The following is a 110,640-nucleotide window of genomic DNA, read 5'->3' as shown; positions in this document are numbered from 1 at the left end:
CAGTTTCTGGATGTGTCCTGACGCCTCGCCCTTGCGCCACAGCTTGCCGCGTGAGCGCGACCAGTAGATGGCGCGGTTTTCCTGCGTGGTCAGCGTCAGCGCTTCGCGGTTCATCCAGGCCATCATCAGGATGCGCCCGGTTTGGTAATCCTGCGCGATGGCCGGAACCAGGCCATCGGCGTTCCACTTGATCTCGTCCAGCCAGTTCATCGATTTCTCCGCTGATGGCGCCAAGTGTGCCAGCCCGAATCGGCCATGGCTATCGGCGCACGACGATGTACCCGCCGGCTCCCAGCATCAGCCACGCCGGCCAACTGCCGAAGGTGACGAATGACTCGGTGCCGGCAGCCAGAACAGCGCCACCGGCGAGCAGCACTGCGCCAATCAGTCGCAGCGACCAGCCATGGTGGCGCTCGCGCCAGGGCGGTGCGGGATTGTTGGCATGCGGCTGCGACATGTGTTCGAGTAGCTCGCGGGCCATGCCGGCCAGGTGCGGTATCTGCTCGATCTGGCCCTGCACGTTCTTCAGCAGCTGCCTGGGGCTCATGCGCTCGCGCATCCAGCGTTCCAGGTAGGGCTGGCCGGTGCTCCACAGGTCCAGGTCCGGATACAGCTCGCGGCCCAGGCCTTCGATGTTGAGTAGGGTCTTCTGCAACAGCACCAGCTGCGGTTGCACTTCCATGTTGAAGCGCCGCGCCACCTGGAACAGCCGGACCAGCAGCTGACCGAAGGAGATGTCCTTCAGCGGCTTCTCGAAGATCGGCTCGCATACGGTACGGATCGCCGCCTCGAACTCGTTGACCTTGGTTTCCGCCGGCACCCAGCCCGAATCGATGTGCAGCTGCGCCACCTTGCGGTAGTCGCGCTTGAAGAAGGCCATCAGATTGCGCGCCAGGTAATCCTGGTCTTCCGGTGTGAGGCTGCCGACGATGCCGAAGTCCACCGCGATGTACTGCGGGTTCCACGGCTGCTGGGTGCTGACGAAGATATTGCCGGGGTGCATGTCGGCATGGAAGAAGCTGTCGCGGAAGACCTGGGTGAAGAAGATCTCCACGCCGCGCTCGGCCAGCTGCTTCATGTCGGTGCGCTGCTCGGCCAGCCTGGCCATGTCAGTGACCGGCACACCGTAGATGCGCTCCATCACCAGTACCTGGGGGCGGCAGTAGTCCCAGTGGATCTGCGGTACATAGAGCAGCGGCGAGTCCTGGAAATTGCGTCTGAGCTGGCTGGCGTTGGCGGCTTCGCGCAGCAGGTCGAGCTCGTCGTGGATGGTCTTGGCGTAATCCTCGACCACTTCCACCAGATGCAGGCGGCGAGCGTCGATGGAGGCGCGCTCGGCAGTTCTGGCGAGCATGAACAGCCAGGCCAGATCCTGATTGATGATCGGCTTGAGATTGGGCCGCACCACCTTGACCACCACTTCCTCGCCGCTGCGCAGTTGCGCCGCATGCACCTGGGCCACCGAGGCGGAGGCCAGCGGCGTGCTGTCGAAACGGGCGAACACTTCGCCTACCGGCGCGCCCAGCTGGCGCTCGATCAGGGCAGTGGCGATGGCCGAATCGAAGGGCGGTACACGGTCCTGCAGCATCGCCAGCTCTTCGGCGATGTCCAATGGCAGCAGGTCGCGGCGGGTGGAAAGAATCTGCCCGAACTTGATGAAGATCGGTCCCAGTCCCTCCAGCGCCAGGCGCAGCCGCGCCCCGCGGGACAGTTCGCTGGAGCGCCGTGGCAGCCAGCGCCAGGGCAGCAGATAGCTGCTCGCGCGCAGCCACCAGGGCATCGGCAGATCGAGGATGAGGTCGTCCAGGCGGTAGCGGATCACCACCAGCAGGATGCGGAACAGGCGGTGGATGGCGGCGAACGGCTTCATTCGGCTTGATCTGGTTGCAGGGAGTGGGTGAGGCGTTCGACCCGCGCTTCGAGGCGGTCGAGTGCCAGCTTGAGTCGGTCGAGTTCGGCGAAGCGGGCTTGCGCTTCGTTGTCGCCGACCAGGGTACGGGATTCCTCGTTGAGATAATCGGCCAGGTTCAGGCGCAGGCTGTCGCCGCTTTGCCTGGCCCAGGCGAGCGGCCCGCGCAGGCTGCTGCTGAGAAACTGGCTGGCGACTGGCCCGAGCCAGCGCGACACCTCGTATTCCCAGTCCAGCTCCAGATCCTGCAGCACCTCGGCAAGCTGCATCAGCAGGGCGCTGTCACCGTCGATTTCCACCTCGGGTCCATGCAGCACGGCGGTCTTGTTGCGGCTGAAAGCCAGGTGCGTCAGGCTCGATGCCGGTGCGCGCAGACGGCAATCGGCGTCGCTGCCCCAGTCGCTCGCCAGGCGCAGGCCTTCGTCGTCGGCCAGCACGAACAGGCGCCAGGCCGGCGCCGTGCAGTCGATCTCGATGACGCGCCCGCTCAGCCGCGCCAGTCGCGGCAGGGCGCTCGGGTCCAGGCGCAGCACGCGGTTGATGCCGCGTTCGGCTGCGGCCAGCACGGCGAGCTGCAGCATCAGGGCTTGATGCCGCGATGCAGGGCGACGATGCCGCCGGTCATGTTGTGATAGGTCACACGCTCGAAGCCGGCGTCGGCCATCATGCCCTTGAGGGTTTCCTGGTCCGGGTGCATGCGGATCGACTCGGCCAGGTAGCGGTAGCTGTCGGCATCGTTGGTGATCAGCTTACCCATCATCGGCAGCAGGCTGAACGAGTAGGCATCGTAGGCCTTGGAGAACAGCGGATTGGTGGGCTTGGAGAATTCCAGCACCAGCAGCCGTCCGCCCGGCTTGAGCACCCGCAGCATCGAGGCGATGGCATCTTCCTTGTGGGTGACGTTGCGCAGACCGAAGGCGATGGTGACCACGTCGAAGTGATTGTCCGGGAAGGGCAGCTTCTCGGCGTCGGCCTGGACGAAGCTGATGTTGCCCGCCACGCCCTTGTCCAGCAGCTTGTCGCGACCGACCCTGAGCATCGAGGCATTGATGTCGGCCAGCACCACTTCGCCGGTGGGGCCGACGATGCGCGAGAACTGCCGCGCCAGATCGCCGGTGCCGCCAGCGATGTCCAGCACGCGGTTGCCGTGCCGCACGCCCGACAACTCGATGGTGAAACGCTTCCAGAGGCGATGCACGCCGCCGGACATCAGGTCGTTCATCAGGTCGTACTTGGCGGCCACGGAATGGAAAACCTCGGCCACCTTGTGCGCTTTTTCGCTCTCCGCCACGTTCTTGTAGCCGAAGTGGGTGGTGGGTTCTGCGTCATGCTCTTTGCGAGGATCGGTCATGTCACTGTCACCGGAAGAATGTGCGGGGCATTCTAAACCTAAAAGGCAGCGGTGAGCTTCAAGCGGCAAGCCTCGAGAAAATTTGTCCGGGGCGTTCGGCCTCCATCGTGCGGATTGCCGCTTGCCAGACCGTGGTCGAGTGCGCTCCGCGTTCAGCGCTGACTCCGCTCCAGGAAATCCCGCGACAGGCGCGCCACTTCATCGAGGTGGGTTTCCAGCAGCCAATGGCCGCCATCCTCGAACAGGTGCAGCTCGGCGTTCGGCAGGTCGCGCAGGTAGGCCCGTGCCGACCCTTCGGGCATGTAGCCGTCGCGAGGGCCCCAGACGATCAGGGTGGGAGGCTGATGGTCACGCAGGTACGCCTGGTAGCGGGGAAACCAGGTCAGGTTCTCCTTGAGCCCCGCGATCACCTGCACCGCGATTTCCTTGCGCCGCGGCGACATGAGCGCCCAATGCAGGTGCCAGAGATCCGGCGGGATGCGCTTGGCCAGTTCCGGCTCCACTTCGTTGAGAAACTCTTCCTCGAAGCCTTCGAGGCTGACCGCGTCGGCCAGCCCGGCGCGCGCCTGCGGGGTCGGGTTGGCGAAGAAGCGTTGCAGCGCGGCGTACTTGGGCCCCAGTTGGTCCTCGTAGATGTCGCCGTTCTGCACGATCAGCGCGGTAATGCGCTGCGGCTGGGCGATGGCCAGGCGCAGGCCGATCTGCGAACCGAAGTCGTGCAGGTAGAGCGCGAAGCGCTCGATGCCCAGCTGGCGGGTGAAGCGCTCGAGAAAATCGGCATAGCCGTCGAAATCGTAGGCGAAGTCGTCCGGCGTCGCGCTGTAGCCGCAGCCTGGGAAATCCGGCGCGAGCAGCCGCCAGCGGTCGGCGAGCAACGGCATGAGGCCCCTGAATTCATAGGAGGAGCACGGGTATCCGTGAGGCAGTAGCACGACAGGCGCGTCCTGCGGCCCGGCGGCGCGGTAGAAGACGTCGATGCCGTCGAGATCGAGATGATGGTGGGTAACATGGCAGACGGACATGGCTAGGGCTCCGGTAGTCGCAGGTGATGGGCGATTGACTACGTTCGAACCTGAGCTTTGACCGTGTGCGTGTCGGCCTGCTCATCGTTTCCGCTGCCGTTGGGCGGGGAAGGTCAGGGGTGGCTGCCATGCAGCGCAGCCGAGCCACCTTTCAAAGCATCAGCTTGACCGCCGAGATATCCGGGTCGCGGGATTTGCCGGCGTCGGCCAGGGCCTGGAGATAGTCGTCCCAGAGTGACTGCTGGTTGCGCGACAGATGGTCGAGGTATTCCCAGCTGTAGAGGCCGCTGTCATGGCCGTCGCTGAAGGTCAGTTTCAGCGCGTACTGCCCGGCGGGCTCCACGCCTTCCAGCGCGACGTTGATCTTGCCGGTCTGCAGCACCGGGTTGCCGTGGCCCTGGACCTCGGCGGAGGGCGAATGCACCCGGAGGAACTCGGCCGGCAGGCTGTAGCGCTCGTTGGGGCCGTATTCCAGTTCCAGGGTTTTCGAGGCCTTGCGGAGTTTTATCTGAGTGGGGATGCGCATGAGAAAAACCGAAAAGAGACTGGGGGCTGGGAGGCTGAACGACGGACGCTTTTTCGTCCAGCCGTAGCCTGGATTAGCCGTAGGCGTAATCCGGGGGCGAAGCGTCATCCGACGTGCAAGCCAGTAACATCTTACCCGCTGGAACCTTCGTTCGGCGGATCGGTGAAGCATTGATCCGCCCTACGCCTGGCCCGTGCTTAAAGGATGTAACGCGAAAGATCCTCGTCTGCCGCCAGCTCGCCCAGGTGCTCGTTGACGTAGGCGGTGTCGATGCGGATCGGCTCGCCGTTCTGCTGGCCGGCCAGGTCGCCGGCGCTGAAGGAGACTTCCTCCAGCAGGCGTTCGAGCAGGGTGTGCAGGCGGCGTGCACCGATGTTCTCGGTCTTCTCGTTGACCTGCCAGGCGATCTCGGCCAGGCGCTTGATGCCGTCGGCGGCGAATTCGATATGCAGCCCTTCGGTCTTCAGCAGCTCGCGGTACTGTTCGGTGAGCGAGGCGTGCGGTTCGCTGAGGATGCGCTCGAAGTCTTCCGGCGACAACGCCTTGAGCTCCACGCGAATCGGCAGGCGGCCCTGCAATTCAGGCACCAGATCGCTCGGCTTGGACAGGTGGAAGGCGCCGCTGGCGATGAACAGGATATGGTCGGTCTTGACCATGCCCAGCTTGGTGTTGACCGTGCTGCCCTCGATCAGCGGCAAAAGGTCGCGCTGCACACCCTCGCGGGACACGTCGGCGCCGCCGGTGTTGCCGCGCTTGGCGACCTTGTCGATCTCGTCGATGAAGACGATGCCGTTCTGTTCCACCGCTTCCAGCGCGCGGGCCTTGAGTTCTTCCTCGTTGACCAGGCGTGCGGCTTCCTCGTCGCGCACCAGCTTGAAGGCTTCCTTGATCTTCAACTTGCGGCTCTTCTTCTTGCCCTTGCCCATGTTGGCGAAGAGGTTCTGCAACTGGCTGGTCATCTCTTCCATGCCGGGTGGGGCCATGATCTCGACGCCAGCGGGGCTTTCGGCGACCTCGATGTCGATTTCCTTGTCGTCCAGCTGGCCTTCGCGCAGGCGCTTGCGGAACAGCTGGCGGGTGTTGGAATCGCTGCTCGGCGCAGGGTCTTCGTTGAAACCAGGGCGTGCCGGCGGCAGCAGGGCGTCGAGGATGCGCTCTTCGGCGGCATCTTCGGCGCGGTGCTGCATCTTCTGCACTTCCTGCTCGCGCAGCATCTTCAGCGCGGCGTCGGCCAGGTCGCGGATGATGGACTCGACATCGCGACCGACATAGCCGACTTCGGTGAACTTGGTCGCTTCCACCTTGATAAAGGGCGCGTTGGCCAGTTTGGCCAGACGCCGGGCGATCTCGGTCTTGCCCACGCCAGTGGGGCCGATCATCAGGATGTTCTTCGGGGTGACTTCAGGGCGCAGCTCGGCGGACAGCTGCATGCGCCGCCAGCGGTTGCGCAGGGCGATGGCCACGGCGCGCTTGGCGTCGTCCTGGCCGATGATGTGGCGGTTGAGTTCGTGGACGATCTCGCGGGGCGTCATGGACATGTTCGGTACTCCGGAAGCGGACGCGCTCAGATGGCGCTATCCAGTTCCTCTATGGTCAGATTCTGATTGGTGAAGACGCAGATGCTGCCGGCGATGTTCAGCGCGGTCTCGGCGATTTCCTGGGCGGACATCTCTTCGCCGCCCTTGCGCATCAGCGCCATGGCCGCCGCCTGGGCGAAACCGCCGCCCGAGCCCATGGCGATCAGGTCGTCCTCGGGCTGCACCACGTCGCCATTGCCGGTGATGATCAAGGATGCGTCCTTGTTGGCCACGGCGAGCATGGCTTCCAGGCGGCTGAGGGAACGGTCGGTGCGCCAGTCCTTGGCCAGCTCGACGGCGGCCCGCACCAGATGGCCCTGGTGTTTTTCCAGCTGGCCCTCGAAGCGCTCGAACAGGGTGAAGGCGTCGGCGGTGGCGCCGGCAAAACCGGCCAGCACCTGGCCATGATAGAGGCGCCGGACCTTCTTGGCGTTGCCCTTCATGACGGTGTTGCCCAGGGAAACCTGGCCGTCGCCGCCCATGACGACTTTGCCGTTGCGGCGTACTGAAACGATGGTGGTCAAGGGAAAATCTCCACGCGGCGGGGCGATGAATGCCCGAATTCGCTTGATATGGGGGAGGCAGCGAGGCTTTTCAACCGGTCGGCTCACGCCCGCTCTGGTAGGGCCGAACTTGTTCGGCCTTTGCCCCTCCCGTGGCCGAATGAATGCGGCCCTACAGGGCGGGGTGCGGCGGAGGTCGCGTTCGGTTTCAGGCCGCGGCGATGACCTTGCGCAGACGCACCGGAATCGATTTCGCCGCCGGCACCTTGCTGCGCTTGGCGTGATGCCAGACCGGCAGCAGCACGTTGCACTCGGGGTAGTAGCTGGCGCAGCAGCCTTCGGGAATGTCGTAGGGCGTCACGCGCAGGGGGCCGACCGAGCGATGCAGGCCATCGTCGACCTCGGTCATCGCTTCGATCTGGTCGCCTTCGGCCAGGCCCAGGCGGACGATGTCGTTGCGGTTCATCAGGATCACCATGCGCGTGCCATGGATGCCGCGGAAGCGGTCGTTGTAGCCATACACGGTGGTATTGAACTGGTCGTTGCTGCGCAGCGTCATCAGTTGCAGCACATCGTGGCGCTCGTGGCCGCCGGCTTCGGTATCGGGATTCTGCTCCAGCTGCGGCGGGTTGATGAAGTTGGCCTTGCCGGTTTCCGTATCCCACTGGCGCTGGCTGGCGCCGAGCGGTCGATGGAAGCCGCCGGGCTCCATCATGCGCCGGTTGAAGTCGTGGAAGATCTCGGGATAGCTCTCGGCGATGGCGTCGCGGATCAGGCTGTAGTCGCCGACCCAGGCGTCCCAGTCCAGGTTCGGGTTGGGCGCCAGCGCGGCCTTGGCCAGGCGCGCGACGATGGCCGGCTCCGACAGCAGCAGCTCGCCGGCAGGTTCCGCCACGCCGCGCCAGGCGTGAATGCAGGCGGTGCTGTCTTCGGTGGTGTTGCGTTGCTCGCCCGTGGCCTGGCGGTCGATCTCGGTGCGGCCCAGGCACGGCAGGATATAGGACACCTCGCCGGTAATCAGATGGCTGCGGTTGAGCTTGGTGGACACCTGCACCGACAGGCGCAGGTGGCGCCAGGCAGGTTCGATCTGCGAGGTATCGGGCACCGCGCGGACGAAATTGCCACCCATGGCGATAAAGCCCCGGATGCGCCCGTTGATGATGCCCTCGCAGGCTTCGACGGTATTGACGCCATCCTCGCTCGGCGGCTCGAAACCGAACTGCCGGCGCAGGTTGTCGACCGGCGCCTTCGCCGCCTTTTCGGTGATGCCGACGGTGCGCTGGCCCTGCACGTTGGAATGGCCGCGCACCGGGAGAATGCCGGCGCCTTCCTTGCCCATGTTGCCGCGCAGCAGGAGCAGGTTGACCAGCATCTGCACCGCCTCGACGCCATGCCGATGCTGGGTGATGCCCATGCCGTAGGCGACGATCACCCGCTGGCAGCCGGCGTAGGCGGTGGCGGCAGCTTCCATCGCCGTGCGGCTGAGGCCCGCGCGGCGCTCCAGCACCGGCCAGGCATAGCTGCGCACGCGCTGCTCGAAGGCGTCGAAGCCGTGAGTGTGCTGGGCAATGAACTCGACATCCAGCACCCGTGGCCTGCCGCTTGCCTGCGCCTCGTCGTCCATGGCGAACAGCGCCTTGCAGATGCCGGTGACGGCGGCGATATCCCCGCCAATGGCCAGTTGATGATACTGGGTGCTGATCACCGTGCTGTCCGGGGTGAGCATTTGCGTGGGCGATTGCGGATCGACGAAACGCTCCAGCCCGCGCTCGCGGATGGGGTTGAAGGTGATGATCTGCGCGTCGCGTTTCCGCGCCTCCTGCAGTTCATGCAGCATGCGCGGGCTGGAGGTGCCGGTGTTCTGGCCGAAGAAGAACAGCCCGTCGGTCTTTTCCATGTCGTTCAGGGTGACGGTCGCCACCGGCACGCCGATGCTCTCCGGCAACGCCACCGAGGTGCTTTCATGGCACATGTTGGAGCTGTCGGGCAGGTTGTTGGTGCCGTACATCCGCGCCAGCACGCCATACATGTAGGCGGTTTCCAGCGAAGCGCGACCGGACATGTAGAAGACCACCTGGTTGGGGTCGCTCATGGCTTTCATTTGCTGTCCGATCTCGGCGAAGGCACTGTCCCAGCTGACGGGCTTGTACTTGTCGCTGGTGGCGTCGTAGCGCATGGGGTGGGTCAGGCGGCCCTGGTGCTCCAGATCGAAGTCGGTCCAGTTGAGCAGCTCGCTGACGGTGTGCGTGGCGAAGAATTCCGGGCCGCAGCGGCGACTGGTATTTTCCCAGGCGGTGGCCTTGGCGCCGTTCTCGCAGAACGACAGGGGGCGCGCCGGGTGCGGCTTGGCCCAGGCGCAACTGACGCAGGCGAAGCCGTCGATGGGCTTGTTCTGCCTGAGCAGCAGCGAGGCGCCGGACAGCGGGATCTTCTCGCGGATCAGGATATTGGCGACCGAATAGGCCGAGCCCCAGCCGCCGGAAGGTGCGTGATAGGGCTTGAAGGTGGGTTGGCTCACGGCGTGCTCCTTGGTCTTTGCCGGGGAGGCACAAGTTACGACGCGGTGTGGTGCGAAATGTTCAGCCTTGAAGTATGTATGCTTCTTTCGGCTCAACGGCCTGTTAATCCATGGCGAAGCCAAGCTGGCGCCAGGCTTCATAGACGGCGACCGCCACGGTGTTGGAGAGATTCAGGCTACGGCAGTCGGGGCGCATTGGCAGGCGCAGGCGTCGTTCGATGGGCAGGGCATCGCGGATATCAGCCGGGAGGCCACGGCTTTCGGGGCCGAACAGAAAGGCATCGCCGCGCTGGAAGGCGACGTCATGAAAGGCCTGCGAGCCTTTGGTGGTAAAGCCGAACAGGCGCGGATGGCCAAGGCTGGCCAGGCAGCTGTCCAGATCGGCGTGACGCTTGAGCGGCGCGTATTCGTGATAATCCAGCCCGGCGCGGCGCAGACGCTTGTCGTCCAGCTCGAAGCCCAGCGGTTCGATCAGGTGCAGGCTGCAGCCGGCATTGGCGCAGAGCCTGATAATGTTGCCGGTATTGGGCGGGATTTCCGGTTGGAAAAGGATCACGTGGAACATGGCTGGCACCGAATCTGAAAACGGCGAACATTCTACTGCGGCAGGCGATCCTGCGGCGGACGACCCGCGACCGCGCCTGCGCCGGCGCTTTTTCGCGTCCCTGGTGCTGATCGGTCTGCTGGTGGGCATGATGATTGGTCGGCTGACGACGCCGGAGCCGGCACGGCTGATCGACGTGGAAACCTTCGAGGACAGCCTGCGACTGCGCTTCAATGTGCAGACGGTCTATCGGCAGGCATCCGTCGATGGCGCCTATGCCCTGCTGCTGCAGGCCCAGGGCCGCGAGCGCGCCGGGCAACTGATGCTCAATGGCCAGAGCATTCGCTGGCGTGTGCAGCCCGCCGAGCACGGCCTGACCCTGCATCTGGTCGCCTTGAGGCCGCTGCGGGTGCAGGCGACCGAAGGGGAAGCGGGCGGTGATTGGGTGTTGGACTTGAAGCTGCAAACGGCAAGCCTGTAGGTCGGTTACGCTTCACCGACCCGACAAGCGGGCTTTCATTCCTCATCCTCATCTTCCCCGCCATCGCCCATGCCCAGTTCCTTGATCTTGCGGGTCAGGGTGTTGCGGCCCCAGCCGAGCAGCAGGGCGGCGTCGCGGCGGCGACCGGCGGTGTGCTTGAGCGCCGTTTCGATCATGATCCGCTCGAAGGCCGGCACGGCTTCATCGAGCAGGCCGGACTGGCCGCGCGTCAGCGCGTGGTCAGCCCAGTGGCGCAGCGCCTGTTCCCAGCTGTGCGCCGGCATGGCATGGGTGGGCTGGTTGAGCAGCTCCGGGGGCAGGTCGGCGACATGCACTTCGCGTCCCGAGGCCATCACCGTGAGCCAGCGGCAGGTATTCTCCAGCTGCCGCACGTTGCCTGGCCACGGCAGATTTTGCAGGTACTGCGCCGTGTCGGGCTTGAGCAGCTTGGTCTCCACCGCCAGTTCCTGTGCGGCGCTGGCGAGAAAGTGCTCGGCCAGCGCCGGAATATCCTCGCGGCGATCCGCCAGCCGGGGAATATGGATGCGGATGACATTCAGGCGGTGGAACAGGTCTTCGCGAAACTTGCCGGCCTGCACCAGGTTTTCGAGGTCCTGATGGGTGGCGGCGATGATGCGCACATCGACCCGCACCGGAGTATGCCCGCCGACCCGGTAGAACTCGCCATCGGCCAGCACCCGCAGCAGGCGGGTCTGGGTATCGGCCGGCATGTCGCCGATCTCGTCAAGGAACAATGTGCCGCCATCGGCCTGCTCGAAGCGGCCACGGCGCTGGTTGGCGGCGCCGGTGAAGGCGCCCTTCTCGTGGCCGAACAGCTCGGACTCCATCAGGTCCTTGGGGATCGCCGCCATGTTCAGCGCGATAAACGGTGAGGCGGCACGCGGGCTGTGGCGGTGCAGGGCGTGGGCGACCAGCTCCTTGCCGGTGCCGGACTCGCCGTTGATCAGTACGGTGATATTGGAGTGGCTGAGGCGACCGATGGCGCGGAACACCTCCTGCATCGCCGGGGCTTCGCCGATTATTTCAGGGGTGTGGTGGTGATCCGGCGGCTCCTGCAGATTCTGCTGCTCTTGCGTGTGCTGATGGGCGCGCTTGACCAGCGATACCGCATCATCGACATCGAAGGGCTTGGGCAGGTACTCGAAGGCCCCGCCCTGGTAGGACGCCACCGCGCTGTCGAGGTCCGAGTGCGCGGTCATGATGATCACCGGCAGGCGCGGGTACTGCTTGCGGATCTGCGCCAGCATCTCCAGGCCGCTGGCGCCGGGCATGCGGATATCGGAGATGATCACGTCCGGCTGCTGGCGGCTCAGGCGGGCGAGCACGCCATCGGCGCTGTCGAAGCTCTGCGTGGTCATGCCTTCCTGTTGCAGGGCCTTTTCCAGTACCCAGCGGATGGAGCGGTCGTCGTCGACGATCCAGACGGTTTCGCTTTGGCTCATGCTCAGGAGGCTCCTTGTTCCAGCGGCAGGAAGAGAGAGAACGCGGTATGACCGGGATGGCTCTCGCATTCGATCAGGCCCTGGTGCTGGCTGACGATGTTCTGGGTGATGGCCAGGCCCAGCCCGGTACCATCCGGGCGACCACTGACCATGGGGTAGAACAGGGTGTTCTGCAGTTCGGCGGGGATGCCCGGACCGTTGTCGATGATCTCGATGCGCGCCACCAGCCGATGGCGCACATGGCCGATGGTGAACTGGCGCAGGGTGCGAGTGCGCAGGGTCAGGCGGCCCAGACCCAGTCCGCTCTGGCCGGCCAGCGCCTGCATGGCGTTGCGCATGATATTGAGCACGGCCTGGATCATCTGTTCGCGATCCATCAGCACTTCCGGGATGCTCGGGTCGTAGTCGCGCACCAGGGTGAGGCTGCCCTGGCATTCGGCTTCGATCAGGCTGGCGACATGCTCCAGCACTTCATGGATGTTGGTCATCGACAACGACGGCAGCTTGTTCGAGCCGAGCATACGGTCGACCAGATTGCGCAAGCGGTCGGCCTCCTCGATGATCACGGCGGTGTAGTCGGTCAGGTGCTCGTCGGGCAGCTCGCGGGCCAGCAGTTGCGCCGCGCCGCGAATGCCGCCGAGCGGGTTCTTGATCTCGTGGGCCAGGCCGCGCACCAGCATGCGGGTGGTTTCGTGGGTGGACAGCTGCGCCTCCTCCTTGCTGATGCGCAGCAGCCGGTCGCGCGGCAGCACTTCCAGCAGCAGCCTGGTCTGCTGGCGGCTGAGGATGGGCGTGACCGCATAATCGACCGTCAGCGACTGGCCGCTGGCAGAGGTCAGCGTCGCTTCGCGCTTGGTAAAGGGGTGCGCCTCTTCCACCGCCTGGCGCAAGGAGGCCAGCGCTTCTGCCGATTCGGTGAACAGCTCGCTGATGAACTGCCCATGGCTGCGCTGACCGCTGACGGCGAGCAGCATTTCAGCGGCCGGATTCATGTACTCCACGTGCAGACGTGAATCCAGCAGCAGGGTCGCGGTGGTCAGGTTCTCGATCAGCAGGCGTTGCAGGGCTTCATTGATCATGGCTGTCTGCATCCGGTATGAGGTGCGGAAAATGCAAGAAGCAAACCAAGTGTTCATTTCTTCGGCGAGAAGCGCCATGCACCAGAGCGGCGCGTTCGGGAGGGAAATGAAACGGGGCGAGCGGGTACGTCTATGCACCATTTAGGTGCATAGAATGCTCACAGAAAGGGCACGAAAGGAATATTTTTCTTTTTGGGCGGTTTGTCCTTCAGCGGGCATTCCGGGCGAACGCCGTAATCGTCCTTCTGGCAGGGTTTGACCATGCGTCGCTGCGCAAGCGAGGTGCGCATCATATGGAAGGTGCGTGGTGGGCTGTGCAGGAGCGCCTGCTCCTGGCTGTCGATGATTTCCGCAACCAGCTGATGGCTGCCGCGGTCGATGCTTTCCAGCGCAAGGGTCGCGCCATCGCTGGTGGCGATCGGATTACCATCCAGCAGCAGCCGGTATTGATGGCCGGGTTGCAGGGCCGGCTCGCTGATCACGCTGACGACCAGCGAGCCGGCGTTATTACGCAGGGTGGCGTCCGGCTCCGGCTGCAGGATTTCCAGTCGCTGGTAGACCGCCACGGATTCGCTGCGGACTTTTTCCCTGGCCGGCGAGGGGGCTGCGACCGGCGGCGCCGGCATGCTGTTGGTGGGGCTGGATTTGACCGCTTCGACCACCCGTCCGCCGGGGCGGTCGGTGAAGGCGCGATTGCCCTGCTCGTCGATATAGGAATAGATCTGGCCTGTTGCTGGCAGCGCGAGCGTCAGCAGCAGGCCAAGCGTCCCGAACCGGGCATATCGCTTCATCGATGTGCTGGGCTGGAGGTATGGACGCGCTGCACCGTAAAGGTCTCTGCGGTGCGTTGCAGCACCTGCTCGCCTGCGAGCACTTCGATTTCCAGCTGGTGAGTGCCGCGATCGATGTTGTTCAGCTGCAGCGAGGTGGACCGGCTGGCCGGCGCCTGCGGTATGCCATCGAGCAGAAAACGCAGCTGGTGGCCCTGTTGCAGCGCCGGATCGAGGTGTGCGGTGACGGTGAAGGTGCCGTTGTTGGCGCGTAGTGCTTCATCATCCGGGATGCCGCCAATCGCCAGGATTCGGTAGGGCTGCCGCTGTTCGTCCTGGCGGTCGTCGGCCAGTGGCGGCGGCGGTTCGGGCGTCTTGATATGCACGGTATTGGCCGGCGGCAACTTCACCTCGTCCGCCACAACGCCATCCGGTGGCTGGTTGGTAAAGACGGTGTTGCCCTTGTCGTCGGTGTATTTGTAGATCTGCGCCAGGGCCGGGACGCTCAGAATCAGAAGCAGGCTGAACAATGCAGTGCGCATGGGAAGCTCCGCGAGGTTTGAAGGCTGAAGCCTTGCACCGCTTGGGCCGACAGGCAAGTTCGAACGGTGTGAATTGTGGCGCTGTCGATGTGCGGCGCTGCGTGGAGGCGGGCCGGCTTCAGCTGCGAATGAGCCGTGGGGAGCAGAGGCGTCAATGTTCACGAACCCGTAGGAGCGGGCCATGCCCGCGAACAATCCTGCGCCATCAACGACAAGGCCTCCCGAAGGAGGCCTTGTGATGTATAGCTGCTGTTTAGACGCTGTAGTACAGGTCGTATTCCAGCGGATGCACGAAGGTGCGCACCTTGATCTCTTCTTCGCCCTTGAGCTCCAGGTAGGCGTCGATGAAGTCATCGCTGAACACGCCGCCCTTGGTCAGGAAGGCGCGACCCTTGTCGAGTTCCTCCAGCGCTTCCTTCAGGCTGCCGCACACCTGCGGGATCAGCTTGCCTTCTTCCGGCGGCAGGTCGTAGAGGTTCTTGTCGGCGGCATCGCCGGGGTGGATCTTGTTCTGGATGCCGTCCAGGCCAGCCATCAGCAGTGCGGCGAAGCACAGGTAAGGGTTGGCAGCCGGGTCCGGGAAACGTGCTTCGATACGGCGAGCCTTGGGGCTGGACACGTACGGAATGCGGATCGAGGCGGAGCGGTTGCGCGCCGAGTAGGCCAGCATCACCGGGGCTTCGAAGCCCGGAACCAGGCGCTTGTACGAGTTGGTCGACGGGTTGGTGAAGCCGTTCAGCGCCTTGCCGTGCTTGATGATGCCGCCGATGAAGTACAGCGCGGTCTCGGACAGGCCGGCATAGCCTTCGCCGGAGAAGGTGTTCTTGCCATCCTTGGAGATGGACATGTGCACGTGCATGCCCGAGCCGTTGTCGCCGTAGAGTGGCTTGGGCATGAAGGTGGCGGTCTTGCCGTAGGCGTCGGCGACGTTGTGCACGCAGTACTTGAGGGTCTGGACTTCGTCGGCCTTTTTCACCAGGGTGTTGAACTTGACGCCGATTTCGTTCTGGCCGGCAGTCGCCACTTCGTGGTGATGCACTTCGACGACCAGGCCCATCTCTTCCATGGCGTTGCACATGGCGGTACGGATTTCATGGTCGTGATCGCACGGCGGAACCGGGAAGTAGCCGCCCTTGACGGCGGGGCGATGGCCCTTGTTGCCGCCTTCGACGTCCTGGTCGGTCATCCAGGAGCCCTGCTCGGAATAGATCTTGAACATCGAGCCGGAAATGTCCGACTTGAATTTCACCTGATCGAAGATGAAGAACTCCGGCTCCGGGCCGACGAACACAGTGTCGCCGATGCCGGTGGTCTTGAGGAATTCCTCGGCGCGCTTGGCGATGGAGCGCGGGTCGCGGTCGTAGCCCTGCATGGTGCTCGGCTCGACGATGTCGCAGACCAGAATCAGTGTCGGCTCTTCGGTGAACGGATCGAGCACGGCGGTTTCGTCGACGGGCATCAGGATCATGTCGGAGGCTTCGATGCCTTTCCAGCCATGCACGGACGAGCCATCGAACATCTTGCCGTGCTCGAAGAAATCCTCGTCCTCGGCGTCGCGAGCCGGAATGGTCAAGTGGTGTTGCTTGCCCTTGGTGTCGGTGAAGCGCAGATCAATCCACTTCACATCGTAATCTTTGATCAGTTGAAGCGACTTCGACATGGTGTTCTCCAGATAGTGGAAGCGCTGACAGGGATGCTTCCGAAGCAGGGTGAAGCCGGGCGGCGATGTTCCGCCAAAGGCGACCTGCCTCACAAGAGAGCAAATTGCGTGCCATTGCTCTTTTATGGACAAGAAGTGCCTGAGTCGGGGCGCTTTTCCGGGGCGTGAATTCCAGCCCGACCGTCATCGCCTGTTTGGCGCACCATAATAGTGCGCGGCTTGGGTTTTTCGAGCGATTTGGGAGCAAAAAACGCCGGCAGGCAGTTTTTCAACTGCTTGGCAGAAAACTGCCTGAAAGTTGATCAGATTCCGATATACTCCGCCCCCCTCTTTTTATGCCATGCAGGCGCGTGCGCTCTTTTTCATGAAGCTGATCGTCAAGGTTTTCCCCGAAATCACCATCAAGAGCCCGCCGGTACGCAAGGGTTTCATTCGCCAGCTGGCGAAGAACATCCGCACCGTGCTGCGCGAACTCGATCCCGACCTGCGGGTGGAAGGGGTGTGGGACAACATCGAGGTGGAAACCGCGCTCAGCGATGCGAAAGTGCTGCGCGAGATGATCGAGCGCCTGCGCTGCACGCCGGGCATCGGCCATTGCCTGGAAGTTCATGAATACCCGCTGGGCGATCTGGATGACGTCTTCGAGAAGTGCCACGCGCACTTCGCCGACCGTCTGCCGGGCAAGATCTTCGCGGTGCGCTGCAAGCGTGCCGGCAAGCATGCGTTCAGCTCGATGGATGTCGAGCGCCACGTCGGCAGCCGTCTGCGCGAAGAGTGCGGCGCGGCGGGGATTTCCCTGAAGGCGCCCGAGATCGAAGTGCGCATGGAAATTCGCGATCAGCGCCTGTTCGTCGTGCATGCCCAGCACGACGGCATCGGCGGCTATCCGCTGGGCGCGCTGGAGCAGACCCTGGTCTTGATGTCCGGCGGTTTCGACTCCACCGTGGCCGCCTACCAGATGATGCGCCGCGGGCTGATGACGCATTTCTGCTTCTTCAACCTCGGTGGTCGTGCCCACGAGCTGGGCGTGATGGAAGTCGCCCACTATCTATGGAAGAAATACGGCAGTTCGCACCGCGTACTATTCATCAGCGTGCCGTTCGAGGAAGTGGTCGGCGAGATTCTCGAAAAGGTCGACAACAGCCAGATGGGCGTGGTGCTCAAGCGCATGATGCTGCGCGCCTCGACGCAGATCGCCGAGCGCCTGCGCATCGATGCCCTGGTCACCGGCGAGGCGATTTCGCAGGTATCCAGCCAGACGCTGCCCAACCTCGCAGTGATCGATTCGGCTACCGACATGCTGGTGCTGCGCCCGCTGATCGCCGCCCACAAGCAGGACATCATCAACACCGCGTTCGAGATCGGCACCGCCGAGTTCGCCAAGAACATGCCCGAGTATTGCGGCGTGATCTCCAAGAACCCGACCACCAGGGCCAAGCGCTACCGTATCGAACACGAAGAAAAACAGTTCGACATGAGGGTGCTCGAGCGCGCCCTGGAAAATGCCCGCCAGGTGGCCATCGACCAGGTGATCGACGAGCTGGGCGAGGATATCCAGGTCGAGCACGTGTCGGAGCCGACAGCCAATCAGGTCATTCTCGACATTCGTCATCCTGACGAGGCCGAGGACGAACCTCTGCAACTGGCCGGCATCGAAGTGCAGACACTGCCGTTCTACGCCGTCAACAATCGCTTCAAGGAACTGGACGGGAACCGCCAGTACCTGCTGTATTGCGACAAAGGTGTCATGAGCCGCCTGCATGCTCATCATCTGCTCTGCGAGGGGCATCAGAATGTGCGGGTCTATCGGCCCGCGCGCGGGACGCTGGAAGCTGGAAGCCGGACGTAATGAGCGACTGGTCCAACAACCGCGTGGTCATCCGACGCAAGCAGCCTCCCGACCGGGATGTGCGTCCTTTCCTATTCGCTTTCGGCTTTCAAGGCTTCCAGTCTCTTACTCAGGTAAACAAACAGTGATCGAGAATCTCCGCAATATCGCCATCATCGCCCACGTCGACCACGGCAAGACCACCCTCGTCGACAAACTCCTGCGCCTGTCCGGCACCCTGGACCGCAAGGAGCTGGAAAACGAGCGTGTGATGGACAGCAACGACCAGGAGAAGGAGCGTGGCATCACCATCCTGGCCAAGAACACCGCGCTGAAGTGGAAAGACTACGACATCAACATCGTCGATACCCCCGGCCACGCCGACTTCGGCGGTGAAGTCGAGCGCGTCATGAGCATGGTCGATTGCGTACTGCTGGTAGTCGATTCCATCGACGGCCCGATGCCGCAGACCCGCTTCGTGACCCAGAAGGCCTTCCAGGCCGGTCTGAACCCCATCGTCGTGGTCAACAAGATCGACCGTCCCGGCGCGCGCCCGGACTGGGTCGTCGACCAGATCTTCGACCTGTTCGACAACCTCGGCGCCACCGAACAGCAGCTGGACTTCCCGATCGTCTACGCCAGCGCCCTGAACGGCCTTTCCGGTCTCGATCATGAGAACCTGGCCGACAACATGGACGCCCTGTTCCAGGCCATCGTCGATCACGTCCCGGCTCCGAACGTCGATCCCGAAGGTCCGTTCCAGATGCAGATCTCCCAGCTGGACTACAACAGCTTCCTCGGCGTGATCGGCGTGGGCCGTATCGCTCGCGGCAAGGTTAAGACCAACACCCCGGTGATCGCCATCGGCGCCGACGGCAAGAAGCGCCAGGGCCGCATCCTGAAGATCATGGGCCACTCCGGCCTGCAGCGTGTCGAAGTCGCCGAAGCCCAGGCCGGCGATATCGTCTGCGTCAGCGGCATGGACGAGCTGTTCATCTCCGACACCCTCTGCGACATGAACAACGTCGAGGCGCTGCCGCCGCTGACCGTCGACGAGCCGACCGTATCCATGACCTTCCAGGTCAACGATTCGCCGTTCTGCGGCAAGGAAGGCAAGTTCGTCACCAGCCGCAACATCAAGGAGCGTCTGGAGAAGGAGCTGCTGCACAACGTCGCCCTGCGCGTCGAGGAAGGCGACTCGGCGGACAAGTTCAAGGTCTCCGGCCGTGGCGAGCTGCACCTGTCGGTACTGATCGAAACCATGCGCCGTGAAGGCTTCGAGCTGGCCGTGGGCCGTCCGGAAGTGGTGATCAAGGAAGTCGACGGCGAGAAGCAGGAGCCCTACGAAAACGTCATCATCGACATCGAAGAGCAGCATCAGGGCGCGCTGATGGAACAGATGGGCCTGCGCAAGGGCGATCTGACCAACATGGCGCCGGACGGCAAGGGCCGCATCCGTCTGGAATACACCATTCCGGCGCGTGGCCTGATCGGCTTCCGCAACAACTTCCTGACCATGACCTCGGGCACCGGCATCCTCACCTCTACCTTCAGCCACTACGGGCCGATCAAGGGCGGTGAAGTCACCAACCGGCAGAACGGCGTACTGGTCTCCATGGCCACCGGCAAGGCGCTGACCTACTCGCTGGAAACCCTGCAGAGCCGTGGCAAGCTGTTCCTCGAACCCGGCCAGGAAATCTACGAAGGCCAGCTGGCCGGCATCCACAGCCGCGATAACGACCTGGTGATCAACCCCACCAAGGGCAAGAAACTCGACAACATGCGCGCCTCCGGCAAGGATGAAGTCATCGCCCTGGTGCCGCCGATTAAGTTCACCCTTGAACAGGCTCTGGAGTTCATCGACGACGACGAACTGGTCGAAGTGACGCCCAAGTCGATCCGCCTACGCAAGAAGATTCTCGACGAGAACCAGCGCAAGCGCGCCGCCAAGAACTGAGTTCAGCGGTAGCTGAAAGCCCCCGTCAGCGTGAGCTGGCGGGGGCTTTTTCGTTCAGGTGATGCGGGTGTCCCGCATTCGTCAGTCTTGCATCCCGCTATCTGCTGCCTTGTCTTACCGGGGCTTGGGTTGGGACAGGCAAGGGGCCGTCAATCGATAAGGCTAAAGTGTGCCCCGTCGTTGCCGCTAACCTCAGCAGATAACCTGCCTGGGTCCCTTAGCCATGAATCCTCTGGCCTCGCTCAACTCTTCCACTTCCCGTGCCGCGCAAGCCGGCCAGCCCGCCACAGCGCGTAACGATGTCGCCGATGCCCAGGCCACTCTGGCCAATCGGCTCACTGAAAAGCTGGGGCTGCAGCCGGGGGCGCTCAACGGCAAGCGCGATGATTTCACGCCCGAGAAGGTCGCTGAGCGAGTGCTGGGTTTCATCGAGCAACGCCTGCAGCAAGAAGCGGCTGCCGGTGCCGATCCGGCCAGGCTGAACAAGCTGCTTGGCCAGGCCCGCGATGGCGTGGAGAAGGGCTTCGCCGAGGCCCGCAAGATTCTCGATGGCATGGGGGTGCTGGGTGGCCAGGTCGCCAGCGATATCGATGACACCTACGCGCGCATTCAGGATGGCCTGAGTGGCCTCGACAAGCGTTTCGGCAGCGCGCCGGCAATGGCGGACAAGGTTGCGTTGAGCGGCTATAGCGAGCGCTTCAGCGCCCTGGCGGAAACCTTCGAGCTGTCCGTCACCACCCGCGACGGTGACCGTCTGCGCATCTCCGTGGCGCAGGCTTCGGCCAGTTGGACGCAGAAGGGTTTCGCTGTGGCTGGCAATGGCGGCTCTACGGCTGTGGTGGCGAGCAGTCAGTCCGGCAGCCTGCAGATCGGCGGTTGGCAGGTCAGTGTCGAAGGCGAGCTGGACGATGGCGAGATCAAGGCGCTGGAGAAACTCTTCAGCCAGGTACAGGAGCTGTCCGAGAAATTCTATGTGGGCGACCTGGCCGGCGCTTTCGATCGCGCCATGGCGCTGGACATGGACAGTGAGCAACTGGCGTCGATGTCACTGCACCTGACCCAGACCAGCGTGCGCCAGGCCACCGATGCCTACGGCGCCGTGGCCGGGCAGGGCGCCAGTGCGGTCAACACCGACCTGCAGGCGTATGCGCAGGGCCTGCTCGATGCATTGCGCAGTGCCAGCGGCCTGACGCAAGACGCCGGTGGCCTGCTCAAGGACCTGCTCAAGGGTGGCTTCTCGCTCAACGAGCGATTCGACCTTCCCCGCCTGGAAAAGGCCGAAAGCCTCAACCGCAGCCTGCTCGATGGCCTGCAGGCGCTGCTTGATGGTCAGGCCGGAAAGGGCGCTGCCGCGAGCTGATCATGCTCGATGGCAAGCCGCGCCGCTGGATGCCCTGAGCGACTCCCTGCGGTGCTGATAAACGGCGAGCAGGTCGTGTGCTTCGATGAGAGTCTGATGGCCGTGCCGACAGGAATGTTTTGGGGGCGCTGACATTCATGCCGGCCATACAGAGATGCCGGCAGGATACGGCACGGTTTTTCAGTCATTGAGCAGCGCATCGATCGCGCAGCCGACGCGGGCGTTACCCCAGTGGCGGCCGTTGATGTAGATGGGCATGGCAAGGTCGCAGAGCAGCTCGCCGGTGTCGCGGATATAGGTGCGTACCAGCAGGGCCGTGGTGTTCTTCGCGGCGCGCAGTTCGCCGGGGTTTTCGAATTTGCGGTTGCAGCGGTTGCCGACCAAGTCGGTGGCCTGGTCGCCGGTCAGGGGTTTGGAGAATTTCAGGTTGTGCGCCGACAGGTAGCCATCGACGTTGACCCCGACCGCATAGTTGCAGCCGGGTGTGGCGGCCAGGCCGGCTTCCAGGTGTTTCTGGCAGCGCTGGGTGAAGGCTTCGCTCCAGGCCAGCTTGTACTTGGGCGGTACGCTGTTGCCGAGCGGCTGGTAGTTGCGGTCGAAGACGTCGATGCCTTCGCGGCTCATCTCGATCAGCTCCGCCTGCAGGGCATCGCGCAGTTCGCGGGTCCTGGCCACGACCAGATCGAATACGCCGATGCCGATCTTGAAGCGCGAGACCAGTTCCTGAACGGCTTCGGTGTCCTGAGCCAGCTCCCCGGTGCGTGTCTCGGAGTCGCTCATGTGGCTGGCCACGTCCGCTGAAAGCTGGTGGATGTGGGTGACGTTCTCGTGCACCTGAACGTTGGAGGCGGAAAGCTCTTCCATGGAGCTGGCGATATGCAGCAGCTGTACGCCGGTCTGTTCGAAGTCTGCGACCATCTCTTCGAACTGCTGCGCCGAGCGGCTGACCACGTCACGGGTCTGTTGCACATCGGCGTTGATTTCGTCGTTCGCTTCGCGGGTGTGGCTGACCAGTTTCAGCATGGTGTCGATGTTGCCGGAGATTTCCACCGAGGCCTTGTTGACACGTTCGGCCAGGGTGCGGACTTCATCGGCGACCACGGCGAAGCCGCGCCCGGCCTCTCCGGCGCGGGCGGCTTCGATGGCGGCGTTGAGCGCCAGCAGGTTGGTCCGGTCGGCCACGTCGCGGATCAGCGCGGCGATCTGGTTGATGCTGGCCGAGCGCTGGGACAGGTCCTCGACGGTCTGGTTGAAGGTCTGCACCTTGTCGCCAACCTGGTTGATCTTGCGGGAAATGTCCTGCATCTCGCCCAGCGAAACCCGCGCGTTTTCGAGGTTGGCGTTGGTCGAGTCGGAGATGATCTGGGTGCTGCGCGACACTTCGCTGATCGCTGCGGTGGCCTCGGTACTGGCGGTGAATACGGTTTCGGTCATGCTCACCTGCTCGCGGGCGCTTTGGCCGGTGTCGGCGATGCGGGTCTTGACCAGCAGGGCCTCGCGGGCGATGGGGATGGTCATCTTGCGGATTTCGCTGATGACCTGGCGCATCTGCGCGGCGAAGCGGTTGTAGCTTTCGGCCAGTTCACGGAATTCATCGTGGGAGCGAGGTTGAAGGTTCTGGGAGAAGTCGCCACCGTCGTCGCCGATTTCGTTGAAGGCCGCGATCATCGAGCGGACCGGCGTGAGGATCAGGTGGCGCAGGTAGAGCGTCTGCCCGACGAGCCATACCAGCCCCAGCACGCTCAGGATGATGACCGCCGTGAGGCCGCCATCCAGCGAGGCGTTGATGCGCGCCGCCAGTTCAGCGGAGACATCATCGCTGGCCAGCGCAGCGGCGATGTAGTGCTTCTGCTCAAGGTAGATGTACAGGTAGCCAAGGTTGATCGCGTAGAGCAGGAAAAAGCTCGCGAGCTTCTTGCTCAGAGAATTCCAGAAGGTCTTCTCGCTCCACTCGTACAACTCCTTCAGGATGCCCATCGATATTTCCTCGTCATGTTCTTGTTATGCGTTTGCAGAAGCGCTGAGTGCACGGCGGATTCGGCATGCAGCATAGGGGCGTGCAGATGTTTTCCGATGTCTTCGATCAATATCGGCACCCCGGGCGCAAATATGAATATTTTGACGCCAATGATCTGCACCTTTACACGGGGGTGGCCGCTATATACTTGCCCAACTGGCTTCCGGTTGCCGCTGAGAGGCTGTCGAAAAACCACCTGTCAGCCACTGTGGCGGACGCAACGAATCGAATGGCTGAACCGTTGGCAGCGTTCCTGCCTGGTTCAATCGCCCGGAAGGAATATTCATGCTCAACAACGATGTCCTGCGCAGCCTGCGTTATACCCTGAACGCAAGCGACGCGAAAATGGCCGAGATCGCCCAGCTCACAGGCTGCGAAATTCCCGAAGCTGAAATGCTGGCCTACCTGAAGAAGGAGGACGAGGTCGGTTACAAGCCCTGCGGCGACCGTATCATGGCGTACTTCCTCGATGGGCTGGTGATCTACAAGCGCGGCAGGGACGAAAGCCGGCCTGCACCGCCGATAGAGCTGCCCATTACCAACAATCTGATCCTGAAGAAGCTGCGCGTGGCCTTCGAGTTGAAGGAAGAGGATATGCACGAGATTCTCAAGGCCGCCGATTTCCCGATATCCAAGCCGGAACTCAGCGCGCTGTTCCGCAAGGCCGGGCATAGCAACTACCGCGCATGCGGCGATCAGTTGCTGCGCAACTTCCTCAAGGGCCTGACGCTGCGCTGCAGATAATCGGCCAGTGCCGGTGCCGAAGCCTTTATGGCGTCGGCGCATCACCCTGGCATTCATCGCCAGCATGGCCCCTGTACCGAGCACTCCAGCCCTGGCCGCATGTTGCGCAAGCATCGTTTAGCGGCGCCTGGGTGAGCGGGATCGAGTGTGAATGCAATAGGCGCGCGGAACGATCCAGCCACGGCTGCAGCCAAACGGGTGAAAGCATTGGACAGGGTGCCGCATGACGTTCTCGATAGTTGCCAGATGTCCACGGACCGGCCAGTTCGGTATCGCCGCCGCCACCGCCATGCCCGCGGTGGGTAAATTGCTGGCCCATGCCGCGGCGGGTGTCGGTGCCGTGGCAACCCAGGCGCGGATCAATCCCTATCTGGGTATCGACGGGCTGGACTTTCTGCGGAAGGGCCTTTCAGCGGCTGAGGTGATCGAGCATCTCAAGAGTACCGACCCCTGTCTGTCACAACGGCAGGTAGCCGTGATCGACAGCCGGGGACGGACCGATTGCTGGACCGGGGCTCAATGCCTGCCCTGGTCTGGCGCCATCGGCGGCGATGGTTTTTCCGCACAGGGCAATCGGCTGGTCGGAAGGCAGGTGCTCGAGGTGGTGGCCGATACGCTCGACCGCACCGGTTCCCTGCCACTGGTGGAGCGTTTGCTGGAGGCGCTTTCCGCGGGTGATGACTGCGGTGGCGACCGCCATGGTGAGTCCTCGGCAACCATCTATGTGGTCGATCGCGAAGCGTATCCGCTCTGGGATATTCGCGTTGACCATCACCCGGACCCGGTGGCCGAGCTACGCCGGCTGCATGGGGTGTTCGAGCGCGAAGTATTGCCCGAAATGCTGCGCATGCCGACTCGCGACAACCCCGCCGGAGCCGCTGGAGAGGATTCGGTCTGATCCATGTTCCCCTGCATGCAGCACGGCTTCAACGGCTTATCCTTTTTGCTCCCGTCAGCGGAATGCGACAGTCGCTATATTCATAGTGCTGAGCTTCCGCAATGCGCTGAAACAAGCCGGAGGGGGGAAGCCAAGGAACGTCGTGGCTGCGCTCAGTCCAACACAACGACTCGCCACCAAGGAGTAACAGTGATGGGCCAGACCGGATTGCGTTGCCGCTGGGCCGATGGACTGGGCTGGGCGTTGCTTTACGGCGCGCTCTGGGCATTGTTCACCGGCAGCAGCGGCTGGCTGCTGGGGGTGCCGAGTATTTTGTCGGCGGTGGGGCTTTCGTTGTGGTTGGGAATCAGGCCCTGGAGGCTCTCGCTGACGGCTCTGCCAGGCTTTCTCCGGTTCTTTCTCTGCAGGATGGTCATGGGTGGCTGGGACGTGGCGTGGCGTGCCCTGCATCCTCGATGTCCGCTGCAACCGGCATGGCATCAATATTCGCTTGCCAGCCAGTCGCCGCGGATGCGTCTGTTGCTGTCGGCCATGGTCGGGCTGTTGCCGGGGACGCTGGTCTCGCGTATCGATGGTGAGCGGATGCAGGTCCACGTGCTGGACGAGCGCTTGCCCTGGCGGGCTACCATCGCTGAACTCGAACAGCGCCTCGAACGGCTGCTTGGCGCGAGTGGGAAGCGCTGATGGCCGTGTTTTCGGCGCTGCTGTTGCTGACCCTGATCATGGGCCTGTGGCGGGTGCTGCGTGGGCCGGGGTGGGTCGGTCGGCTGCTGGCGGTGCAGTTGTTCGGTACTACCGGCACCGCGCTGCTGCTGGTGCTGGCGCAGTGGCAGGACGCGCCGGCGCTGCGCGATGCGGCGCTGGTGCTGGCCCTGCTGGCGGCGATGATCAGCGTCGCACTGGTACAACTGCTGCGGCGCAGCCACCATGAATGAGCTGCTCGCCCTTTTCAGCTGGCTGCTGCTGGCCGGCGGGCTGCTGTTCTTTGCCGCCGGCAGTATCGGGCTGCTGCGCTTTCCCGACACCCTGAGCCGCCTGCACGCGCTGACCAAGGCCGATACCCTCGGCCTCGGTCTGGTAGTCGCCGGGCTTGCACTGCGCGCGGGCAGCCTGCTGGAAGTGGCGCAGATGCTGCTGATCTGGTTGCTGGTGCTGGCTTCGGGCACCACCGCTTGCCAGCTGCTGGCGCGCCAGTGCGAGGAGAGCGGCGATGACTGACTGGCTGCTCGATGCGGTGCTCGGGTTGTTGCTGCTGGGCCTGGCCGGCGGCGCGCTGCATGTGCGCCAGCTGTATGCCGGGGTGCTGCTGTTCATCGCCTTTGGGCTGGTGCTGGCGCTGGTCTGGGCACGTCTGGGTGCCGCCGACCTGGCGCTGGCCGAGGCGGCTATCGGCGCAGGATTGACTGGCGTACTGCTGTTCGCCGCCCTTTCGCGTCAGCCGCTGGAATGCCGCGAGCCACGTCTGCCAGGCCGCCGGCGATTGGCCGCCGTGCTGGTGCTGCTGCCGTTACTGTTCCTGCTGTTGCCGCCGTTGGCACCGCTTGGCGAGCTGGAGTCGCGGGTTCCGCGGCAGATCGATGCCGCGCTGGCGCACAGTGGCGTCGAGCATCCGGTGACGGCGGTACTGCTCAATTTCCGTGCCTGGGACACGCTGCTGGAGCTGGCGGTGCTGCTGCTGGCGTTGCTCGGTGCGCGCCAGCTGGGGCCGGTGCGGTTGCAACTGAGCGAACCCTGGCCGTTGCTGCGGGCCTGGAGCCGAACGCTTGCGCCATTGCTGGTGCTGGCCGGCGGCTATGTGCTCTGGCGCGGCGCGGCTTCGCCGGGCGGGGCGTTCCAGGCGGGCGCGCTGCTGGCGGCGGGTATCGTCCTGCTGCGTCTGGCCGGTGCGCTACCGGCGCTGCGCTGGCGCTTCTGGCCGCTGCGGCTGCTGGTGCTGGCGGGTCTGCTGCTGTTCATCGGCGTGGCTGCGTCGTGCGCCTGGTTCGGGGACGGCTGGCTGCGTTATCCGGCTGCCTGGGCCAAGCCGCTGATTCTCTTCATCGAGGCTGCGGCGACGCTGTCCATCGCGGCCAGCCTGAGCCTGCTGGTGATCGGCGATGATCCGGAGCGGCAGCCATGAGCGCCATGCTGTTCTGGATCGCTGTCGGTCTTGCGCTATGGCTGATCGGCCTGCACGGGCTGCTGACGCTGCGTCAGGCGCTGCGGCGGATCATCGCCATCAACCTGATGGGCAGCGGCGTGTTTCTGGTGATGATTGCCCTGGCCGCGCGCCACGACCCGAGCGATCCGTTGCTGGTGGCGCTGGTGGTCACCGGGTTGGTGGTGGCAGTCAGCGCCACCGCGCTGGCGCTGCGCTTGAGCAGTGCGCTGGCCTCGTCATCGGAGCGCAAGCGATGAGTGCCGCGCTGGTCAGCCTGCTGCTGCCATTGGTCGGCGCACTGCTGTTGATTCTGCTGCGCCCGGCGCATAGCGGGCGCTGGGTGATCGTGCTGAGCCTGGGCGCACTGGTGGCGGCGATCATGGCGCTGCATCTGGTGCTCGATCATGGCGAGCGCAGCCTGCTCATCGGTGGCTGGGAGGCCGGGCTGGCGATTCGCTTTCGGCTGACGCCGTTGGCGGCGCTGCTGCTGGTATTCAGCGCCGGATTGCACCTGCTGGTGGCGCTTTATGCGGCGCGCATCGCCCATGCCGCCGGCAGCGAGGATTACTGGCCGTTGTCCTGCCTGCTGCATGCGGCTTTGGCCGCGCTGTGGCTGTCGGCGGACCTGTTCAACCTCTATGTGACCCTGGAGTTGCTCAGCCTGGCGGCCGTGGCGCTGGTGGCGCTGGCCGGGCGAAAGGCCTGGAAGTCGGCGCTTAACTACCTGCTGCTGTCGCTGGCCGGTTCGCTGGCCTATCTGCTGGGTGTGGCGCTGATCTACGGGCGCTACGGCGTGCTCGATCTGGCCTTGCTGGCGCAGCTGACCGAGGCCGATGGTGTGACTCATTTGGCGCTGCTGCTGATGACGGTCGGGCTGATGCTCAAGGCCGCGCTATGGCCGCTGCACCTGTGGCTGCCGCCGGCTCACGCGGCGGCGCCGACCGCGGTCAGCGCATTGCTCTCGGCGCTGGTGGTCAAGGGGCCGCTGTATATCCTCTGGTTGCTCTGGAGCGAGATCGCGCCGGAAGCATTCGGGCGTGACGCCGGCCTGCTGTTCGGCACGGCGGGTGTGCTGGCGCTGGTTGTCGGGGGTTGGTCGGCACTGCGGACACCCCATCTGAAAACGCTGGTGGCCTATTCCACCGTCGCCCAGCTCGGCTATGCCCTGCTGGCCCTCGGCTTGCTGCTGCATCTCGACGAACCGCGTCTGCATGCGGCGCTGTGGTTGTTCGTGCTGGCCCACGGACTGGCCAAGGTGTCGATGTTTCTGGCTGCCGGCGAGTTGCAGAGCATTCTGGGCAGCAGGCGGGTGACAGGCATGAAGGGCGCCAGCCAGAACGTGCCGATTGCCCTGGCCGCTTTCGCGGTTGCAGGCGGCAGTCTGGTCGGGTTGCCGCCCAGTGGCGGCTTTCTGGCCAAGTGGCTGCTGCTGCAGCCGCTATTCGAGCGTCCGCAACACTGGCCCTGGGCCGTCGGGGTGCTGCTCGGCACGCTGATGTCCTCTGCCTACGTATTCCGTGTCGTCGCCCATGGGTTCGACCGGGCACGACCGAATCCACCGAGCATCCACCCGGATCGTCCGGCCCAGTGGCTGGCGCTGTTGCCGGCGTTGCTGGTCTGGGGGCTGGCGCTGATCAGCGAGCCGCTGCTGCTCTGGCTGGGAGGGCTCGGTCGATGAACTGGTACAGCGTGCTGCCGCTGGGGATCGTGCTCAGCTCGTTGCTGCCGGGGCTGGTGATCTTCGCCTTGAGCGAGGATCGCCAGCGTCTGCGTGTAACCCTTAACCTGCTCGGCGTGACCCTCAAGCTGCTGCTGGTCGGCAGCATGCTCTATGGCGTCAGCCAGGGCAGCGAGTACCGTTTCAGTGTGCCGCTGCTGCCCGGCGCGCCGCTGGTGCTGCAGGCCGATGCGCTGTCGCTGCTGTTCGTCGCGCTGTCGTCGCTGCTGTGGGCGGTCACCACGGTCTACGCCATCGGCTATCTGGAAGACGCGCCGCTGCGCTCGCGTTTCTTCGGCTACTTCAGCCTGTGCGTCAGCGCCACGGTAGGCCTGGCACTGGCGGGCAATCTGGTCAGCTTCCTGTTGTTCTACGAGCTGCTGACGCTGGCGACCTTCCCGCTGGTGGTGCATCGCGGCACGCCGGAATCGCTGGCAGCCGGGCGCGTCTATCTGGCTTACACAGTGGGTGGCGGCGCGCTGGTGCTGATGGGCGTGGCGTTGTTGCACAGCCTGGCCGGCACGCCGGACTTCCAGGCCGCCGGCTACCTGCTCGATCAGGTCGACGAGCATGACCTGGCATTGCGCGTGGCCTTTGCCTTGCTGATTTGCGGCCTCGGCGTGAAGGCCGCGCTGATTCCGCTGCACGGCTGGTTGCCACGGGCCATGGTCGCACCGGCGCCGGTCAGCGCCCTGCTGCACGCGGTGGCCGTGGTCAAGGCAGGCGCGTTCGGCATCGTGCGGGTGGTCTACGACGTATTCGGCGCCGAGGCGCTGACGCGCCTGGACCTCACCGGTCCGCTGCTCTGGCTGGCGGCGGCGACCATCCTCTACGGCTCGTTGCGCGCGCTGCAGCAGCAGGAGCTGAAGAAGCGCCTGGCCTACTCGACCATCAGCCAGGTGTCCTACGTGACCCTGGGCGTCGCACTGCTCGGTCCGATTGCCGCCGTGGGTGGGCTGGTGCATCTGGTGCACCAGGGGCTGATGAAGGTGACGCTGTTCTATTGTGCGGGCAACTTCGCCGAAACCCTGGGAATTCACCGCATCCGCGAGATGGACGGCGTCGGTCGGCGCATGCCCTGGAGCATGGCGGCGTTCACCGTCGGCGCGCTGGGCATGATCGGCATTCCACCGATCGCCGGCTTCATCAGCAAATGGACGCTGGGCCTCGGCGCGCTGCAGGTCGGCCAGGACTGGGTGCTGCTGGTGCTGTTCGGTTCGGCACTGCTGAATGGCGCCTACTTCCTGCCGCTGCTCTGGCGTGGCTGGTTCGCCGAACCGGCTGACTGGGAGCAGAACCGTTGGGCCGGCGAGCGTTTCGAAACCCACTGGATGTTGCTGCTGCCGCCCCTGATCACGGCGCTGCTGTCGTTGCTGGTCGGGCTGCTGGCGGCCACCGCATTGAGCCCGCTGGGCTGGAGCCAGCTGATCGTCGAGCGGGAGTTCGCCCTGTGAGCGCCTGGCTCTGGCTGCTCGTGCCCTTCGCGCCCTTGGTCGGCGGCGCGCTGCTGCTGATGCTGCGCCAGCACGTCCTGCCTTGGCTGTGGCTGGCCTGTGTGCCGGCTTTGCTGGCGGCACTGCAACCTCCGCCAGCGCTGGAGCTACCCTGGCTATGGGAGGGGGTGCGCTGGGGCGCGGGTGATGCGCTGACGCGCGCCTGGCTGGGTTTTTCCGCGCTGCTTTGGGGCTGCGCGGCGGTGTTCGCCAGCAGCAGTCTGGCTCGCGATCCACACAGGTTGCGCTTCTGGGCGTTCTGGCAACTGGCGCTGGCCGGCAACCTGCTGCTGATCATCGCCACCGACGCGCTGAGCTTCTACCTCGGCTTCAGCGCCATGAGCCTGTCGGCCTACGGACTGATCGTGCATCGTCGCGGGCCGGGACCACGACGTGCCGGACGCTTGTATCTGCAGCTGGCAATCTGTGGCGAGATGCTGCTGCTGGCGGGCCTGCTGTTGCGCAGCCACGCCGGCGATTACGCCTTCGACTTCGCCAGCTGGCAGACGCAGCCGATCGACGACCTGACCCTGGCGTTGCTGCTGCTTGGTCTCGGACTGAAGGCCGGGTTCTGGCCGCTGCATGTATGGCTGCCGCTGGCCCATCCCGAAGCTCCGGCGCCAGCCAGTGCGGTGCTTTCAGGGGCGATGCTCAAGGCCGGCATCCTCGGCCTCTGGCGTTGCATGCCAGAGGCCGACCCGACACTGGCAGCTTGGAGCACGCCGCTGCTGATGGTCGGTATCTTCGGCGCGTTGTACGCCGCCGCGCTCGGGCTCTGTGCGGGAAAATCCAAGGCGGTGCTGGCCTTTTCCTCGGTGAGCCAGATGGGCTGGATGCTGATGATCCTGGCGCTGGCCTGGAGCCTGGAAGCGCCCTCGGCAGCGCTTCTCGCGGTACTGCTGCTGTTCGGCATGCATCACGGCCTGGCCAAGGGCGCCTTGTTCCTGGCGGCGGGAATGGTCCATGAAGGGCGTCTGCCGCGTCTGGCCTGGGTGCTATTGCTACTGCCGGCGCTGGCGATCATGGGTGCGCCGCTAAGCAGCGGTGCGGCGGTGAAATACCTGCTCAAGGATGCCTGGCATGAAAGCACGTTCGCCGCCTGGGTGCCCTGGTTGAGTCTGGCCAGCTTCGCTACTGCCCTGTTGCTGATGCGCGCGCTCCGGCTGATGTGGCGCGACCAGCAGCATGCGGTGCAGCCGCCGCCGGCTGGCCAGTGGCTGCCCTGGGTGACGCTCAGCGTGGCGTCGCTGTTGCTGCCATGGGGCTGGCCGGTGATGCGCGAGTCGCTGCTGGCCAGCCTGTATCCAGCTGGGCTGTGGGCATCGCTCTGGCCGCTGTTGCTCGCGCTGGCTCTGACTGGACTGGCGTTGCATCTGCGTTGGCGTGTACCGTCGCGCCTGGCACGGCTGCCTAACCTGGCACTGTGGGCGTCGCTGTATATCACGCGAGTGCTGCGCCAACCGCCGTTGCCTACCCTTACAATTCACCTCGAACGCAACCGCTGGCGCGTGCGCGAACGGCGCTGGAATCGCTTCTGGGAAGGCGGCACGCTGACTGTCAGCGCCTGGTTGCTGGTTGGGCTGCTGTGGCTGGGCTGGCTGTGGTGATCGTATCCGGTGGGCGAATGCCGCTGGGAAGGCCTCTCATCTGCATAGGCGACGCGCGGTTACGGCTTTGCCAGATGGGCTGAAAGGCTCGCCACCATTTCCAGTACGAATGCGCGGTCCTTGTTCGATAGCGTGCCGATGAGATTCGTGATCGCGCGTCCCTGATCTTCCGCCCTGTTGCTGGATTCGATCAGCAGATCACCCACCGGGCAGTCGAAAATGCCGGCCAGTTCCACCAGGCGCGCCACAGTCGGCATCACAATGCCCCGCTCCATGCGCGATACCGCCTCGTTGCCAATGTTGAGCCGCTCGGCGACCTCCTCCTGAGTGAGCATGCAGGCCACTCTTCTCTTCGAGATAGCTTTGCCCACCACGCGCGCCAAGGCGTGTTCATTCATTTTCATGTTGACCTCCATTCAACTTAAATGGTGGTGTCTCAACTTGTTGACATGAAGGGCTTTTAAGGTTGACCATCAGCCTTTAAAGAGGTTTCCGACGTTCTGAAGCAAAAATGAAAACAATAAATAAAAAGATCGGTGCGAACTCGACTGGCCGACATTCGTAGAAATTCGAAGCAAGTCCCTGCGTTGTGAAATTTGCTGGTGCCGGTGCACCGGCACAGTCCAACCGCACCTGCCTCGTGCATTTCTCACTGACCAACTGGAGTCGAATCGATGTCCGCTTTACCGTCCTTCCGCGACTGGCCGATCGCCGCCAAGCTCAATGTGGTGCAGTTCTTGAGCATGGGGGTATTGCTCGCCATCGCCATCACCGCGCTGGTGCTGTGGCTGGGCCTGGTGCTTGAGGAAAAGAGCCTGGAGAGCGTGCGCCAAAGTAATCAGCAAGCCATCGACATGCTGGCGGTCTATAACAGCGCCACAGAGCAAAGCGCGGAAAGACTGGGCGAGGTACTGGCCGCCCGTTATCCGGACGGCTTCAGCCTGGATGAGGGGGCGGGCATCGCCATCGGCGGTATTGTCACGCCCCTGTTGCGCTCCGGCGATCATGTGCTCAACCTTGATTTCGCGATTGTCGATGACTTCACTGCCACCACCCAGGCGGTAGCCACCCTGTTCGCCCGCATGGGGGACGATTTCGTCCGGGTGGCCACTTCGCTGAAGAAGGAAGACGGCGAGCGCGCCGTGGGTACCCTTTTGGGTTCGGCGCACCCTGCCCATGCACGGTTGCTGCAGGGGGAGCCTTACACCGGCAAGGCCAACTTGTTCGGTCGCGACTACATGACCCGCTACCTGCCGCAGCGGGATGCATCCGGGCGCGTCGTCGCCGTGCTGCTCATCGGCCTGGACTTCACCCGGGAACTGGCATTCCTGAAAGAGCGCATCGGCAGCATCAGACTCGGTCGTACCGGCTATATCTTTGCCGTGGACGCAGGTGAGGACAGGGGAACCCTGGTGATCCATCCGGCCCAGGAGGGCGCCAATCTGCTGGAGGCCAGGGATGCCAACGGTGTCGCCTTCATTCGTGAGATGGTGGATGGCAAGGCAGGCACCCTCCGCTATCTGTTCACCAATCCTGGCGAGCGCCGGCCCAGGGACAAGGTGGTCCCGTTCGGTCATTTCGCCCCCTGGAATTGGGTGGTGGGCGCCTCCCTCTACCGCGACGATCTGATGGAAGAGGCGAGCGCGGTGCGTAACCGGCTGATCATCGGAGCCATCGTGCTCGGTCTGTCGCTGCTGTTGGTGAGCGTGCTGGTCGTGCGCCGCTGGGTCAGCCGGCCCCTCGCTGATGCGGTGGTCGCAATTCAGCACATTGCCAGCGGCAACCTGGCAGTGCATATCCCGCCCCAGGGCAAGGATGAAAGCGGACTGCTGCTCAACGCCACCCGGACGATGGCCGGCAACATGAGCGAGGCTATTGCCAGCATCCAGACCGCCGCCCGGCAAGTGGGAGAGTGCGCCGACCATCTGTCCGAGACCACTCGCGAGGTCGCCGCCAAATCGGGGTTGCAAAGCGAGGCGGCCACCTCCATGGCTGCGGCCATCGAAGAAATGAACGCCAGCATCGGCCATGTCGCCGAGAACTCGCAGAATGCCAGGGAAATTTCCGCTTCCTCCGGGCAGGTTTCCAGCGAGGGCACGGAGGTGATCCAGCAGACGGTGGGGAGCATGACGCGCATCGCCGGCGCGGTGCGCGACGCCTCTGCCACGGTTGCCCAGCTGGGAGAGGAATCCCAGGCGATTTCCGCCATCATCGATGTGATCAAGGGCATTGCCGGCCAGACCAACCTGCTGGCCCTGAATGCCGCGATCGAGGCGGCCAGGGCCGGCGAGGCGGGGCGCGGCTTTGCCGTGGTAGCCGATGAGGTACGCAAGCTGGCCGAGCGCACCTCGCTCTCCACCCAGGAAATCGAAGGCATGATCGGTCGTATCCAGGACGGCACCAGCGAAGCGGTGTGCAATATGGAAACCGGCGTCAGGCAGGTGGAGGAGGGCGTTACGTTCGCCACCCAGGCCGGTGGCAGCATCGCCGATATTCGCCTCAGTGCCGATCAGGTCTCCCGGGCCGTCAACGACATTTCCGAGGCACTGGCGCAGCAGACTACGGCCTCGCACGAGATTGCCGAGAATGTGGCGAGGATTGCCGCCATGGCCAATGAAAACAATTTCCTGGTACAGAACTCAGCCGGTTACGCCGAAGAGCTCAAGCAACTGGCCGCCAGCCTGAACCAGCGTGCCTCGCGTTTCGTCATCACGGGTTGAATATCGCCCGGCGCGCCGGCTGGTCGCCAGGCTCGCTCAAGGCAACGCCTTCTCGGCGAAGGGGCGAGTCACGAGCCCCAGCTGGGCGCGAAAGCTTTCCATGTCGAACATGGTGCAGATTTCCTCGATCTGCCGGCTGGGCGTGAGGGTCCAGAAGGCCATGGCGGAAATGCTCAGCACCTTGTCGCTGGACGGATAGCCGAACGCGGGGCGCTCGATGGTGCCGATCAGGGTGCTCCAGGTGACGACCTTGTTGCCCTCGGCGATGCACTCTTCGACGACCACTTCCAGCTCAGGCATGGCGTGGCGGATCTGACGGACCATGTCGAGAAATTCGGCGCTGTAAAGCGAGCGTCCGATGAACGAGCTTTTGTAGAGGAAATCCTTGCTGTGCAACTGCTCGGCCAGGGCCATGTGCCCGCGATTCCAGGTCAGTTCGATGTGTTGGCGGACCAGTTTCTTGTAGTCGTCCAATGACATATACGCGCTCCAGGGTGCCTGTCGGATGTGATCGAGCGCGCACTTTAGGGGCTGCTCCTGCTTCATCGCAAGCCGCTTTGCCGGTGTGAGCCGGCCATCTCGCGATGACTGCCGGGTCGGGCTCAGTCGTTGCCGAGCCTGATCCGGAACGCTGCGCCGCCGAGCCCGGACTCGCCCAGGCTGAGTTCGCCGCCATAGCTGTCGAGGATGTCCTTGGCCACCGCCAGGCCGATGCCCTGACCGGGGTGCTGGCTGTCGAAGCGTTCGCCGCGGCGGATGATCCGCGCCCGCTGATCGACCGGCACGCCCGGTCCGTCATCCTCGATGCCGAGCAGCAGGTCACCTTCGCTGTTGCTGGCGCTGATGTGCACCTGCCGCAGGCAGAGGCGATAGGCGTTCTCCAGCAGGTTGCCGAGCAGCTCCATCAGCGCGCCTCGCTCCATCGGTACCAGGCATGGTTCGGCGAGCTGCATGTCGACCTGCACGTGCTTGTCACGGTAGACCTTGTCCAGCGTGCCGCAGAGGCTGACCAGCAGCGGCCTGAGTTCGACCCGATGACGCACCAGGCCGCTCTTGCCGAGGCTGGCACGTTGCAGCTGATAGCCGATCTGCTGGCTCATGCGTTCGATCTGCGCCTGCATCACCTGCGCCTGCTGGCGGCTATGCGCTTGCGCCGAGAGTGTTTCGCCGACGCCCTGCAGCACGCTGAGCGGTGTTTTCAGGCTGTGCGCCAGATCGCCGAGGGAGTTGCGGTATTGCTCGCGCTGGCGGCGCTCGCTATCGAGCAGGCGGTTGAGCGAGCGCGTCAGGCGCAGCAGCTCGCGTGGGTGATCATCGCTCAGTCGTTCGCGCTGGCTGGCTTCGACCTCGTCGAGTTCAACGCTGACCCGCTTGAGGGTGCGAAAGCCCCAGGTCAGGCCGAGCCAGAGCAGTACCAGCAACACCAGCAACCCGCTACCCAGCCACAGGTAGAGCTGGCGGCGAAACTCTTCGAACAGGCTCACGTACTCGCTGGTCGGTTGCATGGTGACGAAGCTGAAGGCGTTGTCGCGGCTGCCGGTCAGATGCAGTTCGACGTCGTAAACGAAGTACTCGACGCCATCTGCGTCACGTATGCGCAGAAACTCGGTGATGCGGCCTTCGTAGCGCGGACGGTAGTCGATGCGCTCGTCGGCCGCCGAGCGCGAATGCCAGACCAGCTCGCCACGGCGGTCATAAATAAAGCCCAGCAGTTGTGCGTCCGGCAGGTTGAATTCTTCGTCCGGCAGCCGCTCCGGCATCGATAACCGCCCATTTTCCACCTGTGCGGCACTGATCAGCGTGTTGGCATCGGCGGCCAGACGCTGTTCGATGACCCGTTCGAAGGTCAGGCTGAAGGCGCCCTGCAGGACCGGCAGCAGCACCAGCATGAACAGCACGGCCAGGCCTGCGGCGCCAAGCATCAGTCGCAGGCGCAACGACATGGCGCTGGTCAGCAGGGTACGCGCGCGCGCCTGGAGCCGGCGCCAGCGTCGGCTCATCGGCAGCGCTCGGTGAACAGGTAGCCCAGGCCGCGCACGGTCTCGATGGGTTTCATCGCGCACTGGGCTTCGAGCTTGCGCCGCAGCCGCCCGACCAGTACTTCGATCACGTTCGGGTCGCGTTCCTCGTCGCCGCTGTAGAGTTGCTCCATCAGCCGCTCCTTGGCCACCACCTGCTGCTGGTGGCGCATCAGGTATTCGAGGATGCGGTATTCGTAGGCGGTCAGCGCCAGCGTCTCGCCGTTGGCCGTGGCTTGCTTGCGGTTGAGGTCGAGCACCAGCGGGCCGGCTTCGATGGTGGCCTGGGTGAAGCCGCTGGAACGGCGCAGCAGGGCGTTCAGGCGTGCTTCCAGTTCCTCGAACTGAAAGGGCTTGACTACGTAATCGTCAGCGCCGGCAGCCAGGCCTTCGACCTTGTCCTGCCAGTTGCCACGCGCCGTGAGGATGAGGATCGGAAAGGTCTTGCCGCGGCTGCGCAGCTGGCGGATCAGGTCCAGTCCGCTGATACCGGGCAGGCCGAGATCGATAACGGCAAGGTCGTGATTGAATTCGTAGGTCTGATACAGCGCCTCTTCGGCGTTGGGTACGGCATCGACAATGTGCCCGCTCTCGCCGAGCCGGGTCTGCAAGTGGTGGCGCAGCAGCGCCTCGTCTTCCACCACCAGCACTTTCATGTTTGTGCTCCCTAATACAGACGACCGGGCCTTGCCCGGTCGTCATTCAACGTTCTGTTGGCACAGTCGCCGTCAGAAGTGATAGTTCAGGCCCAGATAGGCCTGCTTGCTGCTGTGCACGTCGATCGAACCCAGCTTGCCGACGCCGCGCTCGGACACTTCGGTACCGGCATTGCTGCGCAGGTAGCGGTAGCCCGCTTCCACCGAGGTGTTGTCGCCGAGCTTCTGCAGGATACCGGCCTGCACGCCGACCAGGTAGCCGATGTCGCTGTCACGGCTGTAGCCCTTGGACTCGTTTTCCAGCTTGGTCAGACCGGCGCTGGCACCGCCGAACAGGCGGGTGGTGTCGCCCAGCGGGACGAACATGTCGTAGCTGCCGATCAGATTCTGCTGACGCAGCTTGAGACTGCTGCCATAGTCGTCCGAAACGTTCTCGTAGGTCATGTAGTAGCGGGCCTCGTCGGTCATCTGGCCGGCGCGCACACCCCAGGTGCCGCTGTTCTTGAGTACGTCATCGAAGCGGTTCTTGCCTGCCATGTTCTGCTTCAGCGAGCCGGAACGGTCGGTGTTGACGGTGCTTTTGCCCCAGGTGAAGCCGGCGAAGTTCTCGGCGGCGTGAGCGCCGAAGCTGAAGATGCCGAGGGTGGTGGCAAGGGCCAGAGTGCTAAGTTTTTTCATCGGTGACTCCTTTTCAGACAGCGGGATACTGACGGTCCCTAGCCTGAACGCTTGTCACTGAACCTTTCCTGAACCCAGCCTGAACCTGCGCTGAACGAGTACTGCATGTCACGCCGTTGGTCCGGCACCGGACTTTTATGCAAGCTGCTGCGACTCGCTCTGATCGCCCACTCTGGCGTCATCGTACGGTTGGTTGCGTAGAGGCGGTGACGCTACCGGGTGCGCAGATTCTCAGGCGGTGCAGGATTTGTCCCAATTGAGGTGCCCGCGCAGCAGACACGCAGCCTCGGCCCGGTTGGATGCGCCAATCTTGCGCAGCAGGTTGTGGATATGGCTTTTGATCGTATGTGGGCTGAGGTTCAGTCGTTCGGCGATTTCGGCGTTTGAAAGCCCTTTGCCGGCCAGGCTGAGAATCTCGCGCTCACGCAGGGTCAGCGAGGGTTTGCTGCCGGCGCGCTGGCGCATGCGCCGCCACTGGCTGAGCAGGCGCTCGGTCAGTAACCGTGGCAACCAGTCGCCGCCATCGAGCAGTATCTGAATGCCTTCCAGCAAGTGTTCGGGTGTGGTGTGGGTATAGAACACGCCGCGAATGGCCGGATATTGTTCCACCAGCTGTTCGGCCTGCTCCGGTGCGATGTTCAGCAATGCCACGGGCGCTTTTTCACCCAGTCGCTCCAGCAGGCTGGACAGTTGCTCGGTGTCGTTGTTGTCGGCATCTACCAGATAGAGGTCGGGTGTTTGCGCAGTGTTGTCTCCGGGCCGCGTCAGGGTGACGTCCAGCCAGGTCTGTTCGCCAAGAAAGTGTTTGAAGAAAAGTCCCAGCAACTCGTTGCCGGTGAGCAGGCTTACGCAAGAAAGGTTGCGCTCCTGGTCGGTCAGATCCGCCTCGTCCATGTTCGATCCATATAGGTAGCAAAGTTCCTAAACGACCGGTGTCTGGCTGCGAAGTTCATTCCGGGTGCTGTCCATGGTGTAGGGATGACGATGCGACGAACGGTGAGGTGAACGCAGTGCGCACTGCGGGCATTTGTGGCGAGGGGAAAGATTTTGTAATGCCCTTGATGAAACCCTCAGCGTGGCGGGTTGCCCGATTGAAGGTAACCCCTCTGAAATAAGGAGAACGAACATGCAAACGACAAAACTCGCAGCTCTGACACTGGCCGGCCTGATGTCCACGGCCGTATTCGCAGCGGGCACCAGTGATACCGATAGCACCACGCGCGGTGACAATCGTTACGAGACGATCGATGGCACTACCACAGACGATACCAGTCGTTCAGGTATGCCCACCAATCCCGGCATGAGCACCGGAACAGGTTCTGATGCCGATACTCGCACCGGCACCGGTTCTGATGGCACTGGCACTGGCACTGGCACTGGCACTGGTGGCGGCGGTATGGGCACTGGTACCGGTGGTGGCGCAGGCGGAATGGGCGGTGGCGCAGGTAACTGATGTGATGAGGCGGTTCAAAAAGCTCCGGCTCTGCTCGGGGCTTTTTGCATTGATGAGCCGGGTGCGCCTGCCGTATCGCTGAAACTCATGCCGCAGGTGGTTGCCCAATGAGGTGTCACTTCTGGAGTGAGCCATGGACCTGCGTACGCTGATCTTCACCGCAACCCTGGCAGTTGCCGCCCCGGTGCTGGCGACTGGAACCGGCCCGACGATCCCGGAGAAAAGCCGCGAGCATCCCCTGGATACCCGCGAGCCACGACAGGACGTCATCGACGCTCCGGATGAGCGTCAGCCCCGGCCACCCACGCTGGATGCGCCGCCAGAAGTACCGCCACTGGAGCCGGTCGAACCGCTGCCGGAACGGCCCAAGCCGCAGGGCATCGAAACCAGCGGCAGAGCCATGCCGGTCAACTGGGCGTTCGATTGAGCATGAAAAAGGGAGACCGAAGTCTCCCTTATCGTTCAACGCTCGGCTATCAGAACAGCACACGGCTGCGGATGGTGCCGTTGACGTGCTGCAGTTTCTCCAGCGCCAGCTCGGAGTATTCCTTGTCCACGTCGATCACTACGTAGCCGACCTTCTCGTTGGTCTGCAGGAACTGGCCGGCGATGTTGATGCCGTTGTCGGCGAAGACCTTGTTGATCTCGCTCATCACACCCGGAATGTTCTGGTGGATGTGCAGCAGACGGTGCTTGTCGGGGTGCGACGGCAGTGCCACTTCCGGGAAGTTGACCGAGGATACCGAGGTGCCGTTGTCGCTGTACTTGACCAGTTTCTCGGCCACTTCCAGGCCGATATTGGCCTGCGCCTCGGCGGTGGAGCCACCGATGTGCGGGGTGAGAATCACGCGGTCCAGGCCACGCAGCGGGCTTTCGAATTCCTCATCGTTGGAGCGCGGCTCCACCGGGAACACGTCGATGGCGGCGCCGATCAGGTGTTCGTCCTTGATCGCGGCGGCCAGGTGATCCAGCTCGACCACGGTGCCGCGTGCGGCGTTGATCAGGATGCCGCCCTTTTTCATGGCGCGGATTTCCTTCTCGCCGATCATCCACTGGGTCGATGGCAGCTCGGGAACGTGCAGGGAGACGATGTCGCACATGCCCAGCAGCTCGTACAGCGAGCCGATCTGCGTGGCGTTGCCCAGCGGCAGCTTGGTCACCACGTCGTAGAAATAGACCTGCATGCCCAGCGCTTCGGCCAGTACCGAAAGCTGGGTGCCGATGGAGCCGTAGCCGATGATGCCGAGCTTCTTGCCGCGGATCTCGAAGGAGTTGGCCGCCGACTTGATCCAGCCGCCACGGTGGCAGGAGGCGTTCTTCTCCGGGATGCCGCGCAGCAGCAGGATGGCCTGGGCCAGCACCAGTTCGGCCACCGAGCGGGTGTTGGAATAGGGTGCGTTGAATACCGCGATACCGCGCTCGCGAGCGGCATTCAGATCGACCTGATTGGTGCCGATGCAGAAGCAGCCGACGGCGATCAGCTTCTTCGCCGCCTCGAAGACGTCCTCGGTGAGCTGGGTACGCGAACGGATGCCGATGAAGTGGGCATCGGCGATCTTTGCCTTCAGTTCGTCGCCGGACAGCGCCGTCTTGAGGTATTCGATGTTCGAGTAACCGGCGGCCTTCAGGGTGTCGACGGCGTTCTGGTGGACGCCTTCCAGAAGAAGGAACTTGATCTTGCTCTTGTCGAGAGAGGTCTGGCTCATCTGCATTAAAACCTTTAAGGCCGGAGGTTGTGACAAGTGTCCAGCGAAGGCTGGCCGAGCCGGAAATGCCGGTTCGGGAGTCTGCCGAGGCACGTTTCAAAGGGGTGCGTATGCTAGCATACGAGCCCCCTGAAACACCCATCCCCGAGCTGAAGCGTGCTCAGGGTGACCATGAATTGTATGAGAGTTCCCGCGATGACCGATCCCGCCCTGATCGATGAGCTGCAAACCCTGGTCGAGCCTGGCAAGGTGCTGACCGACGCCGATTCGCTGAATGCCTACGGCAAGGACTGGACCAAGCATTTCGCGCCGGCGCCCTCGGCCATCGTCTTCCCGAAAAGCATCGAGCAGGTGCAGGCCATCGTGCGCTGGGCCAATCAGCGCCAGGTCGCGCTGGTGCCGTCCGGCGGGCGCACGGGGCTGTCTGCTGCGGCGGTGGCGGCCAATGGCGAAGTGGTGGTGTCGTTCGACTATATGAACCAGATCCTCGAATTCAACGAGATGGATCGCACCGCCGTCTGCCAGCCGGGCGTGGTCACCGCGCAACTGCAGCAGTTCGCCGAAGACAAGGGCCTGTATTACCCGGTGGATTTCGCCTCCGCCGGTTCCAGCCAGATTGGCGGCAACATCGGCACCAATGCCGGCGGCATCAAGGTGATCCGCTACGGCATGACCCGCAACTGGGTCGCCGGCATGAAGGTGGTGACCGGCAAGGGTGACGTGCTGGAACTGAACAAGGACCTGATCAAGAACGCCACCGGCTACGACCTGCGTCAGCTGTTCATCGGCGCCGAGGGCACGCTCGGATTCGTGGTGGAAGCGACCATGCGCCTGGAGCGCCAGCCGACCAACCTCACCGCGCTGGTGCTGGGCACCCCGGATTTCGATTCGATCATGCCGGTGCTGCATGCCTTCCAGGACAAGCTGGACCTGACCGCCTTCGAGTTCTTCTCCGACAAGGCGCTGGCCAAGGTGCTCGGTCGCGGCGATGTGCCCGCGCCGTTCGAGACCGACTGCCCGTTCTATGCGCTGCTGGAATTCGAGGCCACCACCGAAGAGCGCGCCGACCAGGCGCTGGCCACCTTCGAGCATTGCGTGGAGCAGGGCTGGGTGCTCGATGGCGTGATGAGCCAGAGCGAGCAGCAATTGCAGAACCTGTGGAAGCTGCGCGAGTACATCTCCGAAACCATCAGCCACTGGACGCCGTACAAGAACGACATCTCGGTCACCATCGCCAAGGTACCGGCCTTCCTCAAGGAAATCGACGCCATCGTCGGCGAGCATTACCCGGACTTCGAGATCGTCTGGTTCGGCCATATCGGCGACGGCAACCTGCATCTGAACATCCTCAAGCCCGATGCGATGGACAAGGACGAGTTCTTCGGCAAGTGCGCCACGGTGAACAAGTGGGTGTTCGAGACCGTGCAGAAGTACAACGGCTCGATCTCCGCAGAACATGGCGTGGGCATGACCAAGCGCGATTATCTCGAATACAGCCGCTCGGCTGCGGAAATCGAGTACATGAAGGCGGTCAAGGCGGTGTTCGACCCCAATGGCATCATGAACCCCGGCAAGATCTTCAACTGACAGCGGCAATCGCGCCGATGGCGCGATCATTCGATAAAAGCGCTGGAGGCTGGAGAGCTGGACGATAAGTCGCCATTTTCTCTCGGACTGCTGTTCGTCCAGCCTTCAGCTTTCCAGCGATTTTCTCGGCTTTTGCGCGTAAGGAGTCCCCATGAACTACCAGCACCAGTACACCGACGGCACCCTGATCCACTACCCGCTGGGCAAGGTGGTCTGTATCGGTCGCAATTATGCCGAGCACGCGAAAGAACTGAACAACCCGGTGCCCACCGAGCCGCTGCTGTTCATCAAGCCCGGCAGCTGCACGGTGGCGCTGGAGGGCGGTTTCGGCATTCCTGTCGATCGTGGTGCCGTGCATTACGAAGCGGAAATCGCCGTGCTGATCGGCAAGCCGCTGTCGCGCAAGCCCAACGAAGAAGAGATCCGCGATGCCATCTCCGGCTTCGCTCCGGCGCTGGACCTGACCCTGCGCGACGTGCAGGCGAAGCTGAAGGAAAAGGGCCATCCGTGGGAGATCGCCAAGAGCTTCGACGGTGCCTGCGTGCTCGCGCCCTTCGTGCCCGTCAGCGCGGTGGAAGAGCTGACCGATATCGGCATCCGCCTGACCGTCAACGGCGAAGTGCGCCAGGACGGCAACAGCAGCCAGATGCTCAACGCCATTGTGCCGCTGCTGCAGCACATCGCCGGGCATTTCAGCCTGCAAGCGGGTGACGTGGTGTTGACCGGTACGCCGGCGGGTGTCGGGCCGCTGAATCAGGGCGACCAGTTGGCTCTGGAGCTGGTAGGGCTGTCGCGCTTCGAAAGCCACGTTCTATAAAGGCTGTGCTGGTCGACCGCGCTTCCGCGCCGTCGACCGGCTTTGTCGTTTTATTCTCGCATCCGCCCATGTTGTAATCGCGCCCCTTTCCGCGACTTGACCTCCATGTCTGCCATCGCCCGACACGCTTCGCGCCTGCGCCTCGTTCTGTTTTCCCTATTGTTTCTGATCATCGCGCTGGTGTTGCTGGCGGGTGTGCTGTTGCATTGGGACGAACAGCTCAGGCTTTACTGGCGTGAACAGGGGACCGATGCCGGGCAGCGGGCTGCCAGCATCTGGCTGCCCGATTACGAGCTGGTGCTGGAGACGACGCTGGCGGGCCTGGAAGAAGACGAAACCTCCGGCCTGACCTGGAATCCGCTGTCCGGCACGCTGTTTACCGTCACCGGGCAGAATCCGCAATTGGTCGAATTCACGCCGGGCGGCCTGGTGCTGCGCCGTATACGGCTGAACGGTTTTTCCGATCTGGAGGCGGTCGAGGCATTGGATGACGGGCGCCTGGCCATCGTCGATGAGCGCCGCAGGCTGGTGGCTGTGTTCCGCCTCGAACCCGGGGTGGACACGCTCGATCTGGACGATCTGGCCAGTTACGACCTGGGCTTCGCCGATGCCGGCAACAAGGGCTTCGAAGGCCTGGCCTGGGACCCGCATGGCCAGCGCCTGCTGCTGGCCAAGGAGCGTGATCCGCTGGGATTGTTCGCACTGCCGTTTCCCGGCGAGGACGGTGCCGCCGGAGCGCTCGAGGCGCTGCCATGGCAGCAGCCGTTGCCGGTGCGCGATATCTCCTCGGTGACCATCGATCCGCGAACCGGGCATACCCTGATGCTTTCCGACGAGTCGCGCCTGTTGGTCGAGCTTGACCTGCAGGGCAGGCCGCGCAGCTTCATCAGCCTGTTCGGCGGACTCAATGGGTTGGTACAGGGCATCGACCAGGCCGAGGGCGTGGCGATGGATGCCAAGGGCAACATCTACGTCGTGGGTGAACCCAACCGCTTCTACGTGTTCAGTCGCCGACCGGCTTCGGCCCGCTGATCGCACGCCGTTCAGTTTCGCGTAAGCCGCTTGTGCTAGAACGCAGCTGGACTTTTCCAGGAGCGTTTCAATGAAGCCCGGATTCTTACGCTATTCCCTGGCGGCGCTGGCGGTATGCCTGCTGTTGCTGGGCGTGCTGGCCGGCCAGCAATTTCGCCTGTTCGAGCGGGCCTGGTTCAACACGGTCGCCTGGCTCCAGCAGGACCAGCGCCGCGAGCGCTCCCTCTGGTTGCCGGATTACCGCGCCGAGATCCAGGCCAAGGTGGTGGAGGGGGTGGCCGATGATCTCTCCGCGCTGACTTTCGACCGTGAGCGGCGGGTGCTGGTGAGCGTTACCAACCAGCCTCCGCAACTGGTGGAGCTGTCGCTGGACGGTGAATTGCTGCGCACTGTCGAACTGCGTGGCTTCAGCGATCCGGAAGCTGTCGAGTACATCGCTCCGGGGCTGTTCGTGATCGCCGACGAGCGTGAGCAGCGGCTGGTCGAGGTGCGCCTCGATAATGATGCTCAGGTGTTCGATGCCGCCGGCGCGCCGCAACTGTCGCTGGGCATCGGCCTGAACGGCAACAAGGGCCTGGAGGGCCTGGCCTACGACCCGGTGAGCGAGACCCTGCTGGTGGCCAAGGAGCGTGATCCGGTGCGTATCTTTGCAATCCGCGGCTTCCCGCATCGGCAGCCGGAGGCGGCGCTGGACGTGCAACTGCTGGAGAGCGTCGAGCGCGATGCGCGGCTGTTTCTCCGCGATCTTTCCAGCCTCGACTTCGATGCCGCCAGCGGTCATCTGCTGGTGCTCTCCGACGAGTCCCGGCTGCTGCTGGAGCTGGACCGCGATGGTCGGCCGATCAGCTCGCTGTCGCTGCTGGCCGGCCACCACGGCCTGACGCGCAGCGTGCCCCAGGCCGAGGGCGTGACGCTGGACGACCGCGGTGTGCTCTACCTGATCAGCGAACCGAATCTGTTCTATCGGTTCGTGCCGCGCTGAGACGCTGCTGTAGCGTTTTTATAGGACGAACCATGCTCGCGAGGCTTCTATGCGCGGCATTCGCGAGCATGGCTCTCCTACGGATTACACACCGTCTCCAGTGCAGGGGTGGAGGTATCGGGTCAGCGCTTGAGCGTCTGCACGCCGTCCTGGGTACCGAGCAGCAGGATATCCGCCGGGCGTGCGGCGAACAGGCCGTTGGTGACCACGCCGACGATGTTGTTGATCTGTGCTTCGACGTCGGGGGCGAAGCCGATCATCAGGTTGTGCACGTCGAGGATGACGTTGCCGTTGTCGGTCACCACGCCGTCGCGGTAGACCGGGTCGCCGCCCAGCTTGACCAGCTCGCGCGCCACATGGCTGCGGGCCATGGGGATGACTTCCACCGGCAGCGGGAATTCGCCGAGGCGCTCGACCCGCTTGCTGCCGTCGGCGATGCAGATGAAGGTGCGTGCCACCGCCGCGACGATCTTCTCGCGGGTCAATGCCGCGCCGCCGCCCTTGATCAGCTCCAGGTGGTCGTTGGCTTCGTCGGCGCCGTCGACGTAGAACTCCAGCTCGGCGACCGAGTTCAGGTCGTAGACCGGAATGCCATGCCCCTTCAGGCGTTCGGCGGTGGCCTCCGAACTGGCCACCGCGCCGTCGAAGAAGCCCTTGTGTTTCGCCAGCAGGTCGATGAAGAAGTTGGCGGTCGAGCCGGTGCCGACGCCGATGATGCTGCGATCGTTGAGCTGCGGGACGATGAGGTCGACGGCGGCCTGGGCAACGGCCTGCTTGAGTTGATCCTGGTTCATGGCGTTCTGGGGTCCGGGCGGAAGAATCGAGAGGCGGAATTATAGCCGGGCCTTACCGGTGGGTCTTGTTCGCGAAGCTGTACCGGTGTGTTGCGCGCCGATTGCCGGTGGTCGGCGGGTTTTCTGCGGAGTAGACTCGTGGGCTCCGCAAAAGCCCGCCAAGATAGCCAGAATGCTCGAACAGTACGTCAAGAAGATCCTCACCTCGCGCGTCTACGACGTGGCCGTGGAAACCCCGCTGCAGCCCGCCCGCCAGCTTTCCGAGCGGCTCGGCAACCAGATTCTGCTCAAGCGTGAGGATCTGCAGCCGGTGTTCTCCTTCAAGATTCGCGGCGCCTACAACAAACTGGCGCAGCTGACGAGCGAAGAGCTCGCCCGTGGCGTGGTCACCGCCTCGGCGGGCAACCATGCGCAGGGCCTGGCGCTGGCGGCGCGCGAACTGGGCATCAAGGCCACCATCGTCATGCCGCGCACCACGCCGGAGCTGAAGGTGCAGGGCGTGCGCGCCCGTGGCGGCAAGGTGGTGCTGCATGGCGATGCCTTCCCCGATGCGCTGGCGCATTCGCTGAAGCTGGTCGAGGAAAAGGGCTTCGTCTACATCCATCCCTACGACGATCCGGACGTGATCGCCGGGCAGGGCACCGTGGCGATGGAGATTCTCAGCCAGCACCAGGGGCCGCTGGATGCGATCTTCGTCCCGGTGGGCGGCGGCGGGTTGATCGCCGGCGTTGCGGCCTACATCAAGTACCTGCGCCCGGAAACCCGTGTGATCGGCGTCGAGCCGGACGACTCCAACTGCCTGCAGCAGGCCATGGCCGCTGGCGAGCGGGTGGTGCTGCCGCAGGTCGGGCTGTTCGCCGACGGCGTGGCGGTGGCGCAGATCGGCGCCCACTGCTTCGATATCTGCCGGCAGCATGTCGATGAAGTGATCACGGTCAGCACCGACGAGCTCTGCGCGGCGATCAAGGACATCTACGACGACACCCGTTCGATCACCGAGCCGGCGGGCGCGCTGGCCGTCGCCGGGATCAAGAAGTACGTCGAGCGCGATGGCGTCGCCAATCAGGTGCTGGTGGGCATCGACTCGGGCGCCAACATCAACTTCGACCGCCTGCGCCATGTCGCCGAGCGCTCCGAGCTGGGCGAGAAGCGCGAGGCAATCATTGCCGTGACCATTCCCGAGCAGCCGGGCAGCTTCAAGGCCTTCTGCGCGGCCATCGGCAAGCGCCAGATCACCGAATTCAACTACCGTTACCACCAGAACGGCGAGGCGCACATCTTCGTCGGCGTGCAGACGCACCCGGAAAACGATCCGCGCGAGGCGCTAGTCGAAGGGCTGCGCGACAAAGGGTTTCCCGTGCACGACCTCACCGAGAATGAACTGGCCAAGCTGCACATCCGTCATATGGTGGGTGGCCACGCAGCCGGTGTCAGCGACGAGATGGTGTTGCGCTTCGAATTCCCGGAACGTCCCGGCGCGCTGTTCAATTTCCTCAACAACTTGGGCGGGCGCTGGAATATCTCGATGTTCCACTACCGCAACCACGGCGCCGCCGATGGCCGGGTGGTGGCGGGTCTGCAGGTGCCGGAGACCGAGCGCGAACTGCTGGCGGCGGCGCTGGAAAAGATCGGCTATCGCTACTGGGACGAGACGGACAATCCGGCCTATCAGCTTTTTCTGGGCTGACGAGGGGACAGATGGAACATTACAAACTGCTGTACATCGGTCATGCCGCGCTGGCGATCCTGCTGCCGCTGGGGTTGATCGTGCACATGGTCATCCTCTGGAAGGCCTGGCGCCGCGCCGAGGCTGCCGTGCTGCAGCAGAAACTGAAACGGACCCGGCAGATTTCCCTGCCGCTGCTGGCAGTGCTGGCCCTGCTGCTGCCGGTCAGCGGCTGGTGGCTGGTGCACTTGGCCGGCTTCGCCCTGGGTCAGCTGTGGCTGCTGGCCAGCTCGCTGCTGTTCCTGGCGCTGGTGCCGCTGTTCCTGCTGCTCGGCGGTCGCCTGCGCGCCTGGCAGGGGCTGGGTGATGCGCCAGTGCCGGCCCGGTTGCCGCGCTTCGCGCTGGCCTACGCCGGGCTGATCCTGCTGATACTGGTCGCCATCATGGGCCTGATGGGCGCCAAGCCGGTCTGATCCGTAGGGTCGAATTCATTCGACCGCAGACAGGTACAAGGCTGAATAAACCCGGCCCTGCGACCCAATCGCCCGCTAGCGCAAAGACAGAATCTTCCAGCCACGCTGTTCGGCGATATCGCGCAGGATCGGGTCCGGATCCACCGCCACCGGATGGCTGACCCGCTCCAGCAACGGCAGGTCGTTGCGCGAGTCGCTGTAGAAATAGCTGTCGTCCAGGCTCTGCCCGGTTTCTTCGAGCCAGCGTTCGATCCGTGTGACCTTGCCTTCCTGGAAGCAGGGGATGTCGGTCAGGCGACCGGTGTAGCGGTCATCGAGCATCTCGCATTCGGTGGCCAGCAGGGTGTCAACGCCCAGTCGCGCGGCGATCGGCCCGGTGATGAAACGGTTGGTGGCGGTGATGATCACCACGCGGTCGCCCGCCTCGTGATGCTGGCGCACCAGTGCCTCGCCTTTGGCCAGCACGATGGGCTCGATGAATTCGGCCATGAACTGTCGGTGCCATCCTTCCAGCTGCGCCATTTCGCTGCGTCCCAGCAACTCCTGGCAGAAGTTCTGGTACGCCAGTACGTCCAGTTCGCCAGCCAGATAGTCCTGGTAGAAGGCATCGTTGCGTGCCTTGTAGTCCGTGGCATCGACGAGGCCGTGGCGGCAGAGAAACTCACCCCAGGCGTGATCGCTGTCTCCGGCCAGCAGGGTGTTGTCGAGATCGAATAGAGCCAGGCGCACGTGGCGAACCCTCACGATGGAAAACGCGCAGCATAGCGGGAATCGCCCGGCCACGGCAGCCCGAGGAACAGCGGCGACGGCCTGCAGAGCCCGTTGCAGAGCAGGTGATTATCCTGCTTTCGGCTTCGCGCCTTTTTGTGGAACAATGCGGCGCACATGCGTCTGCGAGGTTGTATGCCGTGATCGACTCCGATGGTTTTCGCCCCAATGTCGGCATCATTCTGACCAATGATGTCGGGCAGGTGCTGTGGGCACGGCGGATCAATCAGGATGCCTGGCAATTTCCCCAGGGCGGCATCAATTCAGACGAGACGCCGGAAGAAGCGCTCTACCGCGAACTCAACGAAGAAGTCGGGCTGGAGCCGCAGGACGTGAAGATTTTGGCCTGTACGCGGGGCTGGTTGCGCTATCGTCTGCCGCAGCGCCTGGTGCGTACCCATAGCCAGCCGCTGTGCATCGGCCAGAAACAGAAGTGGTTTCTGCTGCGTCTGACTGGCGCCGACGAGCGAGTGCGCATGGATGTCACCGGCAAGCCCGAATTCGATGGCTGGCGCTGGGTCAGCTACTGGTATCCGCTGGGACAGGTCGTCACCTTCAAGCGCGAGGTCTATCGTCGCGCCCTAAAAGAACTTGCCCCGCGCCTGATGGCGCGGGACTGACGGGAGAAAGCCTCTGAGCATGCTCGGCACGCTGCGCAAGATTGTCCAGGAAGTAAACTCTGCCAAGGACCTCAAGGCAGCGTTGGGCATCATTGTGCTGAGGGTACGGGAGGCCATGGGCAGCCAGGTCTGCTCGGTCTATCTGCTCGATCCGGAATCGGATCGCTTCGTTCTGATGGCCACCGAAGGCCTGAACAAGAAAGCCATCGGCAAAGTCAGCATGGCCCCCAACGAGGGCCTGGTGGGCCTGGTGGGCTCGCGCGAAGAGCCGCTCAATCTCGAACACGCTTCCGAACACCCGCGCTACCGTTACTTCGCCGAAACCGGTGAAGAGCGTTATGCCTCCTTCCTAGGTGCGCCGATCATCCACCATCGACGGGTGATGGGTGTACTGGTCATCCAGCAGAAAGAGCGCCGCCAGTTCGACGAGGGCGAAGAAGCCTTCCTGGTCACCATGAGCGCGCAACTGGCCGGGGTCATCGCGCATGCCGAGGCGACCGGCTCGATCCGTGGCCTCGGGCGCCAGGGCAAGGGCATCCAGGAAACCCGCTTCATCGGCATTCCCGGCGCGCCCGGCGCGGCTGTCGGTACGGCGGTGGTGGTTCTGCCACCCGCAGATCTGGATGTGGTGCCTGACAAGCACATCGACGACATCCCCGCTGAGCTGACGCTGTTCGAGGTGGCGCTTGAGGCCGTTCGGGCGGACATGCGCTCGCTGTCGGAGAAGCTTGCTTCACAGATGCGCAAGGAAGAACTGGCGCTGTTCGACGTCTACCTGATGATGCTCGACGACTCCGCTCTTGGGGGTGAAGTGGCCGCGGTGATTCGCACCGGACAATGGGCGCAGGGGGCCTTGCGCCAGGTGGTCGGCGACCATATCGCACGCTTCGAGATGATGGACGATGATTATCTGCGCGAGCGGGCTTCGGACATCAAGGACATTGGCCGGCGCCTGCTCGGCTATCTGCAGAAAGCGCACAAGCAGGCGCTGACCTATCCCGAGAAGACCATTCTGGTCAGTGAAGAGCTGTCCCCGGCGATGCTCGGTGAGGTGCCGGAAGGCCGTCTGGCGGGCATGGTCTCGGTATTGGGTTCGAGCAACTCCCACGTCGCCATCCTTGCACGGGCCATGGGCATCCCGACCGTGATGGGGGCGGTGGACCTGCCGTATTCGAAGGTCGATGGCATCGAACTGATCGTCGATGGCACCCGTGGCGAAATCATTACCAACCCGGCCAAGGTGCTGCGCGAGCAATACCTGCAACTGGCCGAGCAGGAGCGCCAGCTGTCGGCCGGGCTGGATGTGCTGCGCGAATTGCCCTGCGAGACCATCGACGGCCATCGTATTCCGCTGTGGGTCAATACCGGACTGCTTGCCGATGTGGCGCGCGCCCAGGAGCGTGGCGCCGAGGGCGTGGGCCTGTACCGCACCGAAGTGCCCTTCATGATCAAGGAGCGTTTCCCCAGCGAGAAGGAGCAGATGGCGATCTATCGCGAACAGCTCCAGGCTTTCCATCCCTTGCCGGTGACCATGCGTACCCTGGATATCGGTGGCGACAAATCCCTGCCGTACTTTCCGATCAAGGAGGAAAACCCCTTCCTCGGCTGGCGTGGCATCCGGGTGACGCTCGACCATCCGGAAATCTTCCTGCTGCAGGTTCGCGCGATGCTCAAGGCCAGCGTCGGGCTGAACAATCTGCGCATCCTGTTGCCGATGATCTCCGGCACGCGCGAGCTGGAGGAATCACTGCACCTGATTCATCGCGCCTGGGGCGAAGTGCGCGATGAAGGCATGGATGTGCAGATGCCGCCGATCGGGGTCATGATCGAAGTGCCCGCGGCGGTCTACTTGACACGCGAACTGGCACGGCAGGTGGACTTCATCTCGGTCGGCTCCAATGACCTGACCCAGTATCTGTTGGCGGTGGACCGCAACAATCCACGGGTCGCCGACCTCTATGACTACTTGCATCCAGCCGTGCTCGAAGCGCTGCAGCGAATCGTCAAGGAAGCCCATGAAGAGGGCAGGCCGGTGAGCATCTGCGGCGAGATGGCCGGCGATCCTGCCGCCGCCGTGCTGCTGTTGGCGATGGGCTTCGACAGCCTGTCGATGAACGCCACCAACCTGCCCAGGGTGAAATGGCTGTTGCGCCAGATCAGCATGCAAACCGCGAAGGATCTGCTGACCAGGGTGATGAGCATCGACAGCCCCGAGGTCACCCATGCCACCGTGCAGCTGACGCTGCGCAATCTGGGACTGAACAAGCTGACCAACCCTTCTGCGGCGGTTTGAGTCGGCGCCCTTATAGCGGTTTCACGGCTCAGCTGCTCAGCTGCTCAGCTGCTCAGCTGCTCTCGGGGTGAACGAAATGGACTTCGCCCAGTCTGCCCTCAGGTCCGAAGCTGCGCTCACGTATCTCCAATGAACCATCGCTGCGGCGGATCAGCGCCGTGCTGGCGCGGGTGCCGTAGTTCGGGCTGGCGATGAATACGCTCGACAACAATGCTTCCAGCTCAGGGGTTACGCCGGTATTCGGCAACTGATGTGTGGCGGGCTTCCAGGTGTCGGCCAACAGCTGCAGCAGGGCTTCGCTGTCAGGGTGCTCCAGGTGGCTGGCTAGCGCATGTTTTGCCCGCACCAGTTTTGGCCAGGGCGTATCCAGCGAAGCGTTGGACAGCCCGTAAATGCCCGGTTCGAGCCGGCGCGGTGTGCCTTCGTCGGAGTTCAGATGCCAGAGCGTCTGGGTGTCGCCTGCCAGCAGGTTGAAGCCGGCATAGTCCGAGCGCTGTGCTTGCAGTTCCGACAGATAGGCCTCGGGTGACAGTTGGTTGCGCAGGTAGCGCTCCGGCAACTCGCCACGCGAGCGAGGGCCGGAAGTCTGTCGGGAACGGCGGATGTTGGTCAGGGCGGCGAAGCGTCCGTCCAGCGTTACGCCCATCCAGGTGCCGCCTGCTTCCAGATCGCGTCCGGCGATCAGTTCGGGCATCTCTGTCCAGGGCGCCAGCGGCAGGCTGGGGCGCTCATGGAATTCGTCACGGTTGGCCGCGACCACCAGCGGTACGGCCTGCGCAGGCTGCCAGGCGAAAACGATCAGGCACATGAGGAGCTCAGCTGGAAACTCGAAGCGACAAGCTTGAAGCCAAGCGACCCGGTTCGGCAACCTCGGTAGGTCGGGTCACGCTTCACCGACCCGACGTGCGAAGGTGAAGCCGGAGGAAAGGCCTGACGGGAACCTGGCCCAGTCTCGTCCAGCTTCCAGCCCGCTTTTCAGCTACCATGCCGCTTTGTTTTTTCTGGGTGACTCCGATGGAGTTCGTGCTTTATCTGTTTCTTGGCGCGCTGGCCGGTTTGACGGCCGGCCTGTTTGGCGTCGGCGGCGGGATGGTGATCGTGCCGGTGCTGGTGTTCAGCTTTACCCTGCAAGGCTTCGCGCCGGAAATTCTGACGCATCTGGCCGTTGGCACTTCTCTGGCGACCATCGTCTTTACCTCGATCAATTCGGTCCTGGCGCATCAGCGCAGGGGCGCGGTGCGCTGGCCGCTGGTGTACTGGATGACCCTCGGTATCATCCTTGGCGCCGTACTGGGCAGCCTGACCGCCCATATGATCCAAGGCCCGGTTCTGCAGAAGATCATCGGTGTGTTCGCGATCCTCATGGCCATCCAGATGGGCTTCGAGCTTATGCCCAAGGCCAGTGGTGACGTGCCGGGCAAGCCGGCGTTGTCCCTGGCCGGCGTGGTGATCGGCTGGGCATCGGCGATCTTCGGCATCGGTGGCGGCTCGCTGACGGTGCCCTTTCTCAGCTGGCGCAGCGTACCGATACAGCAGGCGGTCGCCACCTCTGCCGCCTGCGGCCTGCCGATTGCCATCGCCGGAACGCTGAGCTTCATGGTGGTCGGCTGGCACAATGAGCAACTGCCGCAGTGGAGCTTCGGTTTCGTCTACCTGCCGGCGATAGTCGGTATTGCCGTCACCAGCATGTATTTCGCCCGGCATGGCGCCAATCTGGCGCATCGCCTGTCGCCGAAAGTGCTCAGGCGGCTGTTTGCGCTGCTGCTGCTGAGCGTTGGTATCAATTTCCTGATTTGAAGTGAGGAGCGCTGGATGCTGCCCTATCCGCAGATAGACCCCGTGGCCGTTTCCCTGGGGCCGTTGCAGATTCACTGGTACGGCCTGATGTACCTGATCGGCATCGGCGGCGCCTGGTGGCTGGCGTCGCGCCGGATGCAGCGCTTCGCCCCGGAATGGAACAAGGACAAGCTCTCCGATCTGGTGTTCTGGGTGGCCATGGGGGTGATCGTCGGGGGTCGCCTGGGCTATGTGCTGTTCTACGACCTGGCCGCCTATCTCAACGACCCGAGCCTGATCCTGCAGGTATGGAAGGGTGGCATGTCCTTTCATGGTGGTCTGATCGGTGTGCTGCTGTGCACCTGGATCTTCGCCCGGCGCAACGGCAAGAGCTTCTTCGAGCTGATGGACTTCATCGCGCCCTTCGTGCCCATCGGCCTGGGCGCCGGGCGTATCGGCAACTTCATCAATGCCGAGCTGTGGGGCAAGGTCACCGACGTACCCTGGGCGATGGTCTTCCCCACCGACCCGCAGCAGCTGGCGCGGCATCCCTCGCAGCTCTACCAGTTCGCGCTGGAAGGCGTCGCGCTGTTCCTGATCCTCTGGTTCTATTCGCGCAAGCCAAGGCCGACCATGGCGGTGTCCGGGTTGTTCGCCGTGTGCTACGGGATTTTCCGCTTTATCGTCGAGTTCGTCCGCGTGCCGGATGCCCAGCTCGGCTATCTGGCTTTCGGCTGGCTGACCATGGGGCAGGTGCTGTGCATACCCATGATTCTGCTCGGTGCTGCATTCATGGTGTGGGGCTATAACAAGGGGGAGGCAAAGGCATGAAACAGTATCTCGACCTGATGCGCCATGTGCGCGAGAACGGCACCTTCAAGAGCGACCGCACCGGCACCGGCACCTACAGCGTGTTCGGCCATCAGATGCGCTTCGACCTGGCCGATGGCTTTCCGCTGGTAACCACCAAGAAGTGCCACCTCAAATCCATCATCCACGAGCTGCTGTGGTTCCTGCAGGGCGATACCAATGTGCGCTACCTGCAGGAAAACGGCGTGCGTATCTGGGACGAGTGGGCCGACGAAAATGGCGAGCTGGGGCCGGTCTACGGCTACCAGTGGCGCAACTGGCCGGCGCCCAATGGCGAGTCGGTGGACCAGATCGCCAAGCTGGTGGACATGATCAAAAGCAATCCGGACTCGCGCCGCCTGATCGTCTCGGCCTGGAACCCTGCGCTGGTCGACCAGATGGCCCTGCCGCCGTGCCACGCGCTGTTCCAGTTCTACGTCGCCGACGGCAGGCTCAGTTGCCAGCTCTACCAGCGCTCGGCGGACATCTTCCTCGGCGTGCCCTTCAATATCGCCAGCTATGCCTTGCTGACGCTGATGGTGGCGCAGGTCTGCGACCTCGAGCCCGGCGAGTTCATCTGGAGCGGCGGTGACTGCCATCTGTACGCCAACCACCTGGAGCAGGCCGATCTGCAATTGACCCGCGAGCCGCTGCCGTTGCCGACGATGAAGCTCAATCCGCAGGTGAAGGATCTGTTCGCCTTCCGCTTCGAGGATTTCGAGCTGGTCGATTATCAGGCGCATCCGCACATCAAGGCGCCAGTAGCGGTGTAGCTCCTGAACTTTGGTCGCAAAAGCTCGCTGGTTTAATCACGTTGTCATATTTGCCCTATAGACTCGACCGAATCGTTTTCAGGGAGCTATGGCATGCGCAGGGTCGTGTTCAATCAGAAGGGGGGTGTCGGCAAGTCCAGCATTGCCTGCAATCTGGCTGCTGTCAGCGCCTCACAGGGTTATCGCACGCTGCTGATCGATCTCGATGCCCAGGCCAACTCCAGCCATTACCTCACCGGGATGACCGGGGTTGATATCCCTACCGGCATCGCGGATTTCTTCAAGCAGGTGCTGGCAGGTGGCGCGGCGGGCAAGAAGGCGCGTCCGCCGATCATCGAAACGCGCTTCGACAACCTGCACCTGATTACCGCCACCGCCGAACTGGCGGATCTTCAGCCCAAGCTCGAAGCCAAGCACAAGATCAACAAGCTGCGAAAGTTCTTGGACGGCCTTGATGAGGACTATGAGCGCATCTATATCGATACGCCGCCAGTGCTCAACTTTTATACGGTTTCTGCGCTTATCGCGGCTGATCGGTGCCTGATTCCTTTTGATTGCGACAGCTTCTCCCGACAGGCCCTGTACGGTCTGCTCGAGGAGATCGAGGAGCTGCAGGAAGACCACAACGAGGCTTTGCAAGTCGAAGGCATCGTGGTCAACCAGTTGCAACCACGGGCAGCGCTGCCGCAGCAGATGATCGACGAAATGCTGGCCGAGGGGCTGCCGGTCCTGCCGGTGCATCTGATGAGTTCGGTGCGGATGCGCGAATCGCACCAGGCCTGCATGCCGTTGATCCATTTCGACCCACGCCACAAGCTGACCCGGCAGTTCGTCGAGCTGCATGAATACCTTGAGGGCGCGCCTGATTCGTAGCGCGCTTCAGCGTGCGATCAGTATGTCGCAGGGTGGCTGGTCGAGGTATTGCCGGGTCAGGCTGCCGAGCAGCGCGCTGCTCATCTCGCCACGGCTATGGCCGCCGAGGGCGAGCAGTTGCGGTTGCAGTTCGGCAATGGCCGAGTCCAGGCAGTTGCTGCGCTCACCCTGACGCAGGGTCGATTTGAGCAATGCGCCATTGTCGTCCAGCTCGTCACGCAGGTCCTCGATCAGTTGCTCGAACAACTCCTGCTGCAGCGCCAGCTCGTCTGCGTCCGGGCTGTGCACTTCAGCCACTTCGTGGATATTCAGCGCGGTCAGCTCGGCGGCGACCGGCAATAACTGCCAGGCCGTCTGCAGGGCGCGGCTGGCGCAACGCGAGTAGTCCAGTGCGGCCAGGGCGCGGGAGTAGGGCTGTGCCGGCGCGACGGCCAGCAGCAGGGGAATCGGGCAGGCCAGCAGGATGCGCTCCAGGGTGGTGCCGGCGAAACCCTGGGGCGACTGACGATGGTGCTGGCCGAGCACCAGCAGGTCCGCTTCCAGCCCGGTCGCCTGGGTGAGGACTTCCTCCACGGGGCGTCCGCGGCGGATCCAGGGTTGCAGCTCGCCGAACCCCGTCTCCTCCAGCCTTGTATGCAGATAGCTGCGGGCCTGTCGCTCATCGCCGTGCTCATCCAGCACGTGCAGCAGGCTCAGGCGTGCATTGCCTTGGCGTGCCAGTTGTGCTGCGCGGCGCAGCGCCAGGTCGGCTTCCGGACTGAGGTCGTGGGCGACGAGTATGTGCTGAACCATGCTGGCCTCGCGGGCTGAACGAAGGTGAGCAGTATGCCGCGCAGTCCTGTAGTTGTCCTGTGTGGCGGCGTCGTAGCGCCGTTGCCAGAGGCGCAAATGCACGGCGGCGGGCCGCCGAGCTTTTTTCGACCGGCGGCTGCCGCTATGCTGGCGTTCATTCAAGCAGGAGCGAGTGATGAGCAAGGTCAGTGTGCTGGTGGTGGATGACGCGCCTTTCATCCGTGATCTGGTCAAGAAAGGGCTGCGCGGTCATTTTCCGGGTATCCGCATCGAGGAAGCGGTGAACGGGCGCAAGGCCCAGCAGATGCTCGATCGTGAGCGTTTCGACCTGATTCTTTGCGATTGGGAAATGCCCGAGATGTCCGGACTGGAGTTGCTGGACTGGTGTCGCGGACAGGAACGGCTGAAGAGTGTGCCATTCATCATGGTCACCAGCCGTGGTGACAAGGAAAACGTGGTGCAGGCGATCCAGTCCGGGGTGTCCGATTTCATCGGCAAGCCCTTCACCAACGAGCAACTGACCGGCAAGGTGCGCAAGGCGCTGGGGCGGGCCGGCAAGCTCGATGCGCTGGCTGCCAGTGCGCCCGTACGCACTCTCTCCACGGGCCTTGCCAACGATTCGCTGGCTGCGCTGACCGGAGGCAAGGCCGAGGTGCTCAAGCCGGCGGCGCCCAGCATTCCAGACGCGCTGGAAAACCCGACGCCGACTGCTGCCGCGCCGCTCATCGCGCCACGCATGGAAAAGCCTGCCGCCGCCAGCGGGCGCGGGCAAGGACAGTTGCGCCTGGCTTCAGGCACGCTCACCTGTGTGATCAAGGCACTGAGCCTCAAGGAAGGATTGCTGGTGATCCGGCGTGGGGAAAAGCTGCCGCAGGTGCTGGAGGGCGCCGTGCTCGATCTGGAACAGGGCGAAGCCGGTGAAGTGGCTAGACTCAACGGCTATCTGCATGCGGTGGCCGCGTTCGAGCCGAAACCCGATAGCGAATGGCTGCAGCTGACCTTCCGTTTCGTCGATCGCGACCCGCAGAAACTCGACTATCTGTCACGCCTGATCGCCCGTGGTACGGCGCAGCGGCATTTCATACCCGGCGCCTGAGGCGGAGAAGGCCCCACAAGACGTGCCGTGTATTGCGCTCCGGGGTCGCGACCTTCCGTCGGATCCTGTCGATTGCCGCGCATCCCGGTGATGATCCGCTTCACACCCCGGCGGTTGGCGGCTCGCGCGAAGGCAGTTGCGCTGCTAGTCTGCGGCTTCTGCACACACCATGAAGTTGCCGTTATGTCGGGACGCATTTTCGCGCTGCTCGGATTGTCCTTGCTGGCCCTGCCGGTCTCGGCGTTGACGATCTACAAATACACCGATGCCAATGGCGTGGTCACCTACAGCGATCAGGCCGTACCGGGCGCAGCCGTGTTCACCTTCAATGACCGTATGGTCGAAAAGCTCGACAACCAGGTGAAACTGGAAACGCGCAAGCATGCCGCCGGCGAAACCCTGCTGGTGCGCAACGACCTCTATGCGCCGGTGGACATCGAGCTGAAGTTCGATGGCGTGCAGAATGCACTCGGAGTGCCGGACAAACCGATTCGCTGGGTACTGCCGCCACGCAGCCAGATTCGTCTGGCGACGCTCGCGCCGCGTGATCCGTCCCGCCCGCTGAAATACACGCCCAGGCTGCGCCACGCGCTGGGTGATCCGCGTCTGCTACCCAAACCCTACAAGTATCCGCTGCCCTGGCGCGGCGGGCCCTTCCGCCTGACCCAGGGCGCCAACGGCCAGTACAGCCATTTCACGCCCAAGGGCCGCTATGCGGTGGATATCGCCATGCCCGAGGGCACGCCCATCGTGGCGGCGCGTGGCGGCATGGTGGTACGGGTGGAGAACGAGCAGAGCGGGCGCGGCAACAATCCCGCAGGCAACTTCGTGCGCATCCTGCATGACGACGGCACCATGGGCGTCTATCTGCACCTGATGAAGGGCTCGGTGGCGGTGCGCGAAGGCCAGCGCGTCAGCGCCGGCAGCAGCCTCGCCCGCTCGGGCAACACCGGCAACAGCACCGGCCCGCATCTGCACTTCGTGGTTCAGCGCAACGTCGGCCTGACGGTCGAGTCGATTCCCTTCGAGTTCTCCCGACCGGTGGGCAGCCTGCCGAATTTCGCCGTGGGTGGGGAGTAGCAGCCTCAAGCTTCAAGCCATAAGCTGCAAGAAAGCCCGACAGCTGTAGGTCGGGTCACGCTTTACCGACCCGACGAGCGGAGTCACGGTGGATGTAAAAAGCGACATCCACCCTACGCTGGCTTGCAGCTTGCAGCTGCTTCACCCCTGCTTTAGCACCTTGGCCAGAATGATCTTCGGGCCGCGCATTTTCTTGATGACGATCCGCAGCCCTTCGACCTGCAGCTCTTCGTTTTCCTCGGGCACACGCTTGAGGGTTTCGTAGATCAGGCCGGCCAGGGTATCGGCTTCGATATGATCGAGATCGACGTGGAGCAGGCGCTCGACCTTGAACAGCGGGGTGTCGCCGCGTACCAGCAGCTTGCCCGGCTGGTAGGTGAGGATGCCGCGCTCGGTCTTGCGGTGTTCGTCCTGAATGTCGCCGACCAGCACCTCCAGTACGTCTTCCATGGTGAGGAAGCCCACCACCTTGTGATCGCCTTCCTCGACCAGCACGAAGTGCGCGCCACCCTGGCGAAATTGTTCCAGCAGGTCGCTCAGGGGCAGGTGGCGGGAAACGCGCTCCAGCGGGCGCAGCAGCTCGTCGAGGTGGAAGTTCTCGGCCAGCTTGTCGTCGCTGGCCAGCGCCAGCAGCAGGTCCTTGATGTGCAGCAGGCCGGTGTATTCGCCCCGTTCGCGGTCGTAGACCGGATAGCGGCTGTACTTGTGAAAGCGGATCACGTCGAGGATATGCGCCAGCGGCGCGTCATGCTCCAGCTGCAGCAGGTCCTCGCGGGAGTTGGCCCAGTCGGCCACTTCCAGCTCGCTCATCTCGACCGCCGAGGCGAGTACCTGGATCTGCGCGTTGGTCGGGTCCAGGGCGCGGTTGGAGTGCAGGATCAGTTTCAGTTCTTCGCGACTGTAATGGTGCTCGTAATTGCCATCGGGCTCGCCCTGGCCGGCGATGCGCAGGATGGCGTTGGCGCTGGCGTTGAGCAGGTAGATCGCCGGGTACATCAGCCAGTAGAACAGGTACAGCGGCACCGCCGTCCAGAGCGACAGCAGCTCGGGTTTGCGGATCGCCCACGACTTGGGCGCCAGCTCGCCGATCACGATATGCAGGTAGGAAATGATGAAGAAGGCGGTGAAGAAGGCGATGCCGTGGAGCAGGACCGGGGAGTCGATGCCGAGCATCGCCAGCAGCGGCTCCAGCAGGTGGGCGAAGGCCGGCTCGCCAACCCAGCCCAGACCCAGCGAAGCCAGGGTGATGCCCAGCTGGCAGGCGGACAGATAGGCGTCCAGCTGGTTGTGCACCTTGCGCAGGATATGCCCGCGCCAGCCGTGCTGGCTGGCAATGGCCTCGACCTTGGTCGCGCGCAGCTTGACCATGGCGAACTCTGCGGCAACGAAGAATCCGTTGAGCAGGACCAGGAACAGGGCAAAGAGAATCAGGCCGAAATCGGCGAAATAAGAGGGGTCGTTATACGCGGGGGAGGGGTCCATGAAGGTTTCGGGTAGCTGATGATCGCAGCACAATGGGGCTCGCTGGCCAACTTTTCAAGAGGCAGGTCGCACGAGGCGCCGGTGCTCTGCGGCTCACACCGTCCGCGCGTGCGGGAAGCTGCAGGTAAAGGTGCTGCCCTTGCCGGGCGTGCTGTCGATATCCAGGCGGCCCTGATGACGCAGCAGCACGTGCTTGACGATGGCCAGGCCGAGACCGGTGCCGCCGGTGCTGCTGGCGCGGCTGGAGTCGACCCGGTAGAAACGCTCGGTCAGGCGCGGCAGATGTTTGGGCTCGATGCCGATGCCCGAGTCCTCCACGGCCAGGTGCGCACCGTATTCGTCCTGCCACCAGCGCAGGTGAATCCGTCCGCCCGGGGGGCTGTATTTCACCGCATTGAACAGCAGGTTGGAGAAGGCGCTGCGCAATTCCGAGTCGCTGCCGCGCAGTGCCAGCGTGGCGTCCGCGTCGAGGCTGATGACGTGCTGCTGCTCGGCTGACAGGGCCAAGGCATCGTTGCGGATCGACTCCAGCAGAGCCGCCACATTGACGGGCCTGGCGCTTGCGGGAGGGTCGGTGGCTTCCAGTTTGGCCAGCAGCAGCAGGTCGTTGAGCAAGTGCTGCATGCGATCGGCCTGCTGATTCATCTGCCGCAGCGCACGTGTCCAGCGCGGGCTGTTTTCTTCGCTGTGCTCGAGCATGGTTTCCAGATAGCCGGCGATCACCGTCAGCGGGGTGCGCAGTTCGTGGGACACATTGGCGACGAAATCCTTGCGCATCTGTTCCAGCTGGTGCAAGCGGGTGATATCACGTCCTACCATCAGGTATTCGCTGTTGCCATAGCGGGTAATGGTGATCTGCAGCCAGAGGCGGTCATTGACCGGCGAGGAAAGCTCCAGTGGTTCCTCATGGCGACCGCTGTCGAAATATTCCTTGAAGCTGGGGTGGCGAACCAGGTTGGTCACCGGATGGCCGCTGTCCTGCGGTTTTTTCAGGCCCAGCAGGCGCTCGGCGGCCGGATTCCACCACTCCAGATTGGCGTCGCTGTCGAGCATGATCACCGCGTCTTTCAGGGCGGTGGTAGAGCCTTGCACGCGGTCGATCACCGACTGCAGCTGTCCGCGCAGCTGCAGGTCGCGGCGTTGCAACTTGTACAGGTTGTCGAAGATATCGCCCCAGATTCCGTGGCTGTCCGGTGGCGGTTTGTCCGGCTGCTCGCGCTTGAGCCACTGTTGCAGGCGGCGCATCTGCTGCAACGTCCAGGCGAGGTAGCCACCCAGGCCCAGCACCAGCGCCCAGGCGTACTCGCCCGTGATCAGCCCGATCAGCAGGCAGCCGGCCAACAGCAGAAGCAGGCGGCGCACCAGGGCGCCTTGCCAGTCTTGGTTCACTGCTCACACTCCTTGGCCGCCCGGATATCGGACTGTTGAATGCTGTCTGCGTATTGTGGCCGCCTGATCGGGATCATCTTCAATGCTCTTGAAAACCCAGGCGGTTGCGGTGTCTTCAGCTCTTGGTCGAAAAACGATAGCCGGTGCCGCGTACGGTCTGCACCAGATTCTCGTAGGTTTCGCCCAGAGCCTTGCGTAGCCGGCGAATATGCACGTCCACGGTGCGCTCCTCGACGTACACATTGCCGCCCCAGACCTGGTCGAGCAACTGGCCGCGCGTATAGGCGCGTTCCTGATGCGTCATGAAGAACTGCAGCAGTCGGTACTCGGTCGGCCCCATTTCCGCCGGAATGCCGTCGATGGTGACGCGATGGCTGACGGGGTCGAGCAGCAGGCCACCGATCTCGATGGGTGTCTCGTTGTCGTTGGGCGCGGCACGGCGCAGCACCGCTTTCAGGCGTGCCACCAGTTCGCGTGGGGAGAAGGGCTTGGTGATGTAATCGTCGGCGCCGACTTCCAGGCCCTGGATCTTGTTGTCTTCGGCGTCTTTGGCGGTGAGCATGATGATCGGTGTGTTGGCCGTCAGGTCCTCGCGCTTGAGGCGGCGCGCCAGCTCGATACCCGAAGTGCCGGGCAGCATCCAGTCGAGCAGAATCAGATCCGGCTGGCGATCAACGACCAGCGCGTGGGCATGCTGCGCATTGTCTGCCTCGAGGCATTCGTAGCCGGCCATTTCCAGGGCCACCATGATCATCTCGCGAATCGGTGCTTCGTCATCGACGATCAGTATGCATTTGCCATTCATGTCCGCTCTCGGTCCGCTTTTGTCGTTCGGCATTAGATAACGGAAATATTGCAGGGATGTTACAGGGATGGAGGCAGGGATAGTCGACAAGCGCCATGGCGAGCGGATGAACGAGAAAACAGGGCGAAATGAACTTGATCTCTGCCAGGAGCGCCCTCGGGCTCATGAGCCAAATGGATTCGCTGACGCCTTATACTTCTAAAAAATACCGGAATGCCATGCCCATCGAGTCTTTCTACATCATTGCCCTCGCTGTCGCCGCAGGCGCCCTCATCCAAGGGGCAACGGGCATGGGCTTCGCCCTCATCGTGGCACCCGTAATGGGCTTGCTGGAGCCGAAGCTGCTGCCCATCTGCCTGCTGGTACTGATGCTGCCGCTGAATACCGTTATCGCCTGGCGAGAGCGTGAGGCGATCGATCTTCGGGGCACCTCCTGGATCACGCTGGGGCGGCTCTTCGGCACTTTCGGCGGGGTCTGGGTGTTGTTCTGGCTGCCTCTGTCCCAGCTCAACCTGCTCATCGGGGTGTCCACTATCGCCGCCTGCCTGGCCACCTGGCTGGCGCCGAGCTTCGTGCCGGGGCGCAGGGCGTTCGTCTCCACGGGCATCATCACCGGCATCACCGAAACCGCTACCGGTATCGGCGGTCCGCCTCTGGCTCTGGTCTACCAGCACTCGCCCGTGGCTACCCTGCGTGGCTCGGTAGCGCTGTGCTTTCTCATCGGCGAGGTCATTTCCCTAGTTGTGCTCGCTGCCGGAGGTCATCTGCAAGCGGAACAGCTATCGCCTCTGTTGGGGCTGTGTGTACCGCTGGCCGTGGGTCTGCTGGCCAGCCATTGGGCTCGAAGCGTTCTTGATGAGCACCGCTTGCGCCGCTTCGTCCTGCTGTTCGCCTTCGTTTCGGGAGCATTGCTGCTGGTGCAATAACCCGAGTCACCGTCTCCTTCAGCCCGCCGTTACGGCGTAATCCAGCATGATCCCCAGCAAGATCGCCAATCCGGCCCAGTGATTGTGCAGAAAGGCCTTGAAACAGATGAGCGGATCGCGTGAGCGGGTCGTCCAGAATTCCCAGGCGAAGCAGGCAGCGGCGATGAACAGGCCGAGGTGGAACCACTGGCCCAGCCCGAAGCGCACGCCTGCCAGGATCAGGCAGAACAGCGCCAGCCCCTGCAAGGTGAGGATGATGATACGGTCGGCCTCGCCGAACAGGACGGCGGTGGACTTGATGCCGATCTTCAGGTCGTCCTCACGGTCGGCCATGGCGTAATAGGTGTCGTAGCCGACGGTCCAGACCATGTTGGCGATGAACAGCAGCCAGGCTTCCGCCGGCAGGCTGCCGGTCTCGGCGGTGAAGGCCATCGGGATGCCCCAGGAAAAGGCCGCGCCCAGCACCACCTGCGGGTAATAGGTGTAGCGCTTCATGAAGGGGTAGAGCGCCGCGACGCCCAGTGCGCCGAAGGACAGCCAGATGGTCGCCGCGTTGGTCAGCAGCACCAAGCCGAAGCTCAGCGCCACCAGCACCGCGAAGAGAATCCAGGCTTCCTTGGTGGTGACCTTGCCGGTGGCCAGCGGGCGGTTCCTGGTGCGGCTGACGTGGCCGTCGAAGTTGCGGTCGGCGAAATCGTTGATCACGCAGCCGGCGGCGCGCATCAGGATCACACCGAGGGTGAAGATGACCAGGTTCTTGATGCTGGGTGAGCCTGCGCCGGCGATCCACAGGGCGCCGAGCGTCGGCCACAGCAGCAGGTAGGTGCCGATGGGGCGGTCCAGACGCATCAGCTGGATGAAGTCGAAGGCGCGCGGATGCAGGCGATTGCTGGATTGCAGAAGCTTCAGATACATCGATGGGCCTCCTGGTGAAATGGACTGCTCAGAACCTATTCAAAGTCTCGCGAGCTAGAGCAATGCAAGGCAAAAACAGGCGAGGACACGGAGTTTACAGTTGTAAATGAGTAGTCCGAGCCTGTTTTTAACGCAGCAGTGCCGACGCGCAGCAGGCTTTGAGCAGGTTCTCAGCGGTCGCGTTGCGCCGCGTGCCATAGGGCGGGCAGAAATACCTCGGCGACCAGCACGCCCAGTGTGCCCCGGCTGAAGCAGGAGCGCCTGGCCCAGAGCTGCGTCTGGCGCATGTCCTCGGGCAGCCAGGCGTCGGGATAGCGCATGGCTTCGAGCGGGCCGCGGGCAAAGGCCTGGTCGCTGAACAGCAGCTCGCCCAGCGAGCGGCTGCCCAGGCGTTGCAGGTCGAAGCCTGAATCTTCCAGTGCGCTGCGCGCCGCCACACTGCGGGCGAACACCCAGGGTTCGCCATGTCCGCGCAGATACACTTCACGCACCCAGCCCTGGCTGCCCTGCGCCACGCCAAGCGCTGCGCATTCGTCGTCACGCAGTCGCTGCCAGCCTTCGCGCAGCGGCGTCACGCTGAACGCACCGTCGGCGAGGCGGGTGAGGCGACGGGTCAGCGAGCCCTTGTCGACATAGAGCCAGTCATGCTGCAGCGGATCGAGCGGCGCGGGCAGTTGGTCGGCGCTCAGCCAATGGTGAAATTCGGACACAGGCGATAGAGGGTGTGGTTCAGGAAAGGCGGGGAGTCTAGCAAGAAAGCCGATAAGAGCGCTTGAAGCGGGAGACCGGACGAACAAGCAGCGGTCCTCGTAGGGTGGATCACGCTTCATCGATCCACCGTGAGGGCGTTACGGTGGATGTAAAAAGCGACATCCACCCTACGTCCACCCCTCCAGTCGCATCGTTGCACGCACCAACCGTTGTTCTTCCTGCTCGATTTCCCTGAGGTTGTCGCGGATGCCGTGGATATGGTCGCGGGCGGCGCGCTGGGCCTGGTCGGGCAGGCGCTCGGTGACCGCATGGAACAGCCGCGAGTGCTGGCGGTCGATCTGACGCTTCTGCACCGGGCGGTGATAGAGGTTGTTCACCGAGGCGAACACCGTGGAGAGCATCAGGTCGGTCAGCGATTGCAGCGTGTGCACCAGCACCGGGTTGTGCGAGGCTTCGCACACGGCAAGATGGAACGCATGGTCGAGGCGTGCATGTTCGCGCGGGTCGGCGCCCTCGTCGCTGTGTGCGGCGAGCATTTCCTCGTAGCGTCGACGCAGCAGGATGAAGTCCGCTTCGGTGCCGCGCAGCGCCGCCAGGCGTGCCGACTCGCCTTCCAGCAGGGCGCGGACTTCGAGCAGATCATAGAGGGTGCGTGGCTGCGAACTGAACAGGTGCATCAGCGGCGAGGCATCATGCCTGCCGGACAGCTGGGCGACGAAGGAGCCACGACCCTGCGACGTTTCGATGATGCCGCGTCCACGCAGCACGCGCAGGCCTTCACGCATGGCCGAACGGGAAATGCCGAGCTTTTCGCACAGGCGGCGCTCCGACGGCAGGGCCTGGCCGACCTTGAGCACGCCATCGATGATCAGGCGCTCGATACGTTCGGCTACCACATCCGCTACCTGACGTTTTTCGGGAACAATCTGGTTGAACATGAGCTTTCCATGGTGGTAGGACCAGCTTCGACTCAGTGTATCCTTTCCCAGGAAAAAATACTCAAAGGCCCGGAAAGCTGATGCTGCAAAGGACCGCAGGAAGTTTATATTCTTCCAAACTGGTACGACCAGCTGTGGCAAGAGTGGACTGGGCAAGTCGTTCGGGCTAATGATGCGGCACTCCGCCGCAGCTGGCGTGCTGAGGGTGAACAACGAGAGCAACCGACTGCCATGAATATTCTCTACGACGAACGCATCGACGGCGAGCTGCCCAAGGTGGACAAGGCCGCGCTGCTGGCCGAGCTGCAGGCGCAACTGCCCGATCTGGAGATTCTCCACCGCCTCGAGGATCTCAAGCCCTACGAGTGCGATGGCCTCTCCGCCTACCGCACCACGCCGATGCTGGTGGTGCTGCCCGAGCGTATCGAGCAGGTCGAAACGCTTCTCAAGCTGTGCCACCAGCGGCGTGTTCCGGTGGTCGCCCGTGGTGCCGGCACCGGCCTGTCCGGTGGGGCGCTGCCGCTGGAGCAGGGCATCCTGCTGGTTATGGCGCGCTTCAACAGGATTCTCGAAGTCGACCCCGCCGGGCGCTTCGCCCGCGTCCAGCCCGGCGTGCGCAACCTGGCGATCTCTCAGGCTGCCGCGCCTTACGAGCTGTACTACGCGCCGGACCCGTCCTCGCAGATCGCCTGTTCCATCGGCGGCAACGTCGCCGAGAACGCCGGTGGCGTGCACTGCCTGAAGTACGGTCTGACCGTGCACAACCTGCTCAAGGTGGAGATTCTCACCGTCGAGGGCGAGCGCATGACGCTGGGTTCCGACGCGCTGGATTCCCCAGGCTTCGACCTGCTGGCGCTGTTCACCGGCTCAGAGGGCATGCTCGGCATCGTCACCGAGGTGACGGTCAAGCTGCTGCCCAAGCCGCAAGTGGCCAAGGTGCTGCTGGCCGCGTTCGATTCGGTGGAGAAGGCCGGGCGCGCGGTGGGCGATATCATCGCCGCCGGCATCATCCCCGGCGGCCTGGAGATGATGGACAACCTGTCGATCCGCGCCGCCGAAGACTTCATCCATGCCGGTTACCCGGTGGATGCCGAGGCTATCCTGCTCTGCGAGCTGGACGGTGTCGAGGCCGACGTGCATGACGACTGTGCGCGGGTCAGTGACGTGTTGAAGCTGGCCGGCGCCACCGAAGTGCGCCTGGCCAGGGACGAAGCCGAGCGCGTGCGCTTCTGGGCCGGACGCAAGAACGCTTTCCCGGCGGTCGGGCGGATTTCGCCGGACTACTACTGCATGGACGGCACCATTCCACGCCGCGAATTGCCGGGCGTACTCCGGGGCATTGCCGAGCTGTCCGAGCACTATGGCCTGCGCGTGGCCAACGTGTTCCATGCCGGCGACGGCAACATGCACCCGCTGATCCTCTTCGATGCCAACCAGCCGGGCGAGCTGGAACGCGCCGAGGACCTGGGCGGCAAGATTCTCGAACTCTGCGTGAAGGTCGGCGGCAGCATCACTGGCGAGCACGGTGTGGGCCGCGAGAAGATCAACCAGATGTGCGCTCAGTTCAACGCCGACGAGCTGACCCTGTTCCACTCGGTGAAAGCAGCCTTCGACCCGACCGGCCTGCTCAACCCCGGCAAGAACATCCCGACCCTGCATCGCTGCGCCGAATTCGGCCGCATGCATATCCACAACGGCGAGCTGCCCTTCCCCGAACTGGAGCGCTTCTGATGACGGTTTCATTCGACGCCAGCGAGCAGTTGCTGGACCAGGTCAACCAGGCGCTGGCGAGCAAGACGCCGATGTGCATCCAGGGCGGCGGCACCAAGAAATTTCTCGGTCGCGCGGTCGAGGGACAGCTGCTGGACGTGCGCGCCCATCGCGGCATCGTCAGCTACGACCCCACCGAACTGGTGATCACTGCCCGAGCCGGCACCCCGCTGGCCGAGCTGGAAGCCGCGCTCGACGCCGCCGGGCAGATGTTGCCCTGCGAGCCGCCGCATTTCGCCGAAGGCGCCACGGTCGGCGGCATGGTCACGGCCGGGTTGTCCGGGCCACGGCGTCCGTGGAGCGGTTCGGTGCGTGATTTCGTCCTCGGCACGCGGGTCATCACCGGCCAGGGCAAGCACCTGCGCTTCGGTGGCGAGGTGATGAAGAACGTCGCCGGCTACGACCTGTCGCGCCTGATGGCTGGCAGCTTCGGTTGCCTTGGTGTGCTCACCGAGGTGTCGCTCAAAGTGCTGCCCAAGCCGCGCCTGAGCACCGGCCTGCGGCTGGAAATCGATCTGGAACGCGCCCTGCTCAAGCTCGCCGAATGGGGCCAGCAGCCGGTGCCGATCAGCGCCGCCAGCCATGACGGACAGGCGCTGTACCTGCGTCTGGAAGGCGGCGAAGGCTCGGTCAACGCCGCGCGCGAGCGCATTGGTGGCGAGGATCTTGGCGCCGTCTACTGGAGCGATCTGCGCGAGCAGCGTCTGGCCTTCTTCGCCGATGCCAGGCCGTTGTGGCGTCTGTCGCTGCCCAATAACACACCGGCAGTCGTGTTGCCCGGCGAGCAGCTGGTGGACTGGGCCGGCGCTCAGCGCTGGCTGAAGAGTGACGCCAGCGCCGAGACGGTGCGCGCCATCGCCAGCGAAGTCGGCGGTCACGCCACCTGCTTCACTGCCGGTGCCGTGGCCCAGCCGTTCCAGCCGCTGGCCGAGCCGCTGTTGCGCTACCACCGCCAACTCAAGGCGCAGCTCGATCCGCAGGGGATTTTCAACCCTGGCCGCATGTATTCCGAGGTCTGACGACGTATGCAAACGAACTTGAGTGAGGCCGCGAAGAAGCTGCCGCGTGCCGAGGAAGCCGAGAGCATCCTGCGCTCCTGCGTGCATTGCGGTTTCTGCAATGCCACCTGCCCGACTTATCAGTTGATCGGCGACGAGCTGGACGGCCCGCGTGGACGCATCTATCTGATGAAGCAGATGTTCGAAGGTGGCGAAGTCACCGAGAGCACCCAGCTGCACCTGGATCGCTGCCTGACCTGCCGCAACTGCGAAACCACCTGCCCCTCGGGGGTGCAGTACCACAACCTGCTGGATATCGGTCGCGACTTCATCGAGCAGCAGGTGCCCCGCACCCTGGGCGAGCGCCTGGTACGTGGTGGCCTGCGCGCCGTGGTGCCACGTCCGACGCTGTTCAAGGCACTGCTGACTACCGGCAATGCCCTGCGTCCGCTGATGCCCGCCAGCCTCAAGGCGCACCTGCCGCGCCAGGTGCAGCCCCCCGTCGAACGACCACAGGCCATCCATGCGCGCACCGTGCTGATACTCGAAGGCTGCGTGCAGCCGAGCCTGTCGCCCAATACCAATGCGGCCACCGCACGGGTACTGGATCGGCTCGGGATCAGCATCACGCCCATTCGTGAAGCCGGCTGTTGCGGTGCCGTGGACTATCACCTCAACGCCCAGGAAGCTGGCCTGGACCGCGCACGGCGCAATATCGACGCCTGGTGGCCGAGCATCGAGGCGGGTGCCGAAGCCATCGTGCAGACCGCCAGTGGATGCGGCGCCTTCGTCAAGGATTACGGTCACCTGCTGCGTGACGACCCGGCCTATGCCGTCAAGGCCGCGCGGGTCAGTGCTCTGGCCAGGGATCTGGTCGAAGTGCTGCGTGATGCGGAACTGGAAAAGCTCGACGTCAAGGCGGACAAGCGCATGGCCTTCCATTGCCCTTGCACGCTGCAACACGCACAGAAGCTGAGCGGCGCGGTGGAAGATGTGCTCACCCGTTTGGGCTTCCAGCTCACCGCCGTACCGGACGCGCACCTGTGCTGTGGTTCGGCGGGCAGCTATTCGATCACCCAGCCGGAGCTGTCCAAGCAGTTGCGCGACAACAAGCTGACTGCGCTGGAAAGCGGCAAGCCGGAAGTCATCGTCACCGCCAACATCGGTTGTCAGACCCATCTCGACGGTGCCGGTCGCACGCCGGTGCGGCACTGGATCGAGATCGTCGAGGAATCGATGACCTGAAACTGCCTGCAAGCAATCGATCGGAGTACCCGCTATGAGCAAAGCCTTGCGCCTGGACCGGCTGCGCCGGTTCGTCACCGAGTTTGCCGCCCTGCTGGAGGGGCGGCCTGCTGAGGCGGTACTTCTCGATCAGGGGCAGACATTGTTGCGGCAACTGGTCGAGCACGACGACTGGTTGCCCGAACAATACGCGCAACCGCACCCCGAGCATTACCTGCAGTACCTGTTGCATGCCGATTCGCTGCAACGCTTCTCGGTGGTCAGTTTCGTCTGGGGACCCGGTCAGCGCACGCCGGTACACGACCACCGGGTCTGGGGCATGATCGGCATGCTGCGCGGTGCCGAACTTGGCCAGCGCTTCGAGCGCCAGGCCGACGGTTCGCTGCTGCCCTGCGGCGAGCCGCTGCGGCTCGAACGCGGCGAGGTCGAATGCGTGTCGCCGACCCTCGGTGATATCCATCAGGTCAGCAACGCCTTCGATGACCGTGTCTCGGTCAGCATTCATGTCTACGGCGGCAATATCGGCGCGGTGAAGCGTGCGGTCTATCAGGCGGATGGCAGCGAGAAGCCGTTCATTTCCGGCTATAGCAACGAGCATCTGCCCAATATCTGGGATTTGAGCAAGGAAGCCTGAGCGAGCGGACGTTAACCCGCCCGCTCGTTATTCAGTGGGTCAGAGGAGACGTCAGCAGACTGGCTTCGATGCTCTTCTCCAGGCGGATGGCGATGAATTTCGAGGTGGGCGTATGGCTCCCCTCGCCATGGCTTTCCAGCGGGACCAGAGGATTGGTCTCCGGGTAATAGGCGGCCGCCTGGCCGGGTGGCGTGTCGTAGGGCAGCAGCGTCATGCCGGTGATGCGGCGCTCGATGCCGTCATTTCAGAGTGAAATCACATCGACTTTCTGTCCGGGCTCGTAACCCAGCCGCTGGATGTCCTGCGGGTTGACGAAGATCACCTCGCGCATGCCCTTCACGCCCCGGTAACGGTCCTCCAGGCCATAGATGGTGGTGTTGTACTGATCATGCGAGCGCAGGCTCTGCAGGATCAGGTCCGGGGTGACGCCCAGGCTGCGAATCTGCTGCGGCAGCAGTTCATCGGGCAAGGCGTGGGCGCTGAAGGCCGCCTTGCCTTCAGGCGTATTCCACTGTCGGCGGGAGGCGGCGTTGCCCAGATAGAAGCCTCCAGGTTGATGCAGTTTTTGCTCGAAGTCGGCGAAGCCGGGGATGGTTGCGGCGATCAGCTGGCGAATGCGTGGGTAATCCTCGACCAGCCAGGCCCAGTCGACCGGCTGGGGGCCGAGCGTCGCCGCGGCGATACCGGCGATGATCGCCGGTTCCGAACGCATCAGGGGCGACAGTGGTTCCAGCTGGCCATGGGAGGCATGGACCATGCTGAACGAGTCCTCGACCGTCACCGCCTGCGGTCCGCATGCTTGCCGGTCGATGTCGGTGCGGCCCAGGCAGGGCAGGATTAGCGCCTCGTGCCCGCAGGTCAGGTGGCTGCGGTTGAGCTTGGTGCTGATCTGCACGGTGAGTTCGCAGTTCTGCAGCGCCTGGTGGGTGCGGACGGTATCGGGCGTGGCCTGGGCGAAGTTGCCGCCCAGCGCGATGAAGACTCGGGCCTGGCCGGTGAGCATGGCGTTGATCGCGGCGACCGCGTTGTGCCCAGGCTGGCGTGGCACGGCAAAGCCGAAATGCTTTTCCAGCGCATCGAGAAACGCCTGCGTCGGCTGTTCGTTGATGCCCATGGTGCGGTCGCCCTGCACGTTGCTGTGACCGCGCACGGGGCACAGGCCGGCGCCGGGCTTGCCGAGGTTGCCGCGCAGCAGTGCGAGGTTGGTGATTTCCTGGATGGTCGCCACCGAATGCTGATGCTGGGTGATGCCCATCGCCCAGCAGATGATCACCCGTTCGGCATCGGCATACAGGCGTGCGGCCTGCTCGATCTCGCTGCGGGCAAGCCCGGACTGGGTTTCGATCTGCTCCCAGGACGTCGCCTCGACGAGGGCCAGGTAGGCGTCGAGTCCCTGCGTATGCTGGGCAATGAAGGCATGGTCGAACAGCCCCGGCTGCTGTTTGGCCTGCGCCTCGCGTTCCCATTGCCAGAGGTATTTGACCATGCCGCGCACCAGCGCCATGTCGCCACCGAGATTGGGCCGGAAGTAGGCGGTGCTGGTCGCGCGGTCCCGGTTGGAGAGCATCTCCAGCGTCTTCTGCGGATGCTGGAAACGCTCCAGGCCGCGCTCTTTCAGCGGATTGAACGCCACCACGCGGGCGCCGCGCTGGACGGCTTCGCGCAGCGGCTCGAGCATCCGCGGGTGGTTGGTACCAGGGTTCTGGCCGAGCACGAAGATCGCGTCGGCATGCTCGAAATCCTCGAAGCTGACGGTGCCTTTGCCCACGCCGATGCTCTGCCCCAGCGCCACGCCACTGGCTTCGTGACACAGGTTCGAACAATCGGGGAAGTTGTTGCTGCCAAACGCCCGGACGAACAGTTGATAGAGGTAGGCCGCCTCGTTGCTGGCGCGCCCGGAGGTGTAGAATTCGGCCTGGTTCGGGTCGTCCAGGCGCTTGAGGTGACCGGCGATCAGGGCGAAGGCTTCGTCCCAGCCGATGGGGTGGTAGCGGTCGCTGGCGCGGTCGTAACGCATTGGCTCGGTCAGGCGCCCCTGATATTCGAGCCAGTAATCACTCTGCTCGCGCAGTTGGCTGACGCTGTGACGGGCGTAAAAGGAGGCGTCGACGCGGCGCTTGGTGGCTTCCCAGTTCACCGCCTTGGCGCCGTTCTCGCAGAATTTGATCGGCCCGGTCTCGGCGGATTCGCCCCAGGCGCAGCCGGGACAATCGAAACCGCCATGTTGATTGGTCTTGAGCAGGGCGCGGATGTTCTTCAGCGCGTTATCGCTACCGAGCCAGTGTCCGGTCACGCTTCGCAGCGCACCCCAGCCGCCGGCTGCGCCGGCATAGGGTCGATAGCGGGCGGCAGGCTTGAAACGATCGTGACGGGACATGCGGTGCCTCGCGAACTGAAGGGGATTGCTCATAAGGCTGGAGCGTTATACCTCCAGTCGATGACAATAACCGATTCCTGACCGCGTAGGATGAGCGCGGTGCCTGGCCATCCTGCGTTGCATCCGAACTGTCAACGCGCCAGGTCCGTGACACCATGCGAGAGTCGGAGCAAACTCGTCTTGCTCTTCACATACGGAAATCCGTATATTCGCATTTCCGTATATCCAAGCCCTAACCATGATCACGCCTCCCGATGTCTTCAAGAGCCTGGCCGACGAGACTCGCGCTCGCGCCACCCTCCTGATCGCCAACCTGGGCGAACTCTGCGTCTGCGAGCTGATGTGCGCCCTGGGTGACAGCCAACCGAAGATCAGCCGCCACCTCGCCCAACTGCGCAACAGCGGCCTGCTGCTGGATCGCCGGCAAGGCCAGTGGGTGTACTACCGCCTCAATCCGGAGCTGCCCGCTTGGGTACAGGAGCTGCTGCACGTGACACTTCAGGCCAACGTCGACTGGCTGCAGCACAACCTTTCCCGCCTGCAGAACATGGACGGCCGTCCCGTCCGCGATGCCGCCTGCTGCTGACCCCACCTGAACGAGTCATCCATGCTGATTGCCGTTGCCGTATTCGTCTTCACTCTCGTGCTGGTCATCTGGCAACCCAAGGGCCTCGGTGTGGGCTGGAGCGCCGCCATCGGTGCCGCCATCGCCCTGGGCGTCGGGGCTGTGTCATTACAGGACATTCCCGTTGTATGGGCCATCGTCTGGAATGCCACCGCCACCTTCATTGCCATCATCATCATCAGCCTGCTGCTGGATGAGGCCGGCTTCTTCGAGTGGGCGGCCTTGCATGTGGCGCGCTGGGCCGGGGGCAGCGGCCATCGTCTGTTCTGCTTCTGCGTACTGCTGGGTGCGGCTGTTTCGGGGCTGTTCGCCAATGACGGCGCGGCGCTGATCCTTACCCCCATCGTCATGTCCATGCTCATCGCCCTGCGCTTCTCACCCGCCGCGACCCTGGCGTTCGTCATGGCCGCCGGGTTCATCGCCGACACCGCCAGCCTGCCGCTGGTGGTGTCCAACCTGGTGAACATCGTTTCCGCCGACTATTTCGGGCTGGGCTTTTCCGAGTACGCCTCGGTGATGGTGCCGGTGAGCCTGGCCAGCGTTGCCGCCACCTTGCTCGTGCTGTTCCTGTTCTTCCGGCGTGACCTGCCGCAACGCTACGCGCTCGATTCGCTGCAGGAGCCGAAGACGGCCATTCATGACCGCGCCACCTTCGTCATGGGCTGGTGGACGCTGCTGGCATTGCTGGTCGGCCTCTTCGCCCTGGAGCCCCTGGGTATTCCAATCAGCGTGGTGGCCGCTGCCTGTGCGGCGATACTTTTCGCCGTCGCAGCCCGAGGTCATCGGATTTCCACCCGGCGCGTACTGCGCGGAGCACCCTGGCAGGTGGTGGTGTTCTCACTTGGTATGTACCTGGTGGTCTACGGCCTGAAGAATGCCGGCTTGACGGACTTTCTCGCGCTGCTGCTCGACGGCCTTGCAGAACAGGGCCTCTGGAGCGCTGCCATCGGTACTGGCGTGCTGTCAGCACTGCTGTCCTCGGTGATGAACAACATGCCCAGCGTGCTGATCGGTGCGCTGTCGATCCAGGCCAGTGGCGCCGAGGGCATCGTCCGCGAGGCGATGATCTACGCCAACGTCATCGGCTGCGACCTCGGCCCGAAGATCACCCCCATCGGCAGCCTGGCTACGCTGCTCTGGTTGCACGTACTGGAGCGCAAGGGCATGCGCATCACTTGGGGTTACTATTTCAGGGTCGGCATCCTGCTGACCTTCCCGGTGCTGTTGATCACCCTTTCGGCTCTGGCGCTACGCCTGAGCCTGAGCCTTTGACGGTCGCCCCGGCGGCAGGGGCTGCGATGTTAGCGCTCAGGACTGGTAGGACCAGTTTTTTGGAGGCCGTGAGGAGGTGGCTCAGCAGGAGATCGTCCGGCACTGGCGGAGCACGATTACTTCGACGGTTGCTCCGCAGAAGTTTCTGCACATGACCCGTTAACCTGCGACAGCGCGGGGTTTTCTTCTGGTGTGTGGCCTGTTTATTCCTCCGTCCTTCCCTGCAAAATGCCAAGAACGCAAAAACCAGGCCGAACTCACCGATAGCCTAAACTGGTAGGACCAGTGGCTTGGCCCATGGACTGTAGCGTCGTTTGGAACAGATAATGAATCTTATGTTCAGGCGCGGCGCGCGCCTGCGCTCCGATGGCACGTGTCCGGAAGGCTCACGTCGCAACGGATTTCGCACCGAAGACATGATTGCGCGGTCTAGTTAGGGTTCTCGCCTGGATGGAAGTGCTTGGGCAAGTGGCGGGTTCGTATCCGCTCGAGGACGGAATCGGAGTGAACCGCGCAACGCCTGTCCACAGAGAGCCGTCGATGCTGTGCCAGCCATTCCACGACGGTCATATTCGAGCCCTATAACGGGCGGCATGTGCTGCGTTCACGTGTTCGCCCGAACGTTTCAAATCTCTCCATAACACTTCGAAGGAAGAGCATATGAAAACCAAAGCCGTACTGAGCCAGACCGAAGTCGCCAGCATTCTCGCCGCAGCACGTAGCGAAGCGCAGAACAACGGCTGGGCCGTGACCATCGTCGTCGCGGATGACGGCGGTCATCCGCTGGCGCTGGAGCGCCTTGATGGCTGTGCGCCCATCGCTTCTTACATTGCTACCGAGAAGGCGCGCAGCGCTGCCGTCGGTCGCCGCGAAACCAAGGGCTACGAGGACATGGTCAACGGCGGTCGCAACGCCTTCCTGTCCGCGCCGGTGGTCTGCTCGCTGGAAGGTGGCGTACCGGTGATCGTCGATGGCAACGTGATCGGCTCGGTGGGCGTCTCCGGCGTGACTGCCGCACAGGATGCGCAGGTTGCCAAGGCCGGCGTCGCCGCCCTCGCCAACTGACCCGGATAATAAAAAGGAGAACGACTGATGACCGAACGTGTAACCCTGGGCCGCCTGCAAGTCGCGGCCAACCTGCAGCGCTTCATCGAAGACGAAGTGCTGGCCGGCACCGGCGTCGAAGCCGCGGCCTTCTGGAGCGGCTTCGATCGGCTGGTCCACGACCTGGCGCCGAAGAATCGCGCGCTGCTCGCCGAGCGCGACCGCCTGCAGGCCGAGCTGGACACCTGGCACAAGGCCAATCCGGGCCCGATCGCCGACATGCCGGCCTACCGCGCCTTCCTCGAATCCATCGGCTACCTGCTGCCGGAGCCGGGCGAGGTGAAGGTCAGCACCAGCAACGTCGACAGCGAAATCGCCAGCCAGGCCGGCCCGCAGCTGGTGGTGCCGATCGGCAACGCCCGCTACGCGCTGAACGCCGCCAACGCCCGCTGGGGTTCGCTGTATGACGCGCTCTATGGCACCGACGCCATCTCCGAAGAGGGTGGCGCGCAGAAAGGCCCGGGCTACAACGAAGTGCGCGGCGCCAGGGTCATCGCCTTCGCCCGCAACGTCCTCGACCAGGCTGCGCCGCTGGCCGAAGGCAGCCATGCCGATGCGACCAACTACCGCGTGCAGGACGGCCAGCTCAAGGTCACCCTGGAGAACGGCAGCGTCACAGGCCTCGAGCAGCCGGAAAAATTCGTCGGCTATCAGGGCGAGGCCGTCGAGCCCACCGCCGTGCTGCTGAAGAACAACGGCCTGCACATCGAGATTCAGATCGACCCGAACAGCCCCATCGGCCAGACCGATGCCGCCGGCGTCAAGGACCTGCTGATCGAAGCCGCCGTGACCACCATCATGGACTGCGAGGACTCCACCGCCGCCGTCGACGCCGACGACAAGGTGCTGGTCTATCGCAACTGGCTGGGCCTGATGAAGGGCGATCTGACCGATACCTTCCAGAAGGGTGGCCGGGCGATGACCCGCCAGCTGAATCCCGACCGCCAGTACACCGCCGTCGATGGCTCCAGCCTGACCCTGCATGGTCGCTCGCTGCTGTTCATCCGCAACGTCGGCCACCTGATGACCAACCCGGCGATCATCGACGGCGAGGGCCACGAGATCCCCGAGGGCATCCTCGATGGCGTGGTCACCAGCCTGATCGCCAGGCATGACCTCGAGCGCCGCGGCAACTCGCGCACCGGCAGCGTCTACATCGTCAAGCCGAAGATGCACGGTCCGGCCGAAGTCGCCTTCACCGACGAGCTGTTCGGTCGCGTCGAAGACCTCATCGGCCTGCTGCGCCACACCCTCAAGGTCGGCATCATGGACGAGGAGCGTCGCACCAGCGTCAACCTCAAGGCCTGCATCGGTGCCGCGCAGAACCGCGTGGCCTTCATCAACACCGGTTTTCTCGACCGCACCGGCGACGAGATGCACAGCATCATGGAAGCCGGCGCCGTGCTGCGCAAAGGCGACATGAAGGGCACTGCCTGGATTCAGGCCTACGAGCGCAACAACGTGCTGGTCGGCCTGAACTGCGGCCTGCGCGGCAAGGCGCAGATCGGCAAGGGCATGTGGGCCATGCCGGACCTGATGGCCGCCATGCTCGAGCAGAAGATCGCCCATCCCAAGGCCGGCGCCAACACCGCCTGGGTCCCGTCGCCCACCGGCGCCACCCTGCATGCGCTGCACTACCATCAGGTGGACGTGCAGGCGGTCCAGGCCGAGCTGGAGAAGATCGACCTGGCCAGCGAGCGCGAGCAGCTGACCAACGACCTGCTGACCATTCCGGTGGCGCCGCAGCGCAACTGGAGCGCCGAGGAAATCCAGCAGGAACTGGACAACAACTGCCAGGGCATCCTCGGCTACGTGGTGCGCTGGGTCGAGCAGGGCGTCGGTTGCTCCAAGGTGCCGGACATCCACGATGTCGGCCTGATGGAAGACCGCGCTACGCTGCGGATCTCCAGTCAGCACCTGGCAAACTGGCTTTACCACGGTGTTGTCGGCGAAGCACAGGTTCGCGAAACTCTGGAGCGCATGGCCAAGGTGGTCGATCAGCAGAACGCTGGCGATCCAATCTACCGGCCAATGGCGGCAGACTACGCGCAATCTATTGCTTTTCAGGCGGCTTGTGATCTGGTATTCAAGGGGCGTGAACAACCGAGCGGCTACACCGAACCCCTGTTGCATGCCTGGCGCCAGCGCTTCAAGCAGCAGAATGGCGGTTGAAATAGCTCAATGACTGGCTTGTCTGGTTATTGGTAAGACCAAGCCCCGAACGCCTGTAAGCCTTCGGGGCTTTTTGAGCATGGGGGGCCGGTCGGCCTATGTCGATCGGTGCCTTTGGATGACCTGCGTCATCCATGCGTGGCACCGGGTAACCGGGAATAAAAGCGGTTCAATACAAAAAACAAGGAACCCAACAATGAGTCAGACACTGCTATCCATCCTGGCCTTCGTGCCACTGGTGCTGGCGGGCGTATTGCTGATTGGCTTTCGCTGGCCAGCCAAATACGCAATGCCGCTGGTATTCGTCCTCACTGCATTGATCGGCCTGCTGGCCTGGGACATGACGCTCAATCGCGTCATTGCCTCGACCCTGCAAGGCCTGATTCTCACCGCCGCGATCCTCTGGATCATCTTCGGCGCGATCCTGTTGCTCAACACCCTCAAGCATTCCGGTGGTATCGCCGCGATTCGCCGAGGGTTCTCCAATATCAGCCCGGATCGTCGCGTCCAGGCGCTGATCGTGGCCTGGCTGTTCGGCTGCTTCATCGAGGGCGCCTCGGGCTTCGGTACGCCGGCCGCAGTGGCCGCGCCACTGATGGTTGCACTGGGCTTCCCGGCGCTGGCCGCGGTCGTGATGGGCATGATGGTGCAGTCCACGCCGGTTTCCTTCGGCGCGGTGGGTACACCGATCCTGGTAGGCGTAGGCGCAGGTCTGGACAAGACCGGCATCAGCGAGCAACTGGCGGTCGTCGGTAGCAACTGGGAGGTGTTCTTCCACCTGATCTTCTCGCGCGTCGCGATCATCCACGCGATCTGCGGGATTCTGATGCCGCTGATCATGCTGTGCATCCTGACCCGCTACTTCGGGCGCAACAAGTCCTGGTCCGAAGGCCTGGCGATGGCGCCGTTCGCGGTCTTCACCGGCCTGGCGTTCGTCATCCCCTACGCTGCCGCCGGTGTCTTCCTCGGCCCTGAATTCCCCTCGATGATCGGCGCCCTGGTAGGCCTGGCCATCGTGGTGCCTGCAGCCAAGGCGGGCTTCCTGCTGCCCAAGGACACCTGGGATTTCGCGCCGGCCAGCGAATGGCCTGCCGACTGGATGGGCAAGATCGAGATGAAGATCGAGGACGTGGCCGGCAAGACGCCGATCTCCGTTCCGATGGCCTGGGCGCCTTACCTGCTGTTGGCTGCGTTCCTGGTGATCTCGCGCGTCTTCCCTGATGTCAAGGGTGCCCTGATGGCCGTCAGCTTCGGCTGGAAGGACATCCTCGGCGAGACTGGCGTGTCCGGCACCCTGGAACCGCTGTTCCTGCCGGGCGGCATTCTCTGCATGGTGGTGCTGGTCACCTTCTTCCTGCACCGGATGAAGGCCAGCGAGCTGGGCGCGGCCCTCTCCGAGTCGAGCAAGACCCTGCTCGGTGCCGGCTTCGTGCTGATCTTCACCATTCCGATGGTGCGCATCCTGATCAACTCCGGCGTCAATGGCTCGGATCTGGTCTCGATGCCGGTGGCCATGGCACAGCTGGTGGCCAACAGCGTGGGCGACATCTATCCGTTCTTCGCTCCGGCCGTCGGTGCGCTGGGTGCCTTCATCGCCGGTTCCAACACCGTTTCCAACCTGATGCTCTCGCAGTTCCAGTTCAACACCGCAGGCCTGCTGGGCCTGTCCGGCGCGTTGATGGTGGCGCTGCAGTCGGTGGGCGCGGCGGCGGGCAACATGATTGCCATCCATAACGTGGTCGCGGCGTCGGCGACCGTGGGCCTGCTGGGACGCGAAGGGATCACCCTGCGCAAGACCATGCTGCCGACCCTGTACTATCTCATCCTGGCTGGCAGCATCGGCCTGATCGGGTTCTACGTGATGGGTATCAGCGATCCGCTGGCAGGCATCGCCGGCTAAGCGACAGTGCTGACTGCAACGGGCGGCCTAGGCCGCCCGTTGTGTTTGTATTTGGCGCCACGCAGCGTTCTGGTATAGCGTTCAGCGCAATCGGCAATGATCAAGGACATCCCCGATGAAGAAGTGGCAATGCGTGGTGTGTGGCTTCATCTACGACGAAGCCTTGGGGCTGCCGCAGGAGGGCCTTGCGCCCGGCACCTCCTGGGAAGACGTACCCGAAGACTGGCTGTGCCCCGATTGCGGCGTGGGCAAGGTGGATTTTGAAATGATCGCGATCGACTGACAGACCGCTGAAAAACTACCTGCGTTGGCAATACTGCGTTAAAAACAGGCTCGGACTGCTCATTTAGACCACTAAACTCCGCGTCCTCGCCTGTTTTTGCCTTGTCTTGCCTGCCTCGCCTACGTTTTTCAACGGACTGTTAAAGGATGTAACTGTATGACAGCACCCCTGGTAATCATCGGCACTGGTCTGGCGGGCTACAACCTGGCGCGGGAATTTCGCAAGCACGACAGCGAAACACCGCTGCTGCTGGTCACCGCCGACGACGGTCGCTCCTATTCCAAGCCGATGCTTTCCACCGGCTTTGCCATGAACAAGGATGCCGACTCGCTCGGCATGCTGGATGCCGGGCAGATGGCCATCCAGCTCAACGCCGAGATCCGCACCCATACCCGAATCACCCGGCTCGATCCCGCCAATCGCCGTGTATGGGTCGGTAACGAGTCGGTGTCCTATCGGGATCTGGTGCTTGCCTGGGGCGCACAGCCCATTCATGTGCCGCTGGCGGGGGATGCGGCGGACAGGGTCTTTGCAATCAACGATCTGCTCGATTATGGCCGTTTCCGCGAGGCGGCGAAGGGCAGGCGCCGCGTACTGATCCTGGGCGCCGGGCTGATCGGCTGCGAACTGGCCAATGATCTGCTGCAGGGGAGCTACGAAGTCGATCTGGTGGCGCCGGGCGAGCAGGTCATGCCCGCGCTGTTGCCAGCGAAGGTGGCGGCTGCCGTGCAGGGCGGCCTGGAGTCGCTGGGTGCGCGCTTTCATTTCGGCGCGGTGGTCGAGGGGCTCGAACACAAGGCTGATGGCCTGCAGGCGCAATTGTCCGATGGGCAGCCTCTGCCATGCGATCTGCTGATCAGCGCTGTCGGCCTGCGACCGCGCACCGAGCTGGCCGCCGCCGCCGGCCTTGAAACCGGGCGTGGCATCGTGGTGGATCGTTTTCTGCAAACCTCCGCCAGACATGTTTATGCGCTGGGTGACTGTGCCGAAGTCGGCGGACTCAACCTGCTCTATGTCATGCCGCTGATGAGCGGCGTGCGGGCGCTGGCACGGACCCTTGCCGGAACCGCCACGTCTGTCAGTTACGGGCCGATGCCGATTACCGTGAAGACGCCGGTGTGCCCGCTGGTGGTGTCGCCGCCAGCGCCGGGCAGTGAGGGGGGCTGGACCATCGAGGGCGAAGGTAGCGATATCACGGCGCTATTCAAGACGCCCGATGGACGCCTGCTGGGCTATGCGCTGACCGGCGCCGCCGTGCAGCAGCGCCTGGCCTTGAACAGGCAATTGCCTCCTGTGCTGGCGGAGCTGCCCCAGGTTCTGTCCTTAACGCCTTCCGATTGAGGCCGGCATAGCACTTAAGGGTACTGGCGCCTCTGCTAGCAGCGTGCCATTCTCCCTGGGCGTGCGGCGCTCTAGAGCTGTCGCGGCGCCTTGAACGCTGTTCACAGAACGGCACACACAACAACAAGAAAGCATCAGAGGCTACTCATGCGCAAACCGGAACTCGCGGCGGCCATCGCCGACAAGGCCGATCTCACCAAGGATCAGGCCAATCGTGTACTCAATGCCGTTCTGGATGAAATCACCAACGCGCTGAACCGCAAGGACAGCGTCACCCTGGTCGGTTTCGGAACATTCCTGCAACGCCACCGTGGCGCACGTACCGGCAAGAACCCCCAGACGGGAGAGCCGGTGACCATCAAGGCCAGCAATACCGTGGCATTCAAACCCGGAAAAATGCTGAAGGACGCGATCAACTGATCAGCGCTACCCGGAGCCGCCCGGCTCCGGGTCAATCCGACCTGCCAGTCGGGCACAGACCGCTCCGTTTCCGCCGCGCAAAGCCCTTTTCCCGTTTCGGCAAGCCGCTACAATGCGGAAATTTTTGAATAGCTGTCGGGAAATATCATGAAATTCCGCTTTCTTCTGTGGATGCTGGGCCGCCTGATGGGCAAGGCCAGCCGCACCAACCCCGAGTTCCAGCAGCAACTGGGCGACAAGGACCTGACCTTCCAGCTGCACACCCTGGATAGCAAGGTGGCGCGGCACTTCATCGTCAAGGACCAGCGCATCACCAGCAAAAGCGGACCGGCGAGCGAACCCGCATTTGCGTTGGGTTTCCGGGATGCCGCTTACGGCTTCGAGACCATGACGGCGAAGAACAAGCAGCTGGCCTTTATGCAGGGCATTCAGGACAAGAATATCCAGATCCAGGGCAATCCGGCGCTGGTGATGTGGTTCCAAGGGCTGACCAGGTATCTGAAGCCGAAGAAGGCAAAGAAGGCCTGAGCGGCTCAAATTCCCGTAGGTCGGGTCACGCTTCACCGACCCGACGAGCGAGCGTTCAGGCACGAAGAAGACCGACGCCTCGCTCGTCGGGTTACGCCTTCGGAAACCCGGATTACGCCTTCGGCTATCCAGGCTACGGTCTATGTCCCCGTGATGCATTGCGAGTGTCTTGGCGGGCCTAATGGCTGGTCGCGGATGCGTAGGATGGAATCGCCGCAGGCGCTTCCGTCATGGGTTTTGCACGATAATTTGGCGGTGTGACGACGGATTATGCAGGCCCGTACGTTGCCCTTCCCGCCATACCTGCGCTTCTTCCTTCAACCAATCCCGAAACACCACCAATCCCGCCGCTTCCACCTTGCGCTCGGGAATCATCAGGTAATACCCGCGCGTCTCGCTGCGATAGGCCTGCGGATGCGCCAGCACCAACCGCCCTTCAACCAGTTCCCTCTGGATCAGGAACGGCGGAATCAACGCCACGCCCATGCCATGCTCCGCCGCTTGCGCCAGCATGGAAAACAGCTCCAGCCGCGGCCCGGTCATGTCACGCGCGATCTTCATCCCCAGCGCATCGAACCACTGCCGCCAGGCGTAGGGGCGGGTACTCTGCTGCAACAGCGGCATCCCTGCCACGGCCTCGGCATCCAGCGGCTCGCCATCGGGCAGCAATGCGGGGCTGCAGACCGGCTGCAGATCTTCGGGCATCAGAAAGTGCGCCTCGGTGCCCGACCATTCCCCATCGCCGAAATAAATGGCGGCATCGAAATCGGTATCGGCGAACAGGAATGGCCGCGTGCGGTTGGTCAGGTTGAGGCTGATCTGCGGATGCAGCGCCTGGAAATGCTTCAGCCGAGGAACCAGCCACTGTGTGCCGAACGTGGGTACCACCGCCAGTTCCAGGCTCATCGCGCCCTGCTGGCCCATCACCGAGAGGGTGTCGCGCTCCACCGCATCCAGTTGCGCGGCGATGCGCCGGGCGTAGGACTGGCCGGCTTCGGTCAGTTGCACGCCACGCCGCGAGCGGCGAAACAGCGCCAGACCGAGAAACTCCTCCAGCCCGCCGATCTGCCGGCAAACGGCGCTCTGGGTCAGGGCCAGCTCCTCGGCGGCGCGGGTGAAGCTCTGGTGCCGTGCCGCCGCCTCGAAGGCGATCAGGGCCGCAGTGCTGGGAATCTTGCGGCGCATGCGAAAACCTCATGATTAAGGGCTGTTTTATGGCCTCAAGCTTAATGGGTAGTGCGTAATGCGCATAGATGAATGCGAAATCATCGTTTGTCGAGTGGGACTGTCGGGCCTAGCATCACTGCATTCATTCTGCATCGCACATTCAGAGGATTCGCCCATGGCTGGCAAGGCAAGCTTCAACTGGATCGACCCGCTGCTGCTCGACCAGCAACTGACCGAGGAAGAGCGCATGGTGCGTGACAGCGCTGCGCAGTTTGCCGCCGGCAAGCTGGCGCCGCGGGTGCTGGAGGCCTTCCGCCACGAGCGCACCGATCCGGCGATCTTCCGCGAGATGGGCGAGACCGGCCTGCTCGGCGCGACCATTCCCGAAGCCTATGGCGGCAGCGGTCTGAACTACGTGTGCTACGGCCTGATCGCCCGCGAAGTGGAGCGCATCGATTCGGGCTATCGCTCGATGATGAGCGTGCAATCCTCGCTGGTGATGGTGCCGATCAACGAGTTCGGCAACGAGGCGACCAAGCAGAAGTACCTGCCCGGACTGGCCAGCGGCGAGTTCATCGGTTGTTTCGGCCTGACCGAGCCCAATCATGGCTCCGATCCGGGCTCGATGGTCACCCGTGCGAAGAAGGTGGACGGTGGCTATCGGCTTTCCGGCAGCAAGATGTGGATCACCAACAGCCCCATCGCCGACGTCTTCGTGGTCTGGGCCAAGGATGACGAGGGCGCCATTCGTGGCTTTGTGCTGGAAAAAGGCTGGGAGGGCCTGAGTGCACCGGCGATAAACGGCAAGGTCGGCCTGCGTGCTTCCATCACCGGTGAGATCGTGATGGACAACGTGTTCTGTCCCGAGGAAAACGCCTTCCCGGATGTGCGCGGTCTGAAAGGGCCCTTCACCTGCCTGAACAGTGCCCGTTACGGCATCAGCTGGGGCGCGCTGGGCGCCGCCGAGTTCTGCTGGCACACCGCCCGCCAGTACGTGCTGGACCGCCAGCAGTTCGGGCGCCCCCTGGCCGCCAACCAGCTGATCCAGAAGAAGCTGGCCGACATGCAGACCGAAATCACCCTGGCCCTGCAGGGCTGCCTGCGCCTGGGCAGGATGAAGGACGAGGGCACGGCGGCGGTGGAGATCACCTCGATCATGAAGCGCAACAGCTGCGGCAAGGCGCTGGACGTGGCGCGCATGGCCCGCGACATGCTCGGCGGCAACGGCATCAGCGACGAGTTCGGCATCGCCCGGCACCTGGTCAACCTGGAAGTGGTGAATACCTATGAAGGCACCCACGATGTTCACGCGTTGATTCTCGGACGGGCGCAGACGGGGATTCAGGCGTTCTTCTAAGGGCAGCGGCAAGCCGCAAGCTACAAGCGGCAAGACAAAGCATGCCCACCCGTACACTGCTTCAGGCTGTATTTCTTGCGGCTTGAAGCTTGCAGCTTGAGGCTTCTTCCATGTCCGGTGCCCTTTCCCACATCCGCGTCCTCGACCTGTCCCGCGTGCTCGCCGGCCCCTGGTGCGGGCAGATTCTTGGCGACCTGGGCGCCGAGGTGATCAAGGTCGAGCGCCCCGGCAGCGGCGACGATACCCGCCACTGGGGCCCGCCGTTCCTCAAGGACGCGCAGGGCGAAAACACCGCCGAGGCCGCCTATTACCTGTCGGCCAACCGCAACAAGCAGTCGCTGACGGTGGATTTCACCCGTCCCGAGGGCCAGCGCATCATTCGCGAGCTGGTGGCGCAGAGCGACATGCTGCTGGAGAACTTCAAGGTCGGTGGGCTGGCGGCCTACGGGCTGGACTACGCGAGCCTGAAGACGATCAACCCGCGGCTGATCTACTGCTCCATCACCGGCTTCGGCCAGGACGGACCCTATGCCACACGCGCTGGCTACGATTTCATGATCCAGGGCCTCGGCGGGTTGATGAGCCTGACCGGGCGCGCCGAAGGTGAGGAAGGCGCAGGGCCGCTGAAGGTCGGCGTGGCGCTCACCGACATCCTCACCGGGCTCTACGCCACGGTCGGCGTGCTGGCGGCACTGGCCCACCGCGAGCGCACGGGGGAGGGCCAGCATATCGATACGGCGCTGCTGGACGTGCAGGTCGCCTGTCTCGGCAACCAGGCGTTGAACTACCTCACCACCGGCGTCGCGCCGCGGCGTATGGGCAATGCCCATCCGAACATCGTGCCCTACCAGGACTTCCCCACTGCCGATGGCGACATCATTCTCACGGTCGGCAACGACGGGCAGTTCCGCAAGTTCTGCGAAGTCGCCGGTCATCCCGAATGGGCCGCCGACCCGCGTTTCGCCAGCAACAAGGCGCGTGTCGCTCATCGTGCCGAGCTGATTCCGCTGATTCGCCAGGCCACGGTGTTTCGCACCACCGCCGAATGGGTGTCCGCGCTGGAGCGCGCCGGCGTGCCCTGCGGGCCGATCAACGATGTGGCGCAGGTGTTCGACGACCCGCAGGTCCGTCATCGTGGCCTGAAGGTCGAGATGCCGCATCCTCAGGCTGGCAGCGTGCCCCAGGTGGCCAGCCCGCTGCGCCTGTCGGCCTCGCCGGTCAGCTACCGCAATGCGCCGCCGCTGCTGGGTGAGCACAGCGAGGCGCTGTTGCAGCGGTTGCTGGGGTTGAGTGCGCAGCGGATAGCCGCCCTGCGGCAGGCCGGGGTGATCTGAGCGGAGGCTTCCCGGCAAGCGCGCTGAACTCTCGGGCCGCCCCGGGATTCTTATGGAGGTAATTCTTTAGCGGACGAACGCATCATGCAAAGGCAGCATTCCCGATTCACCTGGCAGCTGGCGATTGTCATTCTCATGTCCTGGCTGCTGGCCGGTTGCGGCATCAACAACATTCCGCAGTACGACGAACAGGTCAAATCCGCCTGGTCCCAGGTGGAAAACCAGTACCAGCGCCGCGCCGATCTGATCCCCAACCTGGTCGAGACGGTCAAGGGCTTCGCCCGCCAGGAGCAGGAAACACTCACTGCCGTGATCGAGGCGCGGTCCAGGGCGACCTCCATCCAGGTCGATGCCAATACGCTGGACAATCCCGAACAGCTGCAGCAGTTCCAGCAGGCGCAGAACCAGCTGACCGGTGCCCTGAGCCGACTGATGATGGTCTCCGAGCGCTATCCCGAGCTGAAATCCAACCAGAACTTCCTTGCCCTGCAATCGCAACTCGAAGGCACGGAAAACCGCATCGCCGTGGCGCGACGCGACTTCATCGCGGCGGTAGAGCGCTACAACACCGAGATCCGCACCTTCCCCGGGCGCATCTGGCACACCCTGATGTACAGCGACATGCCGCTTCGCGAGAACTTCGAGGCCACCGCCGAGAACGCCGAACAGGCGCCACAAGTGCAGTTTCAATGATCGTCAGGCTGCTGCTGTTTCCGCTGTTGCTGGCCTGCGCCAGCGCTGCCTTCGCCCAGGAGGCGGAGCTGCCGGCGCTGACCGGTCGGGTGGTGGATCAGGCCGAGCTGCTGGATACCCAGACCGAAGCACGGCTGAGCAGCATGCTTGCTGCTCACGAGCAGGCCACTAACGAGCAAGTGGTGGTGGTCACGGTACCTGACCTGCAAGGCCACAGTATCGAGGAATTCGGCGTGCAGCTTGGTCGCGAATGGGGTATCGGCCAGCGCGGCGAGGACAACGGTGCGCTGCTGATCGTCGCCCGTGACGAGCGCAGGATTCGCATCGAAGTCGGCTATGGCCTGGAAGGTCGCCTGACCGATGCGCAGTCTTCGATGATCATCAACGGCATCATTGCCCCGGCCTTCCAGCAGGGCGATTTCGCCCGGGGCATCAGCGAAGGCGCGGCGGCCATGGTGCAGGTGCTCGGCGGTGATCCGCTGCAGAGCGCGGCGATGCGTCCGGCGATGCCGCTGGGCGCCGAGCAGCCGGGTGGGCTGGGCATTCTGGGTTTCTTCCTGATGCTGGTGGCCATTTTCCTGATCGGCGGCGGTCGTGGTGGCCGTGGCGGTGGTCGTCGGACATTGCTGCTCGGCGCCCTGCTGGGCGGCATGGGCCGCGGCGGCGGTTTTGGCGGAGGTGGCTTCGGCGGTGGCGGTTTCGGTGGCGGAGGCGGCGGCTTCGGCGGCGGCGGCGCCTCGGGTGGCTGGTGAATTATCCATGGATTTTCAATGACTCTACTTACCCTAAGCGAGCAGCAGCAGGTGGCCGAGGCCATCGAACGGATCGAACGCGACACCGATGCCGAACTGGTGACGGTGCTGGCCGAACAGGCTGACGACTATCACTACATTCCGCTGCTATGGGCCGGGCTGATCGCGCTGGTGGTGCCGGGCGGTCTGCTGTTCTTCACGGCTGCGATGAGCGCCTGGCAGCTGCTGCTGGTGCAGTGGGCGACCTTTATCGTGCTGGCGCTGGTGTTTCGCCTTCCCGGCCTGACCACGCGCCTGATCCCGCGTCAGGTCCGCCACTGGCGCGCGTGCAATCTTGCCCGGCGGCAGTTCGTCGAGTGCAACCTGCACCACACCGAGGGCGACACCGGCATCCTGATCTTCGTCTCGGTCGCCGAGCGCTATGTCGAGATTCTGGTGGATCGCGGCATCGCCAGCCGCATCGACAACAGCGCCTGGGAATCCATCATCGAAACCTTTACCGGGCAGGTGCGCCAGGGCCAGGTGCTGGAAGGCTTCCTGATCTGCATCGAGGCCTGTGGTGCGCTGCTCAAGGAGCATGTGCCGTCGACCCATGAGCGCAACGAGTTGCCGAACCGCTTGGTGGTGATTGACTAGAAGAAGCCAGCTGCCCGGGATGTAGGGCCGAACTCATTCGGCCATTGGTCAGGATCGAGGCCGAACAGGTTCGGCCCTGCGCACGGTGCGGCAAAGCCAGCGCGAGGACGCTGGCCTTGGCCCCGTCAAACCATCCCCGGACCGTCGTCCCCGGGTTGTTCCACGGGTGCCAGTTCAAGGTACTGGGTGTCTCCCAGGGCGCTGGCGGCGACACGGTCGATGCTGCTCATGGCGTGGCCGATGATGGAACTGACGCTGGCCTCGTGATGATGCTCGGGCAGGCGCTCGATGGCGGCCAGCACCTCTTCGCCGGGCACGGTTTCCTCGGCCAGCAGGCGTTCGGTGATCGCGTCCAGTGCCGGTTTCATGCGCTGCAGCAGCGCCTGGCATTCGCGGTCCAGCTGTTTCAACAGCTCGTCGGCGGCACGAATGGACTCGCCCGAGTCGAACTCGATGTGGGCGTCGCGCACCGCCTGCAGGCTCAGCAGCGAGCCGTTCGGCCCCATGCCCAGCGCACCGACCATCGACAGCGCGATCTTCGAGGCTTCCTGCAGGTCCTGCCCGGCGCCGGACGAGGCTTCGCGGAAATACAGCAGCTCGGCGCCGCGCCCGGCCAGCAGCATCTGGATCCGGTTGCGCAGTTCGGAGGTCATGTGCAGGCGCTTGTCCTCCACCGGCGTGACCAGGGTGACGCCCAGCGCCTGGCCGCGCGGCAGGATGGTGACCTTCTCCACCCGGCCCACCTTGAGCGCGGCGGCGACCAGCGCGTGGCCGGCCTCGTGCACGGCGATGCGCTTGCGGTCAGTGGGCGACAGCGGGGTGACACCGCTAGGCTGCTCGCCGATGCGGCAGGTTTCGATGGCCTCGACGAAGCGGAGCATGTCGACCTGGCTGTCGCCGGCGCGTGCCGCCAGCAACGCGGCGTGATTGACGATATGGGCGATAGCGGCGGGCGTCAGCCCCACGGTATTGCGCGCCAGCTGCGCATAATCCAGTTCGTCGCCAGTGCGAACCTTGCCGGCATAGAGGCGGAACAGCGCCTCGCGGTCGTCCAGGCCCGGCAGGCCGACGGCGATGGAGCGGTCGAAGCGGCCTTCGCGCACCAGTGCCGGGTCGAGGGAATTGGGAAAGTTGGTCGCGCCCAGCACCAGCACGCCGGCGGCGGCGTCGAAGCCGTCCATTTCAGCGAGAAACTGGTTGATGATCCGGTTGCTTTCGGCGTCGCTGGAGCGCTGCTGCTCGGCGCGCTTGCCGATGCCGTCGATCTCGTCGATGAAAATGATGCACGGCGCCTGCTTGCGCGCGGTGCGGAACAGCGCCTTGACCTTCTGGATGCCGACGCCGAAGTACATCGAGGAAAAATCGCTGCCGGTGACCTGAATGAAGCTGGCGTTGGATTCGCTGGCCAGCGCTTTGGCCAGCTGGGTCTTGCCGGTGCCGGGCTCGCCGGTCAGCAGCACGCCCTTGGGTGGTCGCGCACCCAGCGCGGCATAGGCGGCGGGATCGCGCAGATAGGCAGTGACGTCACTGAGCGCCTGCTTGGCCTCGCGCGCGCCGATGACGTCGGCAAAGCCGATGCCGCTGCCCTTGCGCTGTACAGTGAACGACTGACTTTTCATGACCAGATACAGCAGTACCCCGATCAGGGCCAGGATAAAGGGTGTGTAGGGCAACACCGCCTTGTACCAGGGTGCTTCGCCGTCGGTCTCGAACAGCATCAGCGGGAAGGGCTCGGCAGCCGCTGCGTACTGCTCCAGCAGCAGCCGCGCCACATGGCCGGACTGGTCGGGCACCCAGTAGCGCAGACCATCCTGGCGGTTGATGTAGACGGCATCCTTGCTCAGCGCGGCGCTGGCGATGGCCTGGCCGCGCAGGTCGCCCAGCAGGGTCGAGAGATCGCGACGGTTGTCCAGCCAGGGCTCCTTGGAGGCGTCCAGCTCCTGCAGCATGCTGGCGCTGGCATCGGCAGGCGTGGAAGCGGCAGGCCCCTCGGCTTTGAATTGCCAGTAGCCCAGCGTGGCGGCGAGCAGAAGCGCCAACGCGATGGAGAGCAACAGGCTGCGGCGGCCTTGCAACAAGCGGGGTTTCTTCATTTCAGATCCAGGCGGGGCGAGCCCGAGGCGTCATAAAACAACCGCCCTTGCGGACGGACCACAGTTTTCGGGCGAGTAGCCCGCAAGGCACCAAGGCAGGCGCTACGGCGCGGCTTATGCAATGTGAATTCTGATGCCGACCGCTGGTCGGATAGGAGGAACCGACCGCGAACGAGGATACGGCAAGCGACTGCGAGTGAGTCGGCAAGCGACGAATGGCGAGTCTTTTTAGACGAACGTCACCTCCGCGAAGCGAACTTGTCATGATTCTGGTCCTTTAGCGGAACCCAGTGAAGCGGGATGCAGGTTCCCACTGTTTTCTATGTCGGAGTTAATGGATGTTCCGTATGCGTTTCCCGCTTCATCTGGTGGCAGGGATCTGCCTGTGGGCGAGCGCCACTGTGGCACAGGCGCTACCTGCTTCGGCTGGATACGTTGCCAGCGTTGCCGGTGAGGCCTTCCTCTCCCACCGGGGCAAGTTCATCGAGGTGGTTCTCGGACAGGCAATCATCGAGGGTATGACGCTGCATACCGGCGAAAAGGGCGGCCTGGCGGTGATTCTCGATGACGGAACGGTCATGTCGTTCGGGCCGAACAGCGAACTTGAGCTTGAACGCTACCGCTTCGTGCCGGCCAGTGAAGCCTTTCGCCTGGCGGTACGCTTCAAGCGGGGCACGCTGAGCCTGGTGACCGGCGCGATTTCCCGGCTCGACCCCGAGGCGCTCAGCCTGGAAACTCCGCAGGGGCGTGTGCGGGTGCATGCAGGGCATGTGCTGGTGAAAGTGGTGGAGTGAGCATATGACAAGGACCGTCGCGCTGTTGCTGCTGGCTGTGCTGTTGTCGGGCTGTGCCGCACAATCGTATGTGGCGTTACAGGAGCATCCCGCCGGGAGCGCCGTGACCGTGGTCAAGGGAACCCAGAGCCTAACGCTGGAGCAGGCCCGGCTGGGAGTGCCTCTTGCCGCTGGCGCGCGGCCCTTCGCGCTCGGTGCTTTACGACTGCAGCGGGACTTCGCTGGCGCGCTGGCTGTGCAGCCGGCGCCGCCTGAGCGGTTTGTAGTCTACCTGCAAGCCGATGGCCTGCCGGGCATGCTGTCCGAGCAGGTGCTGGACCATGTGCTGCATGCGGCGCGCCAGCGCGAGCATCCGTTGGTGGTCGTGACCGGTCATACCGACAGCCTGGGCCGCAAGGACGTCAATCTGCAGCTTGGCCTGCAGCGCGCGCAAGCCCTGGCCGAACGGCTCAGGGCGCGAGGGTTGCAGGCGAGAATGCAGATCGAATCCCTGGGCGAGCTCGATCTGCTGGTCAGGACGGCGGACGCCACGCCCGAGGAGCGTAATCGCCGGGTGGTGATAGAGGTTCGCTGATGGCGGCGGGGCCAACTGGCGGTCAGTCGAGCACCATGATCGCGTCCATTTCCACCTGCGCGCCCTTGGGCAATGCGCTGATGCCGATAGCGGCACGGGCCGGGTAGGGCTGCTGGAAGTAGCGGCTCATCACTTCGTTGACGGTGGCGAAGTTGGCCAGATCGGTAAGGAAGATGTTCAGCTTGACGATGTCCTTGAACGAGCCGCCAGCCGCTTCGGCCACCGCCTTGAGGTTCTCGAAGACCTGCACGGTCTGCGCCTCGAAGCCCTCGACCAGCTCCATGCTCCTGGGGTCCAGCGGAATCTGCCCGGACATGTAGACGGTGTTGCCGGCCTTGATGGCCTGGGAGTAGGTACCGATGGCGGCGGGGGCGTTGTCGGTGGAAATGACGGTCTTGCTCATTCTGCATTCCTCGGGATTGACTGGGGGCACGAAGGATAAAACAGCCCGTGGGGGAAAAGACGATAAAAGCGCTGGAGGCTGAACGAAAGAGTGCTCAGCAGCCGCATGCCCGTCCAGCGTTCAGCCTCCAGCGCTCTTCTCGGTTGTCAGTCAGGCCTTGACCCGGGTAATCCGTATCACACCCTGGATGGTACGCAGTTTCTTGATGACGCGGGCCAGGTGCACGCGGTCATGCACACTGACCACCAGTTGGACCACACTGATGCGACCGTCGCGCTCGTCCATGCCGATCTTCTCGATATTGCCGTCAGCGGCATTGACGCTGCCGGCCAGCAGAGCGATCAGGCCGCGCTGGTGTTCCAGTTCGACGCGCAACTCGACGTTGAATTCGCCCGTGACATCCTTTGACCAGGACAGCTGGATGCACTTGTCCGGGTTGTGTCGCACTTCGCTGATATTGCGGCAGGTATCCATGTGCACGACCATGCCCTTGCCGGCGGACAGATGACCGACGATGGGATCGCCCGGTATCGGCGTGCAGCACTTGGCGTAGTTGAGCACCAGGCCCTCGGTGCCACGGATCGCCAGCGGCCCTTCGTCGCTCGGCAGCTCTTCGTTGTCGCTGGCCAGCAGGCGGCGGGCGATGACATAGGCCATGCGGTTGCCCAGGCCGATGTCTTCGAGCAGGTCCTCGATGACTTCCATCTGGTATTCGCCCAGCACCACCCTGATGCGCTCGGGCGAGATCGCCTCCAGGCTGGATTCGAAGCCGGTGAGCGCCTTGTTCAGCAGGCGCTCGCCCAGATTGATCGACTCCGAGCGGCGCTGCAGCTTGAGCGCATGGCGGATATGCGTGCGCGCCTTGCCGGTGACGACGAAGTTCAGCCAGGCAGGATTGGGACGCGCGCCGGGGGCGGTGACGATTTCCACCGTCGAGCCGCTTTCCAGCGCCTGCGACAGCGGCGCCAGGCGCCGGTTGACCCGGCAGGCGATGCAGGTATTGCCGACGTCGGTATGCACCGCGTAGGCGAAGTCCACCGCCGTGGAACCCTTGGGCAGCTCCATGATGCGGCCCTTGGGCGTGAAGACGTAGACCTCGTCGGGGAACAGGTCGATCTTGACGCTTTCGATGAATTCCAGCGAGTTGCCGGCGCGTTGCTGCATTTCCAGCACGCCCTTGACCCACTGCCGGGCGCGGGCGTGGGTGCCCTTGGGCGAGTCGTCGTCACTGGACTTGTACAGCCAGTGGGCGGCGATGCCGTTGTTGGCCATCTCTTCCATCTCGCGGGTGCGGATCTGGATCTCGATGGGCACGCCGTGCATGCCGAACAGCGTGGTGTGCAGCGACTGGTAGCCGTTGGCCTTGGGAATCGCGATGTAGTCCTTGAAGCGACCGGGCAGCGGCTTGTACAGGCTGTGCACGGCGCCCAGCACGCGGTAGCAGGTATCGACCTTGTCCACCACGATGCGGAAGGCATAGACGTCCATGATCTCGTTGAACGCCTTGCGCTTGCCGCGCATCTTCTTGTAGATGCTGAACAGATGCTTCTCGCGGCCCATCACCTCGCCTTCGAGGCCTTCGCGTTCGAGGCAGTGGATCAGCGATTGCTCGATCTTTTCGACGATCTCGTTGCGATTGCCGCGCGCCCGGCGCACGGCGGCGCGGATGCGTTCGGAGCGCATCGGGTGCATGGCCTTGAAACCCAGGTCCTCGAACTCCACGCGCATGGACTGCATGCCCAGGCGATTGGCGATGGGCGCGTAGATTTCCAGGGTTTCCTTGGCGATACGGCGGCGCTTTTCGCCCGCCAGCACTTCCAGGGTACGCATGTTGTGCAGGCGGTCGGCGAGCTTGACCAGGATCACGCGGATATCGCGCGCCATGGCCATGGCCATCTTCTGGAAGTTCTCGGCCTGGGCTTCGGCCTTGGTCTCGAAGTTCATCTGGGTCAGCTTGCTGACCCCATCGACCAGCTCGGCGACGGTTTCGCCGAACTGCGCGATCAGCGCTTCCTTGGGAATGCCGGTGTCCTCGATGACGTCGTGCAGCATGGCGGCCATCAGGCTCTGATGATCCATGTGCATGTCGGCGAGGATGTTGGCTACCGCCAGGGGATGGGTGACGTAGGCTTCACCGCTACGCCGGCGCTGGCCATCGTGGGCCTGCTCGGCATAGAAATAGGCACGGCGGACCAGGTTGACCTGGTCGGGGCCGAGGTAGGACGACAGGCGGTCGGCAAGCGTATCTATGGCTGGCAAGTCTCTGCTCCTTGCCGGCAGGCTGCTGTGTCTGCGGTTCGACTTCGGCCAGGCATCGATCAGATGGCCTCGTTGGGCTCTTCCTCGTACTGGGCGAAGAGCGGCTCGTCGTCGACGATTTCGTCCTGGGCGATGACGTCATAGTCCACCAGGCCGGAGGCGATTTCGCGCAGGGCGACCACGGTGGGCTTGTCGTTTTCCCAGGCTACCTTGGGCTCCTTGCCGCCGGTGGCCAGCTGGCGCGAACGCTTGGTGGCGAGCATGACCAGCTCGAAGCGGTTATCTACGTTGTCCAGGCAGTCTTCAACGGTAACGCGGGCCATGGTGTTCCTCATCAGATTCGGTAAAGCGTGCCCAAATGGGCGAGCGGACGGGATAGTTTAAAAAATCACCAGCGGTTAGGGAAGCTATAAAAGCAGCCTTCAGATCAGCAACTGCTCCAGCAACCCCTCGAAGCGCTGCTGCTGGGTCGGTTGGAGCAGCCGATTGGCGCGGAAGATGGCTTGCAGGTCGCCCAGGGCATGGGTGAAGTCGTCGTTGATCACCAGGTAGTCGTATTCGACGTAATGGGTCATTTCACTGACCGCTTCGCGCATGCGTGTGTCGATCACCTCTTCGCTGTCCTGGCCGCGATGGGTCAGGCGCTGGCGCAGGGCCTGCGCACTTGGCGGCAGGATGAAGATGGACCTGGCCTGGGGCATCAGCCGGCGCACCTGCTGGGCGCCTTGCCAGTCGATTTCGAGGATCAGGTCGTAACCTTCTTCGAGGGTCTGTTCGAGCCAGCGCTGGGAGGTGCCGTAGAGGTTGCCGAAGACTTCGGCGTGCTCCAGGAACTCGTTGTGTTCCAGGCGCTGGAGAAATTCCTCGCGACTGACGAAGTGGTAGTTGACGCCGTCCACCTCGCCGGGGCGGATGCCGCGGGTGGTGTGGGAAACGGAAACCCGAACCTGCGGCTGCGCATCGAGCAGGGCCTTGACCAGGCTGGTCTTGCCGGCCCCGGAAGGCGCGGAAACGATATAGAGCGTACCGGTGGAGGCGGACATGGCGTTCTCTGCAAGCGGTGGCTGATGGGGCGCCTGAGCGAATCAGGCGGTTCAGGGCAAGGCCCGGTGTTATTCGATGTTCTGCACCTGTTCGCGCATCTGTTCGATCAGGACCTTGAGATTGACCGCCGCCTGGGTGCTGCGCGGATCGAAGGCCTTGGAGCCGAGGGTATTGGCTTCGCGATTGAGTTCCTGCATGAGGAAGTCCAGCCGCCGGCCCGCGGCGCCACCGGACTTGAGCACCCGACGCACTTCGCCGACATGGGTGGCCAGCCGGTCGAGTTCCTCGGCGACGTCGCTTTTCTGCGCCAGCAGGACCATTTCCTGTTCGAGGCGTTGCGGGTCCAGTTCGGCGCGCATCTCGGCGCAGCGGTCGAGCAGTTTCTGCCGTTGCAGGGCGAGCATCTGCGGCACCTGCTCGCGCAGCGTGGCGGTCTCCTGGGTGATCGCGTCGAGGCGCTCGTCGATCAGCCGGGCCAGCTCTTCGCCTTCGCGCTGACGGCCTTTCCTGAGCTCGGCAAGGGCTTCGTGGAACAGCGCCAGGGCCGCACTGTTGAGCGCCTGCGGATCGCTGGCATCGCCCACCAGCACACCCGGCCAGCCCAGCACTTCCAGCGGATTGAGCGGGGCGGGCTGCCTGATCAGTGCCGCCACGCTCTCGGCGGCGGCGATCAACTGGCTGGCGCGCTGGCTGTCGACCTGCATCGAGCGACCGCTGCTGTCTTCGCTGAAACGCAGGGTGCATTCGACCTTGCCGCGTGACAGGCCCTTGCGCAGCGCTTCGCGTACCGCACCTTCGAGGTCGCGGAAGGCTTCCGGCAGGCGCAGGTGCGGTTCCAGATAGCGATGGTTGACCGAGCGGATTTCCCAGCTGAGGGTGCCGTGGTCGCCGGCCTGCTCGGCACGGGCAAAGGCCGTCATGCTGTGAACCATGGATACCTCGTGGAAGTCTGCTCGAAGGGTGGGCGATTGTAGCGGAAAAACCGATAACGGCGCTGGAGGCTGAAGGCTGGACGAAAAGCGGCTTGGCTTTGGTCATTTCTCGTCCAGCTTTCCGGCCTTCGGCGCTTTTGATCGAGTCCTGCCTCTATAATGCCGTCACTCGAATCCATAGAAACAGGAAATGTCCATGAAGCGTCCCAGTGGCCGCGCCGCCGACCAGCTGCGTTCGATCCGTATCACCCGCAACTACACCATGCATGCCGAAGGCTCGGTGCTGGTGGAGTTCGGTGAGACCAGGGTGATCTGCACCGCCAGTATCGAAACCGGTGTACCGCGCTTCCTCAAGGGCCAGGGCCAGGGTTGGCTGACCGCCGAATACGGCATGCTGCCGCGCGCCACCGGTTCGCGGAACCAGCGTGAGGCCAGTCGGGGCAAGCAGGGGGGGCGGACCCTGGAGATCCAGCGTCTGATCGGTCGTTCGCTGCGCGCCGCGCTGGACATGAGCAAGCTGGGCGAGAACACCATCTACATCGACTGCGACGTGATCCAGGCCGATGGCGGCACCCGTACCGCCTCCATCACTGGCGCCATGGTGGCGCTGGTGGACGCGCTGGCTGCATTGAAGAAGCGTGGCGCACTGAAGGGCGGCAATCCGCTCAAGCAGATGGTCGCAGCCGTTTCCGTGGGCATGTATCAGGGCGAAGCCGTGCTGGATCTGGACTATCTGGAAGATTCCGCCGCCGAAACCGACCTGAACGTGGTGATGACCGACGCCGGCGGCTTCATCGAAGTGCAGGGCACCGCCGAAGGCGCGCCGTTCCAACCTGAAGAGCTAAATGCCATGCTGGCGCTGGCGCAAGCCGGTATGCAGGAGCTGTTCGCCCTGCAGCAGGCCGCGCTGGCCGACTGAAACGGAGACGACCATGACTGATCAGCTGCCGATTCCACAGCCTTCGCCGCAGGCTCGACGCTGGGCGATGCTTTGCCATTACTCGGCGTTCTGCTGGTTCCTGGTGCCGATGATCGGCAACGTGCTGGGGCCGCTGATTATCTGGCAGTTGAAGAAGGACATGGACCCCTTCGTCGATGCGCAGGGCAAGGAGGCGCTCAACTTCCAGCTCACCTTCAGCATCCTGCTGATGATCTGTGGCGTACTCGCCTGGATTCTCATCGGCTTTCCGCTGATGGTGCTGATAAGCGTGGTGGCGCTGGTGCTGGTGGTAATCGCCGGCATCCGCGCCAACGAGGGCAAGCCCTACCGTTATCCGTTCTGCTGGCGGATCGTCAAATAGCGGTGTGTCTTGGCCGGGGTCTGTTGGCGCCTTTCGCGTGTCCGGCTGAATGGCGAAGGTCGAGGGACGTAGGGTCGAACTCGTTCGACCTTGCACACCTGCAGCCGAATGAATTCGGCCCTGCGGAACAGGCTAGAGGCTCAGCGTCCAGTCGTAATCGACGATCAGCGAGGCGTGCTGGGAGAAGCGTGGCTGGCGCGGCAGACGGGCGTTGCGCACGAAGCGACGCAGGCCCGAGGTGAGGATCTGGTAGTCGAAGCGCCAGCCGAGGTTGAGCATCTGCGCCTGTTCGGTGTCGGGCCACCAGCTGTACAGGTCGCCTTCGCGACTGACTTCCCGCAGGGCATCGATATAGCCCATGTTGCCGAAAATCTCGTCGAGCCAGGCACGCTCCGGCGCCAGAAAGCCTACGTCCTGCTGGCAGTCGCGCCAGTTCTTCACGTCCAGCTTCTGGTGCGCCACATGCAGGGAGCCGCAATACAGGTATTCGCGGCGCTTGCGGCGCTGCTTGTCGAGGTAGTGGGCGAAGTCGTCCATGAACTTGAATTTCTGGTTCAGGTCCTCGTCGCCGCCACGGCCTGTGGGCAGCAGCAGGCTGGCGATGCTGACCTTGTCGAAATCGGCTTGCAGATAACGGCCATAGCGGTCAGCCGTTTCGAAGCCCAGGCCCATGATGATGGCCTTGGGCTGCAGTCGGGAATACAGCGCGACACCACCCTGCTCGGGGATTTCGGCATCGCAGGCATAGAGAAAGTAGCCGTCGAGCTGATAGGCCGGATCGTCAAGTTCTACTACGGAGGCGCGGGTATCCTGCAGGCAGATGACATCGGCATTCTGTGCTTGCAGCCAGCTGAGCAGACCCCGCTGTGCCGCCGCCTGAATGCCATTCACGTTGACGCTGATAATCCGCATAAATGGCCCCTGAAAACTCGTGTGTGTATGATAACCCAAGCTCTTCGCAATTAGCGAAATCAGTGTCTTCCGGGAATTTCTTCATGCAGGCATATCAGCGCGAGTTCATCCGCTTCGCCATCGAGCGCGGGGTTCTGCGCTTTGGTGAGTTCACTCTGAAGTCCGGGCGTACCAGCCCCTATTTCTTCAATGCCGGTCTGTTCAACAGTGGCTCGGCCCTGGCTCAGCTGGGCCGTTTCTATGCGGCGGCCATCGTCGATAGCGGTATCGATTTCGATGTGGTTTTCGGTCCGGCCTACAAAGGTATTCCGCTGGCAGCGGCCACGGCGATCTCCCTGGCCGAGCATCATCAGCGCGACCTGCCCTGGTGCTTCAACCGCAAGGAGGCCAAGGATCATGGCGAAGGCGGCACCCTGGTGGGCTCGCCACTGACCGGGCGCGTTCTGATCGTCGATGACGTGATCACTGCCGGCACCGCCATTCGCGAAGTGATGCAGATCATCCAGGGCCAGCATGCCCAGGCCGCCGGCGTGCTGATCGCCCTCGACCGACAGGAGCGTGGGCAGGGCGAGCTGTCGGCGATCCAGGAAGTGGAACGTGATTATCGAATGCCGGTGATCAGTATTGTGTCCCTGGCGCAAGTGCTGGAATATCTGTCCGACGACGCTCAACTGAAGCAGCATCTGCCTGCGGTACAGGCCTATCGCGAGCGATACGGGATCTGACCCTGGAGTTTCCGGCATGCGCAAACCGCCAGTCATTCGCTTGATGTTGATGCTGGGCCTGCTGGCCCCGGCACTGGCTGCGTCTGCCGAACTCTATCGCTATGTGGATGATCGCGGTGTGGTGGTGCTCGATCGTCATGGTGTTCCGCCGCAGCATATCGGTCGCGGTTATCAGGTGCTCAACGAGCAGGGGCGTGTCATCCGGGAAATCCCGCCGGCGCCCACTGCTGAAGAGTTCGAGCGGCTGCAGACGGACAAGGCGCGTGCCGCTGCGGATGCACGATTGCTGCGCCTGTACGCCAGTGTCGAGGATGTGCAGCGGGCCGAGGCGCGACGGCTGGCCGAGCTGGACAGTGTGATCGGCCTGACCCAGGGCAATCTGCAGGCGTTGCGCAACCAGCAGGGCAATCTGCAGCAACAGGCAGCCAATCACGAGCGAGCGGGGCGCGATGTCCCGGAAAACCTGCTGGCGCAGATTGCCAATCTAGTCAAGGAGCAGGCCAGCCTGCAGCGTGACCTGAGGCGATACGAGACGGTGCGGGCCGAGGCGCAGACCAGTTTCGCCGGTGATCGTCAGCGCATTGCCGAATTGCTCGGCCAAGCGCAGTAAGCGCCCATTTCCTGTTCCTTTCGCGGCGTGATCTGATGCCGCATCTTCCTCGTCACATTCATGCGGCGAGGCTTTCAAAACCATGATCGCTTAAATGCATAGCTTGCTTGCTATCATATCAGCCGCTCTAGCTCAATACTTTCAAGGTCGTGGTGAGTTGCCGCAGGTCTGTCTGTAGTGTTGCGACAATTTTTTGGTAGAGCTGATTGGCATGAATGATAGGGACCTAAGCAGTTACCAGGAGCTCCACAAACCAAAGGAAAATTTCGCCACGCGCTCGGAATATCTCGAGCATGAACTGGAGATCATGGCGCCGAAACGCTGGGGGATTAACCTGCCGTTTCGTGATTACCGTTTCGAATACGAGGATTGGGTCCCGGCGATGGCGGCGACCATCGGCAAGATCGTCATGGTGGCGGCCATCGTCGCAGCCTTTGCCGGGCCGCTGGGACTGTCCAATGATTTCATCATTGAAAATGTCCGCTTCGAGATGCTGATCGCTGCGATTCTGTTCGTGGTGGTGTTCTCCGGCTTCCTCAATCCGACGAGCAATCTGGCTGGTACCCACGGCCCGTTGATTCCGATGATTCCACTGATCGTTGCCTCGGGCGGCCATCCGATGGCGCTGGGGATCATGGTCGGCGTGCTGGGTTTCACGCTTGGCGCCTTCAAGGGCGGCAGCCTGCTGGCGCGCCTGACCAGCGATGGGGTTTGCGGCGGTCTGCTGCTGTATCTGGGCTTTATCGGCATGACGTCGCAGATCAAGGTGCTGTTCAACTGGGCCAATGGCTTCGATATGGGCTACATCGCCTTCGTCGTGGTATTCGCGACCATCGTGATGTATGCCTATCTGGAGCACATTCGTCTGCGCTGGCTGGCGATTCCCCTCGGTTGTGCACTGGCTGCGGTAATTGCTTTGGCGCTGGGCGCGCCTTTCGAGTTCCAGACCGAGCCGGGTATTCCCAATCTCAACCCTGCCTACTGGTGGGGTGAAAACACCGGCTGGCAACTGGGTCTGCCGGAGCTGCATCACTTCGTCGCGGTCTTCCCCTTCGCTGTGCTTGCTGTGGCGATGTGGTCGCCGGACTTCCTCGGTCATCGTATCTTCCAGCAGCTCAACTACCCGCCGAAGGCGCAGAAAGTGCTGATGAACATCGATGACACCATGTGCGTGGCGGCGGCGCGGCAGGTGGTCGGCACTGCGTTGGGCGGCGGTAACCTGGCATCTTCCTGGGGCACCTTCCTGGTGCCGGCAGCCATCGCCAAACGACCCATTCCGGCGGGTGCGCTGCTGACCGGCCTGCTCTGCGTGATCGCCGCGCTCTGGGGTTATCCGATGGACCTGGCGATCTGGCCACCGGTGCTCAGTGTGGCGTTGCTGGTAGGGGTGTTTCTGCCGCTGCTGGAGGCGGGCATGCAGATGACCCGCGAGGGCAAGACGTCGCAGTCGGCCGCCATCGTGGTGTTCTCCTCGGCGCTGGTGAACCCGGTGTTCGGCTGGTCACTGACCGTGCTGCTGGACAACATGGGGCTGATCGGTGACAAGGAGCACAGCCAGTCGCTGAGCCGCCTGCACCGCTGGATCATTCCGCTGGTGGTGTTCATCGTACTCTGCGGCGTGATGCTGGGTATCGGTATGTTTCCGGGTATTCCGGCACTGTTCGAGTCGTTCCGCCACGATCTGTGACGGCTGATTCGGCAATAACGCTGCGCTGATCCTGGGACAGGTGTGAAATTTCAGGATCAGCAGGGGTGCCTCAACCCTGTGAAGCAAAGCGACTTCAACAAGACCTTGCAGGCTCGCCAACCCGCAAGGTTTCAGCCTTCAGCTGCTTACTGCGCTATCTGAACCTGATTACGACCATTGTGCTTGGCGGTATAGAGTGCCTGATCAGCGCGTTCGAGCAGGGTTCCGGATTGGGACTCGTCGCTGGTTTCGCTGATGCCGGCGCTGAGCGAGACATTGAAGGTGCGTGGGCCGGCATGAAAAGTCAGCGCCGCAAAGCGCTGGCGAATTTCGTCGAAAACGACCTTGGCCTGCTCGGCGCTGCATTCGGGCAGCACGGCAACGAACTCTTCCCCACCGTAGCGGCCCAGGCTGTCGATACGCCGCAGACGCTGGCGCAACAAGTTGGCCAGAGAACGGATGACGTTGTCGCCCGCCGCGTGGCCGTATCGGTCATTGACCTGCTTGAAGTGGTCGAGGTCGAGCATGACCACGCTGGTCGGTTTGCCGCTGCGTTGCGCTCGCTGCGCTTCGAGTGTCACCTGTTCCTTGATGTCGGCATGTTTGAGCAGACCGGTGAGGCTATCGCGCGCGAGTGCGGTGCTCAGCGAGCGGGCGCGCTGGGCGTGGGAGAACACTGCGGCGATCAGGGCGTTGTCGCTGATGGGCTTGGTGATGAAGTCGTCGCCAGCCTTGAGCAGCGCGGCCATCTGCCGGTTGATGTCGGTTTCGGCGGACAGGTAGATGATGGTCAGGCGCAGCCATTCGTCGTTGAGGCGAATCATCTGCGCCAGCTCGGGGCCGGAACACAGCGGCATGTTGACATCCAGCAGCAGTACTTCCGGGTTGAATGCATACAGGGTGTCGAACAGCTGGCTGGGATCGCTCAGGGTCTGTACCAGCATCTGCGAATTGCGCAGCACCAGGCTGTAGCGCGCGGCAAGGTCGGCATCGTCATCGACGATGAGGATGCGATAGGGCTCGCTCTGCTGCAGGTTGAGGCACTGTTCAAGACTGTTTTCCAGCTGGGTGGTGTCCACGGGCCGGGTGAAATAGCCCTGCGCCCCGGCTCGCACGGCGGCCAGCTGGCTGTCGAAGTCGCTGCGCTGGCTGATCACCAGCAGCGGCAGCGGGGTGTCGAGGCGCTGTTGCAGGGCGCTGACCGCGGCCAGCTCGCCATCGTGCTGGCTGACGATCAGGGCATCGGGTAATTGTCCTTCGATGGCGGCCTGCAATTGTTCCGGCTGGGTAAAGCGCAACACGTCGTAGCCGAAGTTGCCCAGCGTCTGGCACATTTCATGGCCGGCATCGGGATCGCTTTCGAGCAGGAAGATGCGACAGCCGGCCTGCAGCTGTTCGTGGCTTTCCAGGGGGGCATCGGGCAGGTTTTCGGGTGCGCGGGTCTGGGTCTCGGCGGTCCACAGGCGGACTGCGCGGACGAAGGCGGTGAGGGCCTGGCCGCTGGGCTTGGTGGCTTCCAGCCAGCGGTCGGCGCGCTGTTCCAGCAGGCGTGCCTGCTGACCGAGGGTGGTAAAGCCGAAAGTGCCGGCCGTGCCCGCGAGGCGGTGCAGGCGCTCGTGGATGACGAGCATCAGCTGTCGACGCTGCTCGCCCTCGCGGGCCTGTTGCAGGGCTTCGGCGAGCTGATCGAGCTCCGGCAGTTCCTGCTGCAGGCGTTCGGCGAACCTGTCGGTCAAGGCCTGCAGCTGGCTGTGCAGCGCTTCGGCGTTACTCATGTTCGGCTTCCCATATTGCGTTGAGCTGTGTCGCCAGTTGCAGTGGATCGAAGGGTTTGAGCAACAGCTGGCGGACCCCCAGGTGGCGCAGTTCGGCCAGGTCGCCTGGTTCATTGTGGCCGGTCAGGAGCACCACCGGCGTGCGTTGCAGGTCGACCAGCCGCGAGAGCTGATGCAACAGTGCGATGCCGTCCATCTGTGGCAGTTCGAGGTCCAGCAGAATCATGTCCGGAGCGAATTGGCGGACCTGCGCCAGCGCTTCGGCGCCACTGGCACAGCTGAGGATCTGGAAGCCGCCGAGTTTCTCCAGGGCGATACGTGTCACCACCTGGATCGAAGGCACGTCATCGACATGCAGGATACGTTGCAGCGGCCTCATGAGGGCTGGTCATCGGTGGGATAGCAGGGCAGTTCGAGCCAGAAACAGGCGCCCGCGCCAGGAGATGAGTCGAAACCTATCTGGCCGTCCATGTGTTCTATAAGCTCCTTGCTGATGGCCAGGCCAAGGCCGGTTCCACCCTGCTGGCGCGTATCGGATGAGTCCGCCTGGGCGAACTTGCTGAAGATCCGTTCGCGAAAACTGTCGGCGATTCCCGGCCCTCGGTCACGGACGCTGATGCGCACACGGTCCTCGGCAACGCTTTCGGCGAACAGGTCGATGCTTTCCCCCGCCGGGGAAAATTTGGCCGCGTTGGACAGCAGATTACTCAATACCTGTACCAGCCGCATCGTATCGACCCTGACCTGTGCCGGCGGGCATTCGCCAAGCCTGATGGTCACAGTGTAGCTACTGGCGTAGCCCTGGTTGTTGCGCATGGCCTGCTCAAGCAGGGGCTGCAGCGGCTGCAGTTCGAGCCTGAAGCGCATCTTGCCGGCGTACAGCTTGTCGATATCCAGCAGGTCGTCGATCAGGGCGCTCAGGTGCTTGCTGTTCTGGTTGGCGATGTCCAGCAGTTCCTGCAGATGCTCGGGCACCTCGCCCATCACCTGGCCGCAGATCAGCCCCAGCGAAGCAGTGATGGAGGTCAGCGGGGTACGCAGTTCGTGACTGACCGTAGAGACGAATTCGCGCTGCAGTTTCTCGACGTGCTTGCGTTCGGTGATGTCGTGCAGGACCACCACCGCACCGTTCTGCTGGCCATCGGAGGCGAACATCGGGTCGGCATTGGCCAGCACGTGGCGGACGTTGCCGTGCAGGACGATGGTCATCTCGACGTTGCGGATATGCTCGCCACGCAGGGCGCGCATGAGGGGAACTTCGTCCAGGGGCAGCGGCGTCACGCCATCGGCCCGATAGAGGTGGTAGTACTCGGGCCATTTATGCGGCGGCAGTTGCTGCGCATCGAGGCCGTGCCAGAGACGGGCGGTGTTGTTGAACAGGGTCAGATTGGCCTCGGCATCGCAGGCGACCACGGCTTCGGACAGCGCTTCGAGCAGGCGCCGGTTCATTTCCTGCTGCTTGTCCAGTTCCAGCTGTTCGGCCTTGCGCTCGGTGATGTCGGTCACCAGGCCGTGCCAGAGCACCGAGCCGTCGGCCTGGCGCATCGGCGTGGCGCGCGCCTCGACCCAGATCAGGCCCTTGCGCGGATGCTCGATGCGGTGCTCGAAATGCCAGCGTGTGAGGGTGCTGGCGGCATGGCGGATACTCGTCAGCACCCGTGTGCGGTCATCGGGATGGATTCTGCTGTAGATCGGGCTGATGCTCGACTCCATCTCGGCAGCGCTCAGCCCATAGATGGCCTCGATGCCTTGGCTGACGTAGGGAAACGAACTCCTGCCATCGGGATGCCAGCAGAACTGGAACAGCAAGCCCGGCACCTGCGCCGCAATCTGTTGCAGGCGCAACTGCAGATGTTCCTGATGGGCCAGGTCGTAGGCGCTGACGATATAGCCGCGCAGCAGTTCGTGCTCGTCATGGATCGCCGAGACGCTCACCAGCACCGGTACCTCCGTGCCGTTGCGGTGGCGCAGACGCCATTCGCGCATTTCACGCCGGCCTTCGAACAGCGGCGCGGTGAGGACGGCGAAATCCGCCGTGATGGTTTCGCCCAGGGCGTCGCTGAGAATGGCGGCGCGGCGTTCCAGGGCTTCCCTGGGGAACAGCGCGGAAGTCAGTGGATGATCGATCAGCATCGCTTCGCTGTAGCCGAACAGGCGCTCGGCAGTGGGGTTGACGGCTGAAATATGGCCATCGGCGGTGGTCACCAGCATGGCGCTTGCGGCGCTATTGAGCAGTGCCTGCTGCATGGCCGCCTGCTCGGCGTAGCGCTGGGCCTGCAGGCGCTCCTCGAACAGCCGCATGACCTGCCGAGCGAGGCGGATCAGTGCTTCGCGCTGGGCGGCATCGAGTTGTCGTGGCTGGCGATCGATCACGCACAGGGTGCCGAGGTTGTAGCCGTCCGGGGAGGTCAGTGGGGTGCCGGCGTAGAAGCGTATGTGTGGGCTATCGGTCACCAGCGGATTCTGCTGAAAACGCGGGTCCTGCAGAGCGTCGCTGATCTCGAAGATGCCCTGGCCTTCGATGGTATGGGTGCAGAAGGAAATCTCGCGCGGGGTCTGGCTGACATCCAGGCCGAGACGGCTCTTGAACCACTGGCGATGATCATCGACCAGTGAAATCAATGCGATGGGGGCATCGCAGATCTGCGCCGCCAGATAGGTGAAATCGTCGAAAGCGTCTTCGTTCGGGGTGTCGAGGATTTCATAGCGCAGCAGCGCGGCGAGACGGGACAGTTCGCGCGAAGGGGTCGGATTGGCTTTCGGTGACTCCATGTGCTGTTCCGTCTTGCTGGGCTGAAAGGTGGGCTTATGGATGGCGGGCTTCCCAGATGGCCTGGATCTGGCTGGCCAGTCGCATCGGATCGAACGGCTTGATGATTACCTCCTGCGCACCCAGTTTGCGTAGATGCTCGATCTCCCCCGGCTGAACCTTGGCGGTCATGAACGCGACCGCAATCGTGCTCAGGTCCACACGCTGGCCCAGTCTGGCGAGCGTCTCCGGACCACCCATGCCGGGCATCATCACATCGAGCAGGATGAACTGCGGCGCGAATTGCTCGACGGCTTCCACCGCCTGCTGCCCGGACGCGCAGCTGAGCACCTCGAAGCCGCCAATCACTTCCAGCGCCACCTTGGCCACGGCCTGGATGGACGGGTCATCCTCGACGTGCAAAATCCGTTTCAGCTCGGTCATGCGGTTACCTCCATAGGGCCTGGCACCTTGTGTAAGCGAACAGTGCGCAATTTGCCAGTAGCAGTCTGTTGAAAAACGACCTGGTAGAAAATATCCATCATGAAGCGTCGTGAACGGGCAGTTCGAACCAGAAACAGGCGCCCTGGCTGCGTTCGGCGTCGAAACCGATGCGTCCGTGCATATGCTCGATCAGCTCCTTGCTGATCGCCAGGCCCAGGCCTGTGCCGCCTTTCTGGCGTGTGTCGGAGGAGTCGGCTTGGGAAAACTTCTGGAAGATGCGCTCCCTGAACATCTGCGGAATCCCCGGCCCCCGGTCCGTGACACTGACACGAATGTGATCACCCAGGCGCTTGCTGCTCAAGGTTACGACTTCACCTGTCGGCGAGAATTTCGCGGCATTGGAGAGGAAGTTCGCCAGCACCTGCTGCAGGCGGTGTTCGTCTACCGATACCTGCGCCGTTTCCAGCTCGCCCAGTTCGCAACGCACACTGTACTGCTCGAAATAGCCCTGATTGGTGCACAGCGCCTCTTGCAGCAGGGGCGTCAGCGGCTGGATGCGCAGCCGCAGCTGCATTTTTCCGGCGATCAGCTTGTCCATGTCCAGCAAGTCGTCGATCAGCATTCCGAGCCTGAAACTGTTCTGTTGCGCGATGTCGAGCATCTGCCGGATGGGCACCGGCACTTCGCCCAGGGCGCCGCCGGTTATCAGCCCCAGAGCGCCGGAAATCGAGGTCAACGGTGTGCGCAACTCGTGACTGACGATAGAGACGAAGTCGCTTTTCATGCGTTCGATGCGCTTGCGCTCGGTGATGTCGCGTACCAGGCCGATGAACTTGCGTTCGCCGCGATGGCTGATTTCCGAGACGCGCAGTTCGATGGTGAAGGTTTCGCCATTGCGCCGCACCGCCACCAGTTCGCGATTCTGCTCGAGGACGCGGCCCTCGCCGCGTTTTTCGTAGTCGCGCAGATAGCCGTCATGGGCGGCGCGGTGCGGCTCGGGCATCAGCATCGACAGGTTGTGGCCCAGCACTTCCTGTTCGCCGTAGCCGAAGATGTCTTCGGCGGCGTGGTTGAACGTCTCGATGATGCCGCGTGCGTCGATGATGATGATGGCATCGACCACATTGGCGATCAGCAGGCGCAAATAGCGTTCGCGCTCGTTGGTTTCTTGCTCGGCTGTGACCCGTGCGGTGATGTCCTGAACGATGGACCAGACCAGCAGACGACCATCGGCTCCGCTGATCAGCGTGCCGTTGAGCAGTACCGGCACCCGTTTTCCGTCCTGTCGGCGCAGCTCTGTCTCGTGCGGGCCGTAGCAGCCCTTTTGCAGCAACTGTTTGACGGCGGTCACGCCGTTGCGTGGGCCAGGCAGCAGGCTGCGCACGTTGCACCCTGTCAATTGCGTGTCGGAGTAGCCGCTGACGCGCTGCAGTTCGGGATTCCACTCCAGCAGCGCACCATCCTCCAGGCGGCTGAGCATGATGCCCACCGGCGCCAGGCGGTACAGCGAGGCCAGGTGCTCCTGGCTGGCGCGCAAGGCGCTGTCGTGCTGGCGCTGGACGATGGCGCGTCGATGCAGCAGCCAGCCGAGAACCAACAGCAGCGCTTCGGTGATCAGCCAGGCCAGCCCCCATTTCACCAGCAGTCGCCGCTCGGTTTGCTGATGCTCTTCAAGCGTCATGGTGATGTCCCGCCAGACCAGCGCCACGGCCATCGCCGGGCGTGACGGATCACCCTGCGCTCGGGCGTCGTGCAGTGGAATCTGGTTGAGCAGAAAACGCCGGCCTTCGGATTCCAGCAGTTGCAGCGTGTGGCTCGACTCTGGCGCGAGCAGAGCGCGCTGGGCCGCCCAGTGAAGAATCTGCGGCGTCGAGTGGGCCTGCAGCAGCCAGCCATTCAGGCCGTCGAGGTGCACGCCCACGGGGCGTGTCCAGAATACTTCTTCCAGTTCGGCCTGATTGACCAGAATGCCCAGTCCCGCATCGAGCTGGTCGCCCAGCACGGAAAGCTCCGGAAGGATGCCGAAGCCGACTTCCAGTGCACCGATGACCGGGCTCTCCGGACTGTCGCCGGCGCGCAGCGGAGCGATGGCACGATTGCCGATGCTGTGCCGGCCAATATCCAGGCCGAATGTCATCTGCCCCTTGTGCAGGGCGGCATAGAGTAATTGCCGGTGATCGGCGACTGCATCGCCGAAGGTCTCGGGCTCCTGCATGCGTAGCAGTGCTATGCCGGCCTCGCTCCAGTAGATCTGCAGCTGGAGCGCTTGATGGCTTTGCAGTGCCTGCCAGGCTGGAGCCAGCTCCTGGGCCAGACGCTCGCGGATAAGCTGCAGCTCCGTCCCGTCAATCGAAGCTCCCTGGCGCAGCTTCTGGTCGGCCTGACGTACCAGGCGCAGCACTTGAGGGGCTGTCGCGAGCGTTGTGGCAAAGAGTTTGCCTTGCTGCAGCAGGTGTTGTTGCGCACTCTGTACAGCCAGCGCCTGCAGCTTGCCCTGATTCTCGTTTTGCAGTTTCAGGACCGCGTCACGGGCGCGATAGTCGTTCAGCGCGAGGCCGCCGAACAGCAAGGCCAGCAGCAGGCTGCCAACGCCAAGCAGCCAGCGTGGATCGGCGGAACGGGAAGTACGGGTGATGGGCATGGCACCGGCGGTCGGGGTATTGAGAAGATAAACACTTGCGCGCTAATGGCTAAATGCTATCTGGGTGGATTCTCGCATGCCGTGCGCTGGCGCGTCAGCTTTGCGGCCTGGTAGCGTCAAGCGTGACAGAATTGTAGCGCTCCAGGCACGCGATAGAAGTCCTGCGCAAGGCTCCTGTCGGGAAGCTGGCGGCCACCGGAACTTTGAATCTTCGACACTCTCTGAACTGCATTGCGTGACAGCCCGATGATGTTCATCGGTGCCTGGCGCCTGTTTGGATGGCAGGTATGACCCCGTTGAAGCAGCAAAGCGAGATGGCGACCGAAGCCGAACCGGCGACCGAGACGCAGACCCTTCTGGGCCTGATGCATGCCCGTGCCGAGGTCGCGCGGCTGAGCGAGCGTGAGCAGCTGTTCAGTACGCTGGTGGGTGCCGTCAATGCGGTGCTCTGGGCCTTCGACTGGCAATCCCGACAGATGGTATATGTCAGTCCGGCTTACGAACGGATATTCGGTCGTTCGGCTGCCTTGCTGCTGGCGGATTTCGATGAGTGGCGCAACAGCGTCTATCCCGATGACTTGGAGTACGCGCAGAAAACCCTGAACGATGTGCTCGGCAAGGGGGCTATCGAAGAGCGCGAGTATCGCATCATTCGTGGTGATGGTCAGTTGCGCTGGATCAGCGACAAATGCTTTGTCGCACGCGGCGCCGACAG

104 protein-coding genes and 1 pseudogene (2 of these 105 running past the window's edge) are annotated in these 110,640 nt (G+C 63.5%); 58 read left to right on the top strand and 47 right to left on the bottom strand.

The window, feature by feature from the left end; all coding sequences use genetic code 11:
- The 10 genes from hisI to trmL all read right to left on the bottom strand — a co-directional run.
- Positions 1-210, bottom strand: partial view of a phosphoribosyl-AMP cyclohydrolase gene (hisI, locus tag ACYCFC_RS16550; RefSeq protein WP_459652270.1) — the 5' portion only. Its footprint begins 186 nt before the window's first position; only the first 210 of its 396 coding nucleotides appear in the window; it begins with the start codon at positions 208-210; its stop codon lies off the left edge, out of view.
- 49 nt (positions 211-259) lie between these two features.
- Complete coding sequence (gene ubiB / locus ACYCFC_RS16545; RefSeq protein ID WP_459652269.1) at positions 260-1,870, bottom strand: ubiquinone biosynthesis regulatory protein kinase UbiB; 1,611 nt, start codon at positions 1,868-1,870, stop codon at positions 260-262.
- Positions 1,867-2,490: a ubiquinone biosynthesis accessory factor UbiJ gene (locus tag ACYCFC_RS16540; RefSeq protein WP_459652268.1), complete on the bottom strand. Its 624-nt coding sequence runs from the start codon at positions 2,488-2,490 to the stop codon at positions 1,867-1,869. Before ACYCFC_RS16540 ends, ubiB begins: the two co-directional genes overlap by 4 nt.
- The gene (gene ubiE / locus ACYCFC_RS16535; RefSeq protein WP_181085704.1) at positions 2,490-3,260 is read right to left on the bottom strand and encodes a bifunctional demethylmenaquinone methyltransferase/2-methoxy-6-polyprenyl-1,4-benzoquinol methylase UbiE; all 771 of its coding nucleotides are present in this window, start codon (positions 3,258-3,260) and stop codon (positions 2,490-2,492) included. The genes ACYCFC_RS16540 and ubiE overlap by 1 nt, the downstream gene beginning before the upstream one ends.
- A gap of 152 nt (positions 3,261-3,412) precedes the next feature.
- Positions 3,413-4,282 carry an alpha/beta fold hydrolase gene (locus ACYCFC_RS16530; protein WP_459652267.1) on the bottom strand — a complete coding sequence of 290 codons (870 nt, stop codon included), beginning with the start codon at positions 4,280-4,282 and terminating at the stop codon, positions 3,413-3,415.
- Positions 4,283-4,433: 151 nt separating this feature from the next.
- Positions 4,434-4,808, bottom strand: coding sequence for a gamma-butyrobetaine hydroxylase family protein (locus ACYCFC_RS16525; protein WP_181075840.1), 375 nt, complete (start codon positions 4,806-4,808; stop codon positions 4,434-4,436).
- A 197-nt stretch (positions 4,809-5,005) separates the two neighbouring features.
- Positions 5,006-6,346, bottom strand: a complete 1,341-nt coding sequence (gene hslU, locus ACYCFC_RS16520; RefSeq protein ID WP_459652266.1) for an ATP-dependent protease ATPase subunit HslU — start codon at positions 6,344-6,346, stop codon at positions 5,006-5,008.
- 26 nt (positions 6,347-6,372) lie between these two features.
- On the bottom strand, positions 6,373-6,909 hold the full coding sequence (gene hslV, locus ACYCFC_RS16515) for an ATP-dependent protease subunit HslV (RefSeq protein ID WP_256051602.1): 537 nt from the start codon (positions 6,907-6,909) through the stop codon (positions 6,373-6,375).
- 187 nt (positions 6,910-7,096) lie between these two features.
- A complete protein-coding gene (locus tag ACYCFC_RS16510) occupies positions 7,097-9,406 on the bottom strand; it encodes an FdhF/YdeP family oxidoreductase (RefSeq protein ID WP_459652265.1) in 2,310 nt (769 codons plus the stop codon).
- 103 nt (positions 9,407-9,509) lie between these two features.
- Positions 9,510-9,971 carry a tRNA (uridine(34)/cytosine(34)/5-carboxymethylaminomethyluridine(34)-2'-O)-methyltransferase TrmL gene (gene trmL, locus ACYCFC_RS16505; RefSeq protein ID WP_459652264.1) on the bottom strand — a complete coding sequence of 154 codons (462 nt, stop codon included), beginning with the start codon at positions 9,969-9,971 and terminating at the stop codon, positions 9,510-9,512.
- On the opposite strand from trmL, the gene ACYCFC_RS16500 reads away from it, so the two are divergent.
- A complete protein-coding gene (locus ACYCFC_RS16500) occupies positions 9,970-10,431 on the top strand; it encodes a hypothetical protein (protein WP_459652263.1) in 462 nt (153 codons plus the stop codon). The two genes, trmL and ACYCFC_RS16500, sit on opposite strands and share 2 nt — an antisense overlap.
- Before the next feature lie 35 nt (positions 10,432-10,466).
- On the opposite strand, the gene ntrC is transcribed toward ACYCFC_RS16500, so the two are convergent.
- From ntrC to glnA, 5 genes are all read right to left on the bottom strand, one after another.
- Positions 10,467-11,894 (bottom strand): nitrogen regulation protein NR(I), encoded by a 1,428-nt coding sequence (ntrC, locus tag ACYCFC_RS16495; protein ID WP_459652262.1) that lies wholly within the window; start codon positions 11,892-11,894, stop codon positions 10,467-10,469.
- A gap of 2 nt (positions 11,895-11,896) precedes the next feature.
- A complete protein-coding gene (gene glnL, locus ACYCFC_RS16490) occupies positions 11,897-12,973 on the bottom strand; it encodes a nitrogen regulation protein NR(II) (protein ID WP_459652261.1) in 1,077 nt (358 codons plus the stop codon).
- Between the two features lie 158 nt (positions 12,974-13,131).
- Positions 13,132-13,764: a DUF4124 domain-containing protein gene (locus ACYCFC_RS16485; protein WP_459652260.1), complete on the bottom strand. Its 633-nt coding sequence runs from the start codon at positions 13,762-13,764 to the stop codon at positions 13,132-13,134.
- Complete coding sequence (locus tag ACYCFC_RS16480) at positions 13,761-14,285, bottom strand: DUF4124 domain-containing protein (protein WP_459652259.1); 525 nt, start codon at positions 14,283-14,285, stop codon at positions 13,761-13,763. The genes ACYCFC_RS16485 and ACYCFC_RS16480 overlap by 4 nt, the downstream gene beginning before the upstream one ends.
- 253 nt (positions 14,286-14,538) lie before the next feature.
- Entirely contained in the window at positions 14,539-15,945 is a 1,407-nt protein-coding gene (gene glnA / locus ACYCFC_RS16475; RefSeq protein ID WP_181085688.1) for a glutamate--ammonia ligase, read from the bottom strand.
- Between the two features lie 364 nt (positions 15,946-16,309).
- Here glnA and thiI point away from each other — a divergent pair, with 364 nt between their 5' ends.
- The 3 genes from thiI (at position 16,310) to ACYCFC_RS16460 (ending at position 21,090) form a co-directional block, all read left to right on the top strand.
- Positions 16,310-17,794 (top strand): tRNA uracil 4-sulfurtransferase ThiI, encoded by a 1,485-nt coding sequence (thiI, locus tag ACYCFC_RS16470; RefSeq protein WP_459652258.1) that lies wholly within the window; start codon positions 16,310-16,312, stop codon positions 17,792-17,794.
- A 124-nt stretch (positions 17,795-17,918) separates the two neighbouring features.
- On the top strand, positions 17,919-19,730 hold the full coding sequence (gene typA / locus ACYCFC_RS16465; RefSeq protein ID WP_181085685.1) for a translational GTPase TypA: 1,812 nt from the start codon (positions 17,919-17,921) through the stop codon (positions 19,728-19,730).
- A gap of 223 nt (positions 19,731-19,953) precedes the next feature.
- Positions 19,954-21,090: a DUF5610 domain-containing protein gene (locus ACYCFC_RS16460; protein ID WP_181085683.1), complete on the top strand. Its 1,137-nt coding sequence runs from the start codon at positions 19,954-19,956 to the stop codon at positions 21,088-21,090.
- Between the two features lie 180 nt (positions 21,091-21,270).
- Here ACYCFC_RS16460 and ACYCFC_RS16455 read toward each other — a convergent pair whose 3' ends face one another.
- The gene (locus tag ACYCFC_RS16455; protein ID WP_459652257.1) at positions 21,271-23,067 is read right to left on the bottom strand and encodes a methyl-accepting chemotaxis protein; all 1,797 of its coding nucleotides are present in this window, start codon (positions 23,065-23,067) and stop codon (positions 21,271-21,273) included.
- Between the two features lie 325 nt (positions 23,068-23,392).
- Between ACYCFC_RS16455 and ACYCFC_RS16450 the strand changes: the two genes are divergently transcribed.
- The 10 genes from ACYCFC_RS16450 (at position 23,393) to ACYCFC_RS16405 (ending at position 31,706) form a co-directional block, all read left to right on the top strand.
- Positions 23,393-23,851 carry a YehS family protein gene (locus tag ACYCFC_RS16450; protein WP_459652256.1) on the top strand — a complete coding sequence of 153 codons (459 nt, stop codon included), beginning with the start codon at positions 23,393-23,395 and terminating at the stop codon, positions 23,849-23,851.
- Positions 23,852-24,074: 223 nt separating this feature from the next.
- Positions 24,075-24,749 carry a DUF1028 domain-containing protein gene (locus tag ACYCFC_RS16445; protein WP_459652255.1) on the top strand — a complete coding sequence of 225 codons (675 nt, stop codon included), beginning with the start codon at positions 24,075-24,077 and terminating at the stop codon, positions 24,747-24,749.
- 192 nt (positions 24,750-24,941) lie between these two features.
- The gene (locus ACYCFC_RS16440; RefSeq protein WP_459652254.1) at positions 24,942-25,433 is read left to right on the top strand and encodes a Na+/H+ antiporter subunit E; all 492 of its coding nucleotides are present in this window, start codon (positions 24,942-24,944) and stop codon (positions 25,431-25,433) included.
- A complete protein-coding gene (locus ACYCFC_RS16435; protein WP_181085673.1) occupies positions 25,433-25,684 on the top strand; it encodes a monovalent cation/H+ antiporter complex subunit F in 252 nt (83 codons plus the stop codon). Before ACYCFC_RS16440 ends, ACYCFC_RS16435 begins: the two co-directional genes overlap by 1 nt.
- Entirely contained in the window at positions 25,677-25,967 is a 291-nt protein-coding gene (locus tag ACYCFC_RS16430; protein ID WP_459652253.1) for a cation:proton antiporter, read from the top strand. Before ACYCFC_RS16435 ends, ACYCFC_RS16430 begins: the two co-directional genes overlap by 8 nt.
- On the top strand, positions 25,960-26,868 hold the full coding sequence (locus tag ACYCFC_RS16425) for an MnhB domain-containing protein (protein ID WP_459652252.1): 909 nt from the start codon (positions 25,960-25,962) through the stop codon (positions 26,866-26,868). Before ACYCFC_RS16430 ends, ACYCFC_RS16425 begins: the two co-directional genes overlap by 8 nt.
- Positions 26,865-27,146 carry an NADH-quinone oxidoreductase subunit K gene (locus ACYCFC_RS16420; protein WP_459652251.1) on the top strand — a complete coding sequence of 94 codons (282 nt, stop codon included), beginning with the start codon at positions 26,865-26,867 and terminating at the stop codon, positions 27,144-27,146. Before ACYCFC_RS16425 ends, ACYCFC_RS16420 begins: the two co-directional genes overlap by 4 nt.
- Complete coding sequence (locus ACYCFC_RS16415) at positions 27,143-28,567, top strand: complex I subunit 5 family protein (protein ID WP_459652250.1); 1,425 nt, start codon at positions 27,143-27,145, stop codon at positions 28,565-28,567. Before ACYCFC_RS16420 ends, ACYCFC_RS16415 begins: the two co-directional genes overlap by 4 nt.
- Positions 28,564-30,060 (top strand): complex I subunit 5 family protein, encoded by a 1,497-nt coding sequence (locus ACYCFC_RS16410; RefSeq protein WP_459652249.1) that lies wholly within the window; start codon positions 28,564-28,566, stop codon positions 30,058-30,060. Before ACYCFC_RS16415 ends, ACYCFC_RS16410 begins: the two co-directional genes overlap by 4 nt.
- Positions 30,057-31,706, top strand: coding sequence for a proton-conducting transporter transmembrane domain-containing protein (locus ACYCFC_RS16405; protein WP_459652248.1), 1,650 nt, complete (start codon positions 30,057-30,059; stop codon positions 31,704-31,706). Before ACYCFC_RS16410 ends, ACYCFC_RS16405 begins: the two co-directional genes overlap by 4 nt.
- Before the next feature lie 59 nt (positions 31,707-31,765).
- Here the strand turns inward: ACYCFC_RS16405 and ACYCFC_RS16400 are convergent, their stop codons facing one another.
- Positions 31,766-32,110, bottom strand: a complete 345-nt coding sequence (locus tag ACYCFC_RS16400) for a helix-turn-helix domain-containing protein (protein WP_181085659.1) — start codon at positions 32,108-32,110, stop codon at positions 31,766-31,768.
- Positions 32,111-32,380: 270 nt separating this feature from the next.
- On the opposite strand from ACYCFC_RS16400, the gene ACYCFC_RS16395 reads away from it, so the two are divergent.
- Positions 32,381-34,426 carry a methyl-accepting chemotaxis protein gene (locus ACYCFC_RS16395; protein ID WP_459652247.1) on the top strand — a complete coding sequence of 682 codons (2,046 nt, stop codon included), beginning with the start codon at positions 32,381-32,383 and terminating at the stop codon, positions 34,424-34,426.
- A gap of 36 nt (positions 34,427-34,462) precedes the next feature.
- Here ACYCFC_RS16395 and ACYCFC_RS16390 read toward each other — a convergent pair whose 3' ends face one another.
- From ACYCFC_RS16390 to ACYCFC_RS16370, 5 genes are all read right to left on the bottom strand, one after another.
- The gene (locus tag ACYCFC_RS16390; protein WP_181085655.1) at positions 34,463-34,906 is read right to left on the bottom strand and encodes a ketosteroid isomerase-related protein; all 444 of its coding nucleotides are present in this window, start codon (positions 34,904-34,906) and stop codon (positions 34,463-34,465) included.
- 122 nt (positions 34,907-35,028) lie between these two features.
- Positions 35,029-36,426, bottom strand: coding sequence for an ATP-binding protein (locus ACYCFC_RS16385; protein ID WP_459652246.1), 1,398 nt, complete (start codon positions 36,424-36,426; stop codon positions 35,029-35,031).
- On the bottom strand, positions 36,423-37,100 hold the full coding sequence (locus ACYCFC_RS16380) for a response regulator (RefSeq protein ID WP_459652245.1): 678 nt from the start codon (positions 37,098-37,100) through the stop codon (positions 36,423-36,425). The genes ACYCFC_RS16385 and ACYCFC_RS16380 overlap by 4 nt, the downstream gene beginning before the upstream one ends.
- 72 nt (positions 37,101-37,172) lie before the next feature.
- Positions 37,173-37,778: a hypothetical protein gene (locus tag ACYCFC_RS16375; protein WP_459652244.1), complete on the bottom strand. Its 606-nt coding sequence runs from the start codon at positions 37,776-37,778 to the stop codon at positions 37,173-37,175.
- Between the two features lie 231 nt (positions 37,779-38,009).
- Complete coding sequence (locus tag ACYCFC_RS16370) at positions 38,010-38,672, bottom strand: helix-turn-helix transcriptional regulator (RefSeq protein ID WP_459652243.1); 663 nt, start codon at positions 38,670-38,672, stop codon at positions 38,010-38,012.
- A gap of 428 nt (positions 38,673-39,100) precedes the next feature.
- Here ACYCFC_RS16370 and ACYCFC_RS16365 point away from each other — a divergent pair, with 428 nt between their 5' ends.
- Positions 39,101-39,313: a hypothetical protein gene (locus ACYCFC_RS16365; RefSeq protein WP_459652242.1), complete on the top strand. Its 213-nt coding sequence runs from the start codon at positions 39,101-39,103 to the stop codon at positions 39,311-39,313.
- 51 nt (positions 39,314-39,364) lie between these two features.
- Positions 39,365-39,658 (top strand): hypothetical protein, encoded by a 294-nt coding sequence (locus tag ACYCFC_RS16360; RefSeq protein ID WP_181085641.1) that lies wholly within the window; start codon positions 39,365-39,367, stop codon positions 39,656-39,658.
- Positions 39,659-39,707: 49 nt separating this feature from the next.
- Here ACYCFC_RS16360 and serA read toward each other — a convergent pair whose 3' ends face one another.
- Entirely contained in the window at positions 39,708-40,937 is a 1,230-nt protein-coding gene (gene serA / locus ACYCFC_RS16355) for a phosphoglycerate dehydrogenase (RefSeq protein WP_181085639.1), read from the bottom strand.
- A gap of 195 nt (positions 40,938-41,132) precedes the next feature.
- On the opposite strand from serA, the gene ACYCFC_RS16350 reads away from it, so the two are divergent.
- The 4 genes from ACYCFC_RS16350 (at position 41,133) to ACYCFC_RS16335 (ending at position 45,355) form a co-directional block, all read left to right on the top strand.
- Positions 41,133-42,524, top strand: coding sequence for an FAD-binding oxidoreductase (locus ACYCFC_RS16350; RefSeq protein WP_459652241.1), 1,392 nt, complete (start codon positions 41,133-41,135; stop codon positions 42,522-42,524).
- 151 nt (positions 42,525-42,675) lie between these two features.
- Entirely contained in the window at positions 42,676-43,341 is a 666-nt protein-coding gene (locus tag ACYCFC_RS16345; RefSeq protein ID WP_181085635.1) for a fumarylacetoacetate hydrolase family protein, read from the top strand.
- A 105-nt stretch (positions 43,342-43,446) separates the two neighbouring features.
- Positions 43,447-44,373, top strand: a complete 927-nt coding sequence (locus tag ACYCFC_RS16340; RefSeq protein WP_459652240.1) for an SdiA-regulated domain-containing protein — start codon at positions 43,447-43,449, stop codon at positions 44,371-44,373.
- A 70-nt stretch (positions 44,374-44,443) separates the two neighbouring features.
- Positions 44,444-45,355 (top strand): SdiA-regulated domain-containing protein, encoded by a 912-nt coding sequence (locus ACYCFC_RS16335; RefSeq protein WP_459652239.1) that lies wholly within the window; start codon positions 44,444-44,446, stop codon positions 45,353-45,355.
- Positions 45,356-45,477: 122 nt separating this feature from the next.
- Here ACYCFC_RS16335 and rpiA read toward each other — a convergent pair whose 3' ends face one another.
- Positions 45,478-46,149 carry a ribose-5-phosphate isomerase RpiA gene (rpiA, locus tag ACYCFC_RS16330; RefSeq protein WP_181085630.1) on the bottom strand — a complete coding sequence of 224 codons (672 nt, stop codon included), beginning with the start codon at positions 46,147-46,149 and terminating at the stop codon, positions 45,478-45,480.
- Between the two features lie 100 nt (positions 46,150-46,249).
- On the opposite strand from rpiA, the gene ilvA reads away from it, so the two are divergent.
- The gene (gene ilvA, locus ACYCFC_RS16325) at positions 46,250-47,836 is read left to right on the top strand and encodes a threonine ammonia-lyase, biosynthetic (protein ID WP_459654016.1); all 1,587 of its coding nucleotides are present in this window, start codon (positions 46,250-46,252) and stop codon (positions 47,834-47,836) included.
- An 11-nt stretch (positions 47,837-47,847) separates the two neighbouring features.
- On the top strand, positions 47,848-48,288 hold the full coding sequence (locus ACYCFC_RS16320) for a DUF2269 family protein (protein ID WP_459652238.1): 441 nt from the start codon (positions 47,848-47,850) through the stop codon (positions 48,286-48,288).
- 75 nt (positions 48,289-48,363) lie between these two features.
- On the opposite strand, the gene ACYCFC_RS16315 is transcribed toward ACYCFC_RS16320, so the two are convergent.
- Positions 48,364-49,017, bottom strand: a complete 654-nt coding sequence (locus ACYCFC_RS16315; protein WP_181085624.1) for a histidinol-phosphatase — start codon at positions 49,015-49,017, stop codon at positions 48,364-48,366.
- Positions 49,018-49,196: 179 nt separating this feature from the next.
- On the opposite strand from ACYCFC_RS16315, the gene ACYCFC_RS16310 reads away from it, so the two are divergent.
- On the top strand, positions 49,197-49,676 hold the full coding sequence (locus ACYCFC_RS16310) for an RNA pyrophosphohydrolase (protein WP_181085622.1): 480 nt from the start codon (positions 49,197-49,199) through the stop codon (positions 49,674-49,676).
- A 19-nt stretch (positions 49,677-49,695) separates the two neighbouring features.
- Entirely contained in the window at positions 49,696-51,969 is a 2,274-nt protein-coding gene (gene ptsP / locus ACYCFC_RS16305) for a phosphoenolpyruvate--protein phosphotransferase (RefSeq protein ID WP_181085620.1), read from the top strand.
- Between the two features lie 52 nt (positions 51,970-52,021).
- Here ptsP and ACYCFC_RS16300 read toward each other — a convergent pair whose 3' ends face one another.
- Entirely contained in the window at positions 52,022-52,777 is a 756-nt protein-coding gene (locus ACYCFC_RS16300) for an NRDE family protein (RefSeq protein ID WP_459652237.1), read from the bottom strand.
- A 206-nt stretch (positions 52,778-52,983) separates the two neighbouring features.
- Between ACYCFC_RS16300 and ACYCFC_RS16295 the strand changes: the two genes are divergently transcribed.
- The 4 genes from ACYCFC_RS16295 to ACYCFC_RS16280 all read left to right on the top strand — a co-directional run bounded on the left by ACYCFC_RS16295 (position 52,984) and on the right by ACYCFC_RS16280 (position 56,240).
- Complete coding sequence (locus ACYCFC_RS16295; protein ID WP_181085609.1) at positions 52,984-53,766, top strand: sulfite exporter TauE/SafE family protein; 783 nt, start codon at positions 52,984-52,986, stop codon at positions 53,764-53,766.
- Positions 53,767-53,781: 15 nt separating this feature from the next.
- Positions 53,782-54,576 carry a prolipoprotein diacylglyceryl transferase gene (gene lgt / locus ACYCFC_RS16290; RefSeq protein WP_459652236.1) on the top strand — a complete coding sequence of 265 codons (795 nt, stop codon included), beginning with the start codon at positions 53,782-53,784 and terminating at the stop codon, positions 54,574-54,576.
- The gene (locus tag ACYCFC_RS16285) at positions 54,573-55,367 is read left to right on the top strand and encodes a thymidylate synthase (protein ID WP_459652235.1); all 795 of its coding nucleotides are present in this window, start codon (positions 54,573-54,575) and stop codon (positions 55,365-55,367) included. Before lgt ends, ACYCFC_RS16285 begins: the two co-directional genes overlap by 4 nt.
- A gap of 93 nt (positions 55,368-55,460) precedes the next feature.
- Positions 55,461-56,240, top strand: coding sequence for a ParA family protein (locus tag ACYCFC_RS16280; RefSeq protein WP_181084759.1), 780 nt, complete (start codon positions 55,461-55,463; stop codon positions 56,238-56,240).
- A 6-nt stretch (positions 56,241-56,246) separates the two neighbouring features.
- On the opposite strand, the gene ACYCFC_RS16275 is transcribed toward ACYCFC_RS16280, so the two are convergent.
- Entirely contained in the window at positions 56,247-57,032 is a 786-nt protein-coding gene (locus ACYCFC_RS16275) for a universal stress protein (RefSeq protein WP_459652234.1), read from the bottom strand.
- Positions 57,033-57,207: 175 nt separating this feature from the next.
- On the opposite strand from ACYCFC_RS16275, the gene ACYCFC_RS16270 reads away from it, so the two are divergent.
- Both ACYCFC_RS16270 and ACYCFC_RS16265 read left to right on the top strand, forming a co-directional pair.
- Complete coding sequence (locus ACYCFC_RS16270; RefSeq protein ID WP_459652233.1) at positions 57,208-58,128, top strand: response regulator; 921 nt, start codon at positions 57,208-57,210, stop codon at positions 58,126-58,128.
- A 183-nt stretch (positions 58,129-58,311) separates the two neighbouring features.
- Positions 58,312-59,208 carry a peptidoglycan DD-metalloendopeptidase family protein gene (locus tag ACYCFC_RS16265; protein WP_459652232.1) on the top strand — a complete coding sequence of 299 codons (897 nt, stop codon included), beginning with the start codon at positions 58,312-58,314 and terminating at the stop codon, positions 59,206-59,208.
- Positions 59,209-59,349: 141 nt separating this feature from the next.
- Here the strand turns inward: ACYCFC_RS16265 and ACYCFC_RS16260 are convergent, their stop codons facing one another.
- The 3 genes from ACYCFC_RS16260 to phoB form a co-directional block, all read right to left on the bottom strand.
- Complete coding sequence (locus ACYCFC_RS16260; protein WP_459652231.1) at positions 59,350-60,690, bottom strand: hemolysin family protein; 1,341 nt, start codon at positions 60,688-60,690, stop codon at positions 59,350-59,352.
- Between the two features lie 93 nt (positions 60,691-60,783).
- Positions 60,784-62,079 carry a phosphate regulon sensor histidine kinase PhoR gene (gene phoR, locus ACYCFC_RS16255; protein ID WP_459652230.1) on the bottom strand — a complete coding sequence of 432 codons (1,296 nt, stop codon included), beginning with the start codon at positions 62,077-62,079 and terminating at the stop codon, positions 60,784-60,786.
- 115 nt (positions 62,080-62,194) lie between these two features.
- Entirely contained in the window at positions 62,195-62,884 is a 690-nt protein-coding gene (gene phoB / locus ACYCFC_RS16250; protein ID WP_181084747.1) for a phosphate regulon transcriptional regulator PhoB, read from the bottom strand.
- Between the two features lie 218 nt (positions 62,885-63,102).
- Between phoB and ACYCFC_RS16245 the strand changes: the two genes are divergently transcribed.
- Entirely contained in the window at positions 63,103-63,810 is a 708-nt protein-coding gene (locus tag ACYCFC_RS16245; RefSeq protein WP_459652229.1) for a sulfite exporter TauE/SafE family protein, read from the top strand.
- A gap of 18 nt (positions 63,811-63,828) precedes the next feature.
- On the opposite strand, the gene ubiA is transcribed toward ACYCFC_RS16245, so the two are convergent.
- From ubiA to glcC, 3 genes are all read right to left on the bottom strand, one after another.
- The gene (gene ubiA / locus ACYCFC_RS16240; RefSeq protein ID WP_459652228.1) at positions 63,829-64,725 is read right to left on the bottom strand and encodes a 4-hydroxybenzoate octaprenyltransferase; all 897 of its coding nucleotides are present in this window, start codon (positions 64,723-64,725) and stop codon (positions 63,829-63,831) included.
- A 170-nt stretch (positions 64,726-64,895) separates the two neighbouring features.
- Positions 64,896-65,435 (bottom strand): chorismate--pyruvate lyase family protein, encoded by a 540-nt coding sequence (locus ACYCFC_RS16235; RefSeq protein ID WP_459652227.1) that lies wholly within the window; start codon positions 65,433-65,435, stop codon positions 64,896-64,898.
- Positions 65,436-65,603: 168 nt separating this feature from the next.
- Entirely contained in the window at positions 65,604-66,374 is a 771-nt protein-coding gene (gene glcC / locus ACYCFC_RS16230) for a transcriptional regulator GlcC (RefSeq protein WP_459652226.1), read from the bottom strand.
- A 231-nt stretch (positions 66,375-66,605) separates the two neighbouring features.
- Between glcC and glcD the strand changes: the two genes are divergently transcribed.
- Genes glcD through ACYCFC_RS16210 form a run of 4 tightly spaced genes read left to right on the top strand, consistent with a single transcriptional unit; the run spans position 66,606 to position 71,021 of the window.
- On the top strand, positions 66,606-68,105 hold the full coding sequence (gene glcD, locus ACYCFC_RS16225; RefSeq protein WP_459652225.1) for a glycolate oxidase subunit GlcD: 1,500 nt from the start codon (positions 66,606-66,608) through the stop codon (positions 68,103-68,105).
- The gene (glcE, locus tag ACYCFC_RS16220) at positions 68,105-69,163 is read left to right on the top strand and encodes a glycolate oxidase subunit GlcE (RefSeq protein WP_459652224.1); all 1,059 of its coding nucleotides are present in this window, start codon (positions 68,105-68,107) and stop codon (positions 69,161-69,163) included. The genes glcD and glcE overlap by 1 nt, the downstream gene beginning before the upstream one ends.
- Before the next feature lie 6 nt (positions 69,164-69,169).
- Entirely contained in the window at positions 69,170-70,387 is a 1,218-nt protein-coding gene (gene glcF, locus ACYCFC_RS16215; protein ID WP_459652223.1) for a glycolate oxidase subunit GlcF, read from the top strand.
- Positions 70,388-70,421: 34 nt separating this feature from the next.
- Positions 70,422-71,021, top strand: a complete 600-nt coding sequence (locus ACYCFC_RS16210) for a cysteine dioxygenase family protein (protein WP_181084733.1) — start codon at positions 70,422-70,424, stop codon at positions 71,019-71,021.
- 31 nt (positions 71,022-71,052) lie between these two features.
- Here ACYCFC_RS16210 and ACYCFC_RS16205 read toward each other — a convergent pair.
- Positions 71,053-73,398: pseudogene (locus tag ACYCFC_RS16205) on the bottom strand (FdhF/YdeP family oxidoreductase).
- Between the two features lie 238 nt (positions 73,399-73,636).
- Between ACYCFC_RS16205 and ACYCFC_RS16200 the strand changes: the two are divergent.
- From ACYCFC_RS16200 to ACYCFC_RS16160, 9 genes are all read left to right on the top strand, one after another.
- On the top strand, positions 73,637-73,984 hold the full coding sequence (locus ACYCFC_RS16200) for a metalloregulator ArsR/SmtB family transcription factor (RefSeq protein WP_181084729.1): 348 nt from the start codon (positions 73,637-73,639) through the stop codon (positions 73,982-73,984).
- A 21-nt stretch (positions 73,985-74,005) separates the two neighbouring features.
- Positions 74,006-75,295 carry an arsenic transporter gene (locus tag ACYCFC_RS16195; RefSeq protein ID WP_459652222.1) on the top strand — a complete coding sequence of 430 codons (1,290 nt, stop codon included), beginning with the start codon at positions 74,006-74,008 and terminating at the stop codon, positions 75,293-75,295.
- Between the two features lie 660 nt (positions 75,296-75,955).
- On the top strand, positions 75,956-76,360 hold the full coding sequence (locus ACYCFC_RS16190) for a heme-binding protein (RefSeq protein WP_181084721.1): 405 nt from the start codon (positions 75,956-75,958) through the stop codon (positions 76,358-76,360).
- 27 nt (positions 76,361-76,387) lie between these two features.
- On the top strand, positions 76,388-78,571 hold the full coding sequence (locus ACYCFC_RS16185) for a malate synthase G (protein WP_459652221.1): 2,184 nt from the start codon (positions 76,388-76,390) through the stop codon (positions 78,569-78,571).
- 196 nt (positions 78,572-78,767) lie between these two features.
- Entirely contained in the window at positions 78,768-80,471 is a 1,704-nt protein-coding gene (locus ACYCFC_RS16180; protein ID WP_181084717.1) for an L-lactate permease, read from the top strand.
- Between the two features lie 115 nt (positions 80,472-80,586).
- Entirely contained in the window at positions 80,587-80,754 is a 168-nt protein-coding gene (locus ACYCFC_RS16175) for a rubredoxin (RefSeq protein WP_459652220.1), read from the top strand.
- A 156-nt stretch (positions 80,755-80,910) separates the two neighbouring features.
- Positions 80,911-82,095, top strand: a complete 1,185-nt coding sequence (locus ACYCFC_RS16170; RefSeq protein WP_459652219.1) for an NAD(P)/FAD-dependent oxidoreductase — start codon at positions 80,911-80,913, stop codon at positions 82,093-82,095.
- Positions 82,096-82,242: 147 nt separating this feature from the next.
- Positions 82,243-82,515 (top strand): HU family DNA-binding protein, encoded by a 273-nt coding sequence (locus ACYCFC_RS16165; protein ID WP_158187095.1) that lies wholly within the window; start codon positions 82,243-82,245, stop codon positions 82,513-82,515.
- A 147-nt stretch (positions 82,516-82,662) separates the two neighbouring features.
- Positions 82,663-83,043, top strand: a complete 381-nt coding sequence (locus ACYCFC_RS16160) for a helicase (RefSeq protein WP_459652218.1) — start codon at positions 82,663-82,665, stop codon at positions 83,041-83,043.
- 228 nt (positions 83,044-83,271) lie between these two features.
- On the opposite strand, the gene ACYCFC_RS16155 is transcribed toward ACYCFC_RS16160, so the two are convergent.
- Positions 83,272-84,228 carry a LysR family transcriptional regulator gene (locus ACYCFC_RS16155; RefSeq protein ID WP_459652217.1) on the bottom strand — a complete coding sequence of 319 codons (957 nt, stop codon included), beginning with the start codon at positions 84,226-84,228 and terminating at the stop codon, positions 83,272-83,274.
- A 157-nt stretch (positions 84,229-84,385) separates the two neighbouring features.
- Here ACYCFC_RS16155 and ACYCFC_RS16150 point away from each other — a divergent pair, with 157 nt between their 5' ends.
- From ACYCFC_RS16150 to ACYCFC_RS16130, 5 genes are all read left to right on the top strand, one after another.
- On the top strand, positions 84,386-85,567 hold the full coding sequence (locus tag ACYCFC_RS16150) for an acyl-CoA dehydrogenase (RefSeq protein ID WP_459652216.1): 1,182 nt from the start codon (positions 84,386-84,388) through the stop codon (positions 85,565-85,567).
- Positions 85,568-85,677: 110 nt separating this feature from the next.
- Positions 85,678-86,901 carry a CaiB/BaiF CoA transferase family protein gene (locus ACYCFC_RS16145; protein ID WP_459652215.1) on the top strand — a complete coding sequence of 408 codons (1,224 nt, stop codon included), beginning with the start codon at positions 85,678-85,680 and terminating at the stop codon, positions 86,899-86,901.
- 84 nt (positions 86,902-86,985) lie between these two features.
- The gene (locus ACYCFC_RS16140) at positions 86,986-87,594 is read left to right on the top strand and encodes a LemA family protein (RefSeq protein WP_181084702.1); all 609 of its coding nucleotides are present in this window, start codon (positions 86,986-86,988) and stop codon (positions 87,592-87,594) included.
- The gene (locus ACYCFC_RS16135) at positions 87,591-88,346 is read left to right on the top strand and encodes a TPM domain-containing protein (RefSeq protein ID WP_181084700.1); all 756 of its coding nucleotides are present in this window, start codon (positions 87,591-87,593) and stop codon (positions 88,344-88,346) included. Before ACYCFC_RS16140 ends, ACYCFC_RS16135 begins: the two co-directional genes overlap by 4 nt.
- A gap of 18 nt (positions 88,347-88,364) precedes the next feature.
- Positions 88,365-88,982, top strand: coding sequence for a TPM domain-containing protein (locus ACYCFC_RS16130; protein WP_181084698.1), 618 nt, complete (start codon positions 88,365-88,367; stop codon positions 88,980-88,982).
- Between the two features lie 125 nt (positions 88,983-89,107).
- On the opposite strand, the gene ACYCFC_RS16125 is transcribed toward ACYCFC_RS16130, so the two are convergent.
- Complete coding sequence (locus tag ACYCFC_RS16125) at positions 89,108-91,075, bottom strand: AAA family ATPase (RefSeq protein WP_181084696.1); 1,968 nt, start codon at positions 91,073-91,075, stop codon at positions 89,108-89,110.
- 347 nt (positions 91,076-91,422) lie between these two features.
- On the opposite strand from ACYCFC_RS16125, the gene ACYCFC_RS16120 reads away from it, so the two are divergent.
- Complete coding sequence (locus ACYCFC_RS16120) at positions 91,423-91,869, top strand: FecR family protein (RefSeq protein ID WP_258189326.1); 447 nt, start codon at positions 91,423-91,425, stop codon at positions 91,867-91,869.
- A gap of 4 nt (positions 91,870-91,873) precedes the next feature.
- Positions 91,874-92,443 carry an OmpA family protein gene (locus ACYCFC_RS16115; protein ID WP_181084692.1) on the top strand — a complete coding sequence of 190 codons (570 nt, stop codon included), beginning with the start codon at positions 91,874-91,876 and terminating at the stop codon, positions 92,441-92,443.
- Between the two features lie 22 nt (positions 92,444-92,465).
- On the opposite strand, the gene ACYCFC_RS16110 is transcribed toward ACYCFC_RS16115, so the two are convergent.
- The 5 genes from ACYCFC_RS16110 to ACYCFC_RS16090 form a co-directional block, all read right to left on the bottom strand.
- Positions 92,466-92,846: a RidA family protein gene (locus ACYCFC_RS16110; protein ID WP_181084690.1), complete on the bottom strand. Its 381-nt coding sequence runs from the start codon at positions 92,844-92,846 to the stop codon at positions 92,466-92,468.
- Positions 92,847-92,996: 150 nt separating this feature from the next.
- Positions 92,997-95,105: a bifunctional GTP diphosphokinase/guanosine-3',5'-bis pyrophosphate 3'-pyrophosphohydrolase gene (gene spoT, locus ACYCFC_RS16105; protein ID WP_181084688.1), complete on the bottom strand. Its 2,109-nt coding sequence runs from the start codon at positions 95,103-95,105 to the stop codon at positions 92,997-92,999.
- 59 nt (positions 95,106-95,164) lie between these two features.
- On the bottom strand, positions 95,165-95,428 hold the full coding sequence (gene rpoZ, locus ACYCFC_RS16100; protein WP_181084686.1) for a DNA-directed RNA polymerase subunit omega: 264 nt from the start codon (positions 95,426-95,428) through the stop codon (positions 95,165-95,167).
- Positions 95,429-95,527: 99 nt separating this feature from the next.
- Positions 95,528-96,148, bottom strand: coding sequence for a guanylate kinase (gmk, locus tag ACYCFC_RS16095; RefSeq protein ID WP_181084684.1), 621 nt, complete (start codon positions 96,146-96,148; stop codon positions 95,528-95,530).
- Between the two features lie 69 nt (positions 96,149-96,217).
- On the bottom strand, positions 96,218-97,081 hold the full coding sequence (locus ACYCFC_RS16090) for a YicC/YloC family endoribonuclease (RefSeq protein WP_181084682.1): 864 nt from the start codon (positions 97,079-97,081) through the stop codon (positions 96,218-96,220).
- Positions 97,082-97,277: 196 nt separating this feature from the next.
- Between ACYCFC_RS16090 and rph the strand changes: the two genes are divergently transcribed.
- Both rph and ACYCFC_RS16080 read left to right on the top strand, forming a co-directional pair.
- Positions 97,278-98,000: a ribonuclease PH gene (gene rph, locus ACYCFC_RS16085; protein WP_181084680.1), complete on the top strand. Its 723-nt coding sequence runs from the start codon at positions 97,278-97,280 to the stop codon at positions 97,998-98,000.
- Positions 98,001-98,013: 13 nt separating this feature from the next.
- Positions 98,014-98,382: a DUF4870 domain-containing protein gene (locus ACYCFC_RS16080; RefSeq protein WP_181084678.1), complete on the top strand. Its 369-nt coding sequence runs from the start codon at positions 98,014-98,016 to the stop codon at positions 98,380-98,382.
- A gap of 132 nt (positions 98,383-98,514) precedes the next feature.
- On the opposite strand, the gene ACYCFC_RS16075 is transcribed toward ACYCFC_RS16080, so the two are convergent.
- A complete protein-coding gene (locus tag ACYCFC_RS16075) occupies positions 98,515-99,294 on the bottom strand; it encodes an exodeoxyribonuclease III (protein ID WP_181084676.1) in 780 nt (259 codons plus the stop codon).
- Positions 99,295-99,377: 83 nt separating this feature from the next.
- Here ACYCFC_RS16075 and pyrE point away from each other — a divergent pair, with 83 nt between their 5' ends.
- The 3 genes from pyrE (at position 99,378) to ACYCFC_RS16060 (ending at position 102,316) form a co-directional block, all read left to right on the top strand.
- On the top strand, positions 99,378-100,019 hold the full coding sequence (gene pyrE / locus ACYCFC_RS16070; protein WP_181084674.1) for an orotate phosphoribosyltransferase: 642 nt from the start codon (positions 99,378-99,380) through the stop codon (positions 100,017-100,019).
- A gap of 43 nt (positions 100,020-100,062) precedes the next feature.
- Complete coding sequence (locus ACYCFC_RS16065) at positions 100,063-100,629, top strand: DUF4124 domain-containing protein (RefSeq protein WP_459654015.1); 567 nt, start codon at positions 100,063-100,065, stop codon at positions 100,627-100,629.
- A 211-nt stretch (positions 100,630-100,840) separates the two neighbouring features.
- Positions 100,841-102,316, top strand: a complete 1,476-nt coding sequence (locus ACYCFC_RS16060; protein ID WP_181084672.1) for a DUF3360 family protein — start codon at positions 100,841-100,843, stop codon at positions 102,314-102,316.
- Positions 102,317-102,462: 146 nt separating this feature from the next.
- On the opposite strand, the gene ACYCFC_RS16055 is transcribed toward ACYCFC_RS16060, so the two are convergent.
- The 5 genes from ACYCFC_RS16055 to ACYCFC_RS16035 all read right to left on the bottom strand — a co-directional run bounded on the left by ACYCFC_RS16055 (position 102,463) and on the right by ACYCFC_RS16035 (position 109,925).
- Positions 102,463-104,091: a diguanylate cyclase gene (locus ACYCFC_RS16055; RefSeq protein ID WP_181084670.1), complete on the bottom strand. Its 1,629-nt coding sequence runs from the start codon at positions 104,089-104,091 to the stop codon at positions 102,463-102,465.
- Positions 104,084-104,470 carry a response regulator gene (locus ACYCFC_RS16050; RefSeq protein ID WP_181084668.1) on the bottom strand — a complete coding sequence of 129 codons (387 nt, stop codon included), beginning with the start codon at positions 104,468-104,470 and terminating at the stop codon, positions 104,084-104,086. The genes ACYCFC_RS16055 and ACYCFC_RS16050 overlap by 8 nt, the downstream gene beginning before the upstream one ends.
- Positions 104,467-106,863 (bottom strand): PAS domain S-box protein, encoded by a 2,397-nt coding sequence (locus ACYCFC_RS16045; RefSeq protein ID WP_459652214.1) that lies wholly within the window; start codon positions 106,861-106,863, stop codon positions 104,467-104,469. Before ACYCFC_RS16045 ends, ACYCFC_RS16050 begins: the two co-directional genes overlap by 4 nt.
- 34 nt (positions 106,864-106,897) lie before the next feature.
- Entirely contained in the window at positions 106,898-107,284 is a 387-nt protein-coding gene (locus ACYCFC_RS16040; RefSeq protein WP_181084665.1) for a response regulator, read from the bottom strand.
- A gap of 97 nt (positions 107,285-107,381) precedes the next feature.
- Positions 107,382-109,925: a PAS domain S-box protein gene (locus tag ACYCFC_RS16035; protein ID WP_459652213.1), complete on the bottom strand. Its 2,544-nt coding sequence runs from the start codon at positions 109,923-109,925 to the stop codon at positions 107,382-107,384.
- 296 nt (positions 109,926-110,221) lie between these two features.
- Here ACYCFC_RS16035 and ACYCFC_RS16030 point away from each other — a divergent pair, with 296 nt between their 5' ends.
- Positions 110,222-110,640: the start of a GGDEF domain-containing protein gene (locus ACYCFC_RS16030; RefSeq protein ID WP_423835658.1), read on the top strand. The gene runs 571 nt beyond the window's last position; only the first 419 of its 990 coding nucleotides appear in the window; the start codon lies at positions 110,222-110,224; the stop codon falls past the right edge of the window.

This window comes from Stutzerimonas sp. NM35 (assembly GCF_054604355.1).
Note: the sequence above shows the minus strand (reverse complement) of the source record. Positions and strands in the feature narration are given on the sequence as shown.

What these genes read in the sequence shown, in the direction of transcription:
- ACYCFC_RS16455 (WP_459652257.1), bottom strand. Translation starts at nt 23,067, where the DNA reads ATGGGCATCCTGAAGGAGTTGTACGAGTGGAGCGAGAAGACCTTCTGG.
- ACYCFC_RS16300 (WP_459652237.1), bottom strand. Translation starts at nt 52,777, where the DNA reads ATGTGCCTGATCGTTTTCGCCTGGCAGCCTGCGCAGGCCGTACCGCTG.
- ACYCFC_RS16190 (WP_181084721.1), top strand. Translation starts at nt 75,956, where the DNA reads ATGAAAACCAAAGCCGTACTGAGCCAGACCGAAGTCGCCAGCATTCTC.
- rph (WP_181084680.1), top strand. Translation starts at nt 97,278, where the DNA reads ATGAAGCGTCCCAGTGGCCGCGCCGCCGACCAGCTGCGTTCGATCCGT.
- ACYCFC_RS16160 (WP_459652218.1), top strand. Translation starts at nt 82,663, where the DNA reads ATGAAATTCCGCTTTCTTCTGTGGATGCTGGGCCGCCTGATGGGCAAG.
- ACYCFC_RS16145 (WP_459652215.1), top strand. Translation starts at nt 85,678, where the DNA reads ATGTCCGGTGCCCTTTCCCACATCCGCGTCCTCGACCTGTCCCGCGTG.
- ACYCFC_RS16285 (WP_459652235.1), top strand. Translation starts at nt 54,573, where the DNA reads ATGAAACAGTATCTCGACCTGATGCGCCATGTGCGCGAGAACGGCACC.
- ACYCFC_RS16035 (WP_459652213.1), bottom strand. Translation starts at nt 109,925, where the DNA reads ATGCCCATCACCCGTACTTCCCGTTCCGCCGATCCACGCTGGCTGCTT.
- ACYCFC_RS16435 (WP_181085673.1), top strand. Translation starts at nt 25,433, where the DNA reads ATGGCCGTGTTTTCGGCGCTGCTGTTGCTGACCCTGATCATGGGCCTG.
- rpiA (WP_181085630.1), bottom strand. Translation starts at nt 46,149, where the DNA reads ATGAACCAGGATCAACTCAAGCAGGCCGTTGCCCAGGCCGCCGTCGAC.
- ACYCFC_RS16065 (WP_459654015.1), top strand. Translation starts at nt 100,063, where the DNA reads ATGTTGATGCTGGGCCTGCTGGCCCCGGCACTGGCTGCGTCTGCCGAA.
- thiI (WP_459652258.1), top strand. Translation starts at nt 16,310, where the DNA reads ATGAAGCTGATCGTCAAGGTTTTCCCCGAAATCACCATCAAGAGCCCG.
- glnA (WP_181085688.1), bottom strand. Translation starts at nt 15,945, where the DNA reads ATGTCGAAGTCGCTTCAACTGATCAAAGATTACGATGTGAAGTGGATT.
- ACYCFC_RS16380 (WP_459652245.1), bottom strand. Translation starts at nt 37,100, where the DNA reads ATGAAAGTGCTGGTGGTGGAAGACGAGGCGCTGCTGCGCCACCACTTG.
- ACYCFC_RS16170 (WP_459652219.1), top strand. Translation starts at nt 80,911, where the DNA reads ATGACAGCACCCCTGGTAATCATCGGCACTGGTCTGGCGGGCTACAAC.
- ACYCFC_RS16125 (WP_181084696.1), bottom strand. Translation starts at nt 91,075, where the DNA reads ATGAAGAAACCCCGCTTGTTGCAAGGCCGCCGCAGCCTGTTGCTCTCC.
- ACYCFC_RS16335 (WP_459652239.1), top strand. Translation starts at nt 44,444, where the DNA reads ATGAAGCCCGGATTCTTACGCTATTCCCTGGCGGCGCTGGCGGTATGC.
- ACYCFC_RS16080 (WP_181084678.1), top strand. Translation starts at nt 98,014, where the DNA reads ATGACTGATCAGCTGCCGATTCCACAGCCTTCGCCGCAGGCTCGACGC.
- ACYCFC_RS16265 (WP_459652232.1), top strand. Translation starts at nt 58,312, where the DNA reads ATGTCGGGACGCATTTTCGCGCTGCTCGGATTGTCCTTGCTGGCCCTG.
- ACYCFC_RS16375 (WP_459652244.1), bottom strand. Translation starts at nt 37,778, where the DNA reads ATGAAAAAACTTAGCACTCTGGCCCTTGCCACCACCCTCGGCATCTTC.
- ACYCFC_RS16050 (WP_181084668.1), bottom strand. Translation starts at nt 104,470, where the DNA reads ATGAGGCCGCTGCAACGTATCCTGCATGTCGATGACGTGCCTTCGATC.
- ACYCFC_RS16425 (WP_459652252.1), top strand. Translation starts at nt 25,960, where the DNA reads ATGACTGACTGGCTGCTCGATGCGGTGCTCGGGTTGTTGCTGCTGGGC.
- ACYCFC_RS16200 (WP_181084729.1), top strand. Translation starts at nt 73,637, where the DNA reads ATGATCACGCCTCCCGATGTCTTCAAGAGCCTGGCCGACGAGACTCGC.
- ACYCFC_RS16045 (WP_459652214.1), bottom strand. Translation starts at nt 106,863, where the DNA reads ATGGAGTCACCGAAAGCCAATCCGACCCCTTCGCGCGAACTGTCCCGT.
- ACYCFC_RS16195 (WP_459652222.1), top strand. Translation starts at nt 74,006, where the DNA reads ATGCTGATTGCCGTTGCCGTATTCGTCTTCACTCTCGTGCTGGTCATC.
- ACYCFC_RS16445 (WP_459652255.1), top strand. Translation starts at nt 24,075, where the DNA reads ATGACGTTCTCGATAGTTGCCAGATGTCCACGGACCGGCCAGTTCGGT.
- glcD (WP_459652225.1), top strand. Translation starts at nt 66,606, where the DNA reads ATGAATATTCTCTACGACGAACGCATCGACGGCGAGCTGCCCAAGGTG.
- ACYCFC_RS16345 (WP_181085635.1), top strand. Translation starts at nt 42,676, where the DNA reads ATGAACTACCAGCACCAGTACACCGACGGCACCCTGATCCACTACCCG.
- ACYCFC_RS16430 (WP_459652253.1), top strand. Translation starts at nt 25,677, where the DNA reads ATGAATGAGCTGCTCGCCCTTTTCAGCTGGCTGCTGCTGGCCGGCGGG.
- ACYCFC_RS16395 (WP_459652247.1), top strand. Translation starts at nt 32,381, where the DNA reads ATGTCCGCTTTACCGTCCTTCCGCGACTGGCCGATCGCCGCCAAGCTC.
- ACYCFC_RS16440 (WP_459652254.1), top strand. Translation starts at nt 24,942, where the DNA reads ATGGGCCAGACCGGATTGCGTTGCCGCTGGGCCGATGGACTGGGCTGG.
- phoB (WP_181084747.1), bottom strand. Translation starts at nt 62,884, where the DNA reads ATGAATGGCAAATGCATACTGATCGTCGATGACGAAGCACCGATTCGC.
- ubiA (WP_459652228.1), bottom strand. Translation starts at nt 64,725, where the DNA reads ATGTATCTGAAGCTTCTGCAATCCAGCAATCGCCTGCATCCGCGCGCC.
- ACYCFC_RS16210 (WP_181084733.1), top strand. Translation starts at nt 70,422, where the DNA reads ATGAGCAAAGCCTTGCGCCTGGACCGGCTGCGCCGGTTCGTCACCGAG.
- ACYCFC_RS16115 (WP_181084692.1), top strand. Translation starts at nt 91,874, where the DNA reads ATGACAAGGACCGTCGCGCTGTTGCTGCTGGCTGTGCTGTTGTCGGGC.
- pyrE (WP_181084674.1), top strand. Translation starts at nt 99,378, where the DNA reads ATGCAGGCATATCAGCGCGAGTTCATCCGCTTCGCCATCGAGCGCGGG.
- ACYCFC_RS16165 (WP_158187095.1), top strand. Translation starts at nt 82,243, where the DNA reads ATGCGCAAACCGGAACTCGCGGCGGCCATCGCCGACAAGGCCGATCTC.
- ACYCFC_RS16275 (WP_459652234.1), bottom strand. Translation starts at nt 57,032, where the DNA reads ATGGTTCAGCACATACTCGTCGCCCACGACCTCAGTCCGGAAGCCGAC.
- ACYCFC_RS16175 (WP_459652220.1), top strand. Translation starts at nt 80,587, where the DNA reads ATGAAGAAGTGGCAATGCGTGGTGTGTGGCTTCATCTACGACGAAGCC.
- ACYCFC_RS16180 (WP_181084717.1), top strand. Translation starts at nt 78,768, where the DNA reads ATGAGTCAGACACTGCTATCCATCCTGGCCTTCGTGCCACTGGTGCTG.
- ACYCFC_RS16385 (WP_459652246.1), bottom strand. Translation starts at nt 36,426, where the DNA reads ATGAGCCGACGCTGGCGCCGGCTCCAGGCGCGCGCGCGTACCCTGCTG.
- lgt (WP_459652236.1), top strand. Translation starts at nt 53,782, where the DNA reads ATGCTGCCCTATCCGCAGATAGACCCCGTGGCCGTTTCCCTGGGGCCG.
- ACYCFC_RS16060 (WP_181084672.1), top strand. Translation starts at nt 100,841, where the DNA reads ATGAATGATAGGGACCTAAGCAGTTACCAGGAGCTCCACAAACCAAAG.
- ACYCFC_RS16120 (WP_258189326.1), top strand. Translation starts at nt 91,423, where the DNA reads ATGCGTTTCCCGCTTCATCTGGTGGCAGGGATCTGCCTGTGGGCGAGC.
- ACYCFC_RS16350 (WP_459652241.1), top strand. Translation starts at nt 41,133, where the DNA reads ATGACCGATCCCGCCCTGATCGATGAGCTGCAAACCCTGGTCGAGCCT.
- serA (WP_181085639.1), bottom strand. Translation starts at nt 40,937, where the DNA reads ATGAGCCAGACCTCTCTCGACAAGAGCAAGATCAAGTTCCTTCTTCTG.
- ACYCFC_RS16530 (WP_459652267.1), bottom strand. Translation starts at nt 4,282, where the DNA reads ATGTCCGTCTGCCATGTTACCCACCATCATCTCGATCTCGACGGCATC.
- ACYCFC_RS16420 (WP_459652251.1), top strand. Translation starts at nt 26,865, where the DNA reads ATGAGCGCCATGCTGTTCTGGATCGCTGTCGGTCTTGCGCTATGGCTG.
- glcF (WP_459652223.1), top strand. Translation starts at nt 69,170, where the DNA reads ATGCAAACGAACTTGAGTGAGGCCGCGAAGAAGCTGCCGCGTGCCGAG.
- ubiE (WP_181085704.1), bottom strand. Translation starts at nt 3,260, where the DNA reads ATGACCGATCCTCGCAAAGAGCATGACGCAGAACCCACCACCCACTTC.
- ACYCFC_RS16280 (WP_181084759.1), top strand. Translation starts at nt 55,461, where the DNA reads ATGCGCAGGGTCGTGTTCAATCAGAAGGGGGGTGTCGGCAAGTCCAGC.
- ACYCFC_RS16320 (WP_459652238.1), top strand. Translation starts at nt 47,848, where the DNA reads ATGGAACATTACAAACTGCTGTACATCGGTCATGCCGCGCTGGCGATC.
- hslU (WP_459652266.1), bottom strand. Translation starts at nt 6,346, where the DNA reads ATGTCCATGACGCCCCGCGAGATCGTCCACGAACTCAACCGCCACATC.
- ACYCFC_RS16040 (WP_181084665.1), bottom strand. Translation starts at nt 107,284, where the DNA reads ATGACCGAGCTGAAACGGATTTTGCACGTCGAGGATGACCCGTCCATC.
- ACYCFC_RS16460 (WP_181085683.1), top strand. Translation starts at nt 19,954, where the DNA reads ATGAATCCTCTGGCCTCGCTCAACTCTTCCACTTCCCGTGCCGCGCAA.
- ACYCFC_RS16260 (WP_459652231.1), bottom strand. Translation starts at nt 60,690, where the DNA reads ATGGACCCCTCCCCCGCGTATAACGACCCCTCTTATTTCGCCGATTTC.
- ACYCFC_RS16450 (WP_459652256.1), top strand. Translation starts at nt 23,393, where the DNA reads ATGCTCAACAACGATGTCCTGCGCAGCCTGCGTTATACCCTGAACGCA.
- ACYCFC_RS16400 (WP_181085659.1), bottom strand. Translation starts at nt 32,110, where the DNA reads ATGAAAATGAATGAACACGCCTTGGCGCGCGTGGTGGGCAAAGCTATC.
- ACYCFC_RS16140 (WP_181084702.1), top strand. Translation starts at nt 86,986, where the DNA reads ATGCAAAGGCAGCATTCCCGATTCACCTGGCAGCTGGCGATTGTCATT.
- ACYCFC_RS16055 (WP_181084670.1), bottom strand. Translation starts at nt 104,091, where the DNA reads ATGAGTAACGCCGAAGCGCTGCACAGCCAGCTGCAGGCCTTGACCGAC.
- ACYCFC_RS16295 (WP_181085609.1), top strand. Translation starts at nt 52,984, where the DNA reads ATGGAGTTCGTGCTTTATCTGTTTCTTGGCGCGCTGGCCGGTTTGACG.
- ubiB (WP_459652269.1), bottom strand. Translation starts at nt 1,870, where the DNA reads ATGAAGCCGTTCGCCGCCATCCACCGCCTGTTCCGCATCCTGCTGGTG.
- ACYCFC_RS16410 (WP_459652249.1), top strand. Translation starts at nt 28,564, where the DNA reads ATGAACTGGTACAGCGTGCTGCCGCTGGGGATCGTGCTCAGCTCGTTG.
- ACYCFC_RS16525 (WP_181075840.1), bottom strand. Translation starts at nt 4,808, where the DNA reads ATGCGCATCCCCACTCAGATAAAACTCCGCAAGGCCTCGAAAACCCTG.
- ACYCFC_RS16185 (WP_459652221.1), top strand. Translation starts at nt 76,388, where the DNA reads ATGACCGAACGTGTAACCCTGGGCCGCCTGCAAGTCGCGGCCAACCTG.
- ptsP (WP_181085620.1), top strand. Translation starts at nt 49,696, where the DNA reads ATGCTCGGCACGCTGCGCAAGATTGTCCAGGAAGTAAACTCTGCCAAG.
- ACYCFC_RS16270 (WP_459652233.1), top strand. Translation starts at nt 57,208, where the DNA reads ATGAGCAAGGTCAGTGTGCTGGTGGTGGATGACGCGCCTTTCATCCGT.
- ACYCFC_RS16370 (WP_459652243.1), bottom strand. Translation starts at nt 38,672, where the DNA reads ATGGACGAGGCGGATCTGACCGACCAGGAGCGCAACCTTTCTTGCGTA.
- ACYCFC_RS16365 (WP_459652242.1), top strand. Translation starts at nt 39,101, where the DNA reads ATGCCGATACTCGCACCGGCACCGGTTCTGATGGCACTGGCACTGGCA.
- ACYCFC_RS16480 (WP_459652259.1), bottom strand. Translation starts at nt 14,285, where the DNA reads ATGCGCACTGCATTGTTCAGCCTGCTTCTGATTCTGAGCGTCCCGGCC.
- rpoZ (WP_181084686.1), bottom strand. Translation starts at nt 95,428, where the DNA reads ATGGCCCGCGTTACCGTTGAAGACTGCCTGGACAACGTAGATAACCGC.
- ACYCFC_RS16415 (WP_459652250.1), top strand. Translation starts at nt 27,143, where the DNA reads ATGAGTGCCGCGCTGGTCAGCCTGCTGCTGCCATTGGTCGGCGCACTG.
- ACYCFC_RS16340 (WP_459652240.1), top strand. Translation starts at nt 43,447, where the DNA reads ATGTCTGCCATCGCCCGACACGCTTCGCGCCTGCGCCTCGTTCTGTTT.
- gmk (WP_181084684.1), bottom strand. Translation starts at nt 96,148, where the DNA reads ATGTCCGCCTCCACCGGTACGCTCTATATCGTTTCCGCGCCTTCCGGG.
- glnL (WP_459652261.1), bottom strand. Translation starts at nt 12,973, where the DNA reads ATGATCAATGAAGCCCTGCAACGCCTGCTGATCGAGAACCTGACCACC.
- ACYCFC_RS16130 (WP_181084698.1), top strand. Translation starts at nt 88,365, where the DNA reads ATGACTCTACTTACCCTAAGCGAGCAGCAGCAGGTGGCCGAGGCCATC.
- ACYCFC_RS16500 (WP_459652263.1), top strand. Translation starts at nt 9,970, where the DNA reads ATGGCTGGCACCGAATCTGAAAACGGCGAACATTCTACTGCGGCAGGC.
- ACYCFC_RS16485 (WP_459652260.1), bottom strand. Translation starts at nt 13,764, where the DNA reads ATGAAGCGATATGCCCGGTTCGGGACGCTTGGCCTGCTGCTGACGCTC.
- ACYCFC_RS16540 (WP_459652268.1), bottom strand. Translation starts at nt 2,490, where the DNA reads ATGCTGCAGCTCGCCGTGCTGGCCGCAGCCGAACGCGGCATCAACCGC.
- ACYCFC_RS16245 (WP_459652229.1), top strand. Translation starts at nt 63,103, where the DNA reads ATGCCCATCGAGTCTTTCTACATCATTGCCCTCGCTGTCGCCGCAGGC.
- ntrC (WP_459652262.1), bottom strand. Translation starts at nt 11,894, where the DNA reads ATGAGCCAAAGCGAAACCGTCTGGATCGTCGACGACGACCGCTCCATC.
- ACYCFC_RS16135 (WP_181084700.1), top strand. Translation starts at nt 87,591, where the DNA reads ATGATCGTCAGGCTGCTGCTGTTTCCGCTGTTGCTGGCCTGCGCCAGC.
- ACYCFC_RS16155 (WP_459652217.1), bottom strand. Translation starts at nt 84,228, where the DNA reads ATGCGCCGCAAGATTCCCAGCACTGCGGCCCTGATCGCCTTCGAGGCG.
- ACYCFC_RS16110 (WP_181084690.1), bottom strand. Translation starts at nt 92,846, where the DNA reads ATGAGCAAGACCGTCATTTCCACCGACAACGCCCCCGCCGCCATCGGT.
- ACYCFC_RS16390 (WP_181085655.1), bottom strand. Translation starts at nt 34,906, where the DNA reads ATGTCATTGGACGACTACAAGAAACTGGTCCGCCAACACATCGAACTG.
- glcC (WP_459652226.1), bottom strand. Translation starts at nt 66,374, where the DNA reads ATGTTCAACCAGATTGTTCCCGAAAAACGTCAGGTAGCGGATGTGGTA.
- trmL (WP_459652264.1), bottom strand. Translation starts at nt 9,971, where the DNA reads ATGTTCCACGTGATCCTTTTCCAACCGGAAATCCCGCCCAATACCGGC.
- ACYCFC_RS16150 (WP_459652216.1), top strand. Translation starts at nt 84,386, where the DNA reads ATGGCTGGCAAGGCAAGCTTCAACTGGATCGACCCGCTGCTGCTCGAC.
- ACYCFC_RS16090 (WP_181084682.1), bottom strand. Translation starts at nt 97,081, where the DNA reads ATGGTTCACAGCATGACGGCCTTTGCCCGTGCCGAGCAGGCCGGCGAC.
- ACYCFC_RS16075 (WP_181084676.1), bottom strand. Translation starts at nt 99,294, where the DNA reads ATGCGGATTATCAGCGTCAACGTGAATGGCATTCAGGCGGCGGCACAG.
- ACYCFC_RS16360 (WP_181085641.1), top strand. Translation starts at nt 39,365, where the DNA reads ATGGACCTGCGTACGCTGATCTTCACCGCAACCCTGGCAGTTGCCGCC.
- glcE (WP_459652224.1), top strand. Translation starts at nt 68,105, where the DNA reads ATGACGGTTTCATTCGACGCCAGCGAGCAGTTGCTGGACCAGGTCAAC.